The following is a 112,123-nucleotide window of genomic DNA, read 5'->3' as shown; positions in this document are numbered from 1 at the left end:
TGGTTCAGGGTGTCGTTCCGGGCCAGGCCGTTGCTGCACAGCTGCCCGTCCGGGGTCCGCGCCTGGAACTGGCCGCCGAGGCCGTCCCGCAGGGCGCTCATCCAGTTCCACATGGTGTCCGGGTTGGCCTGGAACGCCCGGTAGCACATCGGGTCCTGCGTCTGCATGGCCGGGTTCGTGTGCTGACTGCCCCAGGTCTTCCAGCATTGGTACGCGCGGCTGGCCGGATTGATGACCGTGCCGTGGGCCTGGGCCGCGCCGGCCCAGGGCAGCATGCCGGCGATCAGGGCGGTCAGCACGACGAGCACGCGGACGGAACGAGTTCTTCGCACGGTTGTCCTCCTGTATGCGTGGGAGCGCTCCCAAAGTATTGCAGTCATGTGTCCGGATATCAACCAACATCTATGCCAGAACGGCGGGCTACGGCACGACCCAGCACTGCGCGAAGGCCGCCGCCAGCTCACCGCGTTCGCCGGCCCGGGTGGCCAGCACGACCTGACTCGGCTCGACGCCGGTCAGCGGGATCGTCGTCAGGTCGGGGCGCAGGGCCGTGATCGGGATGCTCGCCGGGAGGATGGCCAGCATCCGGCCGGCGGCGATCAGCTCCACCTTGTCCTCGTTCGCGGTCACCAGCGGGCCGTCGGGGGCGGGACTGCCGTCCGGCCGCGGGTCGATGCGCCAGTACGCGTCCAGCACCGGATCGTCGGCCCGGGGCAGCGGCTCGCCGGCGATGTCGTCGACGGTGACCGACTCCTTGCCGGCCAGCCGGTGGTCGCGGGGCACCACCAGCACCCTCGGCTCCTCGTAGAGCACGGTCAGGTCGAGCCTCGACGACGGGACGGGCATCCGGGCCACCGCCACGTCGACCCGCCGCTCGAGCAGGGCGGCCCGGGGCTCTCCCCAGGTCAGATGCCGGGTCTGCACGTCCGCCGACGGGAACCGATGGCGTAGCTCGCGGACTGCGGCCGTGATGGCGACGCCGGTGACGAAGCCGATCGTGATGCCGTCCGGGCGGGCGGCCGTCCGGGCATGCGCGGTGGCCGCCGTGGCCACGTCGAGCAGCTCCCGGGCGTACGAGAGGAAGACCTCGCCCGACGCCGTCAGCGAGCTGCCTCGCGGGGTCCGGTCGACCAGGCGGGCGCCGACCTGCTGCTCCAGGCGCAGGATCTGCCGGCTCAGCGACGACTGGGTCAGATGGAGCGCGGTCGCCGCCCGGCCGAAGTGCCCGTGCCCGGCGAGCACCGTGAACGACCGGACGAGCGTGAGATCGAGGTCGGTCACCCCGCCACCATATCGGTGACCTGCGGTGATGCGTCGATCGGGACACCCCTCCCGGAACCGTCATTGGACCTGGCCCGGGCCGGGGGCGCACGGTCGAACCCGACGAAGGAGAGTGCGATGGGTGAGATCTGGATCGTCGGGGCGACCGGGCGCAGCGGGCGGATGATCGCCGCGAACCTGGCCGGACGGCACGACCTGGTGCTGGCCGGACGGGACGCGACCCGCCTGCACGAGCTGGCCGGCCGGGTCGGCGGGACGGCCCGCACGGTGGTCGGCGCGACACCGGAGGCGCTGGCCGGCGAGATCGGGCGGGCGCGACCCGCGGTGGTGATCAACCTGATCGGGCCGTTCACACGCACCGCGGCGCCGATCGTCCGGGCCTGCCCGCCGGGAACCGGCTACGTCGACATCTCCAACGAGCTGTTCGGCATCAAGGCCCTGCTCGACCGGCACGACGAGGCGGCCGCCGCGGGGCGGACGGTGGTGACCGGCGCCGGGTTCGGGGTGCTGGGCTCCGAGGCGCTGGCGTTGCACCTGTGCGCGGGGCGGCCGGCGCCCGAGCGGGTCCGGTTCGACCGGGTGGCGATGATCGCGGGTGAGGCCGAGCCGATGGGCGAGGCCCTGGCCGGCAGCATTGTGGACGGGATCCTCGGCGGCGGCTGGGCCTACCGCGGCGGCCGGCTGGTCCCGGCGCCGGTCGGTGCGGCCGCCGAGCGGCAGACCATGCCGGACGGCTCGACCGCGACCACGTCGTCCTTCCCCTCCGGTGACCTGATCGCCGTGCAGCGGGCCACCGGGGCCGCGGAGGTCCTGATCGCGGCGGCCGAGGCGCCGTCCGGGCCGCTGGTGCGGGTCGCCGTGCCGGTGGCGAGGTCGGTGCTGCGGGTGCCGGCGATCCGCCGGTGGGCGACCGCCCGGATGGCCGCCATGACGATCGGCGGCAAGCCGCCGGCCAGCGAATACACCTGGGTGCGGGGCCGGGTCAAGGAGCGCGGGGGACCGGTGCGTGAAGGGTGGCTGCGCGCGGGGGAGGCGATGGCTTTCACGTGTACGGTCACCGCGTTGACCGCCGCGCGCCTGGCCCGCGGCGAGGGCAAGCCGGGTGCGTACACGCCGGGCGCCCTGTTCGGGACGGAGCTGGCCGAGGAGGCCGGCGCGACCTTCCACTGAGGCCGCTGGAGAGGGCATGATGTGGCGGTGCGAGCGCCCCTTCTCCTGACCGTGGCCGTGCTGGGTCTCAGCGCGTGCTCGTCGTCCCCGACGCCGCCGGGCGCCCGCGCGACCGTCTCCCCGGCCATCTCGGCGGCGCCGGCGCCCACCGGATCGGCCCCGGCCCCCGCGGCCTCCGGCGCCCCGTTCGCCCCGCCCACCGGCACGCCGGCGCCGGGCGGCCACGAGGTGAAGGCCGGCGGCAGGACGATCGGGGGCATCGCGCCCGGCCTTGACCTGCCGCCCGGCAGCAAGGTCACCGACAGCATCGTCACCGGTGAGAGCACCACCGTGATCCTCGCCGCACCGAGGCCGGCCGCGGTCCTGGCCCACTACCGCGCCAAGGGCCCGGCGGCCGGCTACACCGTGGGCTCGGACACCGGCGGCACGCTGGCCCTGACCGGGAAGCGCTGGCAGGTGACCGTGACGACGCAGGCCAAGGACAGCACGCTCACCTTCCAGCCCATCGCGGCGGGCGACCCCACCGAGGCGGTCACCCCGGGCATCTGACGCTCAGGCGGTGAACCGGGTCCGCCGCCGCCGGGCCACCACGGCCACGACTGCGCCGGCCAGCAGGAGAAGGGCGCCGACTCCGAGGATCGTGGCGGTGTTCGTACCGGTCAGCGGGAGACCGCCGTCATCGCCGGTACCCGCACCGGCGCCGGCCGCGGGCGGGACGCTGGCGGAGGCCGACGTCGCCGGGGTGGTCGGCTCGGAGGGCGAGGATGGGCTCGGTCGGCGGTGTGGACGGCGTGATCACCTTCACATAGGCGAAGCCGAGCGGGTTCGGGTCGGCCGGGACGGGCAGGTCACGCGACTCCAGCAGCAGGACGCCGTCCGCCCCGGGCGCCGGGGGCCGCTGCTTGTCACCGTCCCGCAGCGCCAGGCCGTGGATGCCACCCTGCCCCTCGCCGTAGGACTTCGGGTACCAGCGGAAGATGATGGCGCCGGGCTTCTCGGTCTGCTTCGCCTCGAGGGCGACCTGGAAGCGGGCGAGCTGGTAGCGGCCGCCGGGCTCCAGGGTCTGGTCGATCTGGCACCACGCGCCGTCGAGATTGCTGTCCTTGTAGTAGTAACAGTTGGTGAACTCGCGCGGCAGGTTGAGGTCGTTCAGGACGCGGATGTTGACCAGCACGCCACCGGCGAACTCGGTGTCGTTGCGGTTGCCGACACCCAGCGTGACCGGGGCGGACTCGCCCGGTCGGATCTCGTGCGGGACGGGCTTGCCGGCGTCGTCGCGCTCGACCAGAGCGGTGACGTGGAACTCGGCGTCGGCGGCCTGAGCGGCCGCGGGGACCGCCAGTAACGCGACCGACATGAATGCCGCGCCGAGGGCGCGAACGATGATCTTCGCTACATCTCCCCGTGGATGGATGGCCGGGAGACTGTACTGAGGATCGATGTCCCGGTGGCGCTCAGGGTGCTCCCGGGAAAGCGACGTATCCTTTCCTGTCCGGCGATTCAAACGCGCGCGCCCTGGGTAGTGGCCCGGTGCGTCGTGAAGCAACCTGTGCGAAAGGGGCCTTGTGTCCAGCGGTAACCGGCCGAAAGCCCGATCGTTCATCACCAAGGCCGGAGCGCTGGCGCTCTGTGGTCTTCTGACCGGCATCGTGGTCTCCGCCGCCTCGTTCCCCGCCGCCGCCCTCTCGGGGCTGGCCGCCAAGGAGGGCGCCGCGGAGTTCGCCGCGCTGCCGAAAGCGATCGTCGACCAGACCGCGCCACAGGTCACCCGGGTGTACGCCGCGGACGGCCGCTCGCTGATCGCGACCGTCTACGACGAGTTCCGCAGCGACGTGCCGATCAGCCAGATCTCGATGAACATGCAGAACGCGATCGTGGCCGCCGAGGATCACAACTTCTACACCCACAACGGCGTCGACGCGAAGGGCATCGCCCGGGCGTTCGTGAACAACCAGAACGGCGGCTCGCAGCAGGGCGCATCGACGCTGACCATGCAGTACGTGCGGATGGCTCAGGCGTACGGCGCCCGGACGCCGCAGGAGGCGATCGACGCGACCAAGGACACGCCGGAGCGCAAGGTCGCCGAGATGAAGAACGCGCTGCAGATCGAGAAGGACCTCGACAAGAAGCAGATCCTCGAGCGCTACCTCAACCTGGCGCCGTTCGGCAACGGCGCGTACGGCATCTACGCCGGCAGCCAGGTCTACTTCAAGAAGTCGCCCAAGGACCTGACGATCGCCGAGGCCGCCCTGCTCGCCGGCATGGTCAAGGCTCCGACCGCGTTCGACCCGACCACCAAGTCCGGCTACCCGCAGGCGCTCGACCGCCGCAACTACATCATCGACAACATGCTCTCGCTCCAGCAGATCACCCAGGCCCAGGCCGACGCGGCCAAGAAGGTGAAGCTGGTTCGCACGGCCAACCACCCGGGCAACGGCTGCACCGAGGTCCGTACCAACAGCTGGGGCTTCTTCTGCGACTACTTCTACCGCTGGTGGCTGGGTCAGAAGGACTTCGGCGCCAACGCGTACGAGCGGGAGCGCCTGCTCAAGACCGGTGGCTACACGATCGTCACGTCGCTCGACGTCAAGGCGCAGGAGTCGGCCCGCAAGGAGATCCTGAAGAAGACGCAGGACAACGACAAGAACGCCGCCCTGATCGCCGGGATCGAGCCGGGCACCGGACACATCAAGTCGCTGGCCGCCAACCGCAAGTTCAAGCTGGACGACGGGGCCAACCCGAAGAGCTCGAACCCGGAGTCGCGGCGGGCCGGCGCCAAGGCGACGTACCCGAACACCACCAACCCGATCATCACCGGCGGTGGCGGCCTCGACGGCTACCAGGCGGGCTCGGTGTTCAAGATGTTCACCATGGTCGCCGCCCTCGAGGACGGCAAGGGCCTGGACTACTCGATCACCTCCGGGTCGACCTACCGGACGCGGTACCCGGTCTCCCCCAGCTCGCCGGCGGCCTGCCCGGGCACCTCGGTGTACTGCGTGTCGAACGCGTCGAAGAGCGAGCAGGGCACGTTCAACATGTGGACCGGCTTCGGCAAGTCGGTCAACACCTACTTCGTGCCGCTGCAGGAGCAGGTCGGCGCCGAGAAGGTGGTGGACGTCTCGAAGCGGTTCGGCATGGTCTACCGCTCGGCCAGCGACCGGAAGCTGCTCGAGACCAAGGAGGCGGCCCACGACTTCGGCGCCTTCACGCTGGGCGTGACCGCGTCGACGCCGCTGGACATCGCGAACGCGTACGCCACGCTGGCCGGTGACGGCATGTACTGCTCGCCGACCCCGATCAAGCAGATCTACGCGGCCGACAAGTCCAAGGTCAAGACCGGTCAGCCGTCCTGCACCCGGGCCACCTCGGCCGACGTGGCCCGTAAGGCGCTCGACGCGGCCCGCTGCCCGGTCGGCGACCGCGCCCAGCTCGGCAACTGCGGCGGCGCCACCGAGCCGAACGCCCGCCGGGTGATCGACCACCCGATCTTCGGCAAGTCCGGCACCACCGACAGCGGCCGCACCGCGTCGCTGGTGGTGGGCTCGCAGAGCCTGGTCGTGGCCGGCTACCTGGTCAACCCGGACTGGGCCAACCACACCGACAAGATGCGTCACGACATCATCAACCCGATCGTCTACAACACGCTGGCCGACTATCTGAAGGGCACCGAGAGCAAGGAGTTCAAGAAGCCAGGAGATTGACAGTTTCCGCCGTGGATTCGGGCACCACCGCTCGGATAGGGTTCGTCCCATCGAACGGCATTCACGGGGGAAGTTGTCTTGAAGGTCTCGCGCGCCTCGGTCGGTCTCATCGCGGCGGTCATCGCGGTGGGTTCGCTCGGCCTGGGCTCTCCGGCCCAGGCCGACCCGAAGAAGGCCATCCCGTCCGTGCCCTGCGCGGCCGGGGGAGTGACGAGGGCCGACACCGCCGTCGCGACCAAGATCCGGCCGCTGATGACCGGCCGCCGGCTCGGCCGCTCGGTGTCCGGTTACAGCATCTCGTGCGCCCGGGCCATCGTCGGCCACGTGCTCGGGCGCAAGCTGCCGGCCCGGGCCGCGGTGATCGCCGTGACGACCGCGATCACCGAGAGCAGCCTGCGCAACTACTCGCTCGCGGTCGACCACGACAGCCTGGGCCTGTTCCAGCAGCGTCCGTCCATGGGCTGGGGGCGCCCGAGCCAGCTGCTCGACCCGGCCTACGCCACCCGCAAGTTCCTCGACAAGATGCTGCGGACCCACCCGGGCAACCGGTGGATGAGCGGTGAGATCGGCCGGATCAGCCAGCGGGTGCAGGCGTCGAGCTTCCCGACCGCGTACGAGCCCGAGGTCGGCGACGCCGCCCTGATCGTCGCGCAGCTGCTGAACAGCCCGCGGACGCCCGCCACGACGACCACCGCGCCGCGTACGCCGAGCGGGCCGTACAGCAAGACCCTGCTCGAGGCCGCCCCCGGGCTGCCCGAAGCCTTCGACGACCGGCACCAGCTGATGCTGGCCGACTGGAACGGCGACGGCCACCAGGACCTCGTCGTGCTCCAGCGCTCCGGCACGCTCACCGGCCGGGTCGAGGTGCAGGTCGTCAACGGTGCCCGCCAGTTCCGTGACCCGCTGCTCCGCACCACCGTGCCGATGGACGCGACCGACGACCGCCACGCGTTCGCGATGGCCGACTGGAACGCCGACGGCCGCGCCGACCTCGTGGTCATCCAGCGGTCCGGCACGGCCAGCGGCAAGACCGAGGTCCGGGTGCTCGACGGCGCCTCGTTCCTGCAGCGCTGGCTCCCGGCGGTGGTCACCGCGCTCGGCCCGACCGACGCCTGCCACGTGTTCTCGGTCGCCGACTGGAACGCCGACAAGCGACCCGACCTGACCGTCATCCAGCAGTGCGGCACGCCCAGCGCCCGCACCGAGGTCCGGGTGCTCGACGGCGCCTCGGGCCTCCAGCAGTTCCTCCGGCAGGACGTCACCCCGATGGCCGCGACCGACGCCCGGCACTCCTTCACGCCGATGGACTGGAACGGCGACGGGCAGCTCGACCTGGTGCTGACCCAGAAGTCCGGCGCCGCCGGCAACAAGACCGTGGTGCGGGTGCTCGACGGCGCCAAGGGCTTCCGCAGCGACGTCGTTCCGGCGATCACGGCCCGCGTCACCACCGACGACCGCCACGCGATCGCGGTGACCGACTGGAACGCCGACAAGAAGCAGGACCTGGTCGTGATCCAGAAGGCGGGCACCGCCACCGGCCGGAGCGACCTGCACATCTTCGCCGGCTGACGACGTTGTTTCCTTGACGTTTCCTGTTCGGGCCTGTTTCCATTCGTGGACGTAGATGTTCGTCCGCGTTCGGCTGGTGGGGGAAACGTGAGCTGGTTCGTGCGATTGAGTGCGGCTGCCGCCGTGACCACGCTGGCGGTGTCCCTCGCGGCCGTCCCGGCGTACTCGGCTGAGATCTTGCCCTTGTATCCCTCGACCGCTGACGGGACCGCCTTCCTGGACCACCGGGCGCTCCTCGGCGACGTGCCCGAGCCGGCCTGGTACGAGGCGAACATCCCGTTCGTCGACATCCCGGACCGGGACGTGCGCGACACCTACTACTACCGGTGGCGCACCTTCAAGGAGGCGCTCAAGTTCACCGGGCCGAAGGACGGCTGGATCGTCACCGAGTTCCTCGGGCCGGTCGGCTACTCGGCGCCGTTCGGCGGCATCAACGCGGCCGCCGGCCACCACGTCTACGAGGGACGGTGGCTGCGCGACCGGCGGTACCTGGACGACTACCTCGACTACTGGCTCAGCGGCTCGGGTTCGGAGGCCAAGCCGGCCACCGAGGGCCTGAACAAGAACACCACCGACTGGGCCCACCAGTACTCGTTCTGGGCGGTCGACGCGGCGGTGGCGCGGGCCGAGGTCACCGGTGACTTCCGGTTCCTCCAGGACCGGCTGCCGCAGCTGCGCAAGCAGTACGAGGGCTGGAAGAAGAGCAACTTCGACGCCGCCCGCGGGCTCTACTGGCAGACGCCGGTGTGGGACGCGATGGAGTTCACCGCCGGCTCCTACCAGACCGCCGATCCCTACCACGGCGGCGACGGCTTCCGGCCCACGCTCAACGCCTATCAGTACGGCGACGCCCGCGCGTTGGCGCTGCTGCTGCGCCGGGCCGGTTCGCCCGACGCCGCGAAGTACGAACGGGAAGCGGCGGCGCTCAGCCGGAACATGGAGCAACAGCTCTGGGACGGCGACTTCTACAAGCACGTGCAGCGCGACGCGACCACGCCGATCGGCGACCGTGAGCTGATGGGCTACGTGCCGTGGTACTTCCACATGCCACCGGCCGCCGACGCCAAGGCCTGGGCCCAGCTGACCGACCCGCGGGGCTTCGCCGCCACGTACGGCCCGGCCACCACCGAGCGGCGCAGCCCGTGGTTCATGCACGAGGCGCTCGACGGCTGCTGCCGGTGGGACGGGCCGAGCTGGCCGTACGCGACGAGCCAGACGCTGACCGCCCTGAGCAACCAGCTCCTCGACTACCCGGCCCAGCCCTATGTGGACCGCGACGACTTCACCACCCTCCTGCGGGGGTACGCGCTGACGCAGCGCAAGAACGGCCGGCCCTACGTGGCCGAGGCGCACCACCCGGACGAGGACCGCTGGATCTACGACGGCCGCGGCCACAGCGAGGACTACAACCACTCCACGTTCACCGACATCGTGCTGAACGGGCTCTTCGGGATCCGGCCGCAGGCCGACAACAGCGTGCGCGTCGCCCCGCTCGCCCCGGCGTCGTGGGACCACTACGCCGTCGAGAACGTGCCCTACCACGGCCACAACCTGACCGTGCTGTGGGACCGGACCGGTTCGGCGTACGGGCAGGGCGCCGGCTTCCGGGTGTACGTCGACGGCGTGCTCTCGTCATCGCAGGCCGCGCCCGGCGACGTGCGGGTGAAGGTCGGCGGGCCGGTGCCGCAGAAGCTGCCGGCGCTCGTCGACGACGCCGCCAACCCGAGCGAGGCCGGCTACCCGGCCGCGCGGGCCTCCTACACCTGGGCGGGCGACTCGGCCGCCAACGCCATCGACGGCCAGAACTTCCACCTGGACACCCCGACCACCCGCTGGACCACCTGGCAGTCGCCGAACCACGGCGACTGGCTCGAGGTCGACCTGGGCGCCTCGTCGGTGGTCTCCGACGTGCGGGTCGACTTCTACGACGACGGTGGCGGCGTGCGGACCCCGGACACCTTCGCGGTGCAGTACCTCTCCGGCGAGACCTGGCGGGACGTGCCCGGGCAGCGCCGCGACCCGGCCACCCCGGCCGCCCGCACGATCAACCGCGTCGTCGTCGACCCGCCGATCCGCACCGACCGGCTGCGCGTGGTCGCCGCCCGCGCCGGCGGGGGAGCGGTCGGCATCACCGCGCTCCAGTCCTGGCGCCGCCCCGACAACCGCCTCCAGGTCACGATGCCGCCGTCGGTGGCGGTCGACGCCGGCGCGACCTTCCGCGTCAAGAGCCGGGTCACCGCGACCGCGGCCACTCCCGATGTCCGGGTGGAACTCGCCGTCCCCCGTGGCTGGACGGCGTCACCGGTGACCGCCGCGACCACGCCGCTGCTGCCCGCCGGGGACACGCTCACCACCACCTGGAAGGTGACCGTCCCCGCCGACGCCCGCCTGACCGACCGCCTTCCGGTGCGCGCCCTGGCCCGGTCCGGCGGGGCGCTGGGCCGGGTCAGTACGGCGGTCACGTCGACGGCGTACCAGTTCGACCCGGCCGACTACCCGGCGGTCGCGTGGGACGACGACTTCACCACCGACCGCCTCCCGGTCTACCGCGTCGACCATCCGGTGAACGAGCCGTCCCCCGCGCTGGCTGTCTCCGATGGCGCGTTGACCGCCACGGCCACCGGCCGGGCCTTCGCGGTCCTCGCGGCGCCGACCGCCGTGAAACCGGAGGGAACCGCGCTGATCCTCACCCCCGAGCGGTTCTCCGGGGCGTCACCCGAGGACAGCCTGTTCCTCGGCGCCTCGGCCGGCCACGGCGACAACGCGCTGGCCTGGTACAACAACTTCCACGGCAGCTCCGGCGCCGACGTGCAACGCGGCGGCGCGGGCCGGCCCGAGGCGACCGGCGGGTGCTGTGCGGCATACCGCTGGGAGCCCGGCGACCGGATCGCGGTCCTGCTGCGCTGGGGCCGGCTCAGCACGTGGGCCGAGCACGACGGCAGGTGGACCCAGATCCACGACGCTCCGGTGAGCGCGGCGGTCGACGACGCGACGCTGAGCACCTGGTCGCCGGCGTTCGGCGTACGGCTGGACCCGGGTTCTCTCGCCCTCGGCCACTTCACCGTCCGGACCCGCGCCTAGCCGCGCTGTCAGATGTAGTGAGCCGCCTTGCACGTGTCCACCAGGTCGGCCAGGGCTTCGCTCACCATCCCGGCCTCCTTCGCCGGGTCGCCGCCGGCCTGGATCCGGGTGGCCGCCGCCACCGCGAAGTTGGACAGCAACTGCGCCTTGAACCTGATGTCGTTGTCCGCCGACCGCGCGCCCCGGTCGCCCACCTCGTACAGCCGCTCGATCGTCACCTTGGAACCGTCGTCCACGATCTTCTTCGCCTCGCGGCAGGTCGGTCCCGCGGCATCGACCGCACGAGAAGAAGCAACCGGTGACGCCGGCGCGACGGGTGAGGGGCTGCCCGCCGGCCCGCCGCCGCCCGCGGCGCAGCCGGTCGTCACCAGGACCGTCAGCAGCATCAACCGTCGCATTCGCACCCGGCTCATCCTTCCCGGCGCCCGCCCCGGCCGACCTGGCGTGGCCGCATGCGGTCAGCGCCCGAGTCCCAACTCGGCGGCGACCGCGCTGGGTGCGGCAGGGCAGGGCGATGACGGACGACAATGCTGCCGCGTCCCGGGTCAGCGATGAACGAATCCACCTTCATGCCTACAACCCGGCGTGGCCAGGTCAGTTCGAGTTGGAGGCGAAGGTTCTCGAGGGGGTGCTGGGGCCTCATGTCGTCGGTGGGATCCACCATGTCGGGAGCACGGCCGTCCCTGGGCTGCCCGCGAAACCGATCATCGACATAATGGTTGGCGTGGCCGACCTCGGTTCGTCAAGGCCCTGCATCGAGCTGCTGGCCGAGCATCACTACTGCTATGCCCCTCACCGGCAGGACGTCATGCACTGGTTCTGCAAGCCGGACCCCGCTCACCGCACTCACCATCTGCATCTGGTCCGGACCAGCTCTCAGCGATTCACCGACGTGCTCGCGTTCCGCGACTACTTTCGAACCCATCCTGCGGCCGCTCATCAGTACGAAGCGTTGAAACGACAGCTCGCCATCCAGCACGCTCACGATCGCAATGCTTACACCGACGGCAAGAGCGCCATGGTCGCCGCAATCACCGTCGATGCCCGCCGATGGCGGGCTGAAAATGAGCGCGCGCAGTAGGCCCCGGTCGTGAACGTGTCGTCGGGAGGCTAAACGTTGCCGGCGGCGGCCAGGGTTTCGGCCAGTACCAGAGGGTTGAGGTAGTCGCGGTACGAGACGACCAGGCCGTCCCTCATCCGCAAAACGGCAATGATCGTCTGGTGCAAAGGCGCGCCCGTGGGGATCACGGTGCCGTGAGCCTCGTACTCGACGATCACCACCTCGGGGTCCGCGGTCTCGTGAATCACCGTGTTGCGGTACTCGTCGAACTTGACGAGGCCGTTGGCTTGCGCGGTCAGGAACTCGTGGATCTGATCGCGGCCCTCCACGCGGTCCGGGATACCTTCGGGTCGGTACGGCCACTCGACATAGCCGTCCGCCGCGAACAAGTTGACGAACGCTTCAGTGTCCTGCTCGCGGCTCGCGCGCAGGAGCTGCTCGACGACTTCGCGTGATGTGGCAGCCACGGCCACCACCCCCTTCGTTGAACGCCTGTTGATTGAACGAGCGTAGAACGAATAAGCGCGCCGGTCAACAGCCGTAGAATGAACCCGTGACTGAATCGAGCCCCCGGCCTACCAGGGCGGAGCAACGTCGACAGAGCGAGGAGCGCATCCTCGCCGCGGCCCGTCACCTCTTTGCCGAACTCGGCTACGACCGAACCACCATCCGGGCCATAGCGGCTGCGGCCTCCGTCGACGCCGGACTGGTCATGCACTACTTCGGCAGCAAAGACCTGCTCTTCGCCCGAGCCGTCGAGGTGCCCGCCGATGAACTGCCCGGCGGGACCTCGGGCGAGGTGGCCGAGGCGCTGCTCACGTCGCTGGGCCGGCGCCTGACCGGCGAGCCGGTGGCCTCCCTGGCTGTGCTGCGCTCGATGCTCACCAATGCCGACGCCGCTGATCGATACCGGGCCGCCGGAGAGGCCCAGCTCAACCAGCTCACCGAGGCGATACCCACGTCCGACGCCGACCTGCGCGCGAGCCTGCTCAGTGCGATCATCCACGGCGTGATCGCCGAGCGATACCTGCTACGCCTCACGCACCTCGCCGACGCCTCCCCCGAGCAGATCATCGACCTACTGCGCCCGTGCTTCCAAAGTCTGACAACACCTCCGCCGACATCGGTGAAGCCCCAGTAGACGACGGTGGCGTCGGCCGCCGCGACGGAACGACTCGGCGATGATCACGAACGGCGGCTGCCGTACTAGCTGGCCACGCGGTTGCGGCCGGCTCGTTTGGCTCGGTAGAGGTTGCGGTCGGCGCGGAGGTTGGCCTCGGTCAGGTCGCCGGTGGGGGCGACCTCGGCCAGCCCGATGCTCAGCGTGATGGTCAGGGCCGGGTCGAGGTCGGGCCAGGTCAGGGCCGCGATGCGGGTACGCAGCATCTCGCAGCGCGCCTCGGCGTCGGCGGCGTGGGCGGACGGGAGGGCGATCAGGAACTCCTCGCCGCCCATCCGGGCCACCAGGTCGGTGTCCTGCGCGCCGGCCAGCAGTTCGCCGGCGATGCGGCTGAGGACCGCGTCGCCGCTGTGGTGGCCGTACCGGTCGTTGACGGTCTTGAAGTGGTCGATGTCGGCGAACGCCAGCCACAGCGGGCCGGCCGCGGCCATCTCGGGCAGGCGCTGCTCGGCGTGGCGGCGGTTGGGCAGGCCGGTCAGCACGTCCTCGCCGGCCTGGCGCTGCCAGCTCAGGGTGGCCAGCTCCAGTTCGGCGCTGCGGATCCGGGCCAGCTCGGCCTCGAGGCGGGCGTTGTCCAGCTCGAACTGGTGCACCGCCATGCGGGCGCGGACGGCGGCGGCGTCGCTGTGCGCGGTCCGCTCCAGGTCGTGGAAGAGCCGGTAGTGCTTGAGCGCCGCCGCGTACTCGCCGATGCTCTCGTACGTCTCGGACAGGTCCTGATGAATGATCATCGCCATCGGGGTCTCGCCGGTGGCGACCGCCTGGGCGAGGGACTGCTGGAACAGGTCGATGGCCTCGGGGCCGGCGCCGCGCAGGAGCTGCACGCGGGCCGCGTGCTGCAGGGTGCCCAGCTCGATCGAGTCGTAGCCGTGCGCGACCGCGATCCGCCGGGCCTCGGCGATCATCCGGGTCGCGGCCGGGAAGTCGCCGTCCAGCGCCCGCAGCATGCCGAAGTTGTCCAGGCTGATCGCGACCCGGAACGGGTTGCCGGCCGTACGGGCCAGCTCCAGCGCCTCGCCGACGTGCCCGAGGGCGGCGCGCAGGGTGTCCTCGGCGCCGGCCGGGTCGCCCGCGGCGCGTTGCCGGGCGACCTGGTGGACGGCGTTGTCGGCGAGGTTGTTGAGCACACAGAACTGGGCCTCGGCGTCCATGCCGGCGACCATCCGCAGGGCGTTCAGCAGGTACGTGGTGCTCAGCGCGTAATCGCCCATGCTGCTGTGCACCACGCCGGTCCGGTTGTGCACCCAGTAGAGCAGGTCCTGATCGCCGAGCCGGTGCGCGATGTCCCGGCCCCGGGTCAGCGCGGCCAGGGCCTCCTCGTGCAGGCCGAGCTCGTTGAGCGCCATGGCTTCGACGGTCAGCACGTCGCAGATCGCCGCGTCGTCGCCCAGCGTCTCCAGCAGCGCCACGGCGTCCCGGCAGGCGGTGACCGACTCCTCCTGGCCGCCGAGCCGCAGCAGCTGGGTGGCCTGGGAGCGCAGCGCCCGGGCCTGCGACGCGTCGTCGCCGGTCGCGGCGGCCAGTTCCGCCGCCTGCCGGGCCAGGGCACAGCCGTCCCGGTAGTCACCGGCCAGCCGGGCCTGCTCCGCGCGCTCCAGCAACCCGGTCGGCCCATTCATGGTCCTACGTATCGCCCAGGGCGGCCCCGACTTAAGTGATTCGGACCTCGACGTCGTTGAACGAGGCGCCGTACGGCGGGGTCTCGTTGCCGGGCGCGCTGACCAGGCCGATCATCGGGCGTCCGCGGTCGATGTCGGTCTCCGGCAGCGCCGCCTCGCCCACCTGCACGCCGTCGTGCCCGAACCGGACCACCCCGCCCCGCACCACCACCTGCAACCGCACCGGCTGCCCCACCTTCAACTGCCCGGCGCCGGTCAGCGGCACCTCACGGGCGACGTAGGCGATCTCGCCGTCCCGGTCGACGGCCAGCCGGAACGCGTCTTCACACGCGGTGATCTGATAGCTGCGCTCGGCCTTCCAGTACAGCCAGACGCCCAGGCAGCTGCCGGGCTCCTCGATCCGCCCGGTGACCGCGATGGCGTGGTCGCCGGACAGCTCCTTCTCGGGGCCGGCGCAGGTGTAGAAGCCGGGGCTGACCCGGTGCACCCGGAGCGCACCCTGGGTCACGTCGCAGTTCGACTGCTCCTCGCCGACGATGAAGGTGCCGTTCCACTGCCCGGCCACGGTCAGCGTGTCGGTGATGAACGGCCGGCCCGCGGGCAGGCCGAACGGCGGCGGCCCGGGTTGCGCGGCGAGCTTTCGCTGGGCGACCAGTCCGGCGGCGCCCAGCAGCAGGATGACGGCGGCGAGGGCGGCGACCAGCCACCGGCGGCGGGAACGCCGGGGCTTCTGAACCACCTCGGTGACCGCGCCGCGCAGCGAGTCGCTCAGCTGCGGCCCCGAGCCGATGAGCTGGTCGATCAGATCGCGAGCGGTCGGCCGCAGCGCCGGGTCGGGCTGCAGCGCGGCCTCCACCAGCAGGCGCAACCGGTCGTCCAGGCCGCGCAGGTCGGGTGGCTGGGACATGATCCGGGCCGCCGTCGCGGCCGGCGAGTCGGCGTCGAACGGGCCGTGCCCGGTGGCCGCGAACGTCACCACGCAGCCCCAGGCGAAGATGTCGGCGGCCGGGGTCAGCGCCCGGCCACGCCCGTCGAAGCGCTCCGGCGACATGTACGACACCGTGCCGACCATCTGCCCGCTGCGGGTGTGCTCGGTGGTCGCCTCGAGCGCCCGAGCGATGCCGAAGTCGATCACCTTGGGGCTGCCCGGGGCCAGGAGCACGTTCTGCGGCTTGAGGTCGCGGTGGATGATGCCGGCGTCGTGGATGGCGACCAGGGCGGTGGCCACGCCGATCGCCACCGAGTGCACGTGCGAGCCGGTCAGCGGGCCCCGCTCGCGGACCACGTCGTACAGCGACGGCCCGTCCACGTACTCGACGACCAGGTAGGGCCGGGCGGCGTCGGGGTCGGCGTCGAGCACCGCCGCGGTGCAGAACGGCGGCACCTGCCGGGCCCGCTCGACCTCGGTGCGGAACCGGCGGCGGAACTCGTCGTCCCCGGCCAGCTCGGCGTGCACCACCTTGACCGCGACGAGCTGCCCGGCCGGGTCACGGGCCAGGTAGACCACGCCCATCCCGCCCGAGCCCAGCCGGCCGACCAGGGCATATGGGCCGATGTCGGACGGATCGCCGGCACGCAGGGACTCCCCGTCCCGCCGGTGCCTGGCCTGCTCCATCGGACGGAGGGTAGTGCTCCGGAGCCGGTAACGGGAGGCCGAGGTACGAAGGGGAAACCACCGTGACCGTCAGGCGGTCTCGGCCCAGTCGCCCAGCGTCCAGTCGCGGACCTCGGGCATGTCCTCCATGTGCTCGACCACGTACTGCTCGTGCCGGGCGAGCTGCGCGGCGCACCACTCCTTGAGCTCGGTCGCGCCTCGCGGCAGCCGCTTGGCGTTGTTGATCGCGTCCATCACCAGATGGTAGCGCGACGCCCGGTTACGCACGGTCATGTCGAACGGCGTGGTCGTCGTACCCTCCTCGATGAAACCGCGCACCCGGAACCGGTCGGCGTCGGGCCGCCCGTGCACCATCTGGTGGATCGCGCCCGGGAAGCCGTGGAAGGCGAACACCACGTCGACCGAGTCGGTGAACAGCTCGGTGAACATGGTCTCGCTCATCCCGTGCGGGTGGTCCTTGGGCCGGATCAGCGACATCAGGTCGACCACGTTGACCACCCGCACCTTCAGCAGGGGCAGCCGCTCGCGGAGGATCTGTGCCGCCGCCACGGTCTCCATCGTGACCACGTCGCCGGCGCAGGCGAGCACGATGTCCGGGTCGGCGCTGCCGTCGTCGTTGCCGGCCCAGTCCCAGATGCCGGCGCCGCGCGCGCAATGGTCGATCGCCTGGTCCAGCGACAGCCACTGCAGCTGTGGCTGCTTGTCGATCACGATCAGGTTGATGTACGAGCGGGAGCGGAAGCAGTGGTCGGCCACCGAGAGCAGGCAGTTCGCGTCCGGCGGGAGGTAGATCCGGTTGACCGTGCCGCGCTGGGTGAGCACCACCTGGATCAGGCCCGGCCCCTGGTGCGAGAAGCCGTTGTGGTCGTTGCGCCACGCGGTCGAGGTGAGCAGCACGTTGAGGCTGGGCACCTTGGCCCGCCAGGGCAGCTGGGCCGCCTCCTCCAGCCACTTGCCGTGCTGGACCGTCTGGGAGGCGCTGACCATGGCGAACGCCTCGTAGGTGGCGAACAGCCCGTGCCGCCCGGTCAGCGTGTAGCCCTCCAGCCAGCCGTGGCAGTTGTGCTCGGACAGCACCTCCATCACCCGGCCGTCCGGACCGAGCGCCACGTCGCCGGGATAGACCGTCTCCATGAACGCCCGGTCGGACGCCTCGAAGACCGCGCCGAGCCGGTTGCTGTTGGTCTCGTCCGGGCAGGTCAGGCGGAAGCGGTCGGGGTTGCGGCGGTAGATGTCGCGGATCATCTCGCCGAGCTTGCGGACCGACTCGACCCGCTCGCGGGCCGGCTCCTTCACCTCGACGGCGTAGTCGCGGAAGTCGGGCAGGTCGAGGTCGCGGGTGAGCCGGCCGCCGTTCGCGTGCGGCGTCGCGCTCATCCGCAGGTCACCGTCGGGCGCCTGGCCCCGGATCAGCTCGGCCGGCCGGCCCGCGTCGTCGAACAGCTCGTCCGGCCGGTACGAGCGCAGCCACTGCTCGAGCAGGGCCAGGTGGGCCGGGTTCTCCTTGACGCCGGACAGCGGCACCTGATGGGACCGGAACGTGCCGGCGATCTTGACGCCGTCCACCTCGGCCGGGCCGGTCCAGCCCTTCGGCGTACGCAGAATGATCATCGGCCAGGGCTCGCCGGAACCGGCCTTCTTGGCCTGGATGCGCTCCCAGGCGTCGGTGAGCGCGGCCGCGAACCGGGTGTGCATGCCCGGCACGTCGTCACCCTCGACCTCGATCACGTGGTAGCCGTGGCCGCGCAGCAGATCGCGGACCAGGGCCGGGTCCTTGCGGCCGAGCACCGTCGGCCCGGAGATCTTGGCGCCGTTGAGATGCAGGATCGGCAGCACCGCGCCGTCCCGGGCCGCGTTCAGGAACGAGACGCCCTTCCAGGAGCCCTCGAGCGGGCCGGTCTCGGCCTCGCCGTCGCCGACCACGGCCACGGCCAGCAGATCGGGGTTGTCCATCACCGCGCCGAACGCGTGCACCAGCACGTACCCCAGCTCGCCGCCCTCGTGGATCGAGCCGGGCGTGGTGACCGAGACGTGGCTGGGGATGCCGCCCGGGCTGGAGAACTGCCGGAACAGCCGGAGCATGCCCGGCTCGTCCGGGGTGACCTCCGGGTAGATCTCGCTGTACGTGCCCTCCAGCCACCCGGCCGCGACCAGCGCCGGGCCACCGTGGCCGGGGCCGGTCAGGTAGAGCGTCTCCTGCCCGGTCCGGCGGATCAGCCGGGACACGTGCGCGTAGATGAACGACAGGCCGGGGCTGGTGCCCCAGTGGCCGAGCAGCCGCGGTTTGATGTGTTCCGGCCGCAGCGGCTCCCGCAGCAGGGGATTGGCCTGAAGGTAGATCTGCCCGATCGTCAGATAGTTGGCGGCCCGCCACCACGCGTCGAGGCCGGCGATCTCATCCGTGTTCGGCTCGTTGGTCACGCCTCCAACGTACGGGATCCCGGTCATCGGTAACGGCGGGCGACGACGGCCGGTTGCTCGGTGACCCGGCCGGCCTCGACGTTCCGGGCGAGCCGCAGGAACTGGGCATGCGCCCAGGTCAGCGGGGTCGCGGAGAAGGTCGGCGTGCCGATCTCGTACCGGGTCGGGGGCCGGCCGTCCCAGACCTGCTCGGGCAGCATCGATCCCGGGCCGGCGGCGCTCGCCATCGTGCGGATCCGGGCCGGGTTGAGGTCGTACTCGCCGCGTTCGCCGGTCAGCAGCGGCCACGCCCGGCCCAGGGTGAGCCGGGAGTCGTCGGGCAGGCCGTAGTCCCACTGGCTGCCGTCGCGCTTCTCGCCGAAGCCGTCGAACGACGCGCGGTGCCAGAACATGCCGTGCGGCGTGCGTACGCCGAGCCGCTCGTCAATCACCCGCAGGGTGTTCACGATCGCCGGGTCGGTCTTCCGCAGGACGCCGAGCCGCACCAGCTCCAGGAAGCTGGGGTCGACGACGCGGCGCTGGTCCACGTTGGACGGACCACTGTCGCCGATGGTGTAGGTGGTGCCCAGGTTCGGCTTGCCGTCCTTGGTCAGCCGCAGGAAATAGGGCTTGGCCGAGTACGGGCCGTTCGTCGTGACCGTCCACTCCTTGACCCGGGCCTGCCAGGTGTCGGCCGTCGTCAGGTAGCGGCGGCCGCGGCCGGCGTCACCGTTGCGGCGGGCGATGTCGGCCGCGCAGACCAGGCCGGCGATCTCGGCGGCGATCGTGGCGGGGGAGTAGCCGGACTGGTTCTCCCAGCGCTCCTGCGGCGTCCACGGCGCGTCCGGGTAGGCGAGCAGGAAGTCGGCCGCCTTCTTCACGTGCGCCCAGGTGTCGTAGCGTCCGAGCTGGTGGGCGAGCACGATCGGCAGGGCGACCTCGTCGAGCTGAAGGCCCTCCCAGACCGGGGTGCCGTCGACGCGGGCGTTCTGCGGGAACGAGCCGTCCGGCTTCTGCTGCACGTCGAAGAGGTGGTCGAGCGCCCGGTTGGCGCCGGCGGTGTCGCCGGCCGCGATCAGCCCGGTGGCGATCTGGTAGAGATCACGGGCCCAGACCAGGTGGTACGGGCCGGACGGGTCGTCCCGGCCGAAGGCCCACGGCATGGCGGGCGCCGCCACGTACGCGCCGCGGTGGGTCTTGTCCTCGGCGGCCGCCAGCACCATCGCCGAGGTGCGCCAGAGCTGCCGCTCCGGCTCGCCGCGCAACGACGAGGGCGGCTTCCGCAGCCGGTCGACGTACCGGTGCCAGCCGTCCGCGTAGGCCTTCGCCGTCCGGTCGAAGTCGGCCGCCGGCCCGGTCGCGTCGCCGAACGCGATCGCCAGCGTGGTGCTCTTCCGGACCTCGGCCGTCTGCACCAGGTTGCCCGGGCCGGCCGCGGTGTACTGCCAGTCCATCCGGCCGTCGGCCAGGTCGGTCCAGCCGTCGCTGACGCCGCGGAAACCGTTGGAGGCCTTGAGGAATCCGTTCGACGCGGTCATCGTGCTGCGGTTCGCGCCGTCGGTGGCGATCAGGGCGCCGTCCGCGGCCCGCCCGCTGTCGTTGCCGCGGGTGTTGCCCAGGGCCGGGTCGTAGATCGCGTACAGGCTGGTCGCGTCGCCGCTGAGGCGCAGGTCGACGAGCACGGCCGGGCGGGCCGGGTCGGCGACGTAGCTCGCGGTGAGCCGCCAGCGCCCGTGCTTCTCGGTGAAGGTCTGGCGGTAGCTGAGGCTGCGCGGGTCGGTCTGGGTGGTGCGGACGGTCGCGGCCTCATTCACGCGTACGGCGTGTCCGCGCCGATCGGCCACCATGAACTCCAGCGCCCGGGCGCTCGGCGAGTCGATCCGCGGGTAGTAGATCTCGCCGAGCCCGCCCTCCTTCTGCACGGTGAACCAGACCTTGCTCCGGGTCCCGGTGGCCGTCCCGAAACCCGCCTTGTCGGCCGGCAGATACTGCTCGTCGACCCCGGGGGCTCCCGGCGCCTGATCCTGGGAAGCCGGCGCGGCCGGCAGTGTCACCGTCAGAATTCCGGCCGCCAGGGCTCGGCCCCACATAGTCGCCACGACGCCCGGCTTGCCCGGCCCGAAGATCGATAAACGCGTAGGTCCGAGGTGCTGACGGCGGCCCGGATCGAGCAGGTCTTCGAGGTGCCGGCCGGGGTGTCACCCGGCCCCGACCGGGCGCCGGCGGGTCCGGGTGTGAGTTTGGGTTTTCCGGGTCCGGGAATCCTTTTCGGTAATCACCCTCCCGGAAGGAGCACATGATGGCGGGCACCGAGCACGATGTGAACCGGAGCGCCAGCACCGGCAAGTTCGTCGAGGACAAAGAGGTCGAGCAGGAGCCGAGCACCACGACCACCGAGACCGTCGGCGGCGACCACGGCGGCGACCACGAGGTGAACCGCAGCGCCAGCACCGGCAAGTTCGTCAAGGAGAGCACGGTCGAGCGGCACCCCGGCAAGACCGAGACCCAGCAGGTCTGACCCGAACCTGAGATCGTCAGGTGATGGCCGAACGCATCGACGCCGACACCTGGCTGATCCAGGGCGAGACCATCACGCTGCCGGTCACGATCAAGGACGCGCGGGTCACCATCGCGATGTTCACCGCGCCGGCCGCGGGCGCACGCCGAGCGTCTGGGCCCTGCCGAAGTGGCTGATGACGGCCGACCTGTCCTTCGAGCCGGCCCGAACATCCATCGCGGCGCGGGACGGCACGACCGAGGTGATGAGCGCGGCGATCCAGGCGGGCCGGCTTCGGCTTCCCTTCGGCGTACGGGCGGGAATGCCGGCCGTCTCCTACCTGAACCGGGGCGCCCAGGCCGGGCGGCTGCTCCGCGGGCGGGCGCCACTGAACCTGTCCGGTGTCCGCCTCGGCCGCGGCGGCTGCGAGATCCGGCTGGGAGATCACCCGATGGCCGGGCGGATGCGCCTGCTGGGCATGCAACGGCAGCCGTTCCTGACCATCACGGCCCAACGGTGGGGCGGGCAGCTCGGCCGTTATACCGAGGCGCGCTGACGCCGGCCTCGGTGCTCGTGCCCGGATTCACGCAGGCCGAAGCCGCGCTCCCGCAGATGAGCTGACTTCAGATCAGCAGGACGGTCTTGCCCAAAGCGATGCGGTTCTCGACCGCGTGGTGGGCGTCGGCGGCACGCTCCAGCGAGAAGGTTTGTCCGATGACCGGACGGATAGACCCGGTCACGGCGTGCGACATGATCTGTGCCGCCCACCGCCGCACGTGGGGGCGGAAGTCGAAAAGCTGCTCAATACCGATCACCTGCACGCCTCGGTCCACGGCCTCCGCCGTGTCGACCTGGGTAATCTCCCCGCTGGATGCGCCGTGAACGGAAAACCGGCCGCCGCGAGCTGTCGCCTCGAACGCGGCCCTGCCGATCTGACCGCCGACGCCATCGAACACGACACTCGGCCCGGCGCCGCCGGTCGCCTCGAGTACCCGTTCGGTCCAGCCCGGCTCGGCGTAGTCGATAACGGCGTCGGCGCCGATCTGCCGGACCACATCCAGCTTCCTCGGTCCACGGGCCGCGCCGATCACCTGGGCGCCCGCCGCGAGACAAAGCTGCACCAGCAGAGTGCCCACGCCGCCGGCCGCAGCTTCGACCAGGACCCGATCACCAGTCCTGATCCCGGCGCGCTCGACGAGACCCTGCGCCGTACTGCCATCGCTGTACAGCGCGGCCGCATCCGGCAGGCCCAATCCATCCGGCACCGGGAACAGGTCCGCGGCCGGCGCCACAGCCCGCTCGGCGAAGCCGCCGGTCTCTCCCGTACCGGCGACCACCCGCCGGCCCAGCCAGGCCGGGTCCACCCGATCGCCGGTCGTGAGCACCATCCCGGCCACCAAGCCACCGGGCACATAGGGCAGCTGTGGTCGTTCGTGCCACCTGTCCACGCCCCGCCGGATCTGAGTCTCAACGAAAGTCATGCTCGCCACCGACACATCGACCACTACCTGGTCGGGCCCAGCAACCGGGTCCGGAGCCTCGCCCGGAACCAGCAACTCAGGCCCACCGAACCCCATCGCTCGTACTACACGCATTGACCCGCTCCATCCGCTCGCCAGCGCCACGGAGGATCATCAAACGTGAAGCACGGTTGAGGTCAACCACACGAAATCGAAACCACCTGACCATCAGCACGCTGGCTGCCAGGGCCTCTTCACCGAGGTGCGGGACGCTCAGGCCAGGGGAGATCCGGCGACCGGATCGAGCACGAGTTCCTCGACGCCGATGATGTCCCGGACGTCGAAGCCCTTCATGTCCGCCGCGAGTTCGGGGCTCGCCACGTAAGCGGTGGTGAAATCGGCCGGGTCGGTGTCCGCCCGGAACGAGAGCAGGGCGATCAGGCGGTGTGTGCCGGCCTGGTGGTCGGTCCAGAAGCCGTGCACGGTGACGCCGAACGAGGGCATGCTGGTGAGATGCCGCGGCCAGTGCACGGTGGCGTACTGCTGGAGTGCTTCTGCCGTACGCAGGGTGTAGATCCTGATCTGATACACGATCGGATTCCGTTTCGGGTGTCGGGTCAGGTGACGATGCTCAGGCTGTCGTGGCGGCCTCGATTGCCGACTTGAAGTCGGGGGTGGCCCCGATCTGCGCGAGCAGCACATTCGCCGCGTTGTAGCAGTTGAAGCTTTCGATTTTGCCCTCGCGGAAATACCACAGATCTGCCGTCGGCACGTCGATGCGGTTACCGGTCGGGGGGATTTCGCCGATCGGAGTCGGGAACCCGCCAAGATGCGTTCCCTGAATGCGCAGTTCGACGGCGACAACATCGCCGAGCGCATTCACTTCTAGTAGCTCACGGTGGACGTCGGGGAAAACGCCGGCGAAGCCGGCCAGCGCCTGAGGAATCTGGTCGCCACGGAAGGTCAGCGAATTCGGCATGTCGTTGAACGTTCCGTCCTGGGTGAACAAGGCGCGGAAACCATCTCCGTCGAGGACTTTCCCTTCCGCCAGCCGGTATGCCTCGCGAACGACCTCTTCGTTAGTTCTCATTTCTGCTCTCCTTGTGTCCGGGCTTACCGATGTGTTTCTCAACCAAGCTAACAGGGTTTTTGACCATACGGTCAATAACGTAAGCTTGCTCACATGCCTCGTCCCCGCAAGTTCCGCGAGAGTGATGTCGTCAGCAGCGCCAGTGAGGTGTTCGCCGTGCACGGCCTTGCCGCCGCGACCCTGGATGACCTGGTGCGGGCGACCGGTCTGGGGAAGCAGAGCTTGTACAACGCGTTCGGCGGGAAGCGGGAACTGTTTTTGCGGGCGCTCTCCGAGGACCGGGAGGAGGCGACGCGCGCCGTTACGGAGGCGCTCGGGCACGATGACGCTTCGCCGCTGGAACTGATTCGGGGCCACATGCTCCGCATGGCGATCGAGTTCAGTGGCAGTGATCGGCGGGTCTCGCTCACCACGCGGGCGCTGGTCGAATCGACCGGTGAGGAGGACCCACTCTCGACGGCCACCAAGGCCGGCATCGAACAGCTCGCCGGCGTCTATGCCCAATGCCTGGAACATGCGCGGGAGAACGGGGATCTCCCGGCGGACGCGAACGTGCAATCGCTGGCGGTCTACTTTGTCGCGGTCACCCGAGGGATGGAGTTGCTCGGCCGCGCCGGCGTCGGCCGCGGCGTTCTCACCGCGGTCGCCCTCGACGCGCTTCGCGTCCTCCACGGTCAGCGGATGGAAGAGGCCAATGACCCCCCGTCCGTGCGGGAATGACCGCCGACATCTGGCCACTGCCGGCGCCCTCACGGGCGCCGCTGACCCGAGTCGTGACAGCTCTGATAGACGTCCTGAGAGTGGCTCACCGAAATGCGCATGGCTGACCGGGACTAACCACGAGCGGCCCGGCGGCGCTCACGGACCTGCGGCGCGGTCCTAGCCTGGCCCCGGCCCCTGGTCCCTGGTCGACCATCCCTCGGCGGGGACTGCCTTGGGCAATCGCGGCACGAAGAGATCTCGATCTTCAAACTTCGCGCGGCCGCCGTCCGCCTCCCCCGCCCCTGTGGGTGGGTAGGAATGTAGCCGACGGGTGTGACGGTTTCCGGTGGTTGTCCACAGGCGCGGCGACGAAAGAGGGTGACCAGTCACGCAGAATGAAGGGTGGGCGGCTCTGTTCTGGCCGGTCACGGCCTTGGAGCCGCGCGCCCGGCCTCGGCGGGAGCAGCGGTCTGCACCCACCACCCCGCTACGACCGGATCTTGATCTTGGTTGTCGGGAAGTCGATCGCCTCGCCGCGAATGAAGGTGCCGATCACCCACCTCCGGCTCACGCGCCGCCGGCCCTGCGGACACCGCGACGGGCGGCGCGGTGTCCGACAGCTGGCCCGGTCGTAGGTCTCACTCAGCGAGCAGTCCCGCCGCCTCAAGTGCCCGTCAGATTCGGCCCCACAGGGCTGGGACGTTCGGTGGCTCCCAGCCGACCAGCGACGTGTGCCCCTGGACGCAGCGGTAGCTCACCCCTGAGTAGGTGACGGTCGCGCCGGTCGCGTAGGCGGTGTTCGGAGCCCAGGAGGTGTTCGCGGGCGGCGGCGGGTCGGACGGGGGCGGGTCACTCGGCGGGGGAGTGGCGCCGCCTCCGTTCGCGTTGCCGCCGGACCAGTTGACCGCGCCGCTGGCCACGGTCTTGCCGGCGGGGACGCTCAGGGTGCGGCCGTCGGTGAAGGTCACGGTCAGGGCGCTGCTGGTGATGTTCGAGGCGACGTACGTCTTGGCGCCGTTCTTGGTGAACACCTTGGCCAGGGGATGGTTCGCCGCGACGGTGGGCTCGACCTGGCCCAGGGCCGCGAGGTTCCGGATCCAGTGGAAGGTGTGGGCGCGGCTCTCACCCTCCTCGGGCGTGTACGAGCCGGCCGCCCGCAGCTTCGACAGGGCCGCGTCGGGGTCGCCGAGGGCCAGGTACTGCCAGAGGATGTCGCGCCACAGCGTCGGCTCGGATCCCTTGTTGCGCACCATCTCGGCGTACGTGTTGCGGACCGCCGCGGGGTAGTCGCCCAGGTAGAACTGGCCGCCGGTCATCGGGAGCATGTTGATGCCGACGATCATCTCGTGTTCGCCGGAGAACCAGGTCGCGTACGCGCCGCCTGAGCCCCAGGCGATCGCCGAGTAGTTGTGGCCCCAGTTGGCCGGGAAGTTCTCGTTGCGTACGTCGAACCAGTACTCGTTGATCGCCGCGGCCTGGGTCGTGTGGATCCAGATGCCGGCGTCCCGCACCGCCGTGTTGCCGGTGGCCTGACCCCACTGGATCAGCGCGTTGGAGAAGTTCTGCCCCTCCGACGAGGACTCCTGGTTGTTGCCCGCGCCGAACGCCCCGTGCCCGGAGGCCCAGTCGTGGCCCTCGTAGATGTCGAAGTCGCGCAGGTAGGGGAACCGGGTGTCGGACCGGTCGTAGTTGTTGGCGTCGCGGATCAGCAGGTCGACCATGCCGCCGTAGCGCGAGCCGGACGCCCACGTCGGGTCGAACTTGGCCAGCGTGGCCGCCGCGGCGATGAAGTAGCCGTAGTGGAAGTGGTGGTCGTTCAGTTCCTGGTCGGAGCCGTACGACGCGGGGTAGCCGATCAGCGTGCCCCAGTTGCGGTCGTAGTAGAACAGCCGGGACGTCTTGCCCGACGAGGCCGTGAACCAGTCGGTGATCCGGGTGCGGATGACGTTCAAGGCCGAGTCGCGTACGGACGTGAGGTTGAGCTGGTCGGCGATCTCCGCGATGCGGGCGGCCCGGCCGAGTCCCTTGCCGGTCCAGTAGGTGTCGTCGCCCCGGAAGTCGGCCGGGTTGGTGAGCTCGTTGTTCAGCAGCGTGGTGATCTGGGTCAGGTCCGAGCCGGTGGAGTCGCCGGCCGCCGGCACCTCGGGCAGCACACCGGTGTAGCGCATCGACGTCTGGAACTGGGTGCCGGTCACGACCTTCATCGCCCCGCGCGGCGACACGTACGTGCGGGTCAGGGGCGTGGCGCCGGTCACGTAACGCCACTGGTGCGGGTAGAGCGCGATGACCGTGCCCGAGCCGCTGCCGGACATGGCCTGCGTGGTGAACGCGTACGTGGTGCTCACCGTGCCGTTGCCCGCGTTGTACGAGTACGACATCCGGGTGCCGGTCACGTGGTTGTGCGCGTACGGCTGGAACTGGTCGGCGGCCGCGATCTTCTCCGCCGTACTCGTCGAACCCGTCAGCGTCGGCAGCACCGCGACCGAGAAGTAGCCCTGGCCGTTGAGGGTGGACCGCAGGGTCGTGCCGGACAGCGTCCACGCCGAGCCGGAGGGACCGAACGCGACGTAGTCGTGCCCGCCGATCGAGAAGCCGACGCGCCCGCCGGTGTTCTGCCAGACGGTCGGCGGCCCGGTGACCGACAGTTGCGCGTCGCCGCCGGTGATCCGGTAGTACGACAGCGGCAGCCCATGGCCGATCGTCGCCTTCATCGTGCGGGCGCCGTCGCTCCACGAGGGCGTGACGGTCCAGTCGCTCCAGCCGTCCACGAGCGCTCGCGGCGCGTTCAGGCCGGCCACGCCGACGACGATGTGCTGGGCGTACGGGTAGTGGTACTCACCCACGCCGGTGGCGCTGCCGCTGATCGCGGCGTCGGTCTGATAGGACAGGCCGAGCCCGCCCGCCATCGGCCGGTACGAGGCCGGGCCGGCGAACATCGGCTGCGCGAAGTTGCATTCGTCGCCGCGCTTGAACAGCAGCGATGACCACCAGTCGTTGGTCGGCACGGCGCCGGCCGGGGCGTTCCCGGTGACGAACTCGCGCGGGTTGGTGGACAGCGAGCCGCAGCCGGTCGGCAGGCTGCGCCCGGCCGGCAGCGACTCGGCGTAGCTGCCGGCGCCGATCGTGCCGGCCTCGGCGGCCGAGGTGATCGTGACGGTGAGGACGCCGGCCCCGGCCGCGAGGACGGCGGCGGTGGCGATGGACAGGAGACGTCGGGGACGCATGTGTGGAGCCTCCGAGGGGGAGCGGGGGCGGAGAGCGCTCTCACACTAACCGGAAAGTTTACAAATATGAATACGTCGGCCGGCCTGCGGAAACGTGGTCAGCCGTACGGGCTGATCGAGATGACGGCTCGCTTCTTGTCGAAGGCGACCGTCCTCAGGTTCAGGCCCTGGTCGCCGTACGGGGCGACCCACTGGCCGGAGTAGGGCGGCTCGAGGAACGCGATCGAGCTGCTGCCGCCGTCGGCGTAGGTGAAACGCCACGTGCGGTCGGCCGGGTCGAACGAGACGGTCTTGAAGCCGAAGTGGGCCGCCATCGGGATCGTGGTCTTCCTGGTCACGAGGATCTCGCAGGCGCCGTCCTTGCAGGCGCGGACGTTGGTGCCGTCCTTCGCCTCGGGGAAGCCGGGCGTGGGGCTCGACGGCGCTGGCGCCGGCGTCGCGGAGGTGGGAACAGCGGACGAGGGCGGCGAGGCCGCCGGCGGCGGCGGGGGAGCGGGAGCGGGTTCGGAGCAGGCAACGACGGCGAAGAGCGGCAGGAGTACGGCGAGACGTCTCATGTGGAGCAGGAAACCGCCGTGCCGGGTGGTGTGGCCCGGCGGTGGCCGGTAGCTGTCAGCTACGTCAGGCCCATTTTGACCTAGCACCCTAGGACGCTTCAGAGAGCGTGACGAGCCGGTGTCCGAGTCAGGGACCGGCGAGGCCGGGTCGATGTGCCAGGATTCGCGGGTGGAGAGGCCGGAGGTAGCGCGGGCGATCGCGGCCGCGACGTCGGTCGCCACCTCGCTCGGCCTCGTGGCCGGTGACGCAGTCGTTCTCCACAACTCGAACAAGCTGGCCCTGCGGCTGACGCCATGCGATGTGCTGGCCCGGGTCGCCCCGGCGGCACATGAGGGCGCCCGGCTCGAGATCGAGCGCGCTCGACGACTCGCCGAGGCCGGGTGCCCGGTGGGCCTCCCGGAGCCTCAGGCCGACCCGCTGGTGTACACGCGCGACGGCTTCGCCGTGACGCTGTGGATCTACTACGAGCCCGCGACACCGCCCACCTCGCCAGCCGGCTACGCCGAGGCGCTGGAGCTGCTGCACGCCGGTATGCGCGACGTTGATGTGCCGAGCCCCCGGTTCACGGATCGCATCACCCGGGCGCAGGAGATTGTCGCCGACCCGGATCTCTCACCGCGGCTCGCCGGCCCCGACCGCGTCTTTCTCGGCGGCCGGCTGGATGGCCTGCGACGAACGATCGACGACCGCGGGGCCGTGGAGCAGTTGCTCCACGGCGAGCCGCATCCGGGCAATGTGCTCAGCACGAAGACCGGCCCGTTGTTCATCGACTTCGAGACGCTCTGCCGTGGACCCGTCGAGTTCGATCTCGCCCACGTTCCCCTGGCGGTCGGTGAGCACTACCCGAACGTCGACCAGGGGTTGCTGGACGAGTGCCGGCAGCTCGTTCTCGCGATGGTCGCGGCGTGGCGCTGGGAGCTCGGCGACCAGTTTCCGGATGGGCGGCGGTTCGGCGAGAAGCTCCTGCGCGCGCTGCGCGAGGGTCCTCCCTGGCCGACCCTCGACCTGATCATCTAGCACCCTAGGACGCTTGACAGCCGTCTTCTTCGTCGTCCTTTTGGTTACTCTCGGCCCCTAATGGGGTAAATTCACCTCCGTCAATGAGGACATCAAGGCGGAGGTACGCGGATGCGTCGCAGGATGGCAGTCGGGAGCGTGGTCGTCGCGCTGTCTCTCACCATGGCGGGCGCGGTTCCCGCGATGGCGGCCGAGCCGGACTTCGGGGATCCCCAGGTGGTCGCGACCGGGCTGACCGTACCGTGGGGCATGGGTTTCCTGCCCGACGGCAGCGCCCTGGTCGCGGAGCGGAACAGCGGGCGGGTCCTGCGGGTGCGGCCCGGTCAGGCGCCGGTGGTGGTGGCCACGGTCGCCGGGGTGCGCCCGAACGGCGAGGCGGGACTGCTCGGCCTGGCGGTGTCGCCCAGCTATGCCGACGACGGGTACGTCTACGTCTACTTCACCTCGGCCAGTGACAACCGGATCGCCCGGTTCACCCTGGCCGCCCCGGACGACCAGCAGGTGATCCTGTCCGGGCTGGCCCGGGCGTCCATCCACGACGGCGGGCGCATCGCGTTCGGGCCGGACGGCATGCTCTACGCCGGGGTGGGCGACGCCAGCAACACCGCCAACAGCCAGAACCCGGAGAGCCGGAACGGCAAGATCCTGCGGATGACCCCGGACGGCGGCGTGCCCGAGTCGGGCAACCCGATCGCCGGCTCGCTGGTCTACACCCTCGGCCACCGCAACGTGCAGGGTCTGGCCTGGGACGCCGACGGGCGGATGTACGCCTCGGAGTTCGGCCAGAACACCTGGGACGAGGTCAACCTGATCGAGGCGGGCGTGAACTACGGCTGGCCGACGGTCGAGGGCCGGGCCGGCGACCCGCGGTTCCGCGACCCGATCGTGGTGTGGTCGACCGCCGAGGCCTCGCCCAGCGGCGCCACGGTCGTGGACGACACCCTGTACGTGGCGGCGCTGCGCGGCACCCGGCTGTGGTCGGTGCCGCTGGACGGCGCGGGCGGGGCGGGCACGCCGGTCGCGCGGCTCCAGGGCCAGTTCGGTCGCCTGCGGACGGCCGAACGGGCCCCGGACGGCGCGCTCTGGGTCACCACCAGCAACCGGGACGGCCGCGGCAACCCGGTCGCCACCGACGACCGGGTGCTGCGGTTCCCGCCCGTCTCCTAGCGAGGGGCCGGGTCGGCCGTGCGTTCGATCAGCGGCCGACCCAGTACTGGTAGGTGGTCGTCGGGGAGAGCGCGCCGTCGGTGAAGCGGGCCTGCACGTAGATCCGGAAGACGCCGCTGCTGTCCGGGGTGTGCGGAACCGTGGCGAACGTGCCGTCGGCCGGGATGGCCTCCTGGACCGGGCCGCTCTCGATGTGCCACAGGTAGGCGTCGACGGCGCCGCGCAGGTCGCTGCCGAAAGAGAACTCGCCGGGCTGGCCGGGCTTGCCGGTCGGGCGCTGGTCGATCCAGGTGCCGCTGACGTCGACGTCGGTGTCGGCGGCCGAGACCTCGTGGACGCGGGCGTCGGACTCGGTGCCGTCGGCCGACACGCTGGTGACCGACAGGTTCGAGGAATGGTTCCGCGGGGTGACCGTGATTGTTCCGGTGCCGTCGGCGGCCGCCGCGACCGTGCCCTCGTCGCCGCGGAACGACCAGCGGTAGGAGACCACGTGCGGCAGGGCCGGACGGAACTTGATCTTCGCCTCGCGTCCGATCACCGGCGACTCGCCGTACGGGCCGGCCGTGCCCACGAACAGCGGTCCCGAGGTGACCCGGACCTGGATCGTGGTGGGCGGCGTACGGCTGCCGTCGGTCTTGAGGCCCACGGCGGTGATCTCGATGTCGCCGGCGTGCGCAGGCGTCGCGAGGACGTCCGCGTATCGGTTCCCCTCGTCCGCCATGGCGACCTTCTCGGGCTCGCGGTCGAACCGGTACGCGAAGCCGTTCACGTCGGGAAGCTGGGAGCTGAACCGGACCCGCATCTCCTGGCCGACGCCGTCCTGGTCGCTGGGGTACCAGTCGGTGCTGATCGTCGGCCGGTTGTCGATCACGTCGAAGTACATATAGGTCGACGGGGATCGGCTGCCGTCGGCGGACAGAGCCGTGACGGTCAGGTTGTGGCCGCCCGGGAACTGGGGGGTGTACGGCAGGTCGGCCTTGCCGTCAGCGCCGGCGTCGACGCGCCCGTCGGCGTTCTCGCGCCCGGCGTCGCTCTCCATCAGCCACTCGTACGCCACGACACCGGTCGAGCCGGGCGCGAAGTGGAAGGTTCCCGGCTGCCCGACGATCGGGTAGCCGGAGAAGCCGAACTCGTCGGACGTGATGACCGGCGGTTCGTCGGACGCGGCCCGGGCGGCGGCCGGCTGGGCCAGCCCGCCGGCCGTCAGCAGACCTAGGATGACAGCGAACAGAATAGTGCGCTTACGATGCATATTTACCCCCATGTCGACGAGGGAGCCTACCCCGACGGCTCTGTCCCCCGACACCCTGTCCGTTCAACGTGGACACTCGACGGCCGCAAAGTTACTGGTCAGTCACTTTCACGTCTGTACTTTTGGCGCTGTGCTGTGGGGCACCTGGCCCCGGCGACGGTGCTGAAAGCGTGTACAGTCGCAGCGCGTCGGGACCGCCGGAACAGGAGTGGGAGCGCTACCCATGGGCAGTAGGCCCCTGCGACCCGAAGACCCCCGGCGACTCGGCGATTTCCAGCTGCTGGCCCGCCTCGGCGAGGGCGGTATGGGCGTGGTCTATCTCGGCCGCGACGACATCGGACGGTCGGTGGCGGTCAAGACCGTCCGCGCCGAGTTCGCCGACCGTGAAGAGTTCCGCGCCCGCTTCCGCAGCGAGGTCAGCCGGGTACGCCAGGTCCCGTCCTTCTGCACCGCGGCGGTCATCGACGCCGACCCCGACAGCGAGGTGCCATACCTCGTCGTCGAGTACGTGGACGGTCCCAGCCTGCAGGAGGTGGTGACCGAGCGCGGCCCGGTGCCGGCCGGCGACCTGCACAGCGTGGCGGTCGGGGTGGCCGCCGCGCTGACCGCGATCCACGGCGCCGGGGTCATCCACCGCGACCTCAAGCCGACCAACGTGCTGCTCTCCCTGGGCCTGCCCAAGGTGATCGATTTCGGCATCGCCCGGGCGCTCGAGGTCACCAGCCAGCACACCCGCACCGATCAGATGGTCGGCACGGTCGCGTACATGGCGCCGGAGCGGCTCGACCCCACGGTCGGCGAGATCACGCCGGCCGCCGACATCTTCGCCTGGGGCGCGGTCGTCACGTACGCCGGCACCGGGCGCAGCCCGTTCAAGGGCGACTCCCCGATGGCCACCGCGGGCCGCATCCTGACCGGCGAGCCCGAGCTGACCGGCCTGCCCGAGCCGCTGGTCGGCCTGGTCCGCCAGGCGCTGTCGAAGAACCCGGAGGACCGGCCCGCGGCCCACGAGCTGGTGCAGACCCTGCTCGCCGTCCCGGCCCAGCCGGCGCCCGCCGCGCGGAGCGGGACCCGGCCCGCCGGCCGCACCTACGGCGCCCGCGACCTGCTGGAACAGCTGATCGCCGAGGTGCCGCAGCAACCGCCGGCCCCGCCGTCACCGGTGCCCGACCACCGGCAGCCGCCGGCCACCGGACGGCACGCCGTCGGCGCCCCGAACAGTCGGTTCGGTGCCCGGGACCTGCTGCAACAGCTGGTCAGCGAAGGGCCGCCACGGCAGGCCCCGCCGCCCCAGCCGGTCGCACCGCCGCCGGTCGAGCCGCCGCGCAAGCCGATCGTGCGCCGGGCCGTCTACGCCGCGGTTGCCATCGTGGTCGCCATCATCGCGGGCGCGACGGTGGCCCTGGCCCGCACCAATGACGAGAAGCCCGGGGCGGCCGCGCCACCGGCCCCGTCCCCGGCGGTGTCGGCCGGCACGCTCAGCTTCCAGGGCCCGTCGCTGTTCGATCCGCTCACCGGGCCCGGGCGGTTCAAGGAGAGCGTGACCGAGGCCGGCAGCTGCAAGTACGAGGACGGGGTGCTGCACGCGCGCTCGACCGGCCGGACCAACTACCAGTGCCTCGCCCCGGCCGACGTCTTCGCGGGCGACCTCGTGATCAACGCCGACCTCACCGTCGACACCGTCAACTCCTGCGCCCAGCTCTGGTTCCGCTACCACCCGACCAGCAGCTACCTGCTGAGCGCCTGCGGGGACCGCTTCGTCATGGAGATCGTCGACGGGGCGATCGTGGCGCAGACCGGGCGGGAACAGTCGTCCGCGCTCCAGCCGGGCACCAGGCACAAGCTCACGGTGACGGTGACCGGCCAGAGCGTTTCCGTCGCGGTGGACGGGAGCGACGTGCTCCGCGCCGGTTCGGGCAACGCGGAGATCACGTCCGGACGGGTCCTGCTCGGCGCCGCGACCGGCGATCAGACGGGTACGGCCGGCGTCCGATTCGCCAATCTCGACATCCGGGCCAGCTAGCCCGGCGCCTCCTCGGAATGCAGGGCCGCCACCTCGGCGTCGGTGAGCGCCCGGTCGTAGGCGTGCACCTCGTCGATCGAGCCGGACCAGTAGTCGGTCCGGTTGCCGGCGTACTTGGCCCGGCCGATCGTCAGCGGTCCGGTGCTGACCACGTCCGGGCCGGCCGCCGCGTCGCCGGCCAACCGGCCGTCCACGTAGAGCCGCACCCGGCCGGTGCCGTGGTCACGCACGCCGACCAGGTGGTACCAGCGGTTCAGCTCGGGTGTGACCGGCAGCCGGGCCCGGTTCCCGCCGGGCGTGCTGAAGGCGAACGCGCCCTGCCCGTACTGCAGGTAGAACGGGCTCTCGGTGACCCGGCCGTCCTGGCTGACCGCGGAGGCGTAGTTGCCGGGCAGCTCGTCGAGGGTCACCCAGGCCGCGATCGAGTAGTCCTTCGTCGTGTCGACCACCGGGGCGGCGGTGTCGGCCGAGTCGTCGCCGTCGAAGGCCAGCGCCGTCCCGTCGACGCCGGTCACCCACCGCGGGCCGCCGCTGAACGACATGTCGCTCTTGTTGCCGCTGCTGTCCTTGGCGGTCGTGCCCTGGCCCTCGTCCAGCTTCCAGTCGCCGCGGCCGGGATAGGTCGCGCCGGCCGGTGCCGTGCCCGCCTTGACGACCTTGCGGTTGATCGCCCGTACCGCCGCGGTGTTGACCTTGATCTGCCGTCGGTCGTAGGTCCACAGGCCGTTGAGCTCGGTCTCCAGGTCGGTGATCTGGGTGTAGACCGACCCGGACAGCTCGGCACCGGCCGCCTCCAGGTAGAAGCGGGTGGTGTTGTCGACGTACTTGGCGGTCAGCGCGTCCTTGTCGGCCACGCCGCTGTAGATGTTGGCGGGCGCCCCCGGCCACATGTGCCCCGGCGTACGCAGGGTGAAGCCGCCGTGCTCACCGTCCATGGCCATCCGGGTGGCGTCCGGGAACGGTGGCGTCTCGTTCAGGTAGTCGTGGTGGTCGATCACGTCGCCCTTGCCCGAGTCACCCTTGGAGTCGCAGCAGTTGACGCCGCTGTGCGCGTTGACGATGCGGGTCGGGTCGGCCGCCTTGACCTGCTCGGCGATGCGTCCGGTCTCGGCCCGGTCCCACTCGCCCCAGCCTTCGTTGAAGACCACGTAGCCGATCACGGCGGGGGAGTTGTGCGTCTGGCTCATGGCGCGGTCCGCTTCGGTACGCCAGGCCTGCTGGCCCGCCGTGGTCCGGATGGTGGCGCTCACGAAGTCCTGCCAGACCAGCACGCCCAGCTCGTCGGCGTGCCGGTACCAGCGCGCCGGCTCCACCTTGATGTGCTTGCGGATCGCGTTGAAGCCGAGCTTCTTGGTCTGCTCGACGTCCCAGCGCAGCGCGTCGTCGCTGGGCGCGGTGTACAGGCCGTCCGGCCAGAAGCCCTGGTCGAGCGTGGCCAGCGAGAAGATCGGCTTTCCGTTGAGCACGAGCTTGGGGAACCCGCCGACCGGCTTGACCTCGACCGTACGCAGACCGAAGTAGCTGGTCACCGTGTCGTCGGCGGTTTTCACCCTGAGGTCGTAGAGGTACGGGTCGTCCGGGCTCCACAGGTGCGGGTCACGGATCGGCATGTGCAGCGCGGTGTTGGTGTCACCGGTGACGGCGCCGACCTTCCGGCCCGCCTTGTCGTACGCGGTCGCCGTGATCCTGGTGGTCTGCGAGCTGCGAGCCCGCACGGTCAGCGAGTCGAGCGAAGGCGTGGTGACCAGCTCGTCGATCGCGGCCGGGGCGACCGGCTCCAGCCAGACCGTCTGCCAGATGCCCGAGGTGGGCGTGTAGACGATGCCGCCCGGGTTCAGCGACTGCTTGCCGATCGGCTGGTCCGGCCCGGTCGTGTCGGTCACCGCGACCAGGATCTCCTGCGGCCCGGTGCCGCGCAGCGCGTCGGTGATGTCCGCGGTGAAGGCCGAGTAGCCACCGGTGTGCTCGGTGACCAGCGTCCCGTTCACCCAGACCTTGGCCTGGTGGTCGACCGCGCCGAAGTTGAGCTTCAGCCGGTTCTTCGAGCCGGCCTGCCAGCCGCGCGGCACGGTGACCAGCTTGCGGTAGAACATGTGCTGCTCGCGACGCTCCACACCGGACAGCAGAGACTCGACCGGGAACGGCACGGTGATCCGCTCGCCCAGGGCGCGGCCGAAGACCGGCTGTTCACCCGCGCCGGCGCCGGCGAACTCCCACGGGCCGTTGAGGTTGAGCCAGCGGTCGCGCACCAGCTGGGGGCGCGGGTATTCGGGCAGCGGCTGCTTGGGGTCGACCTGGTCGCCCCAGGGGGTGGTCAGGCGGTGGGTCGAGGTGTTCGTCGCGATCCGGGAGACGAGGGGTACGGGTTCTCCGCCCGCTGTCAGGCCGCCGTGGCCGTCGTAGTTCAGGCGTACCCGCTGACCCTTCTGGACGGGCGCGCCCAGGGTGAGCACCAGGCGTTTGCCGGTCGCGGTGACCGAAGAGATCGGCAGCGGCGTGGTGTCGGCCTCGACGACCAGATGCGCGGCGGTCTGCGCGACGTCGGTGATCGGCTGGTCGAGGTCGATGGTGAGCCGGCGGCCGTTGGGCTGGACGGTGACCCGGGCCGGGTAGTCCTGGAAGCCGTCCGGCACGGTGAACGCCGACTCGGGCACGATCTGCTTGGCGATGCCCGGCCCGGTCCAGCTCAGAAACAGGTCGGCGCCGCCGTAGTCCTGGAACATCTCGACGCGCACGTCGTGCGCCTGGCCCGCGGTCAGCGTGATCGGCCGGCTGGCGATCTCGGCGCCGCGTGACACCTCCCAGTAGTCGACGACCGGCTGCCCGTCCAGGAACATCCGGAACCCGTCGTCGCCGCGCAGGAAGAAGGTGTAGTCGCCGGTGGCCGGCGCGGTGAGCCGCCCGGTCCAGCGTCCGGTGGTGTGCTCGCCCTGCCCGGTCAGCGCGGTGAAGGCGCCGACCAGGCCGGGCAGGTCGATGTTGGCGTCCAGCAGCGTCCCGCCGAGCGTGCCGAAGTCACGCGCGCCGACCTGGGACATCTTGTAGTACTCACCCTTGAGCCCGTGGACCGGCTCGGCGGCGGCGGTGGCCGTTCCCGCGGGAATGACAACGAAGGACAGTGCGAGGAGGACGGCCAGGAGCAGTGGCCGGAGGCGGATCGGTGGCATTGCCCTACATTGACGGCCTTGCATGTGCGATGTCAACAGAAGGAAACATCAACGTACATTTTCGCGCGCTGATCGGCCGACTGGATCGTCTTGCCCTGGGCGGCGCGCTACCCGGCCTGGGCGGCCTCGGCGGACTGGATCGCCTTGCGCAGGGCGGGGCCGACCGGGCCGGTGAGCTCGGCGAGGTCGTGGAAGCGCCGTTTGCCGGCGCGCTTCGCCCGGCGGTCGAGGACGTGGGTCAGGCGGCCCTCGGCGACCAGGGTCACGAGCGCGGCGTCGGCCGGCTCGACCCGGAGGACCGGCTCCTTCATGGCGTCGCCGACCCGGCGCAGGAGTTCCCTGCGGACGCGGGGGTCGCGGATGGTCACCTTGGTCGTGGGGAACAGGCCGAGGATCCTCCGCGGCTCGAGGCGGACCCAGCCGCCCTCGCTGAGCTGCTGGCGCACGGCGGCGATGACGTGGCGGTGCCGGCGGCCGACCCAGACCTGCCACTTGCGCGGCCGGGCGCCGGCGATCTCGCCGAGCAGCGCGACCAGGACCGGATCGTGGGGCGGGCGGCGGACCGCGGCGACGGCGGGGCGGCCGTTCTTGTCGGTGAGGTGGCCCTCGAGATAGAGGTCGGCCAGGGCCGCGGCGCGGAGCACGGCGCCGAGGTGGACGCCCCAGCCGACCCGCCCCTTGTCGGGGTTGTAGGCGAGCAGGAAGGCGCGCTCGGCGAGGCTGCCGGGAATGGCCATGTCACTCCTCTTCCGGGTCGGGGTCGGACGAAGCAGGGTCGGGGTCGGGGGTGGTCCGGGGCCGGCCGGGCCCGCGCATCCGCCCGGCGTCACGGGGGAGGCGGCCGGCGTCGGCCAGGGCCTTGCGCAGGAGGAACTCGATCTGGGCGTTGGTGCTGCGGAGCTCATCACCGGCCCAGCGCGCGAGGGCGTCGTGCACGGCGGGGTCGAGCCGGAGGAGGAGCTTCTTGCGTTCGGTCGCCATGCGACGCCTAGTTGTAGAGGGTGCCCGCGTTGACCACGGGCTGGGCGTCCCGATCGCCGCACAGCACCACCAGCAGGTTGCTGACCATCGCGGCCTTGCGTTCCTCGTCGAGGTCGACCACGTCGTTCTCGGCCAGCCGGACCAGCGCCATCTCGACCATGCCGACCGCGCCCTCGACGATCCGGGTGCGGGCCGCGACCACGGCGTTGGCCTGTTGCCGGCGCAGCATGGCGTGGGCGATCTCGGGTGAATAGGCCAGCCGGGTCAGCCGGGACTCGATGATCTTCACGCCGGCCGCGGCGACCCGGACGCCGATCTCGTCGGAGAGCCGGGCGGTGATCTCGTCGGCGTTGTCCCGCAGCGACATCTGGGTGGTGTCGTGCGAGTCGTACGAGTAGCTGTTGGCGATGTGCCGGACCGCGGTCTCGGTCTGGATGGCCACGAACTCGATGAAGTCGTCGACCTCGAAGAGGGCCCGGGCGGTGTCCTCGACCTGCCAGACGACCACGGCGGCGATCTCGATCGGGTTGCCGTCGGCGTCGTTGACCTTGAGCACGTCGGTCTCGTGGTTGCGGATCCGGGTGGAGACCCGGCGCCGGGCGGTGAGCGGGTTGACCCAGCGGAGCCCGTCGGTGCGCACCGTGCCGGTGTAGCGGCCGAGCAGCTGGATGACGCGGGCCTCGCCGGGCGCGACCGGGGTGAGCCCGGCCAAGGGGACCAGCGCGACCAGCCCGATCAGGAAACTGAGGATGGCCAGGACCCAGATCCCCTGGGGCAGACCCACGATCAACCCCACGACGCACAGGATGATCACCAGCAGGGCGGAGCCGGCGACCGGCCAGCCCGAGACGCTGCGGGCGGTGCGCTCGCGCACCTGGGGTGCGGGCAGGTCGAGATGGTCTGTCATGAGGACCAGGCTATCAAAGTGATATCACTTTTTAAAGGGCGGCAGCTCCGGCCGGTCGAGCCAGTCGGTGAAGAGCGGGGCGAGCGGTTTCGGGGTGAAGGTCTGGGCGTACGCCCGGAACCGCTGATCGGTGACCGTGGAGTGGCGATGCTCGGTGGGCCAGCCGCGCAGCAGCGCGAAGAACGCTTCGTCACCCATGAGAACCCGCAGCGCGTGCAGGGTCAGCCCGCCGCGCTTGTAGACCAGCGGGTCGAACATCCGGTCCACCCCAGGGTTCGCGACCGTCATGTCGGCCGGCCGGATCCGCAGGCGGGCGTGCCACTGGGCGGCGTGCGTGGCGGCCGACATCCCGCCGCTGACCGCCGACCACAACCATTCGGCGTACGTGGCGAAACCCTCGTTGAGCCAGATGTGCCGCCAGTCGGCCACCGTCAGGCTGTTGCCGAACCACTGGTGGGCCAGCTCGTGGGCGACCAGGCGCTCGTGGGTGCGCCGCCCGTCGAGATGGTTCTTGCCGAACACCGCCATGCCCTGCGCCTCGACCGGGTCGTCGAGGTCGTCGTCGGCGACCACCACCACGTACTCGCGGAACGGGTACGGCCCGAAGAACCGCTGCATGGTGGCCATGATCTCGCCGTGCCGGCCGAAGTCGTGCGCGAACCGGCGGCGCAGCCGGGGCGGGATCGCGGCCCGCTGGCGGACCTCGCCGGACGCCAGGTTGATCAGGTCGTAGCGGCCGATCTGCACGCTCATCAGGTACGGCGCCGTCGGCTCGGCCCGCTCGTACTCCCAGATCGTGGTGCCGGCGCCGCGGCGGCGGGAGACCAGGTCGCCGGTGACCACCGCGGTGTACGGCGCCGCGGTGGTGATCCGCACCCGGAACGCGGCCTTGGCGGCGGGGCGGTCGTCGCACGGGAACCAGGACGGCGCGCCGTTCGGCTGGCTGGCCACCAGCACGCCGTCGGTCAGCTCGTCCCAGCCGATGTCGCCCCACCGGCCGGAGATCGGCACCGGCTTGCCCGCGTACCGGACCTCGACCACGAAGTGACCCTCCACCGGCTGGGCCGGCATGATCCGCAGCTTGCCCGGCCGGTGGCTGAACCGGGCCGGCCGGTTGCCCACCCGGACCTCGGTGACCCGCAGCCGGCCCAGGTCGAGGGTGAACCGGGACAGCGGCTGCTCGGCCACGGCGGTGATGACGGCCCGACCGGCCAGCCGGTTGGTCACGATGCGGTAGTCGAGGTCGAGGTCGTAGTGGAGCACCCGGTAACCACCGTTGCCGTGCGCGGGGAGGTAGGAGTCGGTCGAGCGCTCGGCGCCCGCCCGAGGGGTCATGTCCGCGCCGGCCAGGTCGCGATCGGGTTGCCGAGCCAGCCGCTGTCGGCCGGCACGGCGTCACCCCGGGTCACCAGCGAACCGGGTCCCACCGTGGTCCGCGCGCCGATGCTCGCGCCGGGCAGCACGATGCCGTGCGGGCCGAGCGTCGCCCCGTCGGCCAGGGTCACCTCATCCATGCTCATGATCCGATCATGGAACAGGTGGGTCTGCACGACGCACCCCCGGTTCACCGTGGCGCCCGCGCCCAGCCGGACGAGGTCGTACTCGGGCAGCCAGTAGGTCTCCAGCCAGACCCCGCGGCCGATCGTCGCCCCGAGCGTCCGCAGCCACGCGTTGAGCAGCGGCGTCCCGGTCACGAAGCGGACCAGCCACGGCACGCCGAGCACCTCGACGAACGTATCGGCCAGCTCGTTGCGCCACACGAACGACGTCCACAGCGCGTGGTCGGTGACCCGGAACCGGCCGACCAGCAGCCACTTCGCCACGGTCGCGGTGAGCGCGGCGACGATCGCGCCGGCCAGCAGCACCGGCCCGGCGGCCAGCGTGGTGACCCAGCCGCCGGCCGCCGACCAGATCATTGCCAGCGCGGCCAGGACCAGGACGGCCAGCGCGGCGGCGAGCATCACCGGCACGACGCGGCACAGCTCGATCGCCGCGCGAGCCACCTTGAGCCGGAGCGGCGGCTCGAAGGTGCGGCTGGCGTCGGCCGCCTCGGCCACCCGGCGCAGCGGCATCGGGGGAGCGCCCAGCCACGACGTGCCCTTCTTGGCCTTGCGCGGCGCCGACGACAGCACGCCGACCAGGCCGTGCTTGGGCACCGACCGGCCCGGCGCGGCCATCCCCGAGTTGCCGAGGAACGCCTGCTTGCCGATGCGGGCCGGGGCGACGCGCAGCCAGCCGCCGCTGAGCTCGTAGGTGGCGACCATGGTGTCGTCGGCCAGGAACGCGCCGTCCGAGACCGTGGTCATCGCGGGCAGGGCCAGCACCGTCGACGCCTCCACACCGCGTCCCACCTTCGCGCCGAGCAGGCGCAGCCAGACCGGCGTGAACAGGCTCGCGTACATCGGGAACAGCGCCACCCGGGCCATGCCCATCAGCCGCTCGGTGGTCCACACCTGCCACGCGATCCGGCCGTGCACCGGGTGACAGCCGGCCGTCAGGCCCACGCTGAGCAGCCGGACGAAGATCAGGACCAGGCCGGCGTACGCGACCAGGTAGCTCACCACGGCCAGGGGAACGACGGCCAGCGCCGCGCCGACCGTGGGCTGATGGGCCAGCGCCCAGCCGAGCAGCGCCAGCGCGGGCAGCGCGGCCACCACCGGCAGCAGGCCGAGCAGGTGCGAGGTCACGCCGTAGGCGGCGACCCAGAACCGCGACCGCGGCGGCCGCTTGCCGGGCCACGGGATCTTGTCCTCGGCGACCGGGACGGCGGGGGAGCCGGCCCAGCGCCGGCCGGCCGGGACGGCCCCGGTCACGGTCGAACCGGCGGCGACGCGGGCGTTCTTGCCGACCCGCGCGCCCGGCATCAGGGTGCTGCGGGAACCCACCCGGGCGCCGGCGCCGACCCGCACCCGGCCGATCCGCACGACGTCGCCGTCGACCCAGTAGCCGGAGAGGTCGACCTCGGGCTCGACCGCCGCGCCCCGGCCCACCTTCAGCAGGCCGGTGACCGGCGGCGCCGAGTGCAGGTCGGCGTCGGGGCCGATCTGCGCGCCGAGCGCCCGCGCGTAGGTGATCAGCCAGGACGCCCCGGACACGCCGGTCACGCCGGAGACGTCGGCCAGCCGTTCCGCGGCCCAGAGCCGCAGGTGCACGTGGCCGCCGCGCGGGTACTCGCCCGGGCGTACGCCGCGCAGCAGCAGCCGGGCCCCGCCCGCCGCCACCGCGATCCGGCCGGCCGGGGTGAACAGCAGCAGCCAGCCCGCGGCGATCCACCACCAGGAGACCGCCGGGGCCCACGGCGCCGGGTCGGTCAGCGCGAGAAGGTCGTCGGAGGCCGCCAGCAGGTTGCCCAGCGTGGCCAGCACGGTGAGCCACCGCAGCCCGGTCAGGGCGAGCATCGGCAGCATCAGCAGGGCCTGGACGAACCCGGCCCGCCGCGGCGTCGGCCGGACCTCGCGCCGGGCCTCGGTGGTGTCCTCCAGGGCGTCGAGCACCGAGGCCAGCTGCGACAGCCGGGTGTGCTGGTAGATGTCGGCCACCGACACCCGCGGGTAGCGGGCCCGGATCCAGGCCACCAGCTGCGCGGCGTTGAGGCTGCCGCCGCCGTGGCTGAAGAAGTCGGCATCGGCCTCGGCCGGGCGGATCCCGAGGATCGACTCCCAGCCGCCGGCCAGCCATTCCTGGGTCTCGGTCAGCGAACCCGCCCTTGCGAAGGAAGGGAGCGGCCAGGGCAGGGCGGCCCGGTCGACCTTCCCGGAGGTACGGGTGGGCAGGTCATCGATCACGGCCAGCAGCGGCACCAGCGCGGCCGGGAGCTGCTCGCGGATCCGTGCGGCGGCCGCGTCGGCGTCGAAGCCCGCGCCGTCGTGCGGCACCAGGTAGCCGACCAGGAGCTGGTTGCCGGCGGCGGTGCGCTGGACCGCGGCGGCGGCGCCGGCGACACCCGGCAGCGCTTGCAGCGCGGCGTCCACCTCGCCCAGCTCGATCCGGCGGCCGCCGAGCTTCACCTGCTCGTCGCCGCGGCCCAGGAACAGCAGCCCCTCGGGCTCGGCGCGGACGATGTCGCCACTGCGGTACGCCCGCCGCCAGCCCAGCGACGGCAGCGGCGCGAACTTCTGGGCGTCCTTGCCGGCGTCCAGGTACCGGGCCAGGCCCACCCCGCCGATGACCAGCTCGCCGGAGCCGCCCATCTCGACCGGCTCGCCCGCCGCGTCGACCACGGCCAGCTCCCAGCCGGCCAGCGGCAGCCCGATGCGCACCGGGCCCTCGCCGGTCAGCCGGGCCGCGCAGGCCACCACGGTCGCCTCGGTCGGGCCGTACGTGTTCCAGACCTCGCGCCCCTCGACGGCCAGCCGCTCGGCCAGTTCGGGCGGGCAGGCCTCGCCACCGAAGATCAGCAGGCGCACGTCGTCGAGCGCCTCGGCCGGCCACAGCGCGGCCAGCGTCGGCACCGTGGAGACCACGGTGATCCGCCGCTCGGCCAGCCACGGGCCGAGGTCGACGCCGCTGCGGACCAGCGACCGCGCGGCCGGCACCAGGCACGCGCCGTGCCGCCAGGCCAGCCACATCTCTTCACAGGAGGCGTCGAAGGCCACGGAGAGCCCGGCCAGCACCCGGTCGTCCGGGCCGATCGGGCCCTCGGCGTCGTCGGCGAGGAACAGCCGCGCCTCGGCGTCGACGAACGCGCACGCCGCGGCGTGGGTGACCGCGACACCCTTGGGGGTGCCGGTGGAACCGGAGGTGAAGATGATCCAGGCGTCGTCCTCGGGGCCGGGCCGGCCGGTCTGCCCGAGCGGAGTGCTGCGGGGAGACACGATCAGCCCGTCGCCCAGCACCGCGCAGACGCCCGCCTCGCCGAAGACCAGGTCGGCGCGCTCCTCGGGGTCGTCGGCGTCGACCGGCACGTACGCCGCGCCGGCCGCCAGCACACCGAGGATCGCCAGGTAGAGGTCGGCCGTGCCGGAGGACACCCGGACGCCGACCCGGTCGCCGGGGCCGATCCCGTGTCCCGCCAGCATCTTGCGCACCGCGTCGACCTCGTCGGCCAGCTCGCGGTAGGTCAGCGTGACCTCGGCGGTGTCGAGCGCCAGGGCGTCGGGATGGGCGTGTGCCGTCGCGTCGAGGATGTCGGCCAGGGTGCGGCGGAACGGCGCCGAGGACGACCGGAAGACGGCCGGGTCGCCGGGCGTGGCCACGATGTCGGGCAGCTCGATCAGACGCGGATCAGTCGTCACGGTCACCGGGCGCGCTCCACTGTCACCTCGCGGATAGTCGTCGACCAGGCGTGTGGCACGACCGCCCTGGGCAGCGACCAACATTACGGCAGGTGAACGCGAACTGACCTCGAAGTATCGGGTTCGTGTCGGCGGACACAGGGTGTTCTAGACCACCAGTCCGGTTCGGTACGCGTAGACGACCGCCTGGACGCGGTCGCGCAGGTCGAGCTTGGTGAGGATCCGGGAGACGTACGTCTTCACGGTCTCCGGGCTGATCACCAGCTCGGCGGCGATCTCGCTGTTCGACCGGCCGTTCGCGATCAGCTTGAGCACCTCCAGCTCGCGCGGGGCCAGCGGCACGTCGCCCGGGCCGCGGCCGGCCGGGCGGATCCGGGCCGCGTACCGGCCGACCAGCTGACGGGTGACCTCGGGGGCCAGCAGCGCGGCGCCGGTCGCCACGGTGCGGATGCCGTTGAGCAGCTGGGCCGGTGGCGCGTCCTTGAGCAGGAAGCCGCTGGCGCCGGCGCGCAGCGCCTCGTAGACGTACTCGTCGAGGTTGAAGGTGGTCACCACCAGCACCTTGACCGGCTGCTCGACCCCGTCGCCGGCCAGCTGCCGGGTGGCCTGGATGCCGTCCAGCACCGGCATCCGGACATCCATCACCACGACGTCCGGGTTCAGCCGCCGGGCCAGCTCGACCGCGGCCCGGCCGTCGCCGCACTCGCCGACGATCTCCATGTCCGGCTGGGCGTCGATGATCGTGGCGAAGCCGGTGCGGATCAGGGCCTGGTCGTCGCAGATCAGCACCCGGGTCGGCGCGGTCACGAGCCGTTCCCGGCCGGGATGCACGCGGTCACCACGAAACCGCCGCCGGGCCGGTGGCCCGCGCTGAACTCGCCGCCGAGCACGTCGACCCGCTCGCGCAGCCCGGTCAGCCCGCGACCGCTGCCGCCGGGCGACGCTCCGCCCGTACCCGTGCCGTCGGTGGTGATCTGCACCGTGATGTCCCTTGCGCCGTGGTGAACATGGACCGAGGTGTGGCCGCCGTGGTCGTACTTCAAGGCGTTGGTGAGGGCCTCCCGCACGACGCGGAAGGCGACCGCCTCGGCGCTGCCCGGCGACTCCTGCGGCCGGCCGTCCTCGATGAGGTCGACCGGCTGACCGGCCTGCCGGATCCGCTCGACCAGCGTGCCCAGCTCGACCTCCGGGGCCTCGTGGTCGGGATTGAGCAGGTCGAGCAGGTGCCGCAGGTCGGTGATGGCCCGACGCCCGGTGCCGGCCACGCCGGACAGCGTCTGGTCGAGCCGGTCCGGCGCCGCGGTCAGGTAACGGGCCGCCTCGACCTGGACGACCATCGCCGTCACGTGGTGGGTGACAACGTCGTGCAGCTCGCGGGCGATGCGGGTGCGCTCGGCGGCGCGGGTGGCCTCGGCGACGTGCCGGCGGCGCTCCTCCTCGATCGCCCGCGTCCTCCGCAGCCAGGCCCCGGCGCTCCAGGCGAGCGCGCAGATCAGGTAGAACGTGACGAACCCGATCACGCCCTCGGACGAGCCCTGCTGGTAGAGCGCGATCGACAGCGGCACGTACGCCGCGGTCAGCAGGCCGACCGTGGCCCATCGGCGCCACTCGAGGTAGGCGCCCGCGCTGAGCAGGGCGAACCCCAGCGCCGACCCGGCGACCAGGTGGTAGGCGCGGAGTTGGTCGATGACGAAGCCGGTGGAGATCAGGGCCAGGCTGACCGCCGGCCACCGCCGCCGCGCGGCCAGCGGCAGGCACTCCAGCGCCAGCACCAGCACGGTCAGCGCGTCGAACGGCCGGATCGGCAGGTCGCCGAGCTGGGTGCCCCGGTTCTTCAGGGCCGGCACCAGCGACGCGGCCAGCAGGGCCAGGCCCAACGGGAGATCCCGGACCATGACGTCGAGGCGACGCCACCGGTCCGGGAGGTTTTTCACGCGGAAACCTTAGCGGCCGCCCGGCGGCGCGGAGCCACGATGGTGCCGCGGCGGGCCGCCAGCCAGAGGAACACCACGGTCAGGATCACACCGGCGCCGACCGCGTAGACGCTGCCCTCCGGGCCGAACGCGCCGCCGGTGATCAGGTCCCGGCCGGTCAGCGTGGTGTCGAGCAGGCCCTTGGAGTCGCCGTTGCCGGACACCGTGGCGCTGAACAGGCCGCCGAGGGCGAAGTTCCAGCCGAAGTGCAGGCCGATCGTGACCCAGAGGCTGCGCGTGGCGGCGTAGCAGGCGGCGAGCATGAAACCGGCCTCGACGGCGATCGCGGTGGCGCCCCACAGGGTGGCGTCCGGGTTGAGCAGGTGCATCGCGCCGAACAGCAGCCCGGTCGCCACCAGCGCGATCCAGGTGCCGGTCAGCTTCTCCAGCCAGCGGAACAGCAGGCCGCGGAACATCAGCTCCTCGGTGGTCGCGGCGGCGGCCATGACACCGAGAAGGCCGAGCGAGCCGGTCACCGAGCCGATCCCGTCGACGTGGAAGCCGCCGAGGAAGGCGATGTTGACGATGACCGCGGCGAACATCGCGAACCCGATCAGCGTTCCCCGGGTCAGGCCGCCGGCCGCCTTCGCGCGGGCCAGCTCGGTCACCTCGCGCTTCTCGGTCCGGCGGACCACCCAGGCGTACGCCAGACTCGCGAGCACCGCGGTGAGCAGGCCGCCGAGCAGAGCCAGCCAGGGATTGTCCTGCACCGCGACGACGGCCAGCGAACCGCCGTAGGCGACCGCGACCACGGTGACCAGCTGAAGAACGAACCGCATTTTTCCTCCTCGTTGGGTGTGAGGAAAACGCTATTGATCGGTGCGCTCCGAAACGTCACCACGCGGTGGACACTCGGCTGTAGCTCGCTCGGGGGACACCACGACCAACTGGCTCACGTCGAGATAGCCGGCCCGGAAGCCCGCTTCGCAGAACGAGAGGTAGTAGTCCCAGGTCCGGTCGTGCTCACCGGCCGCCCGCCAGCGGCGCAGGGTCTCGGCGTAGTGCCAGGACCCGAAGTCGAACCGCTCCTCGACCAGCCCGCCGGCCGCCGTGAAAGCGGCCTCGATCGCCTCGGCCGACGGCACCAGGCCGCCGGGGAAGATGTGCTTCTGGATCCAGGTGTACGCGTGGACGGTCGCGAGCATCCGCTCGTGGTCGGTGGTGATCAGCTGGATCCCGGCCCGCCCGCCCGGCCGCAGGTGCCCGAGCACCGCCTCGGCGAAGGCCGGCCAGTAGTCGTACCCGACCGCCTCGACCATCTCCACGCTGACCACCGCGTCGAAGCCGTCCGGCGCCGGTTCGACCTCGCGGTAGTCGCACCGCCGCACCTCGACGCGGTCGGCGACCCCGGCCTCCCGCAGCCGCTCCACGGCCAGCCGCCGCTGCTGCTCGGACAGCGTCACGCTGACCACCCGGGCGCCGCGGCGGGCGGCCCGGATCGCCAGCTCACCCCAGCCGGTGCCGATCTCCAGCAGGTGGCTCCCGGCGCCCACCCGGGCCACGTCGAGCAGCCGGTCGATCTTGCGGTGCTGCGCCTCGGTGAGGTCGTCGTCCCGGGAGGCGAACAGCGCCGACGAGTACGTCATGGAACGGTCCAGGAAGGACGCGAACATCTCGTTGGGCAGGTCGTAGTGGCGCCCGGCGTTGCTGGGCGCCGCCTCGAGGGTGCCCTCCTCGGCCCGCGGCGGCCGGACCCGGCGCAGCCGCCACAGCCGCTTCTGCAGCGCCGGGGCGATCCCGGCCAGCCCGGTGGCCACGGCGGTCAGCAGGGCCGGTAGGTCGTCGCTGTCCCAGTCACCGGCCTGATAGGACTCGCCGAGGCCGATCTCGCCGTCGTCGCCCAGCCGCCGGCGGAGCTCGCGCGGCCGCCGCAGCCTCATGATCGGGCCCTCGGCGCCGGTCACCTTCCCGTCCGGGTAGGCGATCCGCATCGGCAGGCGCCGGGCGAGCGAGCGCAGCAGCAGCCCGGCGGCGGCCGTGCGGAGGGACGGGCTCACCGTGGTGACGCTAGAGGGGCGCCTGACGGTCGCTGAGCTGCCCCCCGGCCGCGGAGGCCGCAGATGAGTGACCTACGTCACAGAAGAGTGGGATTCGTTCTCGGATCGCTGGGGTACCGAGTCTGCCATCGGTCAAGAAGGCGCCGAGCGACTTGCTTCAACGCGGTCGCGGTCAACGGCGCCGGCTTGTTCATGTCTCCGCCCGGAATCCGCGCTGCGACGCTGAAAGTGGGAGGAAACACCGTGACCCTTGCTGTCAGGCACTCCACGGCCGCGGCCGCTGCGGCCGACGCGCGAGCCACCGAGCTCGTCAACACGGTGGCCGCGCTGCCCCTCGGCCACCCCGACCGACCGCGGCTGCGGGGACAGGCCATCGAGGCCTGGATGCCGATGGCGAAGCGGCTCACCCGTCGCTACGCCAACCGGGGCGAATCCTTCGACGACCTGCTCCAGACGGCGGCGATCGGCCTGATCAAGGCGGTCGACGGGTTCGACGCGACCCGCGGCGTCGACTTCGTCGGGTACGCGATCCCGACCATCCTCGGCGAGATCAAGCGGTACTTCCGGGACAAGGCGTGGACGCTGCGCATCCCGCGGCGCCTCCAGGAACTGCGCCTGGCGATCGCGGCGGCCCAGGCCGATCTGGGCCACGACCTGCAGCAGGCCCCCACCGTGGCGGACGTCGCCGGTCGGCTCGGCGTCTCCGAGGAGGAGGTTCTCGAGGCGATGGAGGCCGGGCACGCGTACCGGGCGGTCTCGCTCTCGGCGCCGCTGGGCGACGGCGAGGACTCGGCGATCAGCGACACGCTCGCCGCCGAGGAGACCGGCTACGCCAGGGCCGAGCTGAACGTCGCCCTGCCGCCGGCGCTGGCCGGCCTGGACGACCGGGAACGGCACATCGTCGTCCAGTACTTCTACGGCAATCAGACCCAGGCATGCATTGCCGAGCAGCTGGGCATCTCCCAGATGCACGTCTCCCGACTGCTGTCCCGGGCGTTGAAGAATCTCCGGGGACAGCTCTCCGAGGCCGGCTGACACCACGGTCCGTTCGCCGGGCCCACCCGCCGGCCGGAAAGGCGCACGGCATGACGACCGCGAAGTACCCGGATCCACACCAGGCGTTCGCCGAGCTCGGCCGCATCCGGCTCAGCGAGACCGACCTCGGGGGCGTGCTGGCGCGCGTGGCCGAGCTGGCGAAACAGACGCTCGACGGAGCCGACGAGGTCTCCGTGACGCTGGTCACCGGCCCGGACGCGCGCACCGCCACGTTCACCGGCGACGTCGCCCTCGACCTGGACGAGACCCAGTACGAGGCCGAGCGGGGGCCCTGCCTGGACGCGTCCATCACCGCCACCACGTTCTCGATCCCCGACACCGGCACCGAGGAGCGGTGGCCCGGCTTCGCCAAGCGGGCCGCCGACGCGGGTATCCGCAGCACGCTGTCGGTCGGCATGCCGATCCAGGAGGCGGTCACCGGCGCCCTCAACGTGTACTCCACGAGGCCGGCCGCCTTCGACGACGACGCGATCGACGTGGCGCAGACCTTCGCCGGGTACGCGGCCGTGGCGCTGGCCAACGCACACGTCTACGACGAGACGGCGACCCTGGCCCGGCAGATGCGCGAGGCGATGGAGAACCGGTCCGTCATCGAACAGGCCAAAGGCATCCTGATGGCCGAGCGGCGGTGTTCCGCCGACGAGGCGTTCGTGCTGCTCAGCCGGGTCTCCCAGGACAGCAACCGCAAGCTGCGCGACGTGGCCGCCGCCCTGGTCGGCCGGGCCGCCGGCCGGCCGCGGTAGGTCACCAGCCGGACGGCGGCGCCTGCAGGTGCACGGCCTTGGTCACGGTCATCTCGTCGAGCAGCTCCGGCCCGTACCCGAAGCCCTCACCGCTGGCCCGCCGGGGGTGAGCCGCACCGCCGGGCGCGCCCCCGAACACGTTGTTGACCTTGACCGTGCCGGCCGGCAACCGGCGCCACGCCTGCTGAGCGTTGCTCATCGACGCGGTCAGCACGGTCGCGGACAGCCCGTACGGTGAATCCGCGGCCCGCCGCAGCCCCTCGTCGAACGAGCCGACCACGGCCACCGGCGCCACCGGGCCGAACGTCTCCTCCCGCATCACCGCCATGTCGTCGGTGCAGCCGGCCAGCACGGTCGGCGGGTAGAAGGCGCCCGGACCATCCGGCGCCACGCCGCCGCACCGCAGGTCAGCGCCGTCCTTCACCGCCCGGCGGACCTGATCGTCCACAGCGTCCCGGAGCCGCTTGTCGACCAGCGGCCCGATCCGCGCCGACCAGCGTCCAGCCTCGGCCACCAGCGCGTCCAGGAACGCGCCGGCGATGTCCCGGTGCACATAGACGCGCTCGACGGCGACACAGATCTGACCCGAGTTCGCGTACGCGCCCAGCGCCGCCTGCCCCGCCGCCCACACCGGATCCACCCCGGCGTCGACCACCAGCGGGTCACTGCCACCGTTCTCCAGCAGCGCCTTCGCGCCGGTCCGGGCACACGCGGCGGCGATCGAGCGACCGGTGGCGGTCGAGCCGACCTGCGCCACCACGTCCACCTCGGAGCCGGCGAGCGCGGCCCCCACCTCGCCGTCCCCGGCCAGCACGTTCAGCACGCCGGCCGGCAGATGCGGCTCGAGCAGCCGGGCCAGCCGCCAGCCGGTCGCGGGCGTGCGCTCGCTGGGCTTGAAGACCACCGTGTTGCCGGTGACCAGGGCCGCGCCCAGCAGACCGCAGGACACCGCCACCGGGTCGTTCCAGGGTGTGATCACGGCCACCACGCCGCGTGGCGCGTACGCCATCAGGTCGATCGCCTCGTCATCACCGGCCAGCGTGCGGCCACGGTGGACCGGGCCCAGCTCGGCGTACTGCCGCAGCGTCCCGACGCCGGCGGCGATCGAATCCCCGGCCTCGTCCGCCGGCTTGCCCATCTCGGTGTGCATGATCTGGGCGAGCTCGCCGGACGCGGCCTCGATCGCGTCGGCCGCCGCGCGCACCGCCGCCGCCCGGGCCGCCGGGGCCGTGGCCGCCCACCCGTCCGCGGCCGCCCGCGCCGCGTGCACGGCCGCCCGGACGTCTTCTTCCGACGACATCACCACCCGGGTCACCGGGGTGTCGTCCGATGGATCGGCCACGGTCATCTCACGGTCTGAATTGCCCGTTCCCCAGGCCCCACCGATAAGTTGCTGTACATCGTGCATGGTGGATCGCATGCCCGGGGAGACCCTTCCCAAACAAGGTATCTGTGCAGGTGGTGTGATGTCGAAGTAAGTCGCTGATCATGTGAGTAACGGCTTGATCCTCGGGTACGCGGCGGGCCATGCGAGTTCTGGGTGTCAATGCGATCTTCCACGACCCGGCGGCCGCGCTCGTGGTCGACGGGCGGGTGGTGGCGGCCGCCGAGGAAGAGCGATTCAGCCGCCGTAAGCACGGCAAACGACCGGTGCCGTTCGCCGCTTGGGAACTGCCCGAGCTGGCCGCCGCCTGGTGTCTGGAGGAGGCCGGGTTACGTCCGGACGACCTGGACGCGGTCGCGTACTCCTTCGACCCCGGCCTCTCCCGTGACGCCAAGTCACTGGGCCTTGACGATCCGTGGGACCACCTGCGGCTCGACTACGCGCGGCGGGCGCCGCAGTTCCTCGCGGCGGCGCTGCCCGGGCTCGACCCGGCGATCGTGCGGTTCGTGCCGCACCACGTCGCGCACGCCGCGTCGGCCGGGCTGTCGGTGCCCGAGGACAACGCGGTGCTCGTCCTCGACGGGCGCGGGGAGGTCGCCGGTCACCTGGCCGGGGCCTATCGGGGCGGAGAGCTTTCGGTTCTGCGTACGCAGGAACTGCCGCACTCCCTCGGCCTGCTCTACGAGGACCTCACGCGGCACCTGGGCTTCCTGCACTCCAGCGACGAGTACAAGGTGATGGCCCTCGCGTCCTACGGCAAACCACGTTTCCTGTCGCTGTTCCGCGAGCTGGTGCGCCCGACCGGCGACGGCGGCTTCCAGGTCGACCGGATCGACTGGGCGGCGATGGCCAAGCCCCGCGGCGCGTCCGAGGAGATGACCGACACGCACGCCGACCTCGCCTCGAGCGTGCAGACCCGGCTCGAAGAGGTCATCCTCGACCTCGCCCGGTGGACGTACGAGGCGGCCGGCGCCCCGCCCACCCTGACCATGGCCGGCGGCACCGCGCTCAACTGCGTGGCCAACGCCCGCATCGCCGCCGAGGGCCCGTTCGAGCGGGTCTGGGTGCAGCCCGCGGCCGGCGACGCCGGCACCGCCCTGGGCGCGGCGCTCGCGGTCACCGGGGAGCCGGTGCCGTTCGGCACGGCGGCGCTCGGTCGCGGCTGGAGCGACGAGGCCCTCGAAGCCGAGCTCCGGCGGGCCGGCCTGCCGTACACCCGGCCCGCGTCCATCGCCGAAGAGGCCGCGAAGGTGCTCGCGGCCAACGGGATCGTCGCCTGGTACCAGGGCCGCAGCGAGTACGGGCCGCGGGCGCTCGGCCACCGGTCGCTGCTCGCCCACCCCGGCGACGCGGACACACAGACCCGGATGAACGACGTCAAGGGCCGCGAGCAGTTCCGGCCGATCGCGCCGATGGTCCGGGCCGAACGCTTCGCCGACATCTTCGAAGGCGTCTACCCGAGCCCGTACATGCTCTTCGTGCACAACGTCCGCCCGGCCTGGCGCGACCGCATTCCCGCGGTGACGCACGTCGACGGGACCGCGCGGGTGCAGACCGTCCACCAGGACTCCGAGCCGCTGGTCGCGGCCATGCTGGCCGAGTTCGAGAAACTCACCGGGCTGCCGGTGGTGGTCAACACGTCGCTGAACACGGCCGGGCGGCCGATGGTGGACACGCCGCGCGAGGCGATGGAGCTGTTCGGCTCGGCGCCGGTCGACCTGCTGGCCCTGGGCCCGTTCGCGGTGCACCGAGGCAAGGCGTTCGCGGCGTGACCGGGGTCAGCGTGGTCATCCCGACGGTGGGCCGGCCCAGCCTGCGCACCCTCCTGTCGGCGCTGTCCTCGGCTCTTTCACCGGCGGCCTCGGCCTCGGCCTCTACGCCGGGGGTTTCGGCTGCGGCTTCTTCGCCGGCGGTTCCGGTCTCGGGTTCTTCGCCGGCAGTGTCGGTCTCGGGTTCTTCGTCGGGGGCTACGGTCTCGGCTTCCTCGCCGGCGGTCTCGGTCGAGATCATCGTGGTCGACGACCGCACCGATCAGACCCGGCCGCTGGATCTTCCGGCGGACGTCGACGTCAAGGTCCTGGCGGGTCCGGGTGGCGGCCCGGCCGCCGCGCGCAACATCGGCTGGCGGGCCGCGCGGCACGAGTGGGTCGCGTTCCTCGACGACGACGTGGTGCCCGGCGACGGCTGGTGGGAGGCGCTCGCGGACGACCTGATCGCCGCCGATGCCACCACCGGCGGGGTGCAGGGCAACCTGGACGTCCCACTACCCGCGGACCGGCGGCCGACCGACTGGGAACGCGTCACGGCCGGCCTCGCCGACGGCGCCTGGCTCACCGCGGACATGGCCTATCGGCGGACGGCGCTGGAGCGCACGGGAGGATTCGACGAACGCTTCCCGCGCGCCTTCCGCGAGGATGCGGAGCTGGCCCATCGGGTACGCGAGCAGGGCTGGACCCTGCACCGCGGCCGGCGGCGGGTCACCCACCCGGTCCGGCCGGAGAGCACCTGGGTGAGCCTGCGCACCCAACTCGGCAACGGCGACGACGCCCTGCTCCGGCGCCTCTACGGCCCGCGGTGGCGCGAGCTGCTGGCGATCCCGCCCGGGCGGCGGCACCGGCACGCCCTCATCACCGCCGCCGGCCTCGGCGCCGCCGTGAGCCGCCTCGCCGGATTCCGGAAAACGTCGCTCCTCCTCGGCGCGGCTTGGGCCACCGGCACGGCCGAGTTCGCCGCCGCCCGGATCCTCCCCGGCCCCCGCGACCCCCGCGAGGTAGCGACCATGGTGGCCACCAGCGTGGCGATCCCGCCCCTCGCCATCTTCCACTGGCTCCGCGGCGCCGTCCGCTCCCGAACCGCTTCCCGACCATCGGCCATTGCCGGCCGAGGTGCTGCTGTCCGCGGCGCTCGGTCTCGCTCTTCGGAGGATTCTCGATGAGCGCGCCGTTGTTCGACGCGGTTCTTCTCGATCGCGACGGAACCATCGTCGTGGATGTGCCCTACAACGGCGATCCGTCGCTGGTCGCACCGATGCCTGGGGCGCGCGAGGCCCTGGACCGCCTGCGCGCGGCCGGCCTGCGCCTGGGTGTGGTGACCAACCAGTCCGGGCTGGCCCGGGGGCGCTTCACCGCGGAGCAACTGGCTGCCGTGAACCGTCGCGTCGAGGAGTTGCTGGGACCCTTCGACACCTGGCAGGTGTGCCCGCACGACGACCAGGCCGGCTGCACCTGCCGCAAGCCCGCGCCCGGCTTGGTCTCGGCGGCCGCAGCCGCGCTGGGCACCACACCGGAACGCTGCGTTGTCATCGGTGACATCGGCCGGGACATGATCGCGGCGCAGGCGGCCGGCGCGACCGGCATCCTCGTGCCCACCCCGGTCACCCGGCCCGAAGAGGTGGCCGCCGCCCCGGCCGTCGCCCCCGATCTGGCCGCGGCGGTCGCCCTGATCCTCGAGCGGCAGACCCTCGTCACGCCCAGCACCCGGCCGACACGTTCCGTCACCGCGCTGGACCCGGCACGTGCCGGGACCGTCCTGGTCGTCAGGTCTGATTCGGCCGGCGACGTGCTGGTCACCGGGCCGGCCATCCGGGCCGTGGCGGACGGCGCCGAGCGGGTGGTTCTGCTCTGCGGGCCACGCGGCCGGGCGGCGGCCGACCTGCTGCCCGGCGTGGACGAGATCGTGGAGTGGCCGCTGCCCTGGATCGACCCTGAACCCGGGCCGGTCGACCCGTCGGACATCGCGGCGCTGACCGGCCGGTTGCGGGAGACCGGCGCCTCCGAGGCGGTCGTCTTCACGTCCTACCACCAGTCCGCGCTGCCGCTGGCCCTGTTGCTCCGGCTGGCCGGCGTCGGCCGGATCACCGCGATCAGCGACGATTACCCGGGCTCACTGCTGGACGTCCGGCACCGGGTGCGGGACGACGTTCCGGAGGCCGAGCGGGCACTCAGCGTGGCGGCGGCGGCCGGCTTCGGACTTCCGCCGGGCGACGACGGCCGGCTGATGGTCACCGGCTTCTCCGCCGGAGTGGGCACGGATGCGCTTTCCCCGTCGGGGGTGGAGGTGCCCACTCACCCCCGCTCATGCCAGCTACCCCGCCACAGTGGTCGGCCCTACCCGGCGGCCCTCGCATCGGTGCCCACTCTGGCCACGTGCCCGCGGGACTACGTCGTTGTTCATCCCGGCGCCAGTGTGGAGGCGCGGGCCTGCCCGCCGGAGCGGATGCGCGAGATCGTCGCCGCGCTCGCCGCGGACGGGCACCGGGTCGTGGTCACCGGCGGGCCGGGGGAGCGGGAGCTGGCCGCGTACGTGGCCGGAACCGTGGCCGAGGACGCCGGCCCGACCTCCTTCGCCGAGCTGGCGGGCGTCCTCGCCGGGGCGCGCTGCGCGGTCGTCGCCAACACCGGCCCGGCCCACCTGGCCGCCGCCGTCGGCACCCCGGTCGTCAGCCTCTTCGCGCCGACCGTCCCCTATGGACGTTGGGCGCCCTACCGGGTGCCGGTCGTCCGGCTGGGGATCCCGGACGCGCCCTGTCGTGACACCCGTGTCACCAGCTGTCCCGTACCGGGGCATCCCTGTCTGTCCGCTGTTGAACCTGTTCAGGTGCTTGCCGCCGTCCGGCTGCTCGCGCCCCGGCTGGAGGTCGCCGCGTGAACATCCTGCTCTGGCATGTGCACGGCTCCTGGACGACCGCGTTCGTCCAGGGCAAGCATCGCTATCTCGTGCCGGTCAACGATCAGCGCGACGCGTGGGGGAGGGGCCGGGCCCAGACGTTCGACTGGCCGGACACGGTCGAGGAGGTGCCGCTCGATGACATCGGTGACGTGGACGCCGACGTGGCCATCGTGCAGCGGCCGGCGGAACTCGACCGGCTGCCCGGGCGTTTGCGGAAGATCTACGTCGAGCACAACACGCCGAAGGGCGACGTCCCGGACACCCGGCACCCGATGGCCGACCGGGACGACCTGATCGTCGCGCACGTGACCCACTTCAACGACCTGTTCTGGGATGTCGGCGGCACCCGCACCACGGTCGTCGAGCACGGCATCGTCGAGCCGGCCGCGCGCTGGACCGGTGAGCTGGACCGCCTGGCCGTGGTCACCAACGAGCCGATCCGGCGGCGGCGGGTCACCGGCACCGACCTGTATCCGCGCTTCGCCCAGGTCGCTCCGCTCGACGTGTTCGGCATGGGGGTCAAGGGCCTCGACAGCGATCGGGTACGCGCGTACGACGACCCGCCCCAGCACGAGATGCACCGGCTGGTCGCCCAGCGCCGGGCGTACCTGCACCTCTGCCGTTGGACCTCGCTCGGGCTCAGCCTGATCGAGGCCATGCAGATGGGCATGCCGGTGATCGCCCTGGCCACCACCGAGGCGGTGGCCGCCGTCCCGCCGGACGCCGGCGTGCTCGCCACCGACGTCACCACCCTGATCGAGGCCGCGCGGCGGCTGATCGACGACCACGACGAGGCCCGCCGGCTGGGCGCACGCGCCCGGCAGGTGGCCCTCGCCCGGTACGGCCTGGACCGGTTCCTGGCGGACTGGGACCGGCTCCTGGAGGAGGAAACATGCGGATCGCGATGATCTCGGAACATGCCAGCCCGTTGGCCACCCTGGGTGGCGTGGACGCGGGCGGCCAGAACACCCACGTGGCCGAACTGGCCGCGGCCCTGGCCGGCGACGGACATCAGGTTCGTGTCTACACCCGGCGTGACGACCCGGGCCTGCCCGAGGTCGCGCCGCTGACCGGCGGGGTCGACGTGGTGCACGTGCCGGCCGGCCCGCCGGTCACGCTGCCCAAGGACGACCTGCTGCCGCACATGGGCGCCTTCGCCGAGTGGATGGCCGCGGACTGGCGTGGCAACGGGCGGCCCGACGTGGCCCATGCGCACTTCTGGATGAGCGGGCTGGCCGCGGTCACCGCCGGCCGGGCCTGTGGCGTGCCGGTGGTGCAGACCTACCACGCGCTCGGGGCGGTCAAGAAGCGGCACCAGGGCGCGGCGGACAGCAGCCCGCCCGGCCGGATCGGCTACGAGCGGGCGCTCGGCCGGGCCGTCGACCGGGTCGTCGTGCAGTGCACCGACGAGATGAACGAGCTGATCCGGCTCGGCGTACCCCGGCATCGCATGACCTTGATCCCGTCCGGGGTGAACCAGGCCCGGTTCCGGCCCGACGGCCCGGCCTTCGCCAAGGACCGGACGCGCGTCCTGACGGTCGGCCGGCTGGTCGAGCGCAAGGGCGTCGAGGACCTGATCCGCGCGCTGCCCGCGGTGCCCGGCGCCGAGCTGGTCGTGGTCGGCGGGCCACCACCGTCCGAGATGGACGGTGATCCATACGTGCGGCGGCTGCGCCGGGCCGCCGAGTCCAACCGGGTCGCCGACCGGGTACGGCTCGTCGGCGCCGTGTCACCGGAGGACATGCCGGCCTGGTACCGCTCCGCCGACGTGGTCGCCGCGACACCCTGGTACGAGCCGTTCGGGCTGACCGCGCTCGAGGCGATGGCCTGCGGCGTGCCGGTCGTGGCCACCGCGGTCGGCGGCCTGCTCGACACGGTGGTCGACGGTGTCACCGGTGACCTGGTGCCGGCCCGCGACCCGGCCGCGATCAGCTCGGCGCTGCGCCGCCTGCTGACCGACGACGTCCGCCGCACCGAGTACTCGGCCGCGGCCGCCGACCGGGCCGTCCAGTGCTACAGCTGGGAGCGGGTCGCGGCGCGCCTGGCCATGATGTACGCCGGCGTCACCGGTGTCGCCGCGGCGACGGCTGCGGGCCGGTCAGCGGCCGCGGCGCCGACGGCGGCCGAGGTGGTCGCATGAGCGAGCCCCTCGACCAACACCTGGACGGGCTGGCCGCGGCCATCGAGCCGTTCCGGTCCCGGGCCGGCCTGCTGGCCCGCTGGGGCGGACTGCTCGCCCAGCACCTCGGCACCGGCGGCCGGCTGCTCGTCGCGGGCAACGGCGGCAGCGCGGCCGAGGCCCAGCACCTGGCGGCCGAACTGGTCGGCCGGCTGCGCACCGAGCGGCGGCCGCTGTCGGCGATCGCGCTCACCCCGGACTCGTCCGCGGTCACCGCGATCAGCAACGACTACGGCTTCGACGAGGTGTTCGCCCGCCAGGTGCGAGCGCACGGCCGGCCGGGCGACGTGCTGCTGCTGATGTCGACCAGCGGCCGCAGCCGCAACCTGGTCGCCGCGGCCCGGGCCGGGCGCGAGTGCGGGCTGCGTACCTGGGCGATGGCCGGCGCCGGACCGAGCCCGCTGGCCGACCACTGCGACGAGACCCTGCACTGCCCGTCGCCGGACAGCCAGGTGGTGCAGGAGCTGCACCTGGTCTCGGTCCACCTGCTCTGCGAGTACATCGACCGCGCGCTGCCCGCGGTGCGCGCCGACGAGGAAAGGCGAGACCAGGAGATGCGAGTCGCCGTATGAAACCCGATCTGATCATCGTCGGTGACACCCTGCTCGACCGCGACGTCGAGGGCAGCGTGCGCCGCATCGCGCCGGACGCCCCGGCGCCCGTGCTGGACGAGGACGAGGTCCGCGAGCGGCCCGGTGGCGCCGGTCTGGCCGCGCTGCTGGCGGCCCGTGACGGCCACAAGGTCGCGCTGATCACCGCCCTGGCCGACGACGCGGGCGGCGCCCGGCTGAGCGAGTTGCTCAGCGAGGCGGGGATCGACGTGTACGCGCTGCCGCTGCCCGGCGCCACCGCCGAGAAGATCCGCCTGCTCGCCGGTGGCCAGGTGCTCCTCCGGTGGGACCGCGGTGGCACGCCGCGCCCGCCCGGCGCGGCCACCGAGGCGGTGGAAGATCTGCTCCGCGAGGCCAAGGCGATTCTGGTCAGCGACTACGGCCGGGGCGTGGCGGCCGAGCCGTCGGTGCGCCGGGCGCTGACCGCGACCCGGGCGCCGATCGTGTGGGACCCGCACCCCAACGGCCCGCCGCCGGTCCCCGACGTCCGTCTCGTGACACCAAACCTCGCCGAGGTCCGCAAGCTCACCGAGGACGCCGGCAACGGCTCCACCCTGTCCACCGCCCAGCGGGCCGGGCACACGCTGCGGCAACGCTGGCGGGCCGGGGCGGTGGCGATCACCTGCGGCGCGGACGGCGCGGTGCTGTGTCACTCGGGCCCGACGCCGCTGGTGGTGCCGGCGCCGGCCATGTCCGACGGTGACACGTGCGGGGCGGGGGACCGGTTCGCCGCGACCGCGGCGCTGGCCCTGTCGCGTGGCGCGCTGGTGTCCGTGGCGGTTCAACAGGCCGTGCGGGCGGCCAGCGCGTTCGTCGCGGCCGGTGGGGCGTCGGCGGCGATCTCCGGTACGCCCGACGAGCCGGCCGATCGGTACGGGCCGGAGCGCATCGGCACCGAGGCGGCCGGGCGGCTCATCCGTGAGGTCCGCGACAAGGGCGGCACGATCGTCGCCACCGGTGGCTGCTTCGACCTGCTGCACGTCGGGCACCTGGCCACCCTTCGCGCCGCCCGTACCCTCGGCGACTGCCTCATTGTGTGCCTGAACAGCGATGACTCCGTACGCCGGTTGAAGGGCCCGGACCGGCCGCTGACCGCCGAGACCGACCGGAGCCGTCTGATCGCCGCGCTGGACTGCGTCGACGCGGTCGTCGTATTCGACGAGCCGACGCCCGAGGCCGTCCTGGCCTGGCTGCGCCCGGACGTCTGGGTCAAGGGCGGCGACTACGCCGACGGCGGACCCGAACTGCCCGAGGCCGAACTGGTGCGGCGCTGGGGCGGGCAGACCGTCATCGTGCCGTACCTGGACGGCCGATCCACCACCCGGACCATCGAGGCGGCACGGGCCGCCACAGCGTGAGGAGAGACATGAGCATGGACGCAGTGATCGTCACCGGCGGCTCCAGCGGCCTGGGCGCCGCCGTGGTCGACGCGGTGCTGAAGGAGGGCGGCCGGCCGTACGTGCTGGACCGGCGGAAGCCGGCCGTGGACGTCCCCTGGATCGAGTGCGACCTGGGGAACACGCGGGCCGCCGAGGCCGCCACCGGCCAGGCGATCGAGCAGGCCGGCGGGCGGATCGACGGCGTGGTCACGGCGGCGGGCATGGACGTGCCCGGCGCGCTCGGCGACATCCCCGGCGAGACCTGGGACCAGATCGTCGCGATCAACCTGCTCGGCACGGCCGCGGTGGTGCGGGCGGCGCTGCCCGCGCTGAAGGAGTCGCACGGCGGCGTCGTCACGGTCGCCTCCACGCTGGGCGTCAAGGCGGTCGGCGACGCCACGGCGTACTGCGCGGCGAAGTTCGGCGTGGTCGGCTTCACCCGGTCGCTCTCGGCGGAACTCGCCGGGCAGGTGAACGTCACGCTGGTCATTCCGGGCGGCATGCGTACGCGCTTCTTCGACGAGCGCGAGGACCGGTACAAGCCCGGCCCCGACGCGATCCTCAACGACCCGGCGAACGTGGCCGCGGCCATCCTGTTCGCGCTGCGGCAGCCGCCCGGCTGTGCCGTACGCGAACTCGTCATCGCGGCCGAGACGGAGACCTCGTACCCGTGATCCTCGCCCTCCGGGCCCTGGGCGTCGGCGATCTGGCCACCGGCGTCCCCGCCCTGCGTGGCCTGCGGCGCGCCTTCCCGGACGAGCCGCTGGCGCTGGCCGCGCCGGCCTGGCTGACGCCGCTGATCGACCTGATCGGCGGCGTCACCCGGGTCGTGCCGGTGAACGGCCTGGACCAGCCGGTCGACTGGCCGGTGCGGCCGCGGATCGCGGTCAACCTGCACGGTCGCGGCCCCGAGTCGCACCGCCTGCTGCGAACCGCTGCCCCCGGGGAACTGTGGGCGTTCGAGGCCGATGGCGGTCCTCAGTGGAATGACGAGGAGCACGAGGTCGCCCGCTGGTGCCGATTGTTGCGTCATCACGGGGTGCCGGCCGACCCGTCGGACCTGGGGCTCGCGACGCCGGAGGCCGAGGTCCCCGCCGGTGTCACGATCATCCACCCCGGGGCGAAGTCGCCTTCCCGCCGGTGGCCGGTTGGTCGCTACGCCGCGGTCGCGCGTCACTTCGCCGCCGACGGGCACCGTGTGCTGGTGACCGGCTCGGCGGCCGAGCGCGGTCTGGCCCTGCGGGTGGCCTCGCTGGCCGGTCTCGGGGCAGCGGCCGTGCCGGCGACCGGTCTCGCCGAGCTGGCCGCCCTGGTCGCCCGGGCCCGCCTGGTGGTCAGCGGTGACACCGGTGTCGCGCATCTCGCCTCGGCGTACCGGACGCCCTCGGTGACCCTCTTCGGCCCGATGTCGCCCGCCCGCTGGGGCCCGCCGCAACGCCCGTGGCACCGCCCGATCTGGCACGGCACCCGCAGCGAGCCGGGCGACGCGCCCGGCCCCGAGGTGCATCCCGCCCTGCTGGCCATCGAGGTCGGCGAGGTCCTCGCGGCCGCTGACGTGGTGAGTGGTTGCAGCTTCCGGACATGAGGGCGTTCCGGGCGGCGGCACGGCAGCCTCGCGGGCGCGGACTACCGTGCTGCTGTTCGCCAGCGAGTGCGACGGCTGGGCCAAGCAGCCCTGACCATAGTCCGGTTGACGTTATATCTCGTCGCCCGTACGGTGTGCCGCGTGCTTTCCTCTACGATGCTTCTGGCCGCCTATCCGGCCCGCCTGCGCCGCCGCCACGGGGCCGAGCTGCTCACCACGCTGGCCGAGATGACCGACGGCCGTCCGACCCGGGCCGATCGCCTCCGCCTGGTCGTCGACGGCGTGCGCGAACGCTTCCGGCTCCCCGTCCGGTGGCCGCTCGGCGCCCTCGTCGCCGCGTTCGTCATGCTGGCCGGCGGCGCCGTCGGCCTGGCCGTGGGCTCCTTCGCCGGCGAGCAGGCCCACCCGGCCCTGCCGGCCCCGGCCCCGCTGGTCCCCCAGATCCTGGGCGCCTCGGCCCGCCCCGACGTGCTCGAAGGCGACCGCTTCTCGCTGGCTATCACCGAACGCCTGGGCACCGCGACCCCGATCGAGCCGGAAGTGTGGGCGATCCACCAGCGCCTGGCCGCCGCGGGCTGGGATGTCACCGCGATCGACCAGCACCGCGACCTCGACCAGTGGGGCTTCTGGGCCCAGTCCGGCGACCTCCGCGTCTCGGTCGAGGGCTACCCCGACGAGAATCATTCGGTGGCGGTCCTGGGCTACCCGGTCCGCCCCGCCTCGTACCTCCCGCTGGTCCTGGGCGGCCTGCTCGTCGGCCTGATCGCCGGCTGGCCGGTCGGCGCCGCCCTGGCCCACCGCCTGGCCGCGACCCGGCACCTCGTGCCCGCGCTCGTGGTGGCCGCGCTCGGCGCCGTCCTGGCCGTGGTGCCGGTCGGTCGTCTCTACCAGGGCCTGGTCCTGTTCCTGACCGACGACGACGGCTTCGGGGTGGGCGCCCTGGTGCACAACGCGCTCGCCTGGATGCCGTGGCCGCTGCGCGACACCAGCCAGTTCCCGGACAGTCCCTGGCCCGGCGTGCGGACGCTGCTGCTCGGGCTGGCGCTGATCGCCCTGGCGGCGACGGTGGCCTTGCGCCCGCGGCCCGGCGAGGCCGAGACGGCGACGGCGACAGCGGCCGGCGGAGGTCTGAGCCAAGAGCCAGGCCCCGGCGAGGCCGGGCCGGCGACGGCAGTGGGCTGAGGTCTGAGGTCTGAGCCAAGAGAGCCTCAGCCCGCGCCGGCGACGGTGGTGGGCTGAGGCCTGTTCAGGCCAGCAGCGAAGCACGGTGGTGGGCTGAGGCCCTGTGCGGGCGAGCAGCGAAGCGCGGTTGGTGGGCTGAGGCCCTGTTCAGGCGAGCAGCGAAGCCACGTGACGGTCGTCGAGGTGGCGGGCCGCGCCACAGTGGGTGCACTCGCGGAAATAGGTCGGGCGCTTCACCGGGAACAGCGGGATGAAGAAGAGCGAGAACTTCGTGGTCCGCTTGACCAGGCCCTGCGCCGCGGTGTGGCCGCAGACGTCGCAGAGCATGGTGCGGACGCCCAGGCGGTGGTCGGAGGTGCGGAGACCGAAGATGAGGAACATGGTTCCACGGTAGGCCGCCCGGCAAAGGGCTGCCCGGGTTGGTGTTCATCACGGTCGATGAGGTTGTATCGGCTGGTGGCGTCGGCGGGGGTTCTGCTGGTGTTCGGGCGCGGGGTGGTCCGGACGGGTGACGGCTGGGCGCTGACCGCGAGCGGGGCCGCGCGGGTGGCCGCGGCCGTGGAATACGTCATGGAGCACGCGTCGGCGCGCCCCACGGTCGTCTTCACGGGGGGCTGGCCCGAGGCCAGTGAGGGCGCCGCCGCGCCGCCCGCCGGAGCGCGCGAGGGCGACCTGATGCTGCGCGCCGCGCTGGCCTCGGGGCTCGGTGATCGGGCCGACCTGCACGCCGAGACGCGCTCCCGGAGCACCCTGGAGAACCTGCTGCACACGGCGCGGGACGGGCTGCTGGGCGAGCGGCCGTTCGGTCCGGCGTACCCCCTGGGTCTGGTCTCGCACGCCTGGCATCTGCCGCGCGTGCGCTTCCTGGTCGGCAAGGTGCTCGGGCTGCGCGGGGACGCCCTGGTCGACGTGCCGGCGGTGGGTGGCGAGGAGGCCGGCGACCGGGGTCTGCTGCTGGCCGCCCGGCTCGGCTTCCTGGGCGCCCGGCGCGGCGACACGCTGCTGCGCCGCGAGCGCCGGATGGTGGCCCTGACCAGGCGAATGGCGCGGGGGAGATAACCGGCCGAACGGGTGAGATGGGGCACGTGAGGCGGCGGCCCCGTTTCGGGTACGAAGGCGGCAGGGTACGAAAGGCGGCATGAGCGAGCAGGCATGGCCGATGGTCCTGATTCCCGTGCATCGGCCGGGGGAGCGGCTGACCGCCCTCCTCGATGATCTGCTGGCGGACGGGCCGGCGCCCGAAGATGTGCTCATCGTCGATGACGGCAGCGGCCCCTCGGCCGACAAACTGCTGGCCGATGTACGTGAGCGCGGCTGCACCGTGCTCCGCTCCCCGGTCAACCGCGGCAAAGGCGCGGCCCTGAAAACCGGCTTCCGCGCGGTGGCTGAAGGCCGCGTGGCTGAAGGCCGCGTGGTCGAAGGCCGGGTGGCCGACGGACGTGACGTGGTGACCGCGGATGGCGACGGCCAACATCGGGCTGCCGACATCGGGGCGGTGGCCGCGCGGGCCGGGCGGGGAAGTGTGGTGCTCGGCGCGCGGCCGTTCGGGCGGATGCCGCTGCGCAGCCGGCTCGGCAACGTCGTCACCGATCTGCTCTTCCGGGGCGTCACCGGGCGCGCCGTCGCGGACACCCAGACGGGGCTGCGGGCGTACCCGGCTGATCTTCTCGGCACTTTGCTGAAAGTGCCGGGTGAGCGTTTCGAGTACGAGATGAATGTGCTGCTGACCGTGGTCGCGGCCGGGCGGCGGATCGAGGAGGTCCCGATCCCGGCGACGTATCTGGACGGCAACGCCGGTTCGCATTTCGGCCGGATCAGCGACTCCGCCCGCGTTCTGGGCACGCTCGTGCGGCACGCCGCTTCCTCCGGCCTGAGGTGAAGCTTCCTCCGGCCTGAGGTGAAGCGCGGCGCCGGCTTCAGACCGACACCGCCAAGGTCGCGCACGCTGAGTGTGCCGGGCCGGCTCGGGGCCGGCCCGGCACCGGGTCAGCGGGCGGTGGCGTCGGCCAGGGCGCGCTCGATCGGGACCGGGCGGCCCAGGTAGAAGCCCTGCCCCAAGGGGACGCCGCACTCGGCGAGCGCGTCGCGTTGCTGCTCGGACTCGATGCCCTCGGCGATGACCGTGCAGTCGTGTTCGCCGGCGAACGCGACCAGGGCCCGGATCGACGCCCGGCGAGCGCCCTCCTTCTCGACGCCGGCCAGGGCGGCCCGGTTCAGCTTGAGGAAGCCGGGCTTCAGCGACTCCATCCGGGCCAGGCTGTCGTAGCCGGCGCCGGCGTCGTCGACCGCGATGCGTACGCCGTCGGGCAGCTCCGCCAACTCCGAAGCGTCGGCCTCGGCCACCTCCAGGACCAGGGGCCGGGAGCTCTCGGCCAGCAGGGGCGCCAGTTCGCGCGGGCGGCGGAGCAGGTCGGCCGAGATGTTGACCGACAGCCACACCCCCTCGGGCAGGGCGTCCGCGCTGGCCAGGGCGGCCCGGACCAGGGCGGCGTCGAGGTCGATGCCGCGGCCGGCCAGTTGCGCCGCCTCCAGCCCGCGTTCGGGGCTGCTGCCGTCGGCGAACCGGGTCAGCGCCTCGTACCCGACGATGTCACCGGTGGCAAGGTCGGAGATCGGCTGGAACACCGTGAAGAAGTTGAACTCCTCGAACGAGCTCGACCGGGAGGCCGCGGCCGGCGTGGCCCGGCGGGCGCCGGACTGGGCGGAGCGCACGGCCACCTGGCCGGCCGAGCCGCGGTCGCCGCGGTAGTGCAGCACCGAGGCCCAGTCGCCGATCGCGCCGTTGGGCGCCGTCGTGCGCTGCTCGGCCAGCGGGACCGGCGTCTTCTTCTTCTTTTTCTGAGAAACCGGCTTGTAGAGCCACGAACGCAGGTGGGTCAGCAGGTCGACGATGGTGTTGCCGACGCCGACGAACGCCACCATCGCGTACGTGGACAGCACCAGGTTGAGGCCGGCGAAGACCAGGTTGTCCCACTGGCCGAGCTGCACGTCGCGGACGACCGTGTAGGCGCAGAGGGCGACCAGAACGAGTGGGGCGAGCAGGTAGCTGGTCGCGGCCGTCGTCCGGTTCCGCACCTTGGGCGTACGTTTGAACGCGCTCTTCTCGCCGGTCAGCAGTTGCAGGATGGACGCGAAGCTGCCGCTGAGGTTGACCGGCAACAGGATCAGGTTGAAGCCGTAGATGCGTAGCACGTCGGACCGCTTGTAGCCGATGGCCTTCAGGTCGGCGCTCATCATCAGGAAGTACGGCACCGACACCAGCAGCAGGATCGGGTTGAGCAGGTCGGCGTTGAACGGGTACGCGAGCATGACGACCAGGCACACGGAGCTCCAGAAGATGGAGGCCATGTAGTTCACCCGCAGGAACAGCTCGCCGAACCGCACCTTGGCGTGGGTCCGGAGCTGGTCGCGCAGCCGGGAGAGGATCAGCAGGCCGCCGTTGGCCCAGCGCTGCCGCTGGATGGCCAGCGAGCCGAAGTCCGGCGGGGTGGCGCTGTAGGCCAGCCGCTCCGGGTAGTTGAACAGCGTCCAGCCGTTGACCCGCAGATCGATGGTGGACTCGGTGTCCTCGATGACGGTCCGGTCCTGGATGTAGCGCCGGATCTCCCAGTCGCCCTCGTAGGCGACCTCGCAGATGTCGTCCAGGGCCTTCTTGCGGATGACCGCGTTGGCGCCCACCCAGAACGTGGCGTCGTAGTGGGTCATGCCCTGGTGGACGATGTGCTGGATGTCGGTGGTGGCGCCGGAGATGCGCTCGATCCGCGACGCCGAGCCGGGGTACGCGCTGTACGGCGTCTGTGCCACCGCGACCTTCTCGTGCGCGCCCTGTTCGAGCAGGTGCACCAGGCGCAGCGCGTACTCGGGCAGCAGCACGCTGTCCGCGTCCAGGGTCAGCACGTAGTCGGGGTCGGGGATGGTCAGCTCGCCCCGGCCGGGCGCGGCCGGCACCAGGGCGACGCCGAGCGGGGTGGCCACCTCCTGGAAGCCGCCGCCCATCAGGCCGATGTAGCTGTTCAGGTTCATCGCCTTGTTCGGCTCGCTGGACAGCGAGACGTACCGCTTGCGCTCGAAGCTGGTCACGGTGGCGTCGAAGGTGGCGAGCAGCCGCTTGTACAGCTGCGCCAGCCGCTCGACGGGCAGCGCGGTCCGGTCGTCGGCGCCGTCCTCCAGCGCCTCGGCGATCCGGCCCAGGTCCTCGGCCAGCGCGTTGACGATGTGCTCGACGAAGAACGTGTCGGTGTGGTCGACCATCTCCTGGCGGCGGCCCAGCCCGAAGAGCCAGCCGGCGGCGAACCGGTACTCGTCGGCCAGCTCGCGCATGTCGTCGACCGCGGCGATCCGTTCGTCGCGCTCGTCGAGGGACTGCTTGAACCTTTCGTACGCGCCGCTCACCCGCCCGAACGGCACGGCCAGCTCGGCCTCGATGGCGCCGGGCAGCGCGCGGGCGGCCACGAGCAGGTCGCGGGCGTTTCGCGTCTTCGGCTCGTGCGGGTCGTCGATGAGCAGCGTCACCCGCAGGCCCGGGTACTCCTGCAGGGCCGCGGTGAGCAGCGTGGTCCGGATGACCCGCTCGTCCTCCTGGTACGAGGGCACGAGCACGGTCATCGACGGCGTCTCGCCGGCCAGGAAGTTGTCCAGCACGATCCGTGGCGCCCGGTGGTGTGAGCGGCTGCGGTAGAAGAAGCCGATCCGGGTGATCAGGTACGCCGTGGCCGACGCGGCCAGGCCGGTGACGACGACCATGTACACGATCGCCTCGATGACCAGCCGCGCGCTGCTGGCGTGGCCGGCGATGAACTGCTGGATGATGGTGTTGATGATGTAGGCGGCCCAGACCGTGATGGTCAGCACGATCGCGAGCCGGCCGCGGGCGATGCGCCCCTCGGTGACGGGTGGCGGAACGAGCGGGTGCGGGGCGGAGCGCTTGTCGGCGCCCCATTGGCGCGGGGTGCGCTGCATCAGTCGTCCTTCGTCGCGGGGGGAGGTCGCCTTCCCATCGGCGGCGTACAGGCGAGTCTTGAAGGTTTTCGCGGTCGAAGATCCTTCAGTCCGGGTACGGGCTGCCGATCCTTCTGCTCAGGGCCACCCCCGCCCAGCCCCGTGTGAAGGAGAGCCATGCCGACCAACGGCGCCACCCTGCCGTCCACGCGCCCGGACCCGCTCGCCGACCCCGGCTGGCAGGAACCCGAGGTTCCGGCGGAGCGGCTGTCCTGGTTGCGGCTCAGTTTCCTGATCCTGATGGTGGCCGCGCTGGGCGGCGGTGGCACGCTCGCCGTGCTGCACTTCCGGGACACCGCCGGCCCGACCGCGAAGTCGTGGGCCGTCCCGTACGTGGACGTCACGCTGACGCCGACCTTCGAGTTCCAGGACCCGGACGTGAACCCGGCCCAGGACGTGGCGCTGGCCTTCGTGGTGGCCGACCCCAAGGACGGGTGCGCCCCCAGCTGGGGTGGCGCCTACACGATGGATGAGGCGGCGGCGTCCCTGGAGCTGGACCGCCGGATCAGCCAGCTGCGCGCCGGCGGCGGCAACATCATCCTCAGCCTGGGCGGGCTGACCAACAGCGAGCTGGCGGTGGCCTGCACCGATCAGGCGAAGCTGACCGACGCCTACCGGCAGCTGATCCGCCGCTACGACCTGGACACGCTCGACCTGGACGTCGAGGGCACCGCGGTGGCCGACCAGGCGTCGCTGACCCGGCGGGCCAAGGCGCTGGCCACCCTGCAGGCCGAGCGGGCGGCGGCCGGCAAGCCGCTGACCGTCTGGCTGACCCTGCCGGTGAGCCCGGACGGGCTGACCGCGGACGGGCTCGGCGCGGTGCGTACGACGCTGGGGGGTGGCGTCTCGCTGCGCGGCGTCAACGTGATGACCATGGACTACGGCTCGGCCAAGGGCACCGCCCCGGACATGCTGGAGCTCGGCACCCAGGCCCTGGAGGCCACCCACAAGCAGCTCACCGACCTCTACCTGCGGCTCGGCGTGCAGCTCACGTCCCCGCAGGTGTGGTCGCGGATCGGCGCCACGCCGATGATCGGCCAGAACGACGTGGACGCCGAGCGGTTCACCGTCGCCGACGCGCAGGGCCTGGCCCGGTTCGCCGTCGACAACGGCCTGGGCCGGGTGTCGATGTGGTCGCTGAACCGCGACGCCAAGTGCCGCGGCACCTTCACCAACGTCGTGGTGCACTCGAACACCTGCAGCGGCGTCGACCAGGACGCGCTGGCCTTCTCCCGGGTGTTCGCCGGCCTGCCCGGCAGCGCGGTCGGCACCTCGGCCCGCGACGCCGTCGAGATCCCCGACTCCGAGCCGGTGGCCGACGACCCGGAGACCAGCCCGTACCCGGTCTGGCGCCTCACCGCGCAGTACGTGAACGGTTACAAGGTGGTCTGGCACGGCGTGGTCTACGAGGCCAAGTGGACCAACCAGGGCAGCGACCCGTCCGAGGCCGGCGACTCGGCCACGCCGACACCGTGGACGGTCATCGGCCCGGTCAGCCCGACCGAGAAGGCGCCGGTGCCGACCCCGACCGTGACCGGCGTGAGTGAGGCCTGGGACTCGGAGAAGGTGTACGCCCACGGCGACCGTGTCCGGGTCGGCGACCTGCCGTACGAGGCCCGCTGGTCCACCAAGGGCGACGCGCCGTCGACCGACTTCCCCACCAACCCGGACGACCCGTGGAAGCCGCTGTTCGACGTGCCGGGCGAGCCGGTCGTGAAGTAGCCCGGGACACGGTCACCAGAACAGGTGCACGTTGTCCTCGCCCACGACGCGGATCGCGGTCGCGATGACCTCCGGTCCCAGCTGAGAGTTGTCGAGCCACACCTCGGCCCGCACACCCTGCTCGGCGGCGCGCCTCTGCATGAGGGCGAGTTGATTCGCCCATTTCTCCAGGTCCTTGGCCTTGGAGTTGCCGCCGACCGAGATGAAGTTGCCGTTCGGGCCGATGACGTCGACGTCAGTGACCTGCTGTTTGGTGTTCCCGTCCTGGTAGAGGAGGAGCCCCTGGCCGCCCGGCTCGGCCAGCACCGTGCCGCCGACCAGCTCCGCCACCGCCCGCTCGCGGTCGGCGCCCTTCGCGTCCTGGTCGTCGTTGAACTCCGGGAGCGCCCACTCCGGCAGGACACCGGTGAGGCCCCCGAGGGGCGCGCGGTCGATGACCGGCAGCGCCCGGGCCGGCGGCCCGCCCGCGCCCCTCGACGCGATCTGCGCGGCGACGCGGTCGAGCAGCTCGTTGATGATGGCGGCCATGTCCTCGACGAACTTCTGGGCCGTGCTCGCCGGGGCGAACAACTTGATCATCGCGTAGGGGAACTCGTTGACGTCGATGCTGTCGCTGATCTGGTCCTTGGCCCAGTAGACCGCGTAGGCGTACATCGCCGCGTACTCGCCCATGAAGGCCATGTCCTGGCCGGACCGGAGGGCCGCCGCGCGTACACCGTCGATCGTCCCCTTGTAATACCGGCCGACCTCATCGACCCAGGCCTGGGTGAGCCCGTCGTCGGCCGGAGCGCCGGCCGCCTGGAACGCGGCGGCGGCGTTCTTCCACGCGTTCGCTCCCTCCTCGACCATGTTCTCGTTGCTCACCGGCCACTCGGTGAACGGCCGGACATCCGTCCACAGCCCACTCCAGTCGATCGGCTGGGGAACCGGCATGGAGCGCTCCTCTCCGCCTCGTCACCGAGGACGCGCACCGGCGTTCGCTCCGCGCACGGCACTCATCGCGGCCTGAGCCGCGTCCTCCGCCTCCCGCGCCAGCCGGGCACTGTCGCGACCCACATCCGAGCGTTCCCGGAACCGTCGCGGAATCGACTCGCCGTCTCGGAGCAGGCGCCCCTCGCGATGCGAGTAGCCGCTGTAGAAGGCGTTGGCCAGCCGATCGTCACCGCGTGGTCCGACCGCCTCCCGCATCATCTCGATCGCACCGCGGTTGGCCTCCCACGCGTCGGACGCCTCCTGGCCGGCCTGGGCGACGTTGTTGGCGCCGGTGTAGACGTCGGCGGGGACGATGTTCCAGCCGGCCATCAGCGGCTCACCTTCTCCGCGGCGTCCCGCGCGGTGCTCACGATGGCGCCGGCCAGCCGGCGGGAGTCGCTGGGCCGGAAGACCCGGTCGTCCAGGGTCAGGCCGATCAACTCGCCGCGTCCACCGGCCGTGGCCGTGACCAGGCCGTCCGGCGAGGTTGCGGTCGCCGACGCCGAGCGGAGCCGGTCGCGTTCCCCGATCAGCGTCTCCCGGTAGGACGCGTAGTCGGGGCGTGCGGCCGCCGGCATGCCGTTCATCGGCGGCGATTGGGGCGGCCGGGCGAGGCAGCGGTCCAGCTCGGCCAGGGGCGGGTCGAACATCACGTCGACCGGCTCGCCCCGGCGGCGCCCGGTGAGCGGCCGGACCAGCTCGCCGGCCTCGGCCGCGGCGCGTCTTCCGGCTTCGCCGGCGGTGTGTACGACCTCGCGGGCGAGAGCGGCGCCGTCCGCCCGGCGCAGGACGTTCGGGTCCAGGCGCACGTCCCGCAGGTCGCCGCGCGCACCCACGACGACCCGGACCAGCCCGTCCGCCGACGTGACGGTGATGAGCATCTGCTCCAGGTCGCGGTGGATGGCGATCATCCGGTCGCGGCGCGCGGCGTCCGAGGCTCTCATGACCGCGAGTGTGCCGCGCCCGGCGGCCCCGCGCCGGCCGGATGTCACCAAGCGGCCAGCATGATCGGTCAGTAGAAGATCGGGCCGGGCGCGCCGCCACCGACCACCACCGGGTCGCCGTTCATGGCGACCGCCCGTACCCCTTCCGCCTCGAGTGACCGCGCCACCTGGAACCCGATCCCGCGGCTGCCACTGGTGACGAGCGCGCGCTTCCCGCTGAGCTGTAGGTCCATGTGTGCATGATCGCCCCGGGGGCGGGTACGCGACCATCGTGTCCATCACCACGCGCACGATCAACGCACGTCCCGAACGGGTGTTCGCCGTGCTGGCGGACGGCTGGACGTACAGCGACTGGGTGGTCGGGACCACCCACATCCGCGACGTCGACGCCGCCTGGCCGAAACAGGGGTCCCAGCTGCACCACAAGGCCGGCCCGTGGCCGGTGTCGCTGCACGACACGTCGACGGTGATCGCCGTGACACCGGAGTCATCGCTGACCCTCCGGGCCGGGCTGTGGCCGCTGGGTGAGGCCGAGGTGCGGATCACGCTGGAGCCTCTCGGCCCGGAGCGGACCCGCGTGGTCATGCGCGAGGAGTTCAAGGCCGGCCCGTTGCTGGGCCTGCGCAACAAGATCAACGACGTGGTCCTGCACCGCCGCAACGTCGAGGCCCTGCGCCGGCTGGCCGACCTGGCCGAGCGACGGGACAGCTAGCCGCCCCACCGGCCGGTACTCTTCCCCGTCTATGCGATGGGGAATGGTGACGGCGCTGGCCGCCGGGTTGATGACGCTGTCCTCGTGCACGTCCACCCCACCACCTGCCCGGCCCCGGCGCCCTCAGCCCCCTCGCCCTCGGTGTCGGCCGCGCCTCCGCCGCCCGGGCTGCTCCTCGCCGCCGCCCCGCTGTGGAGCCGGGAGTCGAGGTCAGGCGTTCCAGGTGCTCCGGGTAGCGAACCCGGACTTGGTGGCGACCACGACCTGGTCGCGGACCGGTTCGAGGGCGCGCCAGGCCATCGCGGGCGGGGTCACCTGGTGGTGGTGAAGCTGACGTCGGCCAGGTGGGGATCGGAGCTGACCGTGGTCCGGTTGCGGCCCTCGCGTTTGGCCGTGTAAAGGGCGGCGTCGGCGCGGGCCACCAGCTGGTCGGCGGTCTCGACGCCGGTCCACTGGGCCATGCCGGCCGAGAAGGCCTGGCCGTTCGGGGTGACCTCGCGCAGACGCTCCATGATCCCGTCGACCTCGGTCAGGCGGCAGCCGAGGATCAGGCCGAACTCCTCGCCGCCGTACCGGGCCACCAGGTCCTCGGACCGCAGCTGCCCGCGCCAGGCCACCGCCGCGCCGCGCAGGAGCTGGTCGCCGGCCTGGTGGCCGTGCTCGTCGTTGTACCGCTTGAAGTGGTCCAGGTCGATCAGCCCGACCAGCAGGGTGCGGCCCTGGCGGCGGGCGCCGGCCAGCCGCCGGTTCAGCTCGATGTCCCAGGCCCGGCGGTTGGGGATGCCGGTGAGGCCGTCGATGTAGGCCATCGCCTCGAGCTGGGTGGCCTGGTCCTGCACCGTGCGCACGAGCTCGACCATCCGGGCGATGACCAGCGCGAACACGACGACGCAGCAGATCGAGGCGGCCAGCCAGTCGACCCGGCCGCCGCTCGCCAGCCCGTCGACGACCAGCAGCACGGGGCTGATCAGGCAGCCCGAGCCGATCAGCAGCACCCGGGCCCGGGTGGCCTCTCCGGTGGCGATCGGGGTGCCGGTGCCGAAGGTGGCCATCGAGGGGTGCAGCGCGGCCCCGCCGAGCAGCAGGGTGGCCAGCACGAACAGGGGAGCGGTGCTGTCGCTGTGGATGCCGTGGCTGTTCTGCCACACCCACATGATGTGGCCGGCGGCCAGCGCCAGCAGGGACGCGGTGAGCTGCCAGAACGCGGCGCCGCGCCGGGCCGACGAGGTGAAGAACCGGATGAACGCGGCCAGAACCATCAGATCGGCCAGCGGGTACGCCATGGTCACCAGCCGGGTCACCGGTGGCATGCCGCCGAGGTGGACCAGATCCTGCAGGAACAGCAGCCACACGCCGAGGCCGAGCCCGACCGTGACGATCAGCGTGTCCAGGATGCCGGCCCGGTCGTGCCGCCAGGACAGGCCGCGGATCAGCATCATCAGGCCGGCCGCCAGCAGCGGATATTTGAGCAGCCAGAAAAGGTCGGACAGCGACGGGTACGGTACGAAGCCGTGCTGGATGTTCCAGGTCAGGACCAGGTTGCCCGCCAGGTCGGCCAGCGCCGAGCCGGCCAGCAGGAGGAACGGCGGCTTCCTCGAGACGGTGAGGACGGCGGCACAGGTGAGCACCGAGACGCTGGCCGTTACCACCGTGGCGAAGAGCGAGTCCTGGGGTACGAAGGCGCGTGTGGCCGTGAGCGCGACGGAGAGCGCGCACCAGCCGAGCCAGAGGTAGGTCACCTTTCTCTGATCGGCAGGACTCCCCGAAGCCGTAACCGGTTGCCAGAGATTGTCTGACGATCATATAATCCGGCGGTGCAGAGGTGGCAGGTGGTGATCGTACGGTACGGCACCCGGCAGACGGTCCGGAGCGACGTCTACCTCAATCATCACCTCTACGGCGAGCCGGACGGCCCGATCGGCATGGACTACTTCTTCTGGGTCCTGCGCGGCACCGGCCGGACGATCGTGGTGGACACCGGCTTCTCCGCGGCGGGCGGCGCCAACCGGAAGCGCACCACGCTGATCGAGCCGGCCGCCGCCCTCGACGCGCTCGGCGTCGACCGGGCCGCCGGCCCGCCGGTCGTGGTCACCCACGCGCACTACGACCACATCGGCAACCTCGGCCTGTTCCCGATGTCACCGGTGTCGATCGCGCGGGCCGAGTACGACTTCTGGACCGGCCCGTACGCCAACCGCACCCTGCTGCACCACTCGGTCGAGGACGACGAGATCGCCCACCTGAGGCAGGTCGAGAGCGAGGGTCGCCTGCGCCCGTTCGCCGACGAGGCCGTGCTCGCCCCGGGCGTCCGGCTGATCCGGCTCGGCGGGCACACGCCGGGCCAGACCGTCGTGCTCGTCGACACTTCCGCCGGCCCGGTCCTGCTCGCCTCCGACGCGGTGCACTACTACGAGGAGTACCAGCGCAGCATGCCGTTCACCCAGGTGGCCAACCTGATCGACATGTACGCCGGGTTCGAGCGCATCCGCGGCATGGTCGACTCGGGCGAGGTGCGCTACCTGGTCCCCGGCCACGACCCGGCCACCCTGGCGCGCTTCGGCGGGACCGACGGCACCTACGCGACGATCGGGGAGGCACCATGAGGATCGGATTCGCCGGGCTCGGCAACATGGGCGGCCGGATGGCCACCTGCGTGGTCAAGGCCGGTCAGGACGTGCTGGGTTACGACGTACGGCCGGAGAACGTCATCGCCGCGGGCGCGACGGCCGCGGCCTCGATCGCCGAGGTGACCGAGGGCAGCGACATCCTGCTGCTCTCGCTGCCGGACAGCACCGTGGTCGAGGCCGTGGTCCTGGGTGACGACGGGGTCCTGGCCCACGCCCGCGAGGGGCAGATCGTCGTCGACCTCTCCACGGCTGCGCCGGATTCCACCGTACGCATCCACGCCCTGCTCGCCGAGCGCGGCGCGGCCTACCTCGACGCGGGCATCTCCGGCGGGGCCGCCGCGGCCGAGAAGGGCGCGCTGACCCTCATGGTCGGCGGCGACGACGAGCCGCTGGCAACCGCCCGCCCGGTGCTGGACCTGTTCGCCGGCCACATCTTCCACTGTGGACCGAGCGGTTCCGGGCACACGGTCAAGCTGCTCAACAACTTCCTCAACGCGATCGCCCTGTCGGCCACCGCCGAGGTCATGGTCGCCGGCAAGAAGGCCGGCCTCGACCTGGCGACCCTGCTGGCCGTGCTCAACGCCGGCTCGGGCGTCAACTTCGCCACGCTCAACCGGTTCCCGAAGATCATCCACGGCGACTACCTCAAGGGCGGGCTCACCAACAGCCTCATGCTCAAGGACGTCAACCTGTACGTCGAACTGGTCGCCCGGCTGGGCGTGGCCAGCCTGAACGCGGCCGGCCCGGTGGCCAGTTTCGGGATGGCGCGGGCGCTCGGCTACGCCGACGAGATCAGCAACACGGTCGTCGACGCCATCGGCGACCTGTCCGGCGGGGTACGGCTGCACACGCGAGAGGAACCCGGAGCATGAGGATCGTCCACGGCCGGGCCGACGGCCGGGCCTCGGAGCGGCGCGCCACGGTCACCGGTGACGTGTGGTTCGACCAGGTGCTGCCCGCGACCGACGGGACCACGATCGCCACGGTGTTCTTCGCGCCCGGCGCCCGGACGTTCTGGCACAGCCACGAGAACGGCCAGATCCTCCAGGTGCTCAGCGGGCGCGGCCTGATCTGCCCGGACGGCGAGACACCGCAGCCGATCCAGGCCGGTGACACCGTGTGGGTGCCGCCGGGGGAACGGCACTGGCACGGCGCCGCGCCCGACTCGTTCATGTCGCACACCGCGATCTCGCTGGGGGAGACCCGCTGGGCCGAGGAGGTCACCGGTGACTGAGGCGACGATCGGCTTCGTCGGCCTCGGCAACATGGGCCTCCCGATGGCGACCCGGCTGGTGACAGCGGGCTACCAGGTCGCCGGGTACGACGTCTCACCCGCGGCGGGACAGGCCCTGTCGGACGCCGGCGGGGTCTACCGCGACGACCTGCGGGACGCCGTCGCGGGCAGCACGGTGGTGATCCTGATGCTGCCCAACTCGGACGTCGTCGAGGCGGTCGTCCATGACCGGGGCTTCGACCCGCCGGCCGGGACGACGGTCATCGACATGAGCTCGTCGGAACCCCTGCGGACCCGGGCGCTGGCCGAGGAACTGGCGGGCCGGAAGGCGACCCTCATCGACGCGCCGGTCTCGGGCGGCGTGAAGGGCGCGATCAACGGCAGCCTCACCATCATGGCCGGCGGCGACACCGGTGACATCGAGCGCGTGACACCGATCCTCGGGCACCTCGGGAAGGTCACCCGCGCCGGCGACGTCGGCAGCGGCCACGCCGTCAAGGCGCTCAACAACCTGCTCTCCGCCACCCACCTGCTCGCCACCAGCGAGGCGATCCTGGCCGGCGAGAAATTCGGCCTCGACCCGGCCACCATGCTGCAGATCTTCAACGGCTCCAGCGGCCGCAGCGGCTCCACCGACAACAAGTGGCCCAACTTCATCCTGCCCGGCACCTTCGACTCCGGCTTCGGGCTGCGGCTGATGCTCAAGGACATGCGCATCGCCACCGGCCTGGCCGACCAGGTGGGCGTACCCGATCCTCTCGGTCATGCCGCGGTTGAGCTGTGGGCGCGGGCGGCCGAGGCCCTGGACGCCGGCGCCGACCACACCGAAATCGTGAACTGGCTGCGAAAGGACGACTCCCGGTGACGCTGACCGCACGGCAGGAAGAGATCAAGGCCGAGTTCATCCGGGTCCGCGGGGCCTGGAGCGAGACCTGGGACGGTGTGCTGCGCCTGGACCCCGAGTTCCTGATGGCGTACCTCAACTTCTCGGCCGTGCCGTGGCGCAAGAACCACCTCGACGACAAGGTCAAGGAGTTCATCTACATCGCCATCGACGCGAACGCCACCCACATGTACCTGCCCGGCGTGCGCCAGCACATCAGGGCGGCACTGAAACTGGGCGCCACCCCGCCGGAGATCATGGAGGTGCTGGAGCTGTCCGCGACGCTCGGCATCCACGCGATGAACATCGGCGTACCCATCCTGGTCGAGGTTCTGGCGGAGAAGGGCCTGCGCAACGGGCCGGCGCCGCTCGACGACCACCAGGAGCGGCTCAAGGCCGAGTTCACCCGCACGCGCGGCTACTGGCACGCCTTCTGGGACGAGATGCTGGAGCTCGACCCGGAGATGTTCGAGGCGTACACGGAGTTCTCGTCGGTGCCGTGGCGCTCGGGCACCCTCGAACCGAAGGTGAAGGAGTTCGTCTACATCGCCTTCGACACCGCGGCCACCCACCTCTACACCAAGGGCCTCAAGCTGCACATCGAGAACGCGATCGGCTACGGCGCCACGCCGCAGGAGATCCTCGAGGTGATGGAGATCGCCGCCGTGCTCGGCATCCACGGCGTCACCGCGGCCGCGCCCATCCTGCTCGAGGAGATGTCCGCCGCCGGGGTGAGCGCGCCTGCCATCGAGCGGTGACGCTCTTCGGCGATGTCGACCTGTCCCGGCGCATCGAACGGGCCGAGACCGTGTTCATCACGGCCGGCGCCGAGGCGGCCCAGCGCCGGGCCACCCTGGTCCGCTGAGTCGCTATCGCCGCAGGTGCGAGGGGGTGGCGCCCCACCAGCGGCGGCACGAGCGGGTGAGCACGGCCGGCTCGGCGAAACCCAGGCGGGCGCTGATCTCGGCGAACGGCCGGTCGGTGGCGAGCAGCGTGCGCGCCTCGGCGCGGCGGACGCAGTCGAGGATCTCGGCGAAGGTCAACCCCTCGTCGGCCAGGGTGCGCTGCAGGGTGCGGGGATGAACCGCGAGGGTACGGGCGACATCCGCCAGCGCCGTCGACCGGGAGCCGAGCCGCTCGCCCAGAACATGACGCACGCGCCAGGCGAAGTCGGAGTGGGACGGGTGGCCGGACAGCACGCCGGCCGGGAGGCGCAGCAGCGCGGCGGGCCGGCGGAACCGCACCTTGGCCCCGAAGGCCTGGCCGTAGCGGTGGGTGGCCTCCTCGGGCGCGCCGGGCAGGTCGACCGAGCGCGGCCCGTAGTCGCCGGCCAGCTCACGAAGCGCGACGTGGAGGCGGTGCAACGAGGCGGTGGCCCGGGCGTCGGGGCGGCGGAGCCGCAGGCCGACCACCCGCCGCGCGCCCTCCGGATCGTCGATCACCGAGAACAGCGGTCCGCATCGGGCGGTGAGTTCTTCGGCGACGGTCGGCACCGGGCTCAGGGTACGCCGGCTGTGACGAACAATCTGTCGCCCTCGATCAAGGCCGATCGTCGCCCCGGTCCGTAGCGTCGCCCCGGTGAACGAGACCGAGGTGATCATCGTCGGCGCCGGGCCGGTCGGGTTGTTCCTGGCCGCCGAGCTCCGGCTGGCCGGTGTCCAGACGGTCGTGCTGGAGCAGCGCGCCGACCCGTCGCCGCATCCGAAGGCGCTCGGCCTGCACGCCCGTACCCTCGAGCAACTCGCCATGCGCGGGCTGATCGACCCGTTCCTGGCCCACGGCGTCCCGGTGTCGCAATGGCATTTCGGCTTCCTGCCGCAGCGGCTCGACCTGAGCCGGCTGGACAGCCCGTACCCCTTCATGCTGGCCTTCCCGCAGCACCGCACCGAGGCCGTCCTGCAGGAGGTGGCGCTGGCGCGGGGCGCGGACATCCGGCGGGGTCACCGGGTCACCGAGGTCGCCGACACCGGTGACCAGGTGCAGGTCACGACCGCGGCCGGCGAGCACTTTGTTACCAACTGGTTGGTAGGTACGGACGGCGCCGGGAGCACGGTGCGCAAGCTGGCCGGGATCGGCTTCCCGGGCACCGACGCCGACACGTACGCCTACCTCGGCGACGTGCGCTCCACCACCCCGCCGCCACCCGGCTTCGGGGTGCAGAACGAGCGCGGCGCCCTGATCGTCGCGCCACTGCCCGGCGGCCTGTTCCGGTTCACCGGAACCGACCCCCTCGCCACCGAGACCCCGACCCTGGAGTCGTTGGAGGAGACGGTCTTCCGCATTTCCGGGCAACGTTTCGGCCTGCACGACCCGGCCTGGCTGAGCCGCTTCGGCAACGCCACCCGGGTGGCCTCGGAATACCGCCGCGGCCGGGTCCTGCTGGCCGGCGACGCCGCCCACATGCACTTCCCGGCCGGCGGTGTCGGCCTCAACCTGGGCCTGCAGGACGCCATGAATCTGGGCTGGAAGCTCGCCGACGTGATCCAGCAGCGGGCCGGCGCCGACCTGCTGGACACCTACCACGCCGAGCGGCGCCCGTGGGCCCTCGACGTCGCCGAGCACACCCTCGCCCAGACCGCCCTGATCACCGCGACCACCCCCACCGGGCAGGCGCTGCGCACGGTGCTCAGCGACGCGCTGGCCACTGTGCCCGAGCTGTCGCTGCTCTGGGCCCGGCGCCTGGCCGGCCTCGACGTCCACTACGGCGATCAGCCTCCGGCGGGAACGAGGGTCGCGGCCACGGGCGACGCGTTGCTCGACGGCCGCCCGGCCCGCATCGACGTGCCCGGCCTGGGCGAGGCGGCCGTCCGCCCGGACGGCTACGTCCAGTGACTCCCATCTCGGCGTAGACCGTTCGGCCGGGCCGCCGAGATTCACGGCGTAGACCGTCCGGCCGGGCCGCCGAGATTCACGACGGCCGTGATCGAGAACACGACCGGAGCGGTGAACTTCAGGCCCGCGATGGAGTTCGATAGAACCATGACCTCTGAACGGCGCCTGATGATGGTGCACGCCCACCCGGATGACGAGTCGAGCTCGACCGGAGCGACCCTCGCCCGGTACGTGGATGAAGGCGCCCAGGTCACGCTGGTCACCTGCACGCTCGGTGAAGAAGGCGAGATCCACGTGCCCGCGCTGGCCCAGCTGGCCGCCGACCAGGCCGACCAGCTGGGCGGCTGGCGCCTGGCCGAGTGGGAACGCGCCTGCGCCGAGCTCGGCGTGACCGACCGCCGGTTCCTCGGCGGCGCCGGCCACTACCGTGACTCCGGCATGATCGGCCTGGAGAGCAACAAGCACCCGCGGGCGTTCTGGCAGGCCGACCTGGAAGAGGCCGCCCGCGTGTGCCTCGAGGTGATGCGCGAGGTGCGGCCGCAGGTCCTCGTCACCTACGACGACAACGGCCTGTACGGCCACCCCGACCACATCCAGGCCAACCGGGTCGCGATGCGGGCGGCCGAGCTCGCCGACGAGGAGGGGTTCGGGCCGGCGAAGATCTACTGGACCGCGATGCCGTTCTCCTATCTCGAGCGCACCCTGGTCGAGTTCCGCGCGTTCGGCGACCCGTCCTTCGACGACTTCGGACGCGTCGAGGACCTGCCGTTCGGCCGGCCGGACGAGGAGATCGACGTCTGGATCGCCGGCACCGCCTACGCGGCGCGCAAGAAAGCCGCGCTGGCGGCGTACGCGTCCCAGATCCCGGCCGGCTCGCCGTTCGTGTCCTCGACGGCGGATGACTGGCTGGCCGCCGAGCACTACGTCCTCGTCAAGGGCGAGCGCGGCTCGAAGGACGACCTGTTCGGTTAGGGCTGTTTCACGCCGCGGGCCTGGCCGGGCCATGAAACAGGCCCTCAGTCACTTGTAGAGCAGGTGGCCCGCTGTCGTGCCGACCAGGCGGCGGATGTCGTCCTCGCTGACGCCGGCGTCGAGCAGGGCGCGGACGGCACGACGGTAGAGGGTGACCGGCAGCGGGTTGGTCTTCTGGCCCGAGTCGGAGCAGAGGATGGTGCGTTCGACGCCGACCTCCTTGATGAAGGTCAGCAGCTCGCCCAGGTCGCGGCGGCGTTCCGGCTTGCCGAAGTACATGATGACCTCGTGCTCGATGGTCACGCCCTGCTCGGCCCAGGCCACCGCCTGCTGGACGTCGGCGCCGACGACGAAGACCGGGTGGTTGACCAGGATCCGGTCGACGCCCGCCTCGAGCGCCGCGTCGATCAACTTCTGAGCTTCGGGTACGCCCAGATGGCCGCACGTGAGGACCGCGTGTTCCGCCGCGATCACGTCGAGGATGTCGCGTACCTCGGGGAGGACGTCACCGGTGTCATCCAGGATCGAGATGACCTCGTTGGGGCGCAGGTCGACCTCGGGGGTGGGGAAGCCGGTGTCGTGGTGCTCGTGGTGGGAGATGTGCGCGGCCGACGAGAGGGTGGGGAACCAGACCATCCGGCCGCCCATCCGCAGGGCCAGTTCGACCGCGTACGGGTTGAGGCCACCGACCGTGCGATTGAGCGCGACCCCTCCGTACACCTCGGTCGAAAGGTCTTGAAGCCCCGCGGTTCGCAAGGCCAGGATGTCGGTCACCATGCTGTGGTGGTGCGACTTGGCGACGATCGCCCGGAAGCCGACCGACGCGGCGTCGCGGGCGGCGTCGAGGATGCTCATCCGGCGCGGGAACGGGCTCGGGCCGGGGTGCTGGTGCAGGTCGACCGCGCCGGCCAGCAACGCGTCCGCCTCCGGGTCCGGAATCCTGCGGTCCTCGTCGGCGTCCAGGTTGAACGGGTAGTCGACGTCAGTCATGGGGGGATCCCTTCAGTTGGTGACGAGGACCTGGTCCTCGGGGCGCCAGTGGGCGACGACCTTGGCGCCGGGGTCGACCGCGGCGGGGGCGCCGACGGGCAGCACGGCACAGCCGACCGAGTCGTCGCCGTAGGACAGCTCGAGCCGGTAGTAGGTGCCGTAGAACGAGACATCGGTGACCGTGGCGTCCTCGGTGACGTCGCCGGCCGGCACGGACTCGGGCGAATCGGCGACGTGCAGGCGCTCCGGCCGTACGATCAGCGTCTGATCCGGCCGGTGGAACACATTGGACTCGCCCAGGAACCGGGCCACGAACTCGGTGGGGGGCCGGTGATAGAGGTCGGCCGGCGTGCCGATGGCCACGATCTTCCCGTGGTTGAAGATGGCGATCCGGTCGGACAGGGTCATCGCCTCGTCCTGGTCGTGGGTGACGAAGACGAAGGTGAGGCCCAGCTCGTCGTGCAGCCGCTTGATCTCGCGCTGCAACGACTGGCGCAGCTTGCGGTCGAGCGCGCTGAGCGGCTCGTCGAGCAGCAGCACGCTGGGGGAGAAGACCACCGCACGGGCCAGCGCGACCCGCTGCTGCTGGCCGCCGGAGAGCTCGTGCGGGCGGCGGTGGTCCATGCCGGTCAGGTCGACCAGGTCGAGGGCCTGACCGACCAGCCGGGCCGTCTCGGCGGCCGGCACCTTGCGTTCGCGCAGCGGGAAGGCCACGTTCTGGGCGACCGTGAGGTGCGGGAACAGCGCGTAGTTCTGGAACACCATGCCGAAGTTGCGCTTGTGCGGCGGTGTCCGGGTGATGTCCTTGTCGTTCAGGCGGACCCGGCCGGCGGTCGGCTCGGTGAAGCCCACGATCATGTTGAGCGTGGTGGTCTTGCCGGAGCCGCTCGGGCCCAGCAGGGTGATGAACTCGCCCGGCTGGATGTCGAGGTCGATGTGGTCGACCGCCGGGGTGCTCCCGTACGTCTTGACCAGGCCGGTCAGCTCGACCCGGCCGCCGGCGGCGCTGATCGGTGAGCTCATGCTTTGCCTCGCTTCCGGCCGGAGCCGCGGATCTGCGCGAACAGGATGGGAACACTGACCAGGACGACCATCAGGCTGGAGGCGGCCGAGATGGTCGGGTCGATCTGCACGGTGACGCTGTTGAACATCTGCACCGGCAGCGTGATCGCGCCCGGCGCCTGCAGGAACAGGGCGATGACCACCTCGTCGAGCGACGTTACGAAGGCCAGCACGGCGCCGGACAGGATGCCGGGCATGACCAGCGGCAGCGTGACCCGCCGGAAGGCCGAGGACGGGCTCGCGCCGAGCACCGCGGCCACGTGCGGCAGAGCTGAGTCCATGCCCTGCAGCCGGGCGGTCACCGCGATCACCACGAACGGGATGGCCAGCGCGGTGTGGGCCAGGATGATGCCGATCAGCGTGCCGTTCAGGCTGAGCCGCAGGAACGCCGAGAAGACGACCAGGGCGACCAGGATGTGCGGCACGATCATCGGCGACAGCAGGAACCCGTTGGCGGCGCCCCGGATCCGGGGGTTCAGCCGGGTCAGCCCGAAGGCGGCCAGAGTGCCCAGGATGGTCGCGAAGATCGCCGTGTAGAGGCCGGTCTGGAGCGTGTTGAGGATCGCCGCGACCCATTCCGGCGAGGTGAACAGGTTCTCGTACCAGCGCAGCGACCAGCCCTGCGGCGGGAACTGGAAGGTCTGCGCCGAGGAGAAGCTCATCGGGATGACGACCAGGGTGGGCACGGCCAGGATGACGGCGACGACCGTCGTGTGTACGCGTAACCAGGGCCGCACCACGCCGCGGGAACCGCCGGCCCGCGTGGGCGTCGTGCCCGCGGCGGCGGCCGAGAGTGACGAACCGGCGAGGCGGCGGCTCAGGCCGAGCACGACCAGCGTCACCACGAGCAGGAACATGCCCATCGCGCCGGCCCCGCCGAAGTCGAGCAGTTCCCTGGTGCGGATGTTGATGACCTGGGCGATCATCGCGGTCCGGCTCGACCCGAGCAGGGCCGGCGTCACGTAGAAGCCCAGGGCCAGCACGAAGACCAGCGACATGCCGGCCACCACGCCGGGCGTCGAGAGCGGCAGGTAGACCCGGCGGAAGGCCCGCGTCCGGGGCGCGCCCAGGCTCTGACCGGCCGCCACCAGCCGGCCGTCGATCTGCTCCATCGCGCTGTACATCGGCAGCACCAGGAACGGCAGCAGCACCTGGGTCATCGAGATGCCGACCGCCAGCGTGGTGCCGAGCAGCGTGACGTCGCCCAGCCCGAACAGGCCGAGGAACTTCTGGATCACGCCGCCGTCCTGCATCAGGACCATCCAGGCGAAGTTGCGAGCCAGCATGCTCGTCCAGAACGGGATGAGCACCACGGTCACCAGCACGGCGCGCATGGCCGGTCCGGACAGGGTCATCGCGTACGCGTACGGGTAGGCCAGCAGCACGCCGACGACGGCGACCACCAGCGCCACCAGCAGCGTCCGGCCCAGCACCCGCAGCGTGTAGCCGTCGGTGAACAGCGAGGCGTAGTTGCCCAGGCCGGGTTCCGGCTCGGTGAAGCTGTCGCCGACCACGCTCAGCAGCGGCACCACGAACAGGACGACCAGGGCCACCAGGGCCGGCAGGAGCAGCAGCCAGCCGCTGCCCCTGAACCGGGCGAGCCAGGGCGCCCTGGCCGTGACTGTCGTGACCGACATCCGTCAGCCAACCTTCCAAGCGGTCCAGCGCTTGACCAGCGCGTCGGTGTTCTCGATCCACCATTGCTTGTCCTGCTCGACCGTGGTACCGCGATCGGGCAGGAAGGCGTTGAACACCTTCTGCTGGTCGGTGTAGCCGACCGAGTCGAGGTCGATGTCGGCGCGGGCGGGCGCGGTGCCGGTCAGCTTCGCGTACGCCTTGGACTGCTCCGGCTCGGTGACGAAGGCCAGCATCCGCTGGGCCAGGGCCTTGTGCGGCGCGCCCTTGGGGATCACCAGCACGCCGATGTCGGTGGTGTTGAAGTCCCACACCGGCACCAGGTTGGCGCCGCTCTGCTTCGAGACGATCGTCCGCGCGGTGACCGTCAGGGTCATGCTGGCCTGCTTGTCGACCATCATCTGCTGGATGGCGCCGTAGCTGGCCGCGAAGACCAGGTTGCTCTTGATCGTGTCGATCTTCTTCAGCGCCCGCTCGACGTCCAGCGGGTAGACCTGCGCCGCCGGCACCCCGTCGGCGACCAGCGCGGCCTCCAGCAGGCCGGCCTTCGGGTAGTCGTAGACCACCCGCTTGCCCGGGAACTTCTTCACGTCGAAGAAGTCCTTGATGGTGGTCGGCTTCGCGCCGGAGAACATGTCGGCGTTGTAGCTGAAGATGTTGGCGTACCGGTAGGTCGGCACGAAGCAGTCGCCGGTGGTGCCCTCGGGGAACTTGGCGCGGTCGAGGGCCGGGTCGTCCAGCTTCTCGAACAGCTCGCCGCAGTACGCGCCGGCGTAGATCCAGCTCATGTTGGCCAGGTCCCAGATGGTCTTGCCGGAGGTGACCATGGTGCGCACCTGGGCCTGCTCGGCCGGGCTGATGTTGGTGAACGCCGTGCCGTTCTTGGCGGTGAACGGCTGCTGGAGGGCCTTCTTCTCGTCCTCCTGGAACTGGCCGCCGGTGCTGGCCCAGGTCAGCTTGTTGTCGTCGGCGCCGCCGCTGCCGGAGTCGCCGCCCACGCCGCACGCCGACAACACCAGGGAGGCCGCGGCCAGCACGGCCACGATTCGATAGGTCTTCATCTGCATCGCCTTTGATCTTGCGCAGGGTTGGTGTCAGTCGAGGGGCTGAGTCAGCTGAGGGGCTGAGCTAACCGAGGGGCTGTGCCATGCGCCGGCTGATCGTCTCGGCGCCGGCCCGCAGGGCGAGGGCCACCGGGCTGTCGGTTCCCTCGGGTACGAACTGAGTGATGTCGACGACGGCCAGGGTCGCGACGACCTGGCCGGCGGGATCGCGGACCGGAACCGCCACGGCGCTGATCCCGTCCTTGAGGCTCGGGCGGACCGAGACGCCGGTCTCGCGAACCGCGGCCAGCTCGGCCTCGGTCGCGGTCGTGGGCGTCGCGCCCTGCCCGAACCGGTAGTAGGACCGGTCCTTGAAGGCCCAGAAGACGACCGTCTGCGCCGCGTTCGGCCCGAGCTGGCTGCCGACCGCGATCGAGACGTGCGCCGTGCGGCTGCGGTCCTCGCGCACCCGCGCCACCACGGGACAGGTGCCGTTCCACACGCTGAGGACGACCGTGTGCCGCAGGCGGGCGCCGAGGTCCTCGAGCACCGGGCCGGCCAGGTCGACGATCCCCAGCCGGGACAGGGCGAGGGTGCCCAGCTCGGCCAGGAGGACCCCGAACTCGTACCGGTTGCGGTCGCGGCGCCGCAGGAGACCGTGGTTCTCCATGGACGCCAGATAGCGGTGGGCGGTGGACTTGCCGACACCCAGTTCCTCGGCGGCCGACACCAGGTCGATCGTCTCGTTGCCGGCGAGCAGCCGGAGCAGCTGGACGACCCGGGCCACGACCTGAAGGTCACCGCTGGCGATCTCCATGGGCACCTCCCTGACTGTCGTCGCCCGTCCCGCATTCCGGGGCGGCCGTCCATCTATCCGGTATTCGAGGAATCTAGGTGATCTCTCCCGACGCCTGTCAAGGGTCGAGCAAGATTTCCGCCGTAAGTCCCAGTTGTTAAATGATGCTGGTGGCTGATTGTATGATTGGCCTACAATCCTTGGCTAGTGGTCGGGAGGCAGAACATGCGCGGACTTGCCGGCAGGGTCGCGGTCGTGACGGGTGCGGCCGGTGGGATCGGCGCGGCCACGGCCCGGCGGCTGGCCGAGGAGGGCGCGAACGTCGTCGCCGTCGACCTCGATCTCGACCGGGTCCGTGACCTCGCCGCGTCGCTGCCGTCCCCGTCGATCGGGGTTCGCGCCGACGTGTCGGCCGAGGACGAGGTGGCGGCGTACGCCGAGGCGGCCGTGGCCCGCTTCGGGCGCATCGACCTGCACCACCTCAACGCCGGCATCCCGGGCTCGTTCGCCACCCTGCCCGACCTGCCGGTGGCCGAGTTCGACCGGGTGATGGCGGTCAACGTGCGCGGCGTGTTCCTCGGGGTGCGGGCGGCGTTCCGGCAGTACGCGGCTCAGGGGAGCGCCGGCAACATCGTCCTCACCGGCTCGATCGGCAGCCTGCGGGGCAGCGCCGACCTGCTGGCGTACCAGACCTCCAAGCACGCGGTGGTCGGCCTGCTGCGCGGCGCCGCGATGTACGGCGGCCCGCTCGGCGTACGCGTCAACGCCGTCGCTCCCGGCATCGTGCCCACCGACCTCTTCGCCGCCACACCGGACGTGGCCGGCGGCAAGGACGACATGTCACGCCGCGCGAGCAGCACCCCGCTGCGCCGGGCCGGCACCGGCGAGGACGTGGCCGGCGTGGTGGCGTTCCTGCTCTCCGACGACGCCGCCTACATGACCGGCGAACTGGTCTCGGTGGACGGCGGCGCGAGCATCGTCAGCACGGTCCGCCCGTCCGGTGGCGCCGGCGCCTGGAACTTCGAGGCGTACGACCGCGCGCTCTACGGCTAGGCGCGGCCGACCGTCAGGTCCGGGCCGGCCGCGGGCTCTCGTCCAGCAACAGTTCGTGCAGCTCGGCCGAGGCGGCGGCCACCTGGTCCAGGTGGGCGTTGTGCCCGAAGGTGCGGGGGCGGGGGATCGGCACCTCGACGACCTTGTTCAGGCGGCCGGGGCGGGAGCTGAGCACGGCGACCCGGTCGGCCAGCAGCACGGCCTCCGAGATGGAGTGGGTGACGAACACGATGGTGGTGCCGAGTTCGATGTGGATGCGCTGAAGTTCGACCGCCAGTTCCTCGCGGGTGAGCGCGTCCAGCGCCGAGAACGGCTCGTCCATGAGCATGACCTTGGGGTTCTGGATCAGCGCCCGGCACAGCGCGACGCGCTGCTGCATGCCGCCGGACAACTCGTGGGGCTGCCGGGTGGCGAAACCGGCCAGGCCGGTCATCTCCAGCAGCCGCTCGGCCTGGCCGCGGGATCCGGCCCGGCTCCCGCCGAAGATCTCGATCGGGAGCAGCACGTTGTCCAGCACCGAGCGCCAGGGCAGCAGGGCGGGCCGCTGGAACACCATGGCCACGTCCCGGCGTGGTTCCGTGACGATGTCGCCGGCCACGGTCACCGAGCCGGAGCTCGGTGTGAGCAGCCCACCGATCACCCGCAGCAGGGTCGACTTGCCACAGCCGGACCGGCCGATGACGGCCAGGAACTCCCCGGCCGCGATGTCGAGGTCGATGTCCTTGAGGGCCTCGACGCGGCCGCGCCGGCCACGGAAGGTCTGAGACACGGCGTCGATGCGAATCATGCGGATGCTCCCGGTGACGGATGGTCGCTCACGATGAGATGGCCCGTGCCCACGGGGCCAGCAGCCGCTCGAGCGCGGCGACGACATAGAAGAGCACGACCCCGGCGACGGCGAGAAGGACCAGGGCGGCGAAGGCCAGCGCGGTGTCCGAGTTGGCGCCCGAGCCGACGATGACCGAGCCCAGCCCGTGGTCGGGGCTGACCACCTCGCCGATGACGGCGCCGATGATGGCCAGCGGGGTCGCCACCTTGATCCCGACGAAGGTCTGCGGAAGCGCCCAGACCAGCCGGATCTTCACGAACGTCTGCCACCACGAGGCCTTGAGCGACCGCGCGAGCTCGGCCAGGTCGGCCGGGGTCGAGGTCAGTCCGGCCATGGTCGACACGATGATCGGGAAGAAGCTGACCAGCACGACCATGACGATCTTGGGTGCGTTGCCGAAGCCCATCCAGACCAGCAGCAACGGGGCGAGGGCGACCTTGGGGATGGCGTTGACCGCCGCCAGCAGCGGCATCGTCATGCGTTCCACGGTCCGGGAGGCGGCCAGGATGATGGCCAGGCCGAGGCCGCCGGCGACCGCGAGCCCGAACCCGATCAGCACGCGCTGGAAGGTTGTCCACATCTCGTCGGCCAGGTATCGCGGGTCGCGCAGCATGGCGTCGAGCACGTCCATGGGGGACGGCACGTAGAACGGGTCGATGTCGAGGACCGCGGTCAGAAGCCACCAGAGGCCGACCGCCAGAACCGCGCCGAGCACGGGAAGCACGCCGTTGTTCCAGGTCATGGAGAGCCGGGAGTCGGCGTCCGTGTTCGTCATGAGGTCAGCTCCGTCGATGTGGGGCAGGGCGTGGCCCGCAACGCGGGGCGGTTCGACCGCCGGCCGCCGCGTCGCGGGCCACAGTGAATCAGGACTTCTTGATGAAGCTGAAGTCGGCCACCTTGTCGGGGGTGAGGCCCGCGGGCATCAGCCCGGCCGCCTGGACGGCCGCGATGCTGCGGGTCACCCGCTCCTCGTCCATGTAGCCGATCGGTCCGGCGTTGGGCGGGGTCACGTAGGGCTTCATCGCGTTGATCTCGCCCTTGGCCGCCGGGACGAGCGCGGTCGGCTCGGCCTTGTTCAGGATCGCCGCGGCCTCGTCCGGGTTGTCGATCGTGTACTGCAGGCCCTTCATGGCCGCTCCGACGAAGCGCTGGACCAGGTCGCGGTCCGACGAGATGAGCCCCGGCTTGGTGATGATCGCGTTGCCGAAGAGGTCGCTGAGGTAGTCGCTGTACGGCATCACGACGACCTCCTTCTTGGACACGTTGGCCAGGGCGGTCTTGCTCAGCAGGAAGGTACTCAGCGCGTCCACCTTGCGCTGGGCCATGAGCCCGTTGAGCGCCGTCGGCTGGGCGCCCTGGATCTTCACCTTGGTCGGGTCGAGCCCGGCGGATTTCGCGTACGCCGGGAAGAGCAGCTCGCTGACCGAGCCGCTGCCGGTCCCCACGGTCTTGCCGACCAGGTCGGTGGGCTTGTTGATGCCGGTGTCCTTGGTGGTCATGATCGACACCAGGGTGCGCTGGTGAACCGCCGCCACCGCGCGCCAGTCGGGGAACTTGCCGAGGCCCGCCTGGATCTCGGCGCCGGTGAAGTCGAGCGCCGCGAACTGAACCTTGTCCGACTTGAGCAGGGTCAGGTTCTGGACGTTGCCGGCGCCCTTCTGGATGTCGATCTCGATGCCGGCCTCGGCGAAGAAGCCCTTCTCCTTCGCGACCCATACGAAGGAGTCACGGCCGACGGCGCCGAACGCGGTCACATAGCTGACCTTGTCCTTCGCCCCGCCGCCGGACGCCCCGCCGTCGCCACCGCCGTCGTCGTCCGATGAGGAGCATCCGGCCGCCGTGACGGCGAGCAGCGCCGCCAGCAGCGCAGTCGTCGTCCTGCGGAATCGTCTGGTCATGTCAAGCCTCTCGAGAGCCGTCCTTGCGTGGAGTGGACGAATTCGGGCCCTGAGATTCAGCCGTCATCAACGGCTACACCCCTTTTGCCCGAAAGATCCGGGCGAAAGAATAGATGATGAGGAATGCCTTGTCACCCGGCGTCGTCTAACCTTCACGTTCGGAAGGTGAACGCTCCACAGCAAATGTCGACAAGATCGTAAGCGAGATCGTTGACAATCGCTAGACGTTACGGGCTCCAATGGCGTCAGTTCAGCACCGGAATCATCGATCCGATGCCCCGGCCCCGCCAGGCGCTCAGTGGACCCACCGCGCCCCGGGGAGCTAGGACACCGCCGGGGGAGCGACCACCTCGATGTCGGTGTGGACGTCCACAATCACCGGACGGTTGGCCGACAGCGCCTGATCCAGCGCCTTGGCCAGGTCGCCCGGCCGGTCCACCCGGATGCCCAGCGCGCCCATCTCCTCGCCGATCCGGGCGAAGTCCACGTCCCGGTAGTTCCACATCTCCCGGGACTTCTCGGTGGCCTGCCCGCCGTACGCCCGGTCGAAGCCCCTTTTGCTCTGATTGCCGCCCGCGTTGTTGTTCACAATGGTGACCAGATTGATGCCCCGGCGGGCGGCCGTCTCGACCTCGGCCAGGTGGTAGTAGAAACCGGCGTCACCGGTGAAGACCACCACCGGCCGGTCCGGCGCCGCGCACTTGGCCCCGATGCCGGCCGAGAAGGCCCAGCCCAGGTGGCCCGCCGCCCGCAGGTAGTCCTGGCCGGGCGCGGTGATGTCGTGGAACTGGGCCATCCACATGCCGGCGTGGCCGGTGTCGACCACGAGCACGGCGTCGCCGGGCAGGCCGGCGGTCAGCTCGGCGGCGATGCGCTCGGGGCGGATCGGGACGGCGTCGCTGGTCAGCACCTCGCGATAGCGCTCGCGCCACGCGGACTCGAGCCGGTCACATTCGTCGCGCCAGGACGCTCTCGCGCTCGTGCCGGCGAGCGCCAGCATTCGGCGAAGGGCGGCGCGGGCGTCCGCGACGATCGACGCCCGCAGCGGATAGTTGCGCCCGAGCTCGGCCGGCTCGAGGTCGATCTGGACGGCCGGGGTGCCGATCGGCGGCACGGCCCAGAAGTGCGTGGTCATGCTGCCGGTCTGGGTGCCGATGAAGCACACCAGGTCGGCCCGGCCGACGATCTCGTTGGCGCACTCGCGCGAGTAGGTGCCGACCACGCCGACCGAGAGCGGGTGGGTGCCGGGGATCGTGTCCTTGCCGTTGGCCGACGTGGCGACCGGGATGTCGAGCAGCTCGGCCAGCGCCACCAGCTCGGCGCCGGCGCCGGAGGAACGGACGCCGCCACCGGCCACGATGACCGGCCGCTCGGCATTGTCAAGAAGCTGGAGAACGGCCTCGACGTCCGCGTCAAGAGGCTCAGGGCGTACCGGAGGAACCTGCGCGAAGCGCGGCTCGACGAGCGGGCCGGCGTCGGTGAGCGCGGTGTCGAGCTGGCCCTCGTTGCCCTGGATCTGGAGGTGGACCGGGCCCGGGCGGCCGGTCGTCGCCACCCGGAACGCGTGCCGCAGCATGTCCGGGAAGCGGCCGGCGTCGTCGATGGTGGCGTTGTACTTGGTCACCGGGTCGAACCCGGGCAGGTCGTCGATCTCCTGGTAGACGTGCCGGAACTTGGTCGCCGGGGAGCGGCCGCCGGTCAGCGCGAGCACGGGGGAGCCGGCCAGGAACGGCTCGCGCAGGCCGGCCGCGAGGTTCAGCGCCCCGATGATCTGCGCGGCCGCGACGCCGGGCCGGCCGGAGACGCGGGCGTAGCCGTCGGCCATGTAGGCGGCGGCCTTCTCGCCGTGCGTGACCACCCGCTGGATGTGCGGGTGGTGCTGCTCCAGCTCGGCCATCGTGCGCCGCAGGATCGCCGGCACGTGGAAGAGGTGGGTCACGCCGTAGCCGTCGAGCATGTCGGCGAGGACCCGGGCGCCGGTCCGGCCGGTCATGCGGCGGTGGTGCCGACCGAGGCTTCCTGGCGTACCTCGGTGATGACCTTCTCGGCGAGCCGGAACGACTCGAGGGCGGCCGGTGCGCCGCAGTACGCGGCGGTCTGCAGCAGCACCTCCTGGATCTCCTCGACGGTGCAGCCGTTGCGCAGCGCGCCCTTCACGTGCACGGAGAACTCGTGCGGCCGGTTCAGCGCGGTGAGCATCGCGAGGTTCAACAGGCTCCGGGTACGCCGGTCCAGCCCGGGGCGCGACCAGACGTCACCCCAGCAGCTGGCGGTCACGTAGTCCTGCACGACGCGGGTGAAGTCGGTGGCCTGCGCCCGGGACCGGTCCACGTGCTCGTCGCCGAGCACCGCACGCCGGACCTGGTCGCCGCGCACGAGCCGGCTGTCGTCATCGCTCATACGGAGAGCGTACGACGATCATACAATCTGAGGGAATAGTTCGACGCTAGGCTTCCTGCTCGGCGAGCGCGATCAGCCCCGCCCGGCCGGCCTCTTCGACGTGACGGGCGCAGGCCGCGCCCGCGGCCTCGGCGTCGTTGGCGAGCACCGCGTCGACGATCGCGTGCAGTTCCTTGACGCTGTGCTCGAGCCGCCCGGGCACCGACAGTGACAGCGATCGCAGCACGCTCACCCGGGCGTGCAGGCTGCCCACCACCTGGCGCAACGCGACGTTGCCGCCGCCCTCGAACAGCACCTCGTAGAAGGCGTCCTTGGCGGCCAGGATCGGCTGGTCCTTCGCCGCCAGCTTGTCGACCTTGTCGAGCGCGCGGACCAGCGCCTTGCGCTGCGCGACGCTCGCGTGTTCGACGAAGAGCCGGCCGGCCAGCGCTTCCAGGGCCGAACGCACCTGGTAGAGCTGGCGCGCCTCCTCGGCGCTGACGCTGGTGACGATCGTGCCCTTGTTGGGGATCGCGGTGACCAGGCCCTCGGCCGCGAGCTCGCGCAGCGCCTCGCGGACGCTGGTGCGCGAGACGCCGGTCAGCTCGACCAGCTCGCGCTCGATCAGCCGTTGACCGGGCGCGAGCCGCCGGTCGAGGATCGCTTGACGAAGGTTCTCCAGCACCTGGGAGCGGATGAGGGCCGGGTTGCGCTCCACGCGCAGCGCGTTGGTCTGTGTCACCGCTGCCCTCCATGCTCTGCCGCTGCCTGGCGACATCGTACCGAGCGTGACCGCGGTTCGGTGAACCGTTGTTGGAAATCGTATGACGATGCTACAATTTCGGGACTCAAAACCCCTCGTGAGGAGCGTCATGGCCCGGTTGGGTTTCGCCTCCCGGTTGGCCTCGGCCGACCGCTGTCTGATCGGCACCTGGGTCAAGATCCCGGCGCTCGAGCCGATCGAGATCCTGGCCGACGCCGGGTTCGACTACATCGTGATCGACCAGGAGCACGCCCCGCTGACCTTCGAGTTCGCCTACCAGGCGACCGTGGTGGCGCAGAGCGCCGGCCTCTCGGTCGTGGTCCGCGTCCCCGACCGCAGCGGCAGCCACCTCCAGCGCCTGCTCGACGCGGGCGTGGACGGCATCCTGGTGCCGCGGGTGACGTCGGTCGACGAGGCGAGCGCCGCGGTCCGGGGGATGCTCTTCTCCCCGCGTGGCGACCGCGGCCTCGGCACCACCTCCCGGGCCGGCCGGTGGGGCGGCACCCCGCGGGATGAATATCTCCGCTTCGGCGACGAGCAGGTCCTGCGCGGCGTGCAGCTGGAGGACCGCGGCGCGATCGAGGACGCCGAGGCGATCCTCGACATCGACGGCCTGAACGGCGTGTTCCTGGGCATGGGCGACCTGACCCTGTCCACCGGCCTGCCGCCGTCCGACCCGTCGATCCGTGACCTGGAAGCCACCCTGCTCGCCGCCGCGAAGGCGCGCGACATCCCGGTCGGCACCGCCGTGCAGACCGCCGAGCAGGGCCGGGCCGCCGCCGGCCGCGGCTACCGCTACGTGATGGTCAGCAACGACACCAGCCTGCTGCGGTCCGCCGCGACGTCGATCGTCGCCGGATTCCGTACCCCCTAGGAGGTTTCCGCCATGCCGTTCGAGTCCAACGACCTCCGCTCCACGCTGCCCACCACCAAAGAGGTGATCCCGGAGCGCTTCTCCGCCGCCGAGCACGTCCAGTTCGGCGACCTCCCTCCGGTGGAGAAGGGCGACGGCGTCTCCACCTGGTACGCCCGCGGCCAGAACTTCGTCGTCGGCTACTCCGACCTCGACGGCACGGCCACGTTCGCCCGGCGGGACCAACCCGATGAGTACGTCGTGCTGCTCGCCGATGACGGCCTGTCCGCGACGGCTTCCTCCGACCGGGACGAGATCGCGGTGAGCGGCCGGACGATGCTGGTGCTCCCGCCCGGTGACAGCACCGTCACGATCACCGGTCAGGGCCGGGTGATCCGCCTGCTGACCACCCGCTCCGACGACATCGCGTCGCTGGCCGCCAACGCCGGCTCCTACGACGAGCGGCACGAGAACATCGCCGCCTGGCAGCCCTGGCCCGACCCGGTCGGTGGATTCAAGATCCGCGCGTACGACCTGACGGTCCCGCCGCTGTCCAACCCGCCGTTCCGGCTCTTCCGGTGCACCACCCTCATGGTCAACTTCATCGACCCGAAGCAGGGCCCGCGCGACCCCGCGAAGATGTCCCCGCACAAGCACGACGACTTCGAGCAGTGCTCGATCGTGCTCGAGGGCGAGTACACCCACCACATCCGCTGGCCCTGGACGACCAACAAGGCGAACTGGCGGGCCGACGAGCACCAGACCGTCAAGGCGCCCTCGGTGACCGTGATCCCGCCGCCGTCGCTGCATACCAGCGAGGCGATCGCGCCCGGCCGCAACCACCTGATCGACGTGTTCTCGCCGCCGCGTTCCGACTTCTCCGCGATGGAGGGCTGGGTCTTCAACGCCGACGAGTACCCGGCGCCATGACCCTGCGCATCGCCATCATCGGCGCCGGGCTGGGCGGGATCGCGGCGGCGGTCAAGCTCACGACGAGCACCCGGGCCGAGATCACCATCTTCGAGCAGTCGGCCGGGGTGGGCGGGACCTGGTACGACAACCGGTATCCGGGGTGCGAGGTCGACGTGCACTCACACGCGTACTCGTTCTCGTTCCTCGGGTACGACTGGTCGCGTACCCACGCCACCCAGGCCGAACTGCTCGCCTACGCCAACCACGTGGTCGACCGCTTCGGCCTGCGCGAGCACCTGCGGCTCAGCACCCGGGTGACGGGCCTGGTGTGGGAGGAGGCGTCGAGCACGTACACGCTGTCCACCGAGCACGGCGACAGCCACGAGTTCGACGTGGTCGTGTCCGCGCTCGGCCTGCTCAGCGTCCCGCGCTACCCGGGGTGGCCGGGCCTGGACACCTTCGCCGGCCCGGTCTTCCACACCTCCCGCTGGGAGCAGCATGATCTGACCGGCAAGTCGGTCGCCGTGGTCGGCACCGGCTCGACCGCCGTGCAGATCGTTCCCGCGATCGCGCCGACCGCCGCCCAGGTGTACGTCTACCAGCGCGAGCCCGGCTGGATCGAACCCAAGTACGAGCGCGACTTCAGCCCGCGCGAGCGCTGGATCTACCGGCACGTGCCGCTGGCCCAGCGCCTGAACCGGGCGCGCATCTTCCACAAGGGCAACCGGCGGTTCAAGGGCTACGACGTCGGGTCGCGCCGCCAGCGGCGGATGCGGGAGGCGTGCGAGCGGTTCATCAACGGCACCATCACCGACCCCGCGGTGCGGAAGGCCGTGACACCGGGCTACCCCTGGGGGTGCAAGCGGCCGATCCTGTCGTCCACCTTCTACGAGTCGCTCAACCGGGACAACGTGTCGCTGGTCCCGCAGGCGGTCACCCGGGTCTTCCCCGGCGCCGTGGAGGACGCCACCGGCTCCGTACGCGACATCGATGTCTTGATCTTGAGCACCGGTTTCCAGCCGACGAGGTTCCTGGCCGGCCTTGACGTGAAGGGCCGCGACGGCCGTGGCCTCCACGACGTGTGGCGCGAGCGGGCCACCGCGTTCATGGGCATCACGGTGCCCGGCTTCCCCAACTTCTTCATCCTGTACGGGCCCAACACCAACGGTGGCGTATCGGTGATCGCCCAGCTGGAGCGGCAGGCCGAGGTGGTCGTGGCGGCCGTGCGGCGGCTGGCCCGCACCCGACGCCGCACCATCGACACGTCCCCGGCCGCCGCCCGCCGCTTCACCGCGTGGGTCGACAAGCGCCTGGCCTCGAATGCTTCGGCGATGAACGCCGGCTGCCACAACTACTACCACGACGGCTCCGGGCACAACGTGACCCAGTGGCCGGGCGGGCACCTCGCGTACGCGCTGGCCACCCGGCTGGTCGCCCGATTCGGCCTGCGCTCACCGAGTTAGGCCGGGTTGTGAAACCCGGCCTAGCGTCCTGCGCCTGAGATTCGTTGAAGATATCGGCCGAGGGACGACCCGCTGAGGATGCGGACCGGCTGAGGCCTGGCTGCCGCGGGTACTGCGGACGAGGCGAGTCAGCCGGACTATATGGTCCGGTAAACGTCGGCCACGTCCAGGAGGTAGCAATGCCGTTCGAGCAGCAGGAGCATCCTGCCGGCCCCGGCCGGTCGGTGGAATCCGGGTGGTTGCCGGATCCCGAGGCGCCGGCTCACCTCGTGCTGGACGGGCCGATCACCGAGAGCTCCGGCGACGCGCTGGTGACGGTCGAGGGGCGCCAGGTGCTCGCCCTGCCGGCTCTGCACGGCAGTGAATCCGGTCTGGTCCGGGCGGTCGACCTGGCCACCGGCGGGATGCTGCCGGATCGCGCGTTGTTGCGCTACGACCGGCACGAGGTCTTGGCGCTCGGCGCCGGACGCCTCCTGGCCACCCTGGGGCCGCAATCCGAGACCGTCGTCGTCCGCGACGCGGTCACCGGCTCGCCGGCCGGTCCGCCGATCCGATTGGGGAGCCGGCCGAGAGCGCTGGCACTCGCTACGGCCGACGGGCGGCCGGTGGTGGCCACCATGGCGCCGGGTCTGTCGGTCTGGGATGTGTCGACCGGTGCGCTGATTACGCGGCCCGCCGGTTTCTCCGGCCGCCACTTCACGATGCACCAGGGACGCCTGCTCGTGCTGACCGAGAAAACTATCGAATCGCTGCAGGCGTACGACGTGCTGACCGGCGAGCGGTTCGGTGAACCGATCCCCTGCGACAACTGCATGGGCGTTTTCCGTCTGTCGGCGGTCGACCACAACGGCCGGTTGCTGGTTGCGTTCCTCGACGGTGTCAACAACACCAGGGTCACGCTGTGGGATGCGACCGCCGGCGTCGAGCTGCCGGCGGTTCCGCCGTTCGACGATGTCCGGTTGATTGACATGGCCATGGTGAACGGGCGGCCGCTGCTGCTCGCCGGACGGTCGGGAAGGTCGGGGCCGCGGCTGGTCCTGTGGGATCCGATCAGCGGGCAGCAGGTGCTCCCGGACTTCTTCGCCGGGTATGACGGCGACTGCACCGGGCTGGCGCTGGGTGGCCTCGACGACGGGTTCTTCGCGGTCACGGTCGACGCCGGTGGGACCCGGCTGTGGCAGTGGTCCGCGGGAGGAACGCGACGCGCGGCGCTGACCGGCGGCGCGGTGTTCCGGACAGCGCTCGGCACGGTCGACGGACAACCCACGGTGGTCCTCGGTGATGCGTACGGAGAACTGCGCCTGTTCGATGCCCGCACCGCGACCGAGTTCAGCAGCCCTTTCTACGGCGGGCCGGTGTACAGCGACATCGTCGGCGCCATGGACAGCACGCTGGTCCTGCGCGGGCGCCCGATGCGCCGGTGGGATCTCGCGGCCGGCGTCCCCGTGGCCCGGCTCGACCGATCGTTTCCCGGGATCACCAGCTCCGCGACGGGCCGGCTGGACGGCCGGCCGGTGATCGCCGTCGTCTGCGGCGACCGGGACGTCCCCGCGGCACTGTCCATCTGGGATCCCCGAGCCGATGTGCTGGTCGCCGAGGTCTCGCTCGAGCCGTTGACCACCGGCAAGCTTCGCCCGGGCCGGGTGGTCTTCACCGAGATCGACGGGCGTACGGCGGCCGCCGTCGAGATCGGCAGCACGGTGTATGCGTGGGATGCCGCCACCGGTGAACCATGTGGCCGCCCGTACCCGGGGCTCGATACGTCCATCATGGCCTTCGCCGCCGGCCGGATCGGTGACCGCCCGGTTATCGCGGTAAGTGACGGGGAGTGGCTGATCCACCTGTTCGACCCGGCCACCGGCGAGGCCGTCGTGCCACCGATGGCCGGTCACTCCCAGACCGTGACGGCGTTGGCGCTCGGCATGTCCGACGGCCGTAGCGTGCTGGTTTCCGTCGGCCGGGACAACACCGTGCGGGTCTGGGACGCCACCACCGGTGAAGCCATCGGTACGCCGTGGAGCAGCGGCCACAGCGATGCCATCTACCGCTTGCGGGTGATCGAGTGGAACGGCGAACCGGTCGTGCTGTCCTACCCACGTGGCGGCGCCCCGCGTCTGTGGCGGTTGCGTGCCTCGGCGACGGACGAGGGGCACACCGACGCCGTTCGTACCGTTGCCGCGGGCCGGTGGGGGGACAGCCCGGTGTTCGCCTCCGGCGGCGATGACCGCACCGTGCGGCTGTGGGACGCAGCCACCGGGCACCCGCTCGGCCCAGCGTTCACCGACCATGCCGCGCCGGTCACGCACGTCGCCTTCAGCGGCCCGGAACGCGACATCCTCGTCACCGCCGACGAGAGCGGCGTCGTGCTGCGCCGGCAGCAGCGGGCCGGCGCACCGCACAGCGAGCTCCTGGCCGAACTGGGGGAGAGGATCGCCGGGATCGGCACGGCCGAGGTCGACGGCCGTACGGTGGTGGGCGTCGCCACCGCGGACGGCCTCCGCGCCTGGGATGCCGTGACCGGCCGGCCCGGTGCCGAGCTCCGCACCGGCGCGGACGTGGTGGTCAACCACGCGGACCTGGGCGTGCTGGACGGAAGGCTGGTCGCGTTGACGATCGCCTACTACGACGGCGACGACGACCCGATGGTCGCCCTGTGGGACGTCGCCACCGGCATGCCCCGGTCCGAGCCGGTGACGGTGTCGGAGGACTCCGTCACCCTGGGCACGCTGGCGACGCTGAACGGGCAACTCGTGGCCGTCCAGGGGGACCCCCAGGACGACAACTATCCGGAGACCGATGCATACGTGCAGGTGGTCGACGTCGCCACGGGTGCGGTGCTGAGCCAGTACCCGCGGAAGGGGGGAGAGAATCGGCACGCCACGGTGGCACGCTCCGCCGGTCGTGAGGTCGTGCTGATCGCGGCGGACGACGCGGTCCTGGTCATGGATCCGTACGGAGGGGCCGGCGAGTTCGAGTACGGCCGCCATCGCGCCATCGTGACCTGTGTGGCCGCCGCCGAGGTCGGCGGCCACACCGTGGTGGCCTCCGGTGACCGCGGCAACGCCCTGCACTTCTGGCATCTGGACACGGGCGAACGCATCCGCTGAGGAGCCGGTTGATCGGCCCGCCATGCCAAGGCACGGCGGGCCGATTCCACCAGACGGCGACCTCACCGGCGCCGGTCCGCCGGCCGAATCCGGATGATCGCGGGATTCGGGTCGCTGGACCAGGCGTTCCGACCCTGGCGGGACATCGCTACCCTCCGATTCATGGGGAAGCCGTTCCGGTGGCTGGTGGTCGTGGCGCTGGCGCTGTCCGTGGCCGGTTGTGGTGGCTTCGACCCGGCCGAGGAACGGCCCTGTGACTTCGTGGCCACCGATGAGCTCCTGGACTACCAGTTGCGCCGGGCGGTCAATCAGGACGACCGGTGCGTGTACGCCAAGCGGGACCTGGCCGAGGACACGCTCGACGGGCTGACCGTCACCTACCTCGCCGAGACCCCGGCGAACGTGGCGCAGCGGCTGGGCCTGAAGCCGGTGACCGTCGTCGACGCCGACGACACCCGGATCGAGTTCCAGGGCTCCAGGATGGACGAAAACCTGGGGAGACCTGATCCCCGCCGGGGCCACTGCTGGCTGGCGGCGCCGATCGGTGATGACCGCACCATGGTGGTCGACCTGACGATCGACACGAGCTCGGTCCGCTGGGTGAGCATCGAACCGATCACCGAACCATGCGCCTACGTCGCCCACGACAAGCGCCACCTGGGCCTGCTGCTCGAGAAGCTGGAATGAGAGGTCACGGCGCCGCGGACACCAGCAAGCCGCAGCGGGGATCGGCCACGTAGGCCCTCGCCCGGCCGCGGGCGTCCAGGATCACGGTGTCGGCTCCGGGCACGGCGGCCCTGAAGTCCAGCGCGGAGCCGTCGGCCGGGTCGTGCAGGGAGATCAGGCACTTCTCGTTGTTGTTGAAGTCGCGCACCTGCACCGACACCCGGGCCGGGGCGGCGAAGACGTCGCTGTCCCCGGTCAGTTGCAGCGCGAAGGGGAGTGTGGCCGAACCCGATCCGGCCAGCGGGACCAGCCGGCAGTTCGGACTGTTCGCCGTCCACCGGAACGATCCGGTGTGGAATATCTGGAACGTCCGCTCGCCGAAGACATCACCCGGCAGCGGGATCTCCGAGCCGGACCGGGCGTCGGTGAGTGTGACCGTGCACCCGACGTGCTGGCCGATCTGGTGGTCCTCGATGCGCAGTCGCCACGGCGCGGAGGCCGAGTGGTCCACCCGTCCCGGCGGCGACCGGTCGTCGTCCCGGAACGGGTGGACGACGGCGATCAGACCCGCGGCGATCAGACCCGCGGCGGCGAGAGCGGCGGCGGCGATCAGGATCCGGCGTCGCCGATCCGGTGCCGATGTAGGTGCCAATGCCGGCACCGGCGCCGGCCGGTCGGCCGGGGCGTGCGTCCGGCCGGGAACGGCGGGCGGTTCCGCGTCGCGACACCGGGCCAGGCGCACGTCGCCGTCCCCGTCGACCCGCCGCTGCGGGATCTGCTTGCCGATCTCGCGCATCCGGCGGTCGACGTACGTGTAGAGGTCGGTGAAGCCGACGTACCCGTCGCCGTCGTGATCCGGCGCGGCGATCAGCAGACCGTCGATCAGTTGCTGGGTGAAGACGCTGGTGCCGTTGTCGGCCGTGGCGTCGTTGGCCAGCTGGGTCCCGCGGCAACTGGTCAGGACGTACCGCCCCGGGCCGGCGACGGTGTCCGGCAGGTCGCCGCCACGGAACGCGCCGGCGTGGCAGCAGTCCAGGACGATCACGATGTCGCGGGCCAGGGACGCCTCGGCGAACTCGTTGATCCGGGCGCTGCTGACCGCCGTGGCCAGCAGGTCGGCCGAGTCGGTGTCCTGCATGCACAGATGCAGGCGGCCGGTCAGGTCGAGCTTGCCGTGCCCGCTGAAATAGAACAGCAGCACGTCGTCGCGGTGCGCGGCGCCGAAGAACCGGCCCAGCGCCCGGATCGCCCGGTGGGACGTCGTCTCGGGCAGCAGCGTCACGTCGAGGTCGGCGAACATCCCGGTCTGCTGGTCGACCAGCGCGCGGTTGAGCGCGGCGATGTCCTTGACCGGTCCTTTGAGCGTCTGGAGGTTGTGCTCGTCAGCGGGATAGGTCGAGTTGCCGATCAGGATGGCTCGGTATCGGCCGTCCGTTCCGGCCCTCGCAGTCGCCATCGGCAGACCTCCATCCGGTCCGCCGATCCTACGCCTGCGTCGCGCTGCGCACGACCGTCCCGGTGGCCAGCCGGCCGGGTCAGGTGGTCTTCAGCAGGCCGCCGGACTGCCAGGTCGACCAGGGCAGGTTCCAGTCGCCGTAGCCGTCCCAGCTCGGCATGGTCGGGCCGCCGGTGCCGGTGTAGCTGGTCACGTCGCCGATCTGGGCGAACCGGTAGTAGCGCTCGGCGTCCTTCACGGTCAGGTTGGTGCAGCCGTGCGACGTGCTGCGCTGGCCGATGTTGCCGCCGTTCCAGCTCGCGGCGTGCAGGAACTCGCCGGAGTTGGTGATCCGCACCGACCACGGCACCTGCAGGTCGTACCCCGGGCCGGTCATGCGTTTGACCTTGTTCTTCGCCATCACGATCTTGACGCCGCCGAAGGTGGGCGTGCTCGCCTTGCCGAGCGAGACCGGGAAGCGGAACACCTGCTTGCCGTCCGAGGTGACGACCATTTCCTTGGTACGCCCGTCGACCTTGCTGATGTTGGCCGGACCGGTGGACATGTCCAGGGTCAGGCTGTTGTCGAACACCAGGCCCCGGCCCGCCGGCTGGTCCTTCACCGGCAGGTCGAGATGGATCTTGGCGTGCGCGGGCCAGTACTCCTTGGTCCGGTAGTGCGCCTCCAGCGGATAGCCCCGGTAGATCGCCGACCGCTGGAAGTACCACGCGCCCTGCGCGGGCTGCCCGTCGACGGTGACCTTGGAGGCCGCCGCGAAGGCCCGCGCGTCGGTGACCTTGGCCGACAGGTACGCGATGATGGGCATGCCGACGCCCCAGGTGGTGCCGTCACCCTCCAGCAGCCGGACGTGCACCGGCTTGCCCGCCGGCGGCTTCGCGGACGGGCTGACGGACGGGCCGGCGGACGGGCCGGCCGAGGTCGCCTGCCCGGCCTCCCAGGCCCCGCCGGACGGGGAGTCGCTGCAGGCCGCCATCACGGCAAGCAGCGCCGCCAGCACCGTGAACCGCCATCCGCGTGAACGTCGCATGCCACCGACGATGCTCCGAACCGGCCGGATCCGCCACCTCGCCGCGGAACCGCAGGTCAGGACAGCAGGCTCGGGTGGCCGCCGGCCAGGGAGACCTCGGCCACGTGCAGGCCGTCGTCGAACGTGATCGAGGGGAAGCGGTCCCAGACGGCCGCCTCGTGGAACGGCAGGATGCGCCTCGTGTCACCGTTGACACTCGCCAGCATGGAGTCGGCCAGGTCCAGCCACGCCGTCGCGCTGCCGGTGGTCATCGCGATCGGGGCCAGCACGCCGTCGCCGTGCAGGCCTTCCAGGTTCTCGTAGCTGTAGACGTTGTCGCCGGCGAACACCCACGTGCCATCGGTGTCATTGGTGACGGCGACCAGTTGTGAGCCCGCTGTGTGGGTGTCGTGGGCGGGCCGCAGCTCGAGGCCTTCCGCGACCTCGGCGTGGCCGTCGACCAGCGTGGCCCGGCTACCTACCAACTGGTCGGTAAGGTCGGGCTGACAGGAGCGGGTCAGGAACTCGAACCGGCGGGGCCGCCTGGTCGCGGCGACGTAGCTGTCGATCTCGCGGCGCTGGATCCAGACGTGTGCGCCGGGAAAGGCCGCGACCCGGCCGGCGTGGTCGAAGTGGTTGTGGGTCAACAGGATGGTGTCGATGTCACCGGTGTCGACACCGATCCGGGCCAGCACGTCGACCGGGTCCAGCCACCGCGTCTCCCCGTACTTGGCGGTGAGCCGTTGGTAGATCGCCTGGTCGGCGAACCCGACGTCGACCAGGACGGTGCGATCGGCCGAGCGCAGCAATCCGAAGCAGTACGGCATGCGCCGATGGCCCTCGTTCGGTTGCGCGGCGAACAGGTTGCTGGCCGGGAAGCGGTCGACGTAGCCGTACTCGAGGATCCAGATCGACCACACCTCAGGCCGCCGGCGGCTGGACGTCGAAGACGGCGAGCTGCCACGCCACCATGTTGTAGTAGCCGACGATCGTGACCAGCTCGAGCAGGCCGGGCTCGCCGAGGATGTCAACGGTGTCACGGTATTCGAGATCGTCGAGGGTGCCGCGGTCGAGGATCGCCTTCGTGGCGCGCAGAATCGAACCCTCGGCGGCGGACAGATCGGATGGCTCCTTACCGTCGGCCAGTGCGGCCAGGTCATGCTCGGAGAGCCCGGCGGCCCGCCCGGCGCGGGTGTGTGCGTACAGCTCGAAGGCGCTGCGGTGGTGATGACCGACGAGCAGGATCGCGATCTCCCGGCCGCGCGCCGGCAGCGCGGACTCGTACCGGACGACGCCGCCGATCTTCTGCAGCGCCTGCCCGAAGGCCGGGCTGAGGATCCACACCGCGGGCGGGCCCTGTAGCTTGCCGTCCGGCGTCGAGAGCTGGAACGGGCTGTCCGGCGACGCCCGCCGGCCGGTCGTGTACCACTCGTACAGCGACCGCTGCTCGTCGCTCATGCCGGCCGGATCGACGTCCTCGACTCTCATGCGGCAACCCCCCGGAAGACTTTCATGCGGTAACCCCCAGGAACTCCCGCGGGTTGGCGGACACCATCATCGCGATCTGCTCGTCGGCCCAGCCCAGGTAGGCCAGCTGCTCGACGAACATGCGCAGGCACTCGGGCTCGGGCGGCACCCAGCGGGAGAACACGTCGGTGCTCAGGATCGCCCGATCCGGCCCGACCGCGGTCAGCGCCTCGTGCACGTCCCGGATCGTCAGGTGCCCGTCCGGGTGCACCAGCGGCGCGTTGGCGAACTCCAGGAAGGCGCCCATGTCACCGAAGTCACGCAGCTCGGCCGGGTCGCGCGTGTAGTGCAGCGGATGCGTGACGAGCAGGCGCTGCCCGATGTCGGCGCAGTACGCGGCCACCGCCCGGCTCTCCGCCAGCGAGGCGTGCCCGGTGGCCAGGGCGAGGCCGAGCGCGTGGCAGGCGTCGATGACTGCCCGCGCCCGGCCGGTCAGGGCGCCCGAGGGGTCGAGCAGGGCGATGGCCGTACGGTCGTGGTACTCGGCGAACGACGGCGAGACCCGGCGCAGCAACATCGCGATGTAGCCGTCCCGCTCGACGTCGGCCGCGTTGCCCCAGGTCGGCAGGAACACCACGCGGGCGCCGTGCGCGGCGGCCAGCTCGACGACGCTCGGTTCGAGGCCGCCGACCGGGGGATTGAGCGTGATGCTCCCGTACACCTGGAAATCCTCGGTGTGGTCGCGAACCGCCCGCGCCCGGTCCATGGTCGCCCACAGATGAGACTTCAGAACCCAACCGCTCATCCCGTACGCCTGGGCGAGCCGCGCCACGGCCACGTCGTCGCCGCGCAGGGGCAGCGCCGCCGAGATGTCCGGCCGGCCGTGGACGTGCACGTCGATCGCCCCGCGTAACAGGCGGTCGAACCCCTCGGGTTGCGCGTCGTTCATGCCGTAGATTGTATGACGGTACTACCAGATGGAGGAAGGACAACCATGGAATTGACCGCGGTGGTGACCGGTGCGGCGCGGGGTATCGGCCGTGAGGTGGTGACGCGGCTGCGCGCGGCCGGCTATCGGGTGGTCGCGGTCGACATCGCGCCGCTGCCGTTCGACGGCGACGACGGCGTGCGGCCGCTGGTCGCCGACGTCACCGCGCCGGACACGCCGGGCGCCGCGGTCGAGCTGGCCGTCTCGACCTTCGGGCGGCTCGACCTGCTGGTCAACAACGCGGCCCGGTTCCTGCGCCGGCCCATCCTGGAGACCTCGGACGAGGACTTCGACGGGCTGATCGCCACCAACGTGCGGCCGGTGTTCCGGTTCAGCCGGGCGGCGTTGCCGGCGCTGATCGAGAGCCGCGGCTGCATCGTCAACACAGCCTCGATCTCCGGGCTGATCGGGGTGCCCAACCAGAGCGTGTACGCCATGACCAAGGGGGCCATCGTCCAGCTCACCCGTCAGCTGGCCATCGAGTTCGCGGCCCGCGGCGTACGCGTCAACGCCGTGGCTCCCGGAGCCGTCGACACGGGCTTCATGGACGAGGCGCGAGCCGCCGACCCCGACCCGCGGGCCAGCCTGGCCGTCACCCTGAGCAACCACCCGATCGGCCGTGTCTCGACCCCCGACGAGGTCGCCCGGGCCATCGTCTTCCTCGCGTCCCCCGAGTCGTCCGGCATCACCGGCACGATCCTCAGCGTCGACGGCGGCTACATCGCCCGCTGACCCGGTTCGAGCGGGATGCGCACGACAGCCTCGTGGCGGCGGTGGCTCGGCACTGGGCCTTCGGCCACGGCGGTCAGGCGCGGCGGAAGTGCGGGATCCGTTCGAGATCCACGGGTGTGCTGATGGTGGCCGGGCCGGTAAGGGTCTCGCCGTTGTCGGCGTCCCACCTGCCGGGCGGCAGCAGGACGGTGCGCTCGGCGGCGCCGGGGTGCAGGACCGGGGCCACGAGCAGGTCGGGGCCGAGCAGGAACTGGTCGTTCACGTGCTCGAAGCCGTGGTAGGCCATCGGGCGGACGATCGGCTCGCCGGTGGCGGCGGCGTGATCCACCAGGTCGAGGATCAAGGGCAGGAGGGTACGCCGGATGTCGAGCGCCGCGCGGACGGCGGCCCGGTGGCGAGCGTCGAGGACCCGGTCGGGCAGTATCGAGAACTGCGTCATCGGCGCCAGGGCGGCGATCTGGGCGTACCGGACGAAGAATTCCTGGTCGACGGCGCCGGCCCTGGTCACGGCGTCGATCTCGCCCCCGCCGACCATGTCGGGGCAGGTGAAGGCGTGGCCGATCAGGCCCTGCGCGACCAGCTCGGGAATCAGCGACGCCAGCCCGTCGCCGGTCCACGACGGCGGCTTGTCGTGCAGGCGCTGGGCCAGCGGGCGGCCGCCCCGCTTCCAGCAGGCCCGGAACTCGTTGAAGGGATAGCGTTCGCCGGCCCGGGCCCACGCCTCGCAGTGGTCGACCGGCTCGGCGCTCGTGCCTCGGTAGAAGTGCAGGTCGCCGGCGTCGAACTTGAAGCCGTCGACGCCGTGGTCGGCGACCAGGGCGTCCAGCTCGCCGTGCAGCCAGGCGACGCCGTCGGGGTCGGTGGCGTCGAGGACGGCGCTGTAGCCGTTCCACCAGCGGCGGATCGCCGTGTCACCGGTGACGTCGCGGACCAGCAGGCCGCGCCGTTCGAGGTCGCGGAACGTCGCCGAGTCGGGGCTGACGAACGGGACCAGCCAGAGCATCACCGAGAAGCCCTGCTCGTGCAGGCGGTCGATCATGCCGCGCGGGTCGGGGAAGCGGGCCCGGTCGAAGCGCCAGGTGCCGTAGCCGGGGGACCAGCAGTCGTCGATCATCAGGACGCCGGGTGGCAGGCCGGCGTCGAGCACGCGCCGGGCGTACCCGAGAACCTGGTCCTGGGTCGGCGTGTAGGGCATCTCGATCCAGGTGTTGTACTGCGGCCCGGTGAACAGCTCGCGGGCGGGCGCGCGGCCGGACGGCGGGAAGAACCGTGCCGAGGCGCCGCGGAACGCGTCACCCAGCGACCCGCCGGCCCGGTCCAGGACGAGGTCGTCGCCCGAGACCCGCAGCTCGCCGGCGCCGACCTCGAAGGTGAACGGCCGCTCCGACCAGATGTAGCGCCCGGCGCTGGACAGCAGCAGGGGAGCGCTCTGGTTGGGTCCGTGCCCGGGATCGTCGGGCCGGCCCGCCGACCACGCGAGATCGCGCCGGTGACCCGGGCCGAAGGGCATCAGAGCACCGTCGGCGACCGCGCCGCCCCACCAGCGTTCGCCGTCCTCGTTCGCCACCACCAGCATGAGGTCGACCCTATCGAGCGAAGCTGAGCTATTTCGCGAAGACGCGGTCGAGGTGGTGTCGGAGCACGGCGGTGGCCGCGTCGGCGTCGCGCTGCCCGCCGAGGATGCTCGACGTGAGGCCGTTGGTCATCGCCAGCAGGCCCGCCGCGACCGTCTCGGGCGCGGCCACCCCGGCCAGCCCCAGCTGGGTGGCGAGCAGGCGTTCGAGCCGGTCGGGATAGTCGGTGCCGTGCAGCCGGGACAGGGCGGGATCGGTCAGCACCAGGCTGTAGAAGGCCGCCCAGGCGCGCGACTCGCGTACCCGCTCCGGGTCGGTCGGCAGCGCGGCGAGCAGCGTCTCGGTGACGAACTCCCGCGGCGGCGGCGGAGAACCGAGTGCTTCGAGACGCGTGCGTACGCGTACGGTCAGCTTCTCGGCCAGATAGCCCAGCGCGCCCACCAGCAGCTCGTCCTTGGTGGTGAAGTAGTACTGCACGAGCCGGACCGAGACGCCCGCCTCGGCCGCCACCTCCCGCATGCTCGCGCCCTGCAGCCCTTCCCGCTCGGCGATGCGCAGGAGCGCGCCCGCGATGTGCCGCCGCCGCTCGTCATGGTCCACCCGCTTCGGCATCCCGCCCCTCTCGTTTTCGTGTTACGTTCGTACCATGAAAGCCGCGACGAGGATCAGCGACTTCACCAACGACCGTGCCAGACAACGCTTCCTGGGCTTCTACCGGGATGCCCTCACCCGGCTGTGGCCACCGTTCACCACCACGTCGGTGCCCACCTCGTACGGCGAGGCCGTCGCCTATCGCGCCGGCCCCGCCGACGGCGTCCCGGTCGTGCTGGTGCCCGGCGCCGGCGGCAGCGCCGTCACCTGGTACCACTACGTCGAACGCCTCGCCCGCCACCACCCGGTGATCGGCCTCGACCCGGTCGGCGAGCCCAGCGCCGCCCGGCAGACCCGCCCGATCGCCGACGGGCACGACGCGGCCACGTTCCTGTCCGAAGTGCTCACCGGTCTGGGGGTCGAACGCGCCCACCTGGTCGGCATGTCCTACGGGGGCTGGACGATCGTGCGGCACGAGCTCGCCTTCCCGGGCCGCGCGGCCAGCCTGACCCTGCTCGACCCGGGCGGTTTCGGCCGGTTCGGCGCCCGGTTCTGGCTGTGGATCATGGCCGGCGGGCTGGCCGGGCTCACCCCGGGCCCGATCCGGCGCCGCCTGGCCGGGCCGGTGCGCAACGCGACGTTGCGCGAGGACGCGCTGATGCCCCTGCTGCCGATGACCATGTCGTTCCGCCGCCGGCTGCCGTTGCCGGACACCATCGCCGACGCCGACCTGGCCCGCATCACCACGCCCACCCTCGTGCTGCTCGGCGAGCACAGCGTCCTCTACCCGGCGGCCGAGCTCGCCGCCCACCTGACCGAGGTCATGCCCAACGTCCGTGCCGAGGTCGTGCCGGGCGCCTCGCACGACCTCCCGGCTCACTCGCCCGACGTGGTGGCCGGCCACCTGGAACAGTTCCTAGCGGCGTGAGATCGTCCGCGCCACCGCGTCGTGGTCCGGGCTGGCGGGTACGGCTCCCCGCCAGCGCTGGCTCTGCCGGTACGCGAACGCGCGCACCCCGTGCACCAGCCCGCTCGGGTGCAGGTCGGACCGCGAGTTGCGGACCGCGTCGAAGGCCAGGCCGGCGTCCACCGGCGGCGGCAGCTCCTGGCCGAGCGTGACCCGGCCGACCGTACGCCCGACGCCCCGGTGCCGGACGGCGAGCAGGAGACGGTTGCCGGGGGCGAGCGACTCCAGCGACCGCCCGAGCGGCGGCCCGGCCGGATCGGGGCGGGCGGCGACGTACAGCTTCCGGCCGCTCCCGGTCCGGTAGGCGGTGATCGAGCCGTACATCGTGTCGAAGCTGCGCCGCGGCACGGGCAGATGCCGGGTCACCGGCCCGCGTCCGGCGGTCGAGAGCAACAGATCGAGAGGGCCCGACGGCAGGTGTACGCGGACCGCCAGCCCCCGGACGTCGGCCCGGCCACCACGGGTGCCCAGCCCCTTGGACAGGCGCACCGTGACGTCGTGCCGCGCCGGCTCGGACAGCAGCGCCGACCCGCCGGGCTCACCGCGCCCGAAGATCTCCAGATCGCCGGCGAACGATCGTCCCGACGGGTGCATGAAGCGCTGATGCCGCGACCGCGCGACGCGCACCACGAGGGCGCCGCCGACGATCGCTGCGACGAGCTTGCCCAAGGCCATGCCGAGGGTTACCCCAGGGGGCGCCGGGTCTAACGCTCGCGCCCTAAAGGTCGTCCAGCTGGATCAGGCCGTCCTGCAGGGCGCGGGCGACCAGCGCGGCCTTCGTCGGGGCGGGGCGACCGGCCCGGGCATAGCGGACCCGGACCCGGTCGATGTAGCCCTCGACCGTACGCGGGGAGAGGTTGCAGCGGGCCGCCACCAGCTGCTTGGACTCGCACTGGAACCAGGCCAGAAGCACCTCCTGCTCCCGGTCGGTCAGCCGCGGGCGGTCGGAGGTGTCGTCGGCCGACATCGCGCCGGCCAGGGCGGGTGGCACGTACGGCAGGTCCTGGGCGGCGGCCCGGACGGCCGCGACCAGGTGTTCCTCGCCCTCGGCCTTGGTGAGGAAGGTGGCGCAGCCGGCGTCCAGGCACCGCAGCGCGGTCTCCCGGTCCTCGCGCATCGTGTAGACGATGACCCGCCGACCGGCGGCGACCAGGTCGGCCAGCGCGTCCCAGGACACCGTGGGCCGGTCGGCCAGCTGCAGGTCGAGGACGACGACGTCGGCCCGCAGACCGTCCGGGCTCCAGGCGATCCGCGGGTCGCCGCCCGCGGCGGTCACCGCGATCCCGGCGCCGTCGAACCAGGAGCGGACCCCGGCCAGGACCACCGGGTGGTCGTCGACGATCGCGACGGCCGGGTTCAGACGGGACATGTCAGCTCCACCCACAGAGTCGTGCCGATGGTCGTCGTGCGGATCGTCAGCGGGGCCGGAACCTCGGTGAGCGCGAAACCCGGGTCGGCGCCGTCGGTCCGGGCGACCACACTCAGGCACAGCTGGGCCGGGGTCGGCACGACGGTCAGGCGCAGGCGGGCCGTGGGCCGGCGGGCGATCTCCCGCACCACGTCACAGGCGGCCCGGCGCAGCTCCGGCGGCAGGCTCCCGGCGTGTACGGCGACCTCCACCCGGGTGCCCGCCGCCTGCACCTCGTCGAGGCAGGCGGACAGGTCGGCGCCGAGCGGGTCCCCGCCGGCGCCGTGCCATTCGGCCAGCAGCCGGCGCACCTGGGCCGCCGCGACGCCGCTGCGCTGCCGCAACGTGTCGTCCGGGCCGGGGGAGGGCTCGGCCAGGCCGGCCAGGACCGGCTCGACCGCGGCGGCGACCGCCTGGGACCGGCGGAGCCGATCGTCGTGCAGTGCGGCCGCCACGAACTGCTCGGTCCGGATGGCCTCCCGGGTCAGGTGCAGCACCCGGGTGGCCTCGGCCGACTGCTCGACCGCCCGGGCGGCCAGCGCGATCGGCAGCTGCAGGCCGAGGATGCCGAGGGCGCGCGCGGTCATCAGCACGACCTCGACCCCGCCCGCGGCCAGGGCAGCCGACTCGGCGAACACCACCGGGACGGTCAGGCACAGCAGGAGCGTCGTCAGCCGGCGGCCCGAGGCGAGCGTGAGGAGCAGCCAGCCGTTCGCCCCGACGGCCCAGTTCGCGGTGGTGTGTTGCAGGGCGGCGGGAACGGTGAGGGTGACGGCGGCGGTGGCGCCGAGCGTCACGACGCCGAGGACGGCGGCCAGGATCCGCCGCAGCCGGTAGGGCGGCAACGGCCAGGCCAGCAGCCCGGCCGTCGCGGCCCAGGCGCCGACGCTGGCCAGATAGGCCGGCCGGGAGCCGTTCAGGGCCTGGGCGCGGTACAGCACCAGCAGCAGCACCCCGGCGATCACCCAGGTGCCCCACCGGACCGCCCGGCGGATGTCGGTCATGGCGCATCCGGCGCGGGCCAGCGCAGCTCGACCCTGGTGCCCTGACCGGGGGCGCTGACCACCCGGGCGCCTCCACCGGCCCGGCGCATCCGAGCCGCGATGGACAGCCGCACACCGAGATGCACCCCGGCCGGCACGGCGTCCGGCCGGAAGCCCCGACCGTCGTCGACGACATCCAACTCCACCGTGCCCGGCGCGGGCAGCCGCAGCTCCAGCCGGGCCCGGTCGGTGCCGGCGTGCCGTTCGACGTTGCGCAGCGCCTCGTCACGGGCCAGGAGGAGGGCATTGATGGCGTACGGCGGGATCGCGGGCACGCCGTGGGCCGGCGGAAGCACGGCCGTGACGACGAGGCCGCCATGCTCCGGTGGCGTGGTCAGGTCGGCGAACGTGGCGGTCCGGGGCGCGGGCTCGAGCCGGGACAGGTCGGACCGCGCGCGGCGGCGCAGCTCGGGACCGCCGGCGCCCCGCGACGACGCCGCCGTGAGCGTGGCGGCGACGGTGTCGTGCAGCACGGCCAGGTGGTCCTCGACGTCGGCCCGGCGGGCGGCGGTGAGCTCCGCGTCCCGCCGGAGCGCGGCCGTGGCCACCGCGAGCTCGTCCACCCGCCGCGCGCCCCGGGACACCAGCACGATCAGCCCCCGGGCCAGCGCGCCCTGCCAGAGCAGCATCACCGTCTGGGCGGCGCCCAGGTCCCAGCCGGTGCCGGTGGCCAGGGCCGACCCGGCCCAGACCGCGGCCGAGGTCACCAGCAGGTGGGCGGCGCCGTCGCGCGGGCGGAGGGAGAACTGGGCCGCGCCGACGCACACCGAGGTCACCGTCCGGGCCCAGTCGTCCAGGTCCAGGTGGCCGTGCGGCGGGTGGGCCCAGGGCAGC

General features: G+C 71.7%; 101 protein-coding genes and 2 pseudogenes (2 of these 103 cut by a window edge). 45 read left to right on the top strand and 58 right to left on the bottom strand.

Features of this window, described 5'->3' with window-relative positions; translation table 11 throughout:
- A protein-coding gene (locus AB0O15_RS13135; protein WP_364317907.1) for a lytic polysaccharide monooxygenase crosses the window boundary here: on the bottom strand, nt 1-332 show its 5' portion. It extends 307 nt beyond the left edge of the window; only the first 332 of its 639 coding nucleotides appear in the window; its start codon is at nt 330-332; the stop codon falls past the left edge of the window.
- A gap of 88 nt (nt 333-420) precedes the next feature.
- A complete protein-coding gene (locus tag AB0O15_RS13130; protein WP_364317905.1) occupies nt 421-1,281 on the bottom strand; it encodes a LysR family transcriptional regulator in 861 nt (286 codons plus the stop codon).
- 117 nt (nt 1,282-1,398) lie between these two features.
- Between AB0O15_RS13130 and AB0O15_RS13125 the strand changes: the two genes are divergently transcribed.
- Together AB0O15_RS13125 and AB0O15_RS13120 are read left to right on the top strand one after the other, a co-directional pair.
- Entirely contained in the window at nt 1,399-2,451 is a 1,053-nt protein-coding gene (locus tag AB0O15_RS13125) for a saccharopine dehydrogenase NADP-binding domain-containing protein (protein WP_364317903.1), read from the top strand.
- Between the two features lie 27 nt (nt 2,452-2,478).
- Nucleotides 2,479-3,000, top strand: a complete 522-nt coding sequence (locus tag AB0O15_RS13120) for a hypothetical protein (RefSeq protein ID WP_364317901.1) — start codon at nt 2,479-2,481, stop codon at nt 2,998-3,000.
- 3 nt (nt 3,001-3,003) lie between these two features.
- Here AB0O15_RS13120 and AB0O15_RS13115 read toward each other — a convergent pair whose 3' ends face one another.
- Nucleotides 3,004-3,114: an LPXTG cell wall anchor domain-containing protein gene (locus AB0O15_RS13115; protein WP_364318142.1), complete on the bottom strand. Its 111-nt coding sequence runs from the start codon at nt 3,112-3,114 to the stop codon at nt 3,004-3,006.
- A 13-nt stretch (nt 3,115-3,127) separates the two neighbouring features.
- On the bottom strand, nt 3,128-3,808 hold the full coding sequence (locus AB0O15_RS13110) for a hypothetical protein (RefSeq protein ID WP_364317900.1): 681 nt from the start codon (nt 3,806-3,808) through the stop codon (nt 3,128-3,130).
- 208 nt (nt 3,809-4,016) lie between these two features.
- Here AB0O15_RS13110 and AB0O15_RS13105 point away from each other — a divergent pair, with 208 nt between their 5' ends.
- The 3 genes from AB0O15_RS13105 to AB0O15_RS13095 all read left to right on the top strand — a co-directional run bounded on the left by AB0O15_RS13105 (nt 4,017) and on the right by AB0O15_RS13095 (nt 10,802).
- Complete coding sequence (locus AB0O15_RS13105) at nt 4,017-6,152, top strand: transglycosylase domain-containing protein (RefSeq protein WP_364317898.1); 2,136 nt, start codon at nt 4,017-4,019, stop codon at nt 6,150-6,152.
- Nucleotides 6,153-6,230: 78 nt separating this feature from the next.
- A complete protein-coding gene (locus AB0O15_RS13100) occupies nt 6,231-7,721 on the top strand; it encodes a VCBS repeat-containing protein (protein WP_364317896.1) in 1,491 nt (496 codons plus the stop codon).
- Nucleotides 7,722-7,844: 123 nt separating this feature from the next.
- The gene (locus tag AB0O15_RS13095; protein WP_364317894.1) at nt 7,845-10,802 is read left to right on the top strand and encodes a discoidin domain-containing protein; all 2,958 of its coding nucleotides are present in this window, start codon (nt 7,845-7,847) and stop codon (nt 10,800-10,802) included.
- Nucleotides 10,803-10,810: 8 nt separating this feature from the next.
- Here the strand turns inward: AB0O15_RS13095 and AB0O15_RS13090 are convergent, their stop codons facing one another.
- Nucleotides 10,811-11,206 carry a hypothetical protein gene (locus tag AB0O15_RS13090; RefSeq protein WP_364317892.1) on the bottom strand — a complete coding sequence of 132 codons (396 nt, stop codon included), beginning with the start codon at nt 11,204-11,206 and terminating at the stop codon, nt 10,811-10,813.
- A 110-nt stretch (nt 11,207-11,316) separates the two neighbouring features.
- Here AB0O15_RS13090 and AB0O15_RS13085 point away from each other — a divergent pair, with 110 nt between their 5' ends.
- Complete coding sequence (locus AB0O15_RS13085; RefSeq protein ID WP_364317890.1) at nt 11,317-11,883, top strand: GrpB family protein; 567 nt, start codon at nt 11,317-11,319, stop codon at nt 11,881-11,883.
- A gap of 29 nt (nt 11,884-11,912) precedes the next feature.
- Here AB0O15_RS13085 and AB0O15_RS13080 read toward each other — a convergent pair whose 3' ends face one another.
- Nucleotides 11,913-12,335: a nuclear transport factor 2 family protein gene (locus AB0O15_RS13080; protein ID WP_364317889.1), complete on the bottom strand. Its 423-nt coding sequence runs from the start codon at nt 12,333-12,335 to the stop codon at nt 11,913-11,915.
- An 80-nt stretch (nt 12,336-12,415) separates the two neighbouring features.
- Between AB0O15_RS13080 and AB0O15_RS13075 the strand changes: the two genes are divergently transcribed.
- Nucleotides 12,416-13,003 carry a TetR family transcriptional regulator gene (locus AB0O15_RS13075; RefSeq protein WP_364317888.1) on the top strand — a complete coding sequence of 196 codons (588 nt, stop codon included), beginning with the start codon at nt 12,416-12,418 and terminating at the stop codon, nt 13,001-13,003.
- Nucleotides 13,004-13,068: 65 nt separating this feature from the next.
- Here AB0O15_RS13075 and AB0O15_RS13070 read toward each other — a convergent pair whose 3' ends face one another.
- From AB0O15_RS13070 to AB0O15_RS13055, 4 genes are all read right to left on the bottom strand, one after another.
- On the bottom strand, nt 13,069-14,661 hold the full coding sequence (locus AB0O15_RS13070; protein WP_364317887.1) for a GGDEF domain-containing protein: 1,593 nt from the start codon (nt 14,659-14,661) through the stop codon (nt 13,069-13,071).
- Nucleotides 14,662-14,692: 31 nt separating this feature from the next.
- Complete coding sequence (locus AB0O15_RS13065; protein WP_364317885.1) at nt 14,693-16,276, bottom strand: serine/threonine-protein kinase; 1,584 nt, start codon at nt 16,274-16,276, stop codon at nt 14,693-14,695.
- A 69-nt stretch (nt 16,277-16,345) separates the two neighbouring features.
- A complete protein-coding gene (locus tag AB0O15_RS13060; protein ID WP_364317883.1) occupies nt 16,346-18,697 on the bottom strand; it encodes a phosphoketolase family protein in 2,352 nt (783 codons plus the stop codon).
- Nucleotides 18,698-18,720: 23 nt separating this feature from the next.
- On the bottom strand, nt 18,721-20,766 hold the full coding sequence (locus AB0O15_RS13055) for a glycoside hydrolase family 15 protein (protein ID WP_364318140.1): 2,046 nt from the start codon (nt 20,764-20,766) through the stop codon (nt 18,721-18,723).
- Nucleotides 20,767-20,975: 209 nt separating this feature from the next.
- Here AB0O15_RS13055 and AB0O15_RS13050 point away from each other — a divergent pair, with 209 nt between their 5' ends.
- Genes AB0O15_RS13050 through AB0O15_RS13040 form a run of 3 tightly spaced genes read left to right on the top strand, consistent with a single transcriptional unit; the run spans nt 20,976 to nt 21,729 of the window.
- A complete protein-coding gene (locus AB0O15_RS13050; RefSeq protein WP_364317882.1) occupies nt 20,976-21,194 on the top strand; it encodes a hypothetical protein in 219 nt (72 codons plus the stop codon).
- Between the two features lie 23 nt (nt 21,195-21,217).
- Complete coding sequence (locus AB0O15_RS13045; RefSeq protein ID WP_364317880.1) at nt 21,218-21,370, top strand: hypothetical protein; 153 nt, start codon at nt 21,218-21,220, stop codon at nt 21,368-21,370.
- Nucleotides 21,370-21,729: a hypothetical protein gene (locus tag AB0O15_RS13040; protein ID WP_364317878.1), complete on the top strand. Its 360-nt coding sequence runs from the start codon at nt 21,370-21,372 to the stop codon at nt 21,727-21,729. The genes AB0O15_RS13045 and AB0O15_RS13040 overlap by 1 nt, the downstream gene beginning before the upstream one ends.
- Before the next feature lie 67 nt (nt 21,730-21,796).
- Here the strand turns inward: AB0O15_RS13040 and AB0O15_RS13035 are convergent, their stop codons facing one another.
- The 3 genes from AB0O15_RS13035 to AB0O15_RS13025 form a co-directional block, all read right to left on the bottom strand.
- Nucleotides 21,797-22,561 (bottom strand): zinc-binding dehydrogenase, encoded by a 765-nt coding sequence (locus tag AB0O15_RS13035; RefSeq protein ID WP_364317876.1) that lies wholly within the window; start codon nt 22,559-22,561, stop codon nt 21,797-21,799.
- 345 nt (nt 22,562-22,906) lie between these two features.
- Complete coding sequence (locus AB0O15_RS13030; RefSeq protein WP_364317875.1) at nt 22,907-23,224, bottom strand: hypothetical protein; 318 nt, start codon at nt 23,222-23,224, stop codon at nt 22,907-22,909.
- A 40-nt stretch (nt 23,225-23,264) separates the two neighbouring features.
- Nucleotides 23,265-23,723 carry a nuclear transport factor 2 family protein gene (locus tag AB0O15_RS13025; RefSeq protein ID WP_364317873.1) on the bottom strand — a complete coding sequence of 153 codons (459 nt, stop codon included), beginning with the start codon at nt 23,721-23,723 and terminating at the stop codon, nt 23,265-23,267.
- Between the two features lie 93 nt (nt 23,724-23,816).
- On the opposite strand from AB0O15_RS13025, the gene AB0O15_RS13020 reads away from it, so the two are divergent.
- Nucleotides 23,817-24,443, top strand: coding sequence for a TetR/AcrR family transcriptional regulator (locus tag AB0O15_RS13020; RefSeq protein ID WP_364317872.1), 627 nt, complete (start codon nt 23,817-23,819; stop codon nt 24,441-24,443).
- A 656-nt stretch (nt 24,444-25,099) separates the two neighbouring features.
- On the opposite strand, the pseudogene AB0O15_RS13015 reads toward AB0O15_RS13020, so the two are convergent.
- The 3 genes and pseudogenes from AB0O15_RS13015 to AB0O15_RS13005 all read right to left on the bottom strand — a co-directional run.
- Nucleotides 25,100-25,198, bottom strand: a pseudogene (locus AB0O15_RS13015) (carbohydrate-binding protein); the annotation flags it as partial.
- Nucleotides 25,199-25,597: 399 nt separating this feature from the next.
- Nucleotides 25,598-26,593: pseudogene (locus AB0O15_RS13010) on the bottom strand (glycosyl hydrolase); the annotation flags it as partial.
- Between the two features lie 1,154 nt (nt 26,594-27,747).
- A complete protein-coding gene (locus AB0O15_RS13005) occupies nt 27,748-28,206 on the bottom strand; it encodes a hypothetical protein (RefSeq protein WP_364317871.1) in 459 nt (152 codons plus the stop codon).
- A 169-nt stretch (nt 28,207-28,375) separates the two neighbouring features.
- On the opposite strand from AB0O15_RS13005, the gene AB0O15_RS13000 reads away from it, so the two are divergent.
- Both AB0O15_RS13000 and AB0O15_RS12995 read left to right on the top strand, forming a co-directional pair.
- The gene (locus AB0O15_RS13000; RefSeq protein WP_364317869.1) at nt 28,376-29,224 is read left to right on the top strand and encodes a phosphotransferase; all 849 of its coding nucleotides are present in this window, start codon (nt 28,376-28,378) and stop codon (nt 29,222-29,224) included.
- Nucleotides 29,225-29,347: 123 nt separating this feature from the next.
- Entirely contained in the window at nt 29,348-30,391 is a 1,044-nt protein-coding gene (locus AB0O15_RS12995; RefSeq protein WP_364317867.1) for a PQQ-dependent sugar dehydrogenase, read from the top strand.
- A 28-nt stretch (nt 30,392-30,419) separates the two neighbouring features.
- Here the strand turns inward: AB0O15_RS12995 and AB0O15_RS12990 are convergent, their stop codons facing one another.
- The gene (locus AB0O15_RS12990) at nt 30,420-31,643 is read right to left on the bottom strand and encodes a hypothetical protein (protein WP_364317865.1); all 1,224 of its coding nucleotides are present in this window, start codon (nt 31,641-31,643) and stop codon (nt 30,420-30,422) included.
- Nucleotides 31,644-31,866: 223 nt separating this feature from the next.
- Between AB0O15_RS12990 and AB0O15_RS12985 the strand changes: the two genes are divergently transcribed.
- Nucleotides 31,867-33,666: a serine/threonine-protein kinase gene (locus AB0O15_RS12985; protein WP_364317863.1), complete on the top strand. Its 1,800-nt coding sequence runs from the start codon at nt 31,867-31,869 to the stop codon at nt 33,664-33,666.
- Here the strand turns inward: AB0O15_RS12985 and AB0O15_RS12980 are convergent.
- The 10 genes from AB0O15_RS12980 to AB0O15_RS12935 form a co-directional block, all read right to left on the bottom strand.
- Nucleotides 33,663-36,833, bottom strand: a complete 3,171-nt coding sequence (locus AB0O15_RS12980; protein WP_364317862.1) for a LamG-like jellyroll fold domain-containing protein — start codon at nt 36,831-36,833, stop codon at nt 33,663-33,665. The two genes, AB0O15_RS12985 and AB0O15_RS12980, sit on opposite strands and share 4 nt — an antisense overlap.
- A gap of 107 nt (nt 36,834-36,940) precedes the next feature.
- Nucleotides 36,941-37,570, bottom strand: coding sequence for a GPP34 family phosphoprotein (locus AB0O15_RS12975; protein ID WP_364317861.1), 630 nt, complete (start codon nt 37,568-37,570; stop codon nt 36,941-36,943).
- A gap of 1 nt (nt 37,571) precedes the next feature.
- Entirely contained in the window at nt 37,572-37,814 is a 243-nt protein-coding gene (locus tag AB0O15_RS12970) for a hypothetical protein (protein ID WP_364317859.1), read from the bottom strand.
- 7 nt (nt 37,815-37,821) lie between these two features.
- On the bottom strand, nt 37,822-38,721 hold the full coding sequence (locus tag AB0O15_RS12965) for an SPFH domain-containing protein (protein ID WP_364317857.1): 900 nt from the start codon (nt 38,719-38,721) through the stop codon (nt 37,822-37,824).
- A gap of 24 nt (nt 38,722-38,745) precedes the next feature.
- A complete protein-coding gene (locus tag AB0O15_RS12960) occupies nt 38,746-40,056 on the bottom strand; it encodes a M1 family metallopeptidase (RefSeq protein ID WP_364317855.1) in 1,311 nt (436 codons plus the stop codon).
- Complete coding sequence (locus AB0O15_RS12955) at nt 40,053-43,961, bottom strand: Pls/PosA family non-ribosomal peptide synthetase (protein WP_364317853.1); 3,909 nt, start codon at nt 43,959-43,961, stop codon at nt 40,053-40,055. The genes AB0O15_RS12960 and AB0O15_RS12955 overlap by 4 nt, the downstream gene beginning before the upstream one ends.
- A 141-nt stretch (nt 43,962-44,102) precedes the next feature.
- The gene (locus AB0O15_RS12950) at nt 44,103-44,762 is read right to left on the bottom strand and encodes a response regulator transcription factor (protein WP_364318138.1); all 660 of its coding nucleotides are present in this window, start codon (nt 44,760-44,762) and stop codon (nt 44,103-44,105) included.
- The gene (locus AB0O15_RS12945; RefSeq protein WP_364318136.1) at nt 44,759-45,850 is read right to left on the bottom strand and encodes a histidine kinase; all 1,092 of its coding nucleotides are present in this window, start codon (nt 45,848-45,850) and stop codon (nt 44,759-44,761) included. Before AB0O15_RS12945 ends, AB0O15_RS12950 begins: the two co-directional genes overlap by 4 nt.
- Nucleotides 45,851-45,885: 35 nt before the next feature.
- The gene (locus tag AB0O15_RS12940; RefSeq protein ID WP_364317851.1) at nt 45,886-46,707 is read right to left on the bottom strand and encodes a CPBP family intramembrane glutamic endopeptidase; all 822 of its coding nucleotides are present in this window, start codon (nt 46,705-46,707) and stop codon (nt 45,886-45,888) included.
- 30 nt (nt 46,708-46,737) lie between these two features.
- Nucleotides 46,738-47,925 carry a cyclopropane-fatty-acyl-phospholipid synthase family protein gene (locus AB0O15_RS12935; protein ID WP_364317849.1) on the bottom strand — a complete coding sequence of 396 codons (1,188 nt, stop codon included), beginning with the start codon at nt 47,923-47,925 and terminating at the stop codon, nt 46,738-46,740.
- A 243-nt stretch (nt 47,926-48,168) separates the two neighbouring features.
- On the opposite strand from AB0O15_RS12935, the gene AB0O15_RS12930 reads away from it, so the two are divergent.
- Together AB0O15_RS12930 and AB0O15_RS12925 are read left to right on the top strand one after the other, a co-directional pair.
- Nucleotides 48,169-48,960, top strand: a complete 792-nt coding sequence (locus AB0O15_RS12930) for a SigB/SigF/SigG family RNA polymerase sigma factor (RefSeq protein ID WP_364317847.1) — start codon at nt 48,169-48,171, stop codon at nt 48,958-48,960.
- Nucleotides 48,961-49,010: 50 nt separating this feature from the next.
- Entirely contained in the window at nt 49,011-49,724 is a 714-nt protein-coding gene (locus tag AB0O15_RS12925) for a GAF and ANTAR domain-containing protein (protein WP_364317845.1), read from the top strand.
- A gap of 1 nt (nt 49,725) precedes the next feature.
- On the opposite strand, the gene AB0O15_RS12920 is transcribed toward AB0O15_RS12925, so the two are convergent.
- The gene (locus AB0O15_RS12920) at nt 49,726-51,132 is read right to left on the bottom strand and encodes an aldehyde dehydrogenase family protein (protein WP_364317843.1); all 1,407 of its coding nucleotides are present in this window, start codon (nt 51,130-51,132) and stop codon (nt 49,726-49,728) included.
- 119 nt (nt 51,133-51,251) lie between these two features.
- On the opposite strand from AB0O15_RS12920, the gene AB0O15_RS12915 reads away from it, so the two are divergent.
- The 10 genes from AB0O15_RS12915 to AB0O15_RS12870 all read left to right on the top strand — a co-directional run bounded on the left by AB0O15_RS12915 (nt 51,252) and on the right by AB0O15_RS12870 (nt 62,712).
- On the top strand, nt 51,252-52,880 hold the full coding sequence (locus AB0O15_RS12915; RefSeq protein WP_364317841.1) for a carbamoyltransferase C-terminal domain-containing protein: 1,629 nt from the start codon (nt 51,252-51,254) through the stop codon (nt 52,878-52,880).
- Nucleotides 52,877-54,043: a glycosyltransferase gene (locus AB0O15_RS12910; RefSeq protein WP_364317840.1), complete on the top strand. Its 1,167-nt coding sequence runs from the start codon at nt 52,877-52,879 to the stop codon at nt 54,041-54,043. Before AB0O15_RS12915 ends, AB0O15_RS12910 begins: the two co-directional genes overlap by 4 nt.
- The gene (locus tag AB0O15_RS12905; protein WP_364317839.1) at nt 54,040-55,755 is read left to right on the top strand and encodes an HAD-IIIA family hydrolase; all 1,716 of its coding nucleotides are present in this window, start codon (nt 54,040-54,042) and stop codon (nt 55,753-55,755) included. The genes AB0O15_RS12910 and AB0O15_RS12905 overlap by 4 nt, the downstream gene beginning before the upstream one ends.
- A complete protein-coding gene (locus AB0O15_RS12900; RefSeq protein ID WP_364317837.1) occupies nt 55,752-56,684 on the top strand; it encodes a glycosyltransferase in 933 nt (310 codons plus the stop codon). Before AB0O15_RS12905 ends, AB0O15_RS12900 begins: the two co-directional genes overlap by 4 nt.
- The gene (locus AB0O15_RS12895) at nt 56,669-57,916 is read left to right on the top strand and encodes a glycosyltransferase (RefSeq protein WP_364317835.1); all 1,248 of its coding nucleotides are present in this window, start codon (nt 56,669-56,671) and stop codon (nt 57,914-57,916) included. The genes AB0O15_RS12900 and AB0O15_RS12895 overlap by 16 nt, the downstream gene beginning before the upstream one ends.
- A complete protein-coding gene (locus tag AB0O15_RS12890) occupies nt 57,913-58,527 on the top strand; it encodes an SIS domain-containing protein (RefSeq protein WP_364317833.1) in 615 nt (204 codons plus the stop codon). The genes AB0O15_RS12895 and AB0O15_RS12890 overlap by 4 nt, the downstream gene beginning before the upstream one ends.
- Complete coding sequence (locus tag AB0O15_RS12885) at nt 58,524-59,924, top strand: PfkB family carbohydrate kinase (RefSeq protein WP_364317831.1); 1,401 nt, start codon at nt 58,524-58,526, stop codon at nt 59,922-59,924. The genes AB0O15_RS12890 and AB0O15_RS12885 overlap by 4 nt, the downstream gene beginning before the upstream one ends.
- A gap of 14 nt (nt 59,925-59,938) precedes the next feature.
- Entirely contained in the window at nt 59,939-60,619 is a 681-nt protein-coding gene (locus AB0O15_RS12880; protein ID WP_364318134.1) for an SDR family oxidoreductase, read from the top strand.
- Nucleotides 60,616-61,530, top strand: a complete 915-nt coding sequence (locus AB0O15_RS12875) for a glycosyltransferase family 9 protein (protein WP_364317829.1) — start codon at nt 60,616-60,618, stop codon at nt 61,528-61,530. Before AB0O15_RS12880 ends, AB0O15_RS12875 begins: the two co-directional genes overlap by 4 nt.
- A 141-nt stretch (nt 61,531-61,671) precedes the next feature.
- The gene (locus tag AB0O15_RS12870) at nt 61,672-62,712 is read left to right on the top strand and encodes a hypothetical protein (RefSeq protein ID WP_364317827.1); all 1,041 of its coding nucleotides are present in this window, start codon (nt 61,672-61,674) and stop codon (nt 62,710-62,712) included.
- A 147-nt stretch (nt 62,713-62,859) separates the two neighbouring features.
- Here AB0O15_RS12870 and AB0O15_RS12865 read toward each other — a convergent pair whose 3' ends face one another.
- A complete protein-coding gene (locus AB0O15_RS12865; protein WP_364317825.1) occupies nt 62,860-63,093 on the bottom strand; it encodes a zinc ribbon domain-containing protein in 234 nt (77 codons plus the stop codon).
- A gap of 57 nt (nt 63,094-63,150) precedes the next feature.
- On the opposite strand from AB0O15_RS12865, the gene AB0O15_RS12860 reads away from it, so the two are divergent.
- Nucleotides 63,151-63,771: an ElyC/SanA/YdcF family protein gene (locus AB0O15_RS12860; protein WP_364317823.1), complete on the top strand. Its 621-nt coding sequence runs from the start codon at nt 63,151-63,153 to the stop codon at nt 63,769-63,771.
- 79 nt (nt 63,772-63,850) lie between these two features.
- The gene (locus AB0O15_RS12855) at nt 63,851-64,591 is read left to right on the top strand and encodes a glycosyltransferase family 2 protein (RefSeq protein WP_364317821.1); all 741 of its coding nucleotides are present in this window, start codon (nt 63,851-63,853) and stop codon (nt 64,589-64,591) included.
- Nucleotides 64,592-64,698: 107 nt separating this feature from the next.
- Here the strand turns inward: AB0O15_RS12855 and AB0O15_RS12850 are convergent, their stop codons facing one another.
- Complete coding sequence (locus AB0O15_RS12850) at nt 64,699-67,671, bottom strand: EAL domain-containing protein (RefSeq protein WP_364317819.1); 2,973 nt, start codon at nt 67,669-67,671, stop codon at nt 64,699-64,701.
- Nucleotides 67,672-67,827: 156 nt separating this feature from the next.
- Between AB0O15_RS12850 and AB0O15_RS12845 the strand changes: the two genes are divergently transcribed.
- Complete coding sequence (locus AB0O15_RS12845; protein ID WP_364317818.1) at nt 67,828-69,432, top strand: chitinase; 1,605 nt, start codon at nt 67,828-67,830, stop codon at nt 69,430-69,432.
- Nucleotides 69,433-69,444: 12 nt separating this feature from the next.
- On the opposite strand, the gene AB0O15_RS12840 is transcribed toward AB0O15_RS12845, so the two are convergent.
- The 4 genes from AB0O15_RS12840 to AB0O15_RS12825 form a co-directional block, all read right to left on the bottom strand.
- Nucleotides 69,445-70,365: a hypothetical protein gene (locus AB0O15_RS12840; protein ID WP_364317816.1), complete on the bottom strand. Its 921-nt coding sequence runs from the start codon at nt 70,363-70,365 to the stop codon at nt 69,445-69,447.
- A 21-nt stretch (nt 70,366-70,386) separates the two neighbouring features.
- Complete coding sequence (locus AB0O15_RS12835; protein WP_364317814.1) at nt 70,387-70,734, bottom strand: hypothetical protein; 348 nt, start codon at nt 70,732-70,734, stop codon at nt 70,387-70,389.
- Nucleotides 70,734-71,348, bottom strand: coding sequence for a YbaB/EbfC family nucleoid-associated protein (locus AB0O15_RS12830; protein WP_364317812.1), 615 nt, complete (start codon nt 71,346-71,348; stop codon nt 70,734-70,736). Before AB0O15_RS12830 ends, AB0O15_RS12835 begins: the two co-directional genes overlap by 1 nt.
- Nucleotides 71,349-71,416: 68 nt before the next feature.
- Entirely contained in the window at nt 71,417-71,581 is a 165-nt protein-coding gene (locus tag AB0O15_RS12825; RefSeq protein ID WP_364317810.1) for a hypothetical protein, read from the bottom strand.
- A 38-nt stretch (nt 71,582-71,619) separates the two neighbouring features.
- Here AB0O15_RS12825 and AB0O15_RS12820 point away from each other — a divergent pair, with 38 nt between their 5' ends.
- Nucleotides 71,620-72,060 carry an SRPBCC family protein gene (locus AB0O15_RS12820; protein WP_364317809.1) on the top strand — a complete coding sequence of 147 codons (441 nt, stop codon included), beginning with the start codon at nt 71,620-71,622 and terminating at the stop codon, nt 72,058-72,060.
- A 311-nt stretch (nt 72,061-72,371) separates the two neighbouring features.
- Here the strand turns inward: AB0O15_RS12820 and AB0O15_RS12815 are convergent, their stop codons facing one another.
- Nucleotides 72,372-73,799, bottom strand: coding sequence for a GGDEF domain-containing protein (locus tag AB0O15_RS12815; protein ID WP_364317808.1), 1,428 nt, complete (start codon nt 73,797-73,799; stop codon nt 72,372-72,374).
- A 75-nt stretch (nt 73,800-73,874) separates the two neighbouring features.
- Here AB0O15_RS12815 and AB0O15_RS12810 point away from each other — a divergent pair, with 75 nt between their 5' ends.
- From AB0O15_RS12810 to AB0O15_RS12790, 5 genes are read left to right on the top strand one after another with little or no spacing between them, the layout of a single operon-like run.
- Nucleotides 73,875-74,663: an N-acyl homoserine lactonase family protein gene (locus AB0O15_RS12810; protein ID WP_364317806.1), complete on the top strand. Its 789-nt coding sequence runs from the start codon at nt 73,875-73,877 to the stop codon at nt 74,661-74,663.
- A complete protein-coding gene (locus AB0O15_RS12805) occupies nt 74,660-75,559 on the top strand; it encodes an NAD(P)-dependent oxidoreductase (RefSeq protein WP_364317805.1) in 900 nt (299 codons plus the stop codon). The genes AB0O15_RS12810 and AB0O15_RS12805 overlap by 4 nt, the downstream gene beginning before the upstream one ends.
- Nucleotides 75,556-75,921, top strand: coding sequence for a cupin domain-containing protein (locus AB0O15_RS12800; RefSeq protein ID WP_364317803.1), 366 nt, complete (start codon nt 75,556-75,558; stop codon nt 75,919-75,921). Before AB0O15_RS12805 ends, AB0O15_RS12800 begins: the two co-directional genes overlap by 4 nt.
- Nucleotides 75,914-76,786 carry an NAD(P)-dependent oxidoreductase gene (locus AB0O15_RS12795; RefSeq protein ID WP_364317801.1) on the top strand — a complete coding sequence of 291 codons (873 nt, stop codon included), beginning with the start codon at nt 75,914-75,916 and terminating at the stop codon, nt 76,784-76,786. The genes AB0O15_RS12800 and AB0O15_RS12795 overlap by 8 nt, the downstream gene beginning before the upstream one ends.
- Nucleotides 76,783-77,562 (top strand): carboxymuconolactone decarboxylase family protein, encoded by a 780-nt coding sequence (locus AB0O15_RS12790; protein WP_364317799.1) that lies wholly within the window; start codon nt 76,783-76,785, stop codon nt 77,560-77,562. The genes AB0O15_RS12795 and AB0O15_RS12790 overlap by 4 nt, the downstream gene beginning before the upstream one ends.
- 111 nt (nt 77,563-77,673) lie before the next feature.
- Here the strand turns inward: AB0O15_RS12790 and AB0O15_RS12785 are convergent, their stop codons facing one another.
- A complete protein-coding gene (locus tag AB0O15_RS12785; protein ID WP_364317798.1) occupies nt 77,674-78,297 on the bottom strand; it encodes a helix-turn-helix domain-containing protein in 624 nt (207 codons plus the stop codon).
- 85 nt (nt 78,298-78,382) lie between these two features.
- Here AB0O15_RS12785 and AB0O15_RS12780 point away from each other — a divergent pair, with 85 nt between their 5' ends.
- Nucleotides 78,383-79,636, top strand: coding sequence for an FAD-dependent monooxygenase (locus tag AB0O15_RS12780; RefSeq protein ID WP_364317796.1), 1,254 nt, complete (start codon nt 78,383-78,385; stop codon nt 79,634-79,636).
- A gap of 147 nt (nt 79,637-79,783) precedes the next feature.
- Nucleotides 79,784-80,608, top strand: a complete 825-nt coding sequence (gene mshB, locus AB0O15_RS12775) for an N-acetyl-1-D-myo-inositol-2-amino-2-deoxy-alpha-D-glucopyranoside deacetylase (protein ID WP_364317794.1) — start codon at nt 79,784-79,786, stop codon at nt 80,606-80,608.
- Nucleotides 80,609-80,656: 48 nt separating this feature from the next.
- Here mshB and AB0O15_RS12770 read toward each other — a convergent pair whose 3' ends face one another.
- From AB0O15_RS12770 to AB0O15_RS12750, 5 genes are all read right to left on the bottom strand, one after another.
- On the bottom strand, nt 80,657-81,598 hold the full coding sequence (locus AB0O15_RS12770) for a DUF6282 family protein (RefSeq protein ID WP_364317792.1): 942 nt from the start codon (nt 81,596-81,598) through the stop codon (nt 80,657-80,659).
- A 12-nt stretch (nt 81,599-81,610) separates the two neighbouring features.
- Complete coding sequence (locus tag AB0O15_RS12765; protein ID WP_364317790.1) at nt 81,611-82,621, bottom strand: ABC transporter ATP-binding protein; 1,011 nt, start codon at nt 82,619-82,621, stop codon at nt 81,611-81,613.
- Complete coding sequence (locus AB0O15_RS12760) at nt 82,618-84,297, bottom strand: ABC transporter permease subunit (RefSeq protein WP_364317789.1); 1,680 nt, start codon at nt 84,295-84,297, stop codon at nt 82,618-82,620. Before AB0O15_RS12760 ends, AB0O15_RS12765 begins: the two co-directional genes overlap by 4 nt.
- A gap of 3 nt (nt 84,298-84,300) precedes the next feature.
- A complete protein-coding gene (locus tag AB0O15_RS12755; protein WP_364317787.1) occupies nt 84,301-85,356 on the bottom strand; it encodes an extracellular solute-binding protein in 1,056 nt (351 codons plus the stop codon).
- Nucleotides 85,357-85,423: 67 nt separating this feature from the next.
- Nucleotides 85,424-86,155, bottom strand: a complete 732-nt coding sequence (locus AB0O15_RS12750) for a helix-turn-helix domain-containing protein (RefSeq protein ID WP_364317785.1) — start codon at nt 86,153-86,155, stop codon at nt 85,424-85,426.
- Between the two features lie 204 nt (nt 86,156-86,359).
- Between AB0O15_RS12750 and AB0O15_RS12745 the strand changes: the two genes are divergently transcribed.
- Nucleotides 86,360-87,187: an SDR family oxidoreductase gene (locus tag AB0O15_RS12745; RefSeq protein WP_364317783.1), complete on the top strand. Its 828-nt coding sequence runs from the start codon at nt 86,360-86,362 to the stop codon at nt 87,185-87,187.
- A gap of 13 nt (nt 87,188-87,200) precedes the next feature.
- Here the strand turns inward: AB0O15_RS12745 and AB0O15_RS12740 are convergent, their stop codons facing one another.
- The 6 genes from AB0O15_RS12740 to AB0O15_RS12715 all read right to left on the bottom strand — a co-directional run bounded on the left by AB0O15_RS12740 (nt 87,201) and on the right by AB0O15_RS12715 (nt 93,035).
- Nucleotides 87,201-87,974, bottom strand: coding sequence for an ABC transporter ATP-binding protein (locus tag AB0O15_RS12740; RefSeq protein WP_364317782.1), 774 nt, complete (start codon nt 87,972-87,974; stop codon nt 87,201-87,203).
- A gap of 28 nt (nt 87,975-88,002) precedes the next feature.
- Nucleotides 88,003-88,791: an ABC transporter permease gene (locus AB0O15_RS12735; protein WP_364317780.1), complete on the bottom strand. Its 789-nt coding sequence runs from the start codon at nt 88,789-88,791 to the stop codon at nt 88,003-88,005.
- 88 nt (nt 88,792-88,879) lie between these two features.
- Entirely contained in the window at nt 88,880-89,914 is a 1,035-nt protein-coding gene (locus AB0O15_RS12730; RefSeq protein WP_364317779.1) for an ABC transporter substrate-binding protein, read from the bottom strand.
- A gap of 322 nt (nt 89,915-90,236) precedes the next feature.
- Nucleotides 90,237-91,907 carry a thiamine pyrophosphate-binding protein gene (locus tag AB0O15_RS12725; RefSeq protein ID WP_364317777.1) on the bottom strand — a complete coding sequence of 557 codons (1,671 nt, stop codon included), beginning with the start codon at nt 91,905-91,907 and terminating at the stop codon, nt 90,237-90,239.
- Nucleotides 91,904-92,314: a carboxymuconolactone decarboxylase family protein gene (locus AB0O15_RS12720; protein WP_364317776.1), complete on the bottom strand. Its 411-nt coding sequence runs from the start codon at nt 92,312-92,314 to the stop codon at nt 91,904-91,906. Before AB0O15_RS12720 ends, AB0O15_RS12725 begins: the two co-directional genes overlap by 4 nt.
- 46 nt (nt 92,315-92,360) lie before the next feature.
- Nucleotides 92,361-93,035 carry a GntR family transcriptional regulator gene (locus tag AB0O15_RS12715; RefSeq protein ID WP_364317774.1) on the bottom strand — a complete coding sequence of 225 codons (675 nt, stop codon included), beginning with the start codon at nt 93,033-93,035 and terminating at the stop codon, nt 92,361-92,363.
- 130 nt (nt 93,036-93,165) lie between these two features.
- Between AB0O15_RS12715 and AB0O15_RS12710 the strand changes: the two genes are divergently transcribed.
- The 5 genes from AB0O15_RS12710 (at nt 93,166) to AB0O15_RS12690 (ending at nt 100,078) form a co-directional block, all read left to right on the top strand.
- A complete protein-coding gene (locus AB0O15_RS12710; protein ID WP_364317772.1) occupies nt 93,166-93,930 on the top strand; it encodes an aldolase/citrate lyase family protein in 765 nt (254 codons plus the stop codon).
- A 12-nt stretch (nt 93,931-93,942) separates the two neighbouring features.
- Nucleotides 93,943-94,839, top strand: a complete 897-nt coding sequence (locus tag AB0O15_RS12705) for a hypothetical protein (protein WP_364317770.1) — start codon at nt 93,943-93,945, stop codon at nt 94,837-94,839.
- Nucleotides 94,836-96,284 carry an NAD(P)/FAD-dependent oxidoreductase gene (locus AB0O15_RS12700; protein ID WP_364317768.1) on the top strand — a complete coding sequence of 483 codons (1,449 nt, stop codon included), beginning with the start codon at nt 94,836-94,838 and terminating at the stop codon, nt 96,282-96,284. Before AB0O15_RS12705 ends, AB0O15_RS12700 begins: the two co-directional genes overlap by 4 nt.
- A gap of 44 nt (nt 96,285-96,328) precedes the next feature.
- Nucleotides 96,329-99,391: a WD40 repeat domain-containing protein gene (locus AB0O15_RS12695; RefSeq protein WP_364317766.1), complete on the top strand. Its 3,063-nt coding sequence runs from the start codon at nt 96,329-96,331 to the stop codon at nt 99,389-99,391.
- Between the two features lie 162 nt (nt 99,392-99,553).
- On the top strand, nt 99,554-100,078 hold the full coding sequence (locus AB0O15_RS12690; protein ID WP_364317764.1) for a hypothetical protein: 525 nt from the start codon (nt 99,554-99,556) through the stop codon (nt 100,076-100,078).
- 4 nt (nt 100,079-100,082) lie between these two features.
- Here the strand turns inward: AB0O15_RS12690 and AB0O15_RS12685 are convergent, their stop codons facing one another.
- The 5 genes from AB0O15_RS12685 to AB0O15_RS12665 form a co-directional block, all read right to left on the bottom strand.
- On the bottom strand, nt 100,083-101,513 hold the full coding sequence (locus tag AB0O15_RS12685; RefSeq protein ID WP_364317762.1) for a caspase family protein: 1,431 nt from the start codon (nt 101,511-101,513) through the stop codon (nt 100,083-100,085).
- Nucleotides 101,514-101,592: 79 nt separating this feature from the next.
- Complete coding sequence (locus AB0O15_RS12680; protein WP_364317760.1) at nt 101,593-102,540, bottom strand: L,D-transpeptidase; 948 nt, start codon at nt 102,538-102,540, stop codon at nt 101,593-101,595.
- A gap of 56 nt (nt 102,541-102,596) precedes the next feature.
- Nucleotides 102,597-103,439, bottom strand: coding sequence for an N-acyl homoserine lactonase family protein (locus AB0O15_RS12675; RefSeq protein ID WP_364317759.1), 843 nt, complete (start codon nt 103,437-103,439; stop codon nt 102,597-102,599).
- Between the two features lies 1 nt (nt 103,440).
- On the bottom strand, nt 103,441-104,007 hold the full coding sequence (locus tag AB0O15_RS12670; RefSeq protein ID WP_364317757.1) for a carboxymuconolactone decarboxylase family protein: 567 nt from the start codon (nt 104,005-104,007) through the stop codon (nt 103,441-103,443).
- A 22-nt stretch (nt 104,008-104,029) separates the two neighbouring features.
- The gene (locus tag AB0O15_RS12665; RefSeq protein ID WP_364317755.1) at nt 104,030-104,935 is read right to left on the bottom strand and encodes a DUF6282 family protein; all 906 of its coding nucleotides are present in this window, start codon (nt 104,933-104,935) and stop codon (nt 104,030-104,032) included.
- A gap of 45 nt (nt 104,936-104,980) precedes the next feature.
- Here AB0O15_RS12665 and AB0O15_RS12660 point away from each other — a divergent pair, with 45 nt between their 5' ends.
- Nucleotides 104,981-105,706, top strand: a complete 726-nt coding sequence (locus tag AB0O15_RS12660) for an SDR family oxidoreductase (protein WP_364317753.1) — start codon at nt 104,981-104,983, stop codon at nt 105,704-105,706.
- Between the two features lie 73 nt (nt 105,707-105,779).
- Here AB0O15_RS12660 and AB0O15_RS12655 read toward each other — a convergent pair whose 3' ends face one another.
- Both AB0O15_RS12655 and AB0O15_RS12650 read right to left on the bottom strand, forming a co-directional pair.
- A complete protein-coding gene (locus AB0O15_RS12655; protein WP_364317751.1) occupies nt 105,780-107,282 on the bottom strand; it encodes a glycoside hydrolase family 31 protein in 1,503 nt (500 codons plus the stop codon).
- 28 nt (nt 107,283-107,310) lie between these two features.
- Nucleotides 107,311-107,892, bottom strand: coding sequence for a TetR family transcriptional regulator C-terminal domain-containing protein (locus tag AB0O15_RS12650; RefSeq protein ID WP_364317749.1), 582 nt, complete (start codon nt 107,890-107,892; stop codon nt 107,311-107,313).
- A gap of 34 nt (nt 107,893-107,926) precedes the next feature.
- Between AB0O15_RS12650 and AB0O15_RS12645 the strand changes: the two genes are divergently transcribed.
- A complete protein-coding gene (locus AB0O15_RS12645; RefSeq protein WP_364317747.1) occupies nt 107,927-108,799 on the top strand; it encodes an alpha/beta hydrolase in 873 nt (290 codons plus the stop codon).
- On the opposite strand, the gene AB0O15_RS12640 is transcribed toward AB0O15_RS12645, so the two are convergent.
- The 4 genes in view from AB0O15_RS12640 to AB0O15_RS12625 are tightly spaced (at most 43 nt apart) and all read right to left on the bottom strand, a layout consistent with a single transcriptional unit that may run on beyond the window.
- The gene (locus tag AB0O15_RS12640; RefSeq protein WP_364317746.1) at nt 108,788-109,513 is read right to left on the bottom strand and encodes a hypothetical protein; all 726 of its coding nucleotides are present in this window, start codon (nt 109,511-109,513) and stop codon (nt 108,788-108,790) included. The genes AB0O15_RS12645 and AB0O15_RS12640 overlap by 12 nt on opposite strands.
- 43 nt (nt 109,514-109,556) lie before the next feature.
- Nucleotides 109,557-110,207, bottom strand: a complete 651-nt coding sequence (locus tag AB0O15_RS12635; RefSeq protein ID WP_364317744.1) for a response regulator transcription factor — start codon at nt 110,205-110,207, stop codon at nt 109,557-109,559.
- Complete coding sequence (locus AB0O15_RS12630; protein ID WP_364317742.1) at nt 110,195-111,250, bottom strand: hypothetical protein; 1,056 nt, start codon at nt 111,248-111,250, stop codon at nt 110,195-110,197. Before AB0O15_RS12630 ends, AB0O15_RS12635 begins: the two co-directional genes overlap by 13 nt.
- On the bottom strand, nt 111,247-112,123 hold the 3' portion of the coding sequence (locus tag AB0O15_RS12625; RefSeq protein WP_364317740.1) for an ATP-binding protein. The gene runs 251 nt beyond the window's last position; 877 of the gene's 1,128 nt are visible here — the last part of the coding sequence; the start codon falls outside the window, past its right edge; its stop codon occupies nt 111,247-111,249. The genes AB0O15_RS12630 and AB0O15_RS12625 overlap by 4 nt, the downstream gene beginning before the upstream one ends.

It is taken from the genome of Actinoplanes sp. NPDC089786 (assembly GCF_040684855.1).
Lineage (GTDB): Bacteria > Actinomycetota > Actinomycetes > Mycobacteriales > Micromonosporaceae > Actinoplanes.
The sequence above is the reverse complement of the archived record's forward strand: the minus strand, read 5'-3'. Positions and strand labels throughout refer to the sequence as shown.

What these genes read in the sequence shown, in the direction of transcription:
- AB0O15_RS13125 (WP_364317903.1), top strand. Translation starts at nt 1,399, where the DNA reads ATGGGTGAGATCTGGATCGTCGGGGCGACCGGGCGCAGCGGGCGGATG.
- AB0O15_RS13110 (WP_364317900.1), bottom strand. Translation starts at nt 3,808, where the DNA reads ATGTCGGTCGCGTTACTGGCGGTCCCCGCGGCCGCTCAGGCCGCCGAC.
- AB0O15_RS13085 (WP_364317890.1), top strand. Translation starts at nt 11,317, where the DNA reads ATGACGGACGACAATGCTGCCGCGTCCCGGGTCAGCGATGAACGAATC.
- AB0O15_RS13070 (WP_364317887.1), bottom strand. Translation starts at nt 14,661, where the DNA reads ATGAATGGGCCGACCGGGTTGCTGGAGCGCGCGGAGCAGGCCCGGCTG.
- AB0O15_RS13065 (WP_364317885.1), bottom strand. Translation starts at nt 16,276, where the DNA reads ATGGAGCAGGCCAGGCACCGGCGGGACGGGGAGTCCCTGCGTGCCGGC.
- AB0O15_RS13055 (WP_364318140.1), bottom strand. Translation starts at nt 20,766, where the DNA reads ATGTGGGGCCGAGCCCTGGCGGCCGGAATTCTGACGGTGACACTGCCG.
- AB0O15_RS13050 (WP_364317882.1), top strand. Translation starts at nt 20,976, where the DNA reads ATGGCGGGCACCGAGCACGATGTGAACCGGAGCGCCAGCACCGGCAAG.
- AB0O15_RS13045 (WP_364317880.1), top strand. Translation starts at nt 21,218, where the DNA reads ATGGCCGAACGCATCGACGCCGACACCTGGCTGATCCAGGGCGAGACC.
- AB0O15_RS13040 (WP_364317878.1), top strand. Translation starts at nt 21,370, where the DNA reads ATGACGGCCGACCTGTCCTTCGAGCCGGCCCGAACATCCATCGCGGCG.
- AB0O15_RS13035 (WP_364317876.1), bottom strand. Translation starts at nt 22,561, where the DNA reads ATGGTGCTCACGACCGGCGATCGGGTGGACCCGGCCTGGCTGGGCCGG.
- AB0O15_RS13025 (WP_364317873.1), bottom strand. Translation starts at nt 23,723, where the DNA reads ATGAGAACTAACGAAGAGGTCGTTCGCGAGGCATACCGGCTGGCGGAA.
- AB0O15_RS13020 (WP_364317872.1), top strand. Translation starts at nt 23,817, where the DNA reads ATGCCTCGTCCCCGCAAGTTCCGCGAGAGTGATGTCGTCAGCAGCGCC.
- AB0O15_RS13005 (WP_364317871.1), bottom strand. Translation starts at nt 28,206, where the DNA reads ATGAGACGTCTCGCCGTACTCCTGCCGCTCTTCGCCGTCGTTGCCTGC.
- AB0O15_RS12995 (WP_364317867.1), top strand. Translation starts at nt 29,348, where the DNA reads ATGGCAGTCGGGAGCGTGGTCGTCGCGCTGTCTCTCACCATGGCGGGC.
- AB0O15_RS12990 (WP_364317865.1), bottom strand. Translation starts at nt 31,643, where the DNA reads ATGCATCGTAAGCGCACTATTCTGTTCGCTGTCATCCTAGGTCTGCTG.
- AB0O15_RS12985 (WP_364317863.1), top strand. Translation starts at nt 31,867, where the DNA reads ATGGGCAGTAGGCCCCTGCGACCCGAAGACCCCCGGCGACTCGGCGAT.
- AB0O15_RS12980 (WP_364317862.1), bottom strand. Translation starts at nt 36,833, where the DNA reads ATGCCACCGATCCGCCTCCGGCCACTGCTCCTGGCCGTCCTCCTCGCA.
- AB0O15_RS12975 (WP_364317861.1), bottom strand. Translation starts at nt 37,570, where the DNA reads ATGGCCATTCCCGGCAGCCTCGCCGAGCGCGCCTTCCTGCTCGCCTAC.
- AB0O15_RS12970 (WP_364317859.1), bottom strand. Translation starts at nt 37,814, where the DNA reads ATGGCGACCGAACGCAAGAAGCTCCTCCTCCGGCTCGACCCCGCCGTG.
- AB0O15_RS12965 (WP_364317857.1), bottom strand. Translation starts at nt 38,721, where the DNA reads ATGACAGACCATCTCGACCTGCCCGCACCCCAGGTGCGCGAGCGCACC.
- AB0O15_RS12960 (WP_364317855.1), bottom strand. Translation starts at nt 40,056, where the DNA reads ATGACCCCTCGGGCGGGCGCCGAGCGCTCGACCGACTCCTACCTCCCC.
- AB0O15_RS12945 (WP_364318136.1), bottom strand. Translation starts at nt 45,850, where the DNA reads ATGGTCCGGGATCTCCCGTTGGGCCTGGCCCTGCTGGCCGCGTCGCTG.
- AB0O15_RS12940 (WP_364317851.1), bottom strand. Translation starts at nt 46,707, where the DNA reads ATGCGGTTCGTTCTTCAGCTGGTCACCGTGGTCGCGGTCGCCTACGGC.
- AB0O15_RS12925 (WP_364317845.1), top strand. Translation starts at nt 49,011, where the DNA reads ATGACGACCGCGAAGTACCCGGATCCACACCAGGCGTTCGCCGAGCTC.
- AB0O15_RS12920 (WP_364317843.1), bottom strand. Translation starts at nt 51,132, where the DNA reads ATGCACGATGTACAGCAACTTATCGGTGGGGCCTGGGGAACGGGCAAT.
- AB0O15_RS12915 (WP_364317841.1), top strand. Translation starts at nt 51,252, where the DNA reads ATGCGAGTTCTGGGTGTCAATGCGATCTTCCACGACCCGGCGGCCGCG.
- AB0O15_RS12905 (WP_364317839.1), top strand. Translation starts at nt 54,040, where the DNA reads ATGAGCGCGCCGTTGTTCGACGCGGTTCTTCTCGATCGCGACGGAACC.
- AB0O15_RS12895 (WP_364317835.1), top strand. Translation starts at nt 56,669, where the DNA reads ATGCGGATCGCGATGATCTCGGAACATGCCAGCCCGTTGGCCACCCTG.
- AB0O15_RS12890 (WP_364317833.1), top strand. Translation starts at nt 57,913, where the DNA reads ATGAGCGAGCCCCTCGACCAACACCTGGACGGGCTGGCCGCGGCCATC.
- AB0O15_RS12885 (WP_364317831.1), top strand. Translation starts at nt 58,524, where the DNA reads ATGAAACCCGATCTGATCATCGTCGGTGACACCCTGCTCGACCGCGAC.
- AB0O15_RS12880 (WP_364318134.1), top strand. Translation starts at nt 59,939, where the DNA reads ATGGACGCAGTGATCGTCACCGGCGGCTCCAGCGGCCTGGGCGCCGCC.
- AB0O15_RS12865 (WP_364317825.1), bottom strand. Translation starts at nt 63,093, where the DNA reads ATGTTCCTCATCTTCGGTCTCCGCACCTCCGACCACCGCCTGGGCGTC.
- AB0O15_RS12860 (WP_364317823.1), top strand. Translation starts at nt 63,151, where the DNA reads ATGAGGTTGTATCGGCTGGTGGCGTCGGCGGGGGTTCTGCTGGTGTTC.
- AB0O15_RS12855 (WP_364317821.1), top strand. Translation starts at nt 63,851, where the DNA reads ATGAGCGAGCAGGCATGGCCGATGGTCCTGATTCCCGTGCATCGGCCG.
- AB0O15_RS12850 (WP_364317819.1), bottom strand. Translation starts at nt 67,671, where the DNA reads ATGCAGCGCACCCCGCGCCAATGGGGCGCCGACAAGCGCTCCGCCCCG.
- AB0O15_RS12845 (WP_364317818.1), top strand. Translation starts at nt 67,828, where the DNA reads ATGCCGACCAACGGCGCCACCCTGCCGTCCACGCGCCCGGACCCGCTC.
- AB0O15_RS12840 (WP_364317816.1), bottom strand. Translation starts at nt 70,365, where the DNA reads ATGCCGGTTCCCCAGCCGATCGACTGGAGTGGGCTGTGGACGGATGTC.
- AB0O15_RS12835 (WP_364317814.1), bottom strand. Translation starts at nt 70,734, where the DNA reads ATGGCCGGCTGGAACATCGTCCCCGCCGACGTCTACACCGGCGCCAAC.
- AB0O15_RS12830 (WP_364317812.1), bottom strand. Translation starts at nt 71,348, where the DNA reads ATGAGAGCCTCGGACGCCGCGCGCCGCGACCGGATGATCGCCATCCAC.
- AB0O15_RS12825 (WP_364317810.1), bottom strand. Translation starts at nt 71,581, where the DNA reads ATGGACCTACAGCTCAGCGGGAAGCGCGCGCTCGTCACCAGTGGCAGC.
- AB0O15_RS12805 (WP_364317805.1), top strand. Translation starts at nt 74,660, where the DNA reads ATGAGGATCGGATTCGCCGGGCTCGGCAACATGGGCGGCCGGATGGCC.
- AB0O15_RS12800 (WP_364317803.1), top strand. Translation starts at nt 75,556, where the DNA reads ATGAGGATCGTCCACGGCCGGGCCGACGGCCGGGCCTCGGAGCGGCGC.
- mshB (WP_364317794.1), top strand. Translation starts at nt 79,784, where the DNA reads ATGACCTCTGAACGGCGCCTGATGATGGTGCACGCCCACCCGGATGAC.
- AB0O15_RS12770 (WP_364317792.1), bottom strand. Translation starts at nt 81,598, where the DNA reads ATGACTGACGTCGACTACCCGTTCAACCTGGACGCCGACGAGGACCGC.
- AB0O15_RS12765 (WP_364317790.1), bottom strand. Translation starts at nt 82,621, where the DNA reads ATGAGCTCACCGATCAGCGCCGCCGGCGGCCGGGTCGAGCTGACCGGC.
- AB0O15_RS12760 (WP_364317789.1), bottom strand. Translation starts at nt 84,297, where the DNA reads ATGTCGGTCACGACAGTCACGGCCAGGGCGCCCTGGCTCGCCCGGTTC.
- AB0O15_RS12755 (WP_364317787.1), bottom strand. Translation starts at nt 85,356, where the DNA reads ATGAAGACCTATCGAATCGTGGCCGTGCTGGCCGCGGCCTCCCTGGTG.
- AB0O15_RS12750 (WP_364317785.1), bottom strand. Translation starts at nt 86,155, where the DNA reads ATGGAGATCGCCAGCGGTGACCTTCAGGTCGTGGCCCGGGTCGTCCAG.
- AB0O15_RS12745 (WP_364317783.1), top strand. Translation starts at nt 86,360, where the DNA reads ATGCGCGGACTTGCCGGCAGGGTCGCGGTCGTGACGGGTGCGGCCGGT.
- AB0O15_RS12740 (WP_364317782.1), bottom strand. Translation starts at nt 87,974, where the DNA reads ATGATTCGCATCGACGCCGTGTCTCAGACCTTCCGTGGCCGGCGCGGC.
- AB0O15_RS12735 (WP_364317780.1), bottom strand. Translation starts at nt 88,791, where the DNA reads ATGACGAACACGGACGCCGACTCCCGGCTCTCCATGACCTGGAACAAC.
- AB0O15_RS12730 (WP_364317779.1), bottom strand. Translation starts at nt 89,914, where the DNA reads ATGACCAGACGATTCCGCAGGACGACGACTGCGCTGCTGGCGGCGCTG.
- AB0O15_RS12725 (WP_364317777.1), bottom strand. Translation starts at nt 91,907, where the DNA reads ATGACCGGCCGGACCGGCGCCCGGGTCCTCGCCGACATGCTCGACGGC.
- AB0O15_RS12720 (WP_364317776.1), bottom strand. Translation starts at nt 92,314, where the DNA reads ATGAGCGATGACGACAGCCGGCTCGTGCGCGGCGACCAGGTCCGGCGT.
- AB0O15_RS12710 (WP_364317772.1), top strand. Translation starts at nt 93,166, where the DNA reads ATGGCCCGGTTGGGTTTCGCCTCCCGGTTGGCCTCGGCCGACCGCTGT.
- AB0O15_RS12705 (WP_364317770.1), top strand. Translation starts at nt 93,943, where the DNA reads ATGCCGTTCGAGTCCAACGACCTCCGCTCCACGCTGCCCACCACCAAA.
- AB0O15_RS12700 (WP_364317768.1), top strand. Translation starts at nt 94,836, where the DNA reads ATGACCCTGCGCATCGCCATCATCGGCGCCGGGCTGGGCGGGATCGCG.
- AB0O15_RS12690 (WP_364317764.1), top strand. Translation starts at nt 99,554, where the DNA reads ATGGGGAAGCCGTTCCGGTGGCTGGTGGTCGTGGCGCTGGCGCTGTCC.
- AB0O15_RS12685 (WP_364317762.1), bottom strand. Translation starts at nt 101,513, where the DNA reads ATGGCGACTGCGAGGGCCGGAACGGACGGCCGATACCGAGCCATCCTG.
- AB0O15_RS12680 (WP_364317760.1), bottom strand. Translation starts at nt 102,540, where the DNA reads ATGCGACGTTCACGCGGATGGCGGTTCACGGTGCTGGCGGCGCTGCTT.
- AB0O15_RS12670 (WP_364317757.1), bottom strand. Translation starts at nt 104,007, where the DNA reads ATGAGAGTCGAGGACGTCGATCCGGCCGGCATGAGCGACGAGCAGCGG.
- AB0O15_RS12665 (WP_364317755.1), bottom strand. Translation starts at nt 104,935, where the DNA reads ATGAACGACGCGCAACCCGAGGGGTTCGACCGCCTGTTACGCGGGGCG.
- AB0O15_RS12660 (WP_364317753.1), top strand. Translation starts at nt 104,981, where the DNA reads ATGGAATTGACCGCGGTGGTGACCGGTGCGGCGCGGGGTATCGGCCGT.
- AB0O15_RS12655 (WP_364317751.1), bottom strand. Translation starts at nt 107,282, where the DNA reads ATGCTGGTGGTGGCGAACGAGGACGGCGAACGCTGGTGGGGCGGCGCG.
- AB0O15_RS12650 (WP_364317749.1), bottom strand. Translation starts at nt 107,892, where the DNA reads ATGCCGAAGCGGGTGGACCATGACGAGCGGCGGCGGCACATCGCGGGC.
- AB0O15_RS12645 (WP_364317747.1), top strand. Translation starts at nt 107,927, where the DNA reads ATGAAAGCCGCGACGAGGATCAGCGACTTCACCAACGACCGTGCCAGA.
- AB0O15_RS12640 (WP_364317746.1), bottom strand. Translation starts at nt 109,513, where the DNA reads ATGGCCTTGGGCAAGCTCGTCGCAGCGATCGTCGGCGGCGCCCTCGTG.
- AB0O15_RS12635 (WP_364317744.1), bottom strand. Translation starts at nt 110,207, where the DNA reads ATGTCCCGTCTGAACCCGGCCGTCGCGATCGTCGACGACCACCCGGTG.
- AB0O15_RS12630 (WP_364317742.1), bottom strand. Translation starts at nt 111,250, where the DNA reads ATGACCGACATCCGCCGGGCGGTCCGGTGGGGCACCTGGGTGATCGCC.